This is a genomic window from Microcoleus sp. Z1_B2, assembly GCF_036700325.1.
Lineage (GTDB): Bacteria > Cyanobacteriota > Cyanobacteriia > Cyanobacteriales > Microcoleaceae > Microcoleus.
On sequence record NZ_JAUBOQ010000004.1, the window covers coordinates 1 to 115343 of the forward strand.

A 115343-nucleotide genomic window follows, 5' to 3' on the forward strand; every position below is an offset into this window, starting at 1 on the left:
AATCCGTTGACATCGGAATTATTATCTCTCTCTTCTCTTTCTCTGTGTCCTCTGTGCCCTCTGTGGTTTAATCATTCGGGAGCATCTCAATGAAAGCAGCCCAGCCCAAAATTGGAGTTAGGAGCCAGGAGCCAGGAGTCAGGAGGAAAGAGTCCGAAAGAAGAAGGAAGAAGAAGTGTTTTTACCAATATGAGATGCTCCCAATCATTCCGATACAACCGGAATTGATATCAGTGCTATAAAATCACTGCTTTCAGCAATTAAAAACGTCCTGATTACGGAGAAGGTTGTTAGAGTTGTTAATACCTTGCTTTTCCACCTCCTCTTTCCTCTGGTTCAATGGGAGAGCGCAGCCGTGCCAAGAGTAACTGCTATCCCCAAACCGATTAGTATCAAAAAAGTTTGCTGCTTTCGCTTATGAAAAAGTCGAATTAAAAACCACAATCCTACCAAAAAAGAGCTGAGGAAGGGCGCAACCTTAATACTCCAACTAGCATTTAAAGTAATGCCGGAGCCGACCGAGTTGCTGATGCCATTGCTGTCACCAGAATTAGCTTGGCAATTGTCGCTGGTATTGTGGTTATAAAGCTCTCGAACTTTTTCCCCGTACTGTTTGAGAGAGTAGCCGCCTAAAATGTTGGAATAGCTGGCATCAATTTTACTGCCAGAACCCCCAAAGTGTTTTTGCGCTACTCGCTCAATTAAGCGATCGCCCTTGAACACCTGCCCAGTTTTAGGGTCAATTTCCTGTTGGCTGCGGACTAAGTTCTCAGCTAGAGAATTTTGCAAGACTTTATCCTGAACAGCAGGAGGAAAATATTGGAAGAGTTCCTCTCTTGTAGGTTTTTGGCCTTTGTTGACGTTTAGGATAAAGTTAGGCCCCCCTGGAATTGAGCTGACAGCACGCTGCACGTCTTCCCGGTAACTCATCAACTGATAGCGACCGATCGCCCGCCCGCAGTTGCGAGATCCTTCAGTACAAACCATCTCGCCAATGGCTTCGTAGTCGGCACTGGCTGCACTTTCCACATAGGCGATTCCTTCAGAAAGCTTCGCTAACGCCTCCCCTAATGAAGCCACATCCACACCGCTAACGTAAGTCGCGGGGCGCGCGCACTCTCGCTTCGATTCAGGTACAGGCTGAGTTGGTAAAGCGTTTTTTTTAGCTTGATTGGAACTCAGTGGCTTTGAAGGTTTTGTTTCGGATGCGACGCCTTTAGAACGCGAAATACTGTTAGAAGAACCGCCCTCCAATCGACCGACAAACATAGGCGAATTAACGCTGTAACTGAGAAACGGAACCGGACCAATAATGTAAGGTGATTTGCCGCAGGGCAAACTAAACCTGAAGTACAGAGCCGTGTCAACAGTATCGCTGGTTTCTGACGGTTCCATTACCACTACTTTAAACACTTGCCCAAAAGGATGCCGGCCCGTCGGTTCCCAACCGGTCAAACAGCCAGAACCGCCTCGCACTTCCTGGTATTTGCCGCTAATCCACTGCTTGCCTTCTAGCGGCCCTGTGGCGCGGCGACCGGCGTTTTCCATATCGTCGAGTTCGATATAAGCGCAATCTTTCTCGCAAGCTACCGCAAATCCTTCTACATCAGAACCGGAAATTGTGTTATTGCGCTTGCTCTCGTACCGACTGTAAATCATGTCAATTCGCATAACTGCGCTGCCAATAGACGCAATAGGAACCGGAAAGCTAGAAAGCGGGACTTGACTCAGCAGCGGAATATTGCTGATGAGTTCCTCTGACCAGCCAGAGAACTGTTCTAAATTTACGCTATTAAGGTTGGGGATTTGGGCGATCGCAAACTCAGATAGGTCAATTTGGTTGAGTTTTGCCTGCGCTAGTTGCGGTACTTGTTTTACAGCTTGACCAATTGGTAATTGGTTGATGTTAGGGTTCACTCCGGCTATTTGAGAAGATAAAGAAGCAATTGGAGGAACATCGCTCAATTGAAATTGACCCAGATTCGGAACAATTTCAACCAAGTGACCGACAGTTTGCTTACCAGCTAAGGGAAATGCTGACAAGCTGATATTTTCTAAATTGATATCCCCTAGTGCCAATTGTTCAATTGCTTGCAAAGACAGAATTTCAGGTTTTACATCGTTGATGTCCCCCAGCTTCAAGATGTTGTCAACAGAAGTGCCGGCTTGCCAGCTTCGACCGCCTGAACTTCCAGAACTAGCAACGGCGGGCAGGGAACTAAAGGTAATCTGGTTCCAATCTGGCAGCAAAACTCTAGATTGTTCTTTTTCCCAAATTTTAGTAGGTAAGGAACTAGCGCTAGCAATTGATGGGAAGCTGAAGAAAGTAATGCAGATGAAAGCAAAAATTAGGCAGAGTGTACTGGCAGCTATTAAAGCAGATCCTACCTGGCTGAATTTTATTAACTGCTTTGGACTGTTCATGGGAATCCTATTGATGTTAACTCAAATGCGGGTAAAAAAAGCTGCTCTATTCTCTCTAGTTTGGAAAAACGTTAAATGGTTTTTAAAACATTACGAAAAATAGAGCAGTATTGCAGAAATTAGCCATCAGCTAAATCTCCCTCTCCCCCTCTCTCGCCCTCTCCCTCTCTCCCTTTCTCCCCCTCTTCCTCTCTCCCTCTCCATTTTAGGAATTACCCAAAAACCCGGTTTTTGAATGTAATTCCGTCATTTTAGGTTGAGGATGAGAACGAGAAACTGTTTTTTTTAGGTTGATAGTGCGTCCTGGACTGCATTTCTCCATCTTCGCTTTTTTCTTTAATCAAGCTCCAGCTCAAGCTGTGGATTCGGGCGGACTGCTGAATCTGTCCAAGAAGTATCTGCTAGGTTGGACAAGTCATAGACATTTTCTTGGTAACCGTTGTCAAAATTACCTTGGCGAACTTCTTTAGATGACGAGTAACCGACAGTCAAATCGGGTGCTGATTCGTAACCGGAGTTGTTATAGCCGGAATTAGGTTCGATCGAAGCATTGTGCATGGTTTTTCTTAGTTTATGTGGTCAACAATTCCAATTTAAATCGCATCGCGTTCCTGCAACTTCATTCCTGTGAGCGATTGGGTTCAGTAAAAATTACCCCCTCTAAATGGAGGGGGCAGCTTTATGAAGGTTGCCTAACGGCTCTCAGCACTGGGCAATTATACGAAGTCGAGAAAAATGTTTTTTAAGAGAAAGTAGGAACTAAAAGCTAAAGAATACCCATGCTTAAGAGAGGGGATATGATGCAGGTTGGGGTGCGTTCAAAGCTACCAAATTACTTCCGCATTTTTTATTAATTGTTCAATAACTCCAAGCAAATCACTTGGTTTGGTGCGAGAACACCTCCGACTTTTATTACTTGCAGCTCTCCGCTTTCGTCGGGATATTGTGCTTTAACTTGGGCAATTGCTGCATCTAAACTAGATGCCTGAGCAATATACACCTTCTCAAGAACACTTAGTACCCAAATAGGTTTGGGCCACTTATGTCGAGGTTGGAGAATTGAATAGTGAATCACTTGACCAGTGTACTGAACAATTTGCTCGATCGCAGTTTCCGAACAAAACTCCCCCAATTCAGACTCAATACATTGTTTGAGTTCTTTCGCAGGAATTTGCTCAAAAACTGATTCTAAGAGCATTAATGCTGGTCTTGTCTGCTCTAATTGAGTGTGTTCCTGCACGACTAATGACTCTACGAAGTGACTCACCTGGTTGATGATTGAGTCAAAATCTAGCTCCATCAATAAATGACCTAAATACTCCCTTAACAAATTTCTTAGCTTTTCATCAGAGATATTCATACCGCAGGTTTTCAGATAAACTGAAGGTTTATTACCCAAATCCCGACCGCAGCCAACTTCTCCATTAGCTGCATCTTCTGCTTCTATCAGTTCCATCAAGCGCGGATAACTGGTTGTATCATCTATTGTGGATTGGGGCTGGGAGGGAATTGAGTTACTCATTTGTCTTTCCTTAATGTTTCAAAGTAATTAAGATTGTCGGGTTCTTCAGGATCGAGACCGCAGTCTAGCAGCCCCACTTTCAACTTTCTATAAAATACTAGCGCACCAGGCAGTGCGTGGAAGCCTATCCTTCCTTGGTATCCTAGTTCCTCACTACGAGCGATCGCAAAATCTATCAGAGTTCCACCTACTCCCTTATAAGTTGGAGGATTGCTAATAGTTGGTCGATTCCAGGGAGCCGTTGCTAGGGCTCTGACGTAAACCAATCTTCGTCTCAATTGAGACTCAATATAGCAGCGTTTTTTTAAAATATCGATAGTCATTAAACCCTGAGTTATGCCATCACACTCAATGGCATATAGTTCATCTCCTGGTAAAAATTGAGTTCGATAGCTTTTACTAACCCAATTCCAGTATTCATCTTCTTCTCCACTCCCTCGAAGGGTTGGTTCCCAGAGGTTTGTGGCATCTTCTAAATGCTTCTCAGTAACGGATGTCAGGATAGCATTAACTACCTGTCGATCTCGAACTCTAAGAAGCTGGATAGGGCGATTCAATTGCCAAACCTAATTATTGTGACAACTACATTATATATCCTAATCTTTAAATTTAAATTCCAGCAATATTTTCCCACCCACCTCTATATAAAAATCTTTTTTACAATCTAATCGTTCCGAATTAAAGTCGCACTTAACAGTGCTGTATCGGTGAAGTTCATACATCTGAACTCACCGTTATGAAAAAACTCCTCGCTATCGCTCTAACAAGCCTTTTGCTCTTAATGGCAACAGACGCTAACGCAGTCGTCTGTAAAAAGATTACAGAGGGCAAACCAGGCTGCGACCTTTTAGGCGGCACTTGGGATAGTCAAAACAACTGTTACCGACTCTAAAGTTGGCAACTATTTTCAAAACCAGGCAACCCCTGGTTGTTTTTAGACCAACCGCCATCCTTTATGTCTTTTACCTTATTTCTAAAGTTCAGGACTTAAATTGATTTACAAAAAACCGAATAATAACTCAATACGCTTGGGTTAGCGCTTTCAGACGAATTTAATTTCACGGATTTTTGGGAATTCCCGACTTGTGAAAGGAAGTCACATTGTTCTGAGTCCAAGCGTATTGACTTAAAACTCGTATACTTCCCAAATAAAACCCATTATCCTCAAGCTACCTAATCTCGAATACCTGCTTTAAAATAGTTAAATTTCGTGCATGATTGACAGAAAGATATCCTTTCACTTTTTTTAGAAAAGCAAGTAATTATGAAACCTACTCCGCTAAACCAGCAGAAACAATCAACCGCTATTCCAACTTCTTTGACGCCCGAGAAACTTAAAATAGCTCAGTTCCCAGTTACACTTAAAACCCCTTACCAACTGATCGATACTGCTTTCAATATTGAAACAGCCCTTCAACCATTCCAACAAGCAAAAATCATAGGTATAGACTGCGAAACAACAGGGCTTGACCCCTACCAAGCCAAAATTAGATTGTTACAACTTGCCATTCCTGACCATCCAGTAATCATTGTAGATTTATGGGCCATTGAACCGAGTTCCCTCGAACCATTACGCTTGCTCTTAGCCAGTCCTGCACTGAAGGTAGGTCACAACCTCAAATTTGAATGGCAAATGCTCGCTTTTGCCGGACTGGAACCATCCAAACCCTTTTTCGATACCTATTTGGCTTACCGAGTGCTGACGGCTGGACTAAAACGCCATTTGTCCCTAGATGCTGTCACTGAGAATTTGTTGAAAGTAAAGCTAGACAAAACGCAGCAAGTTAGCGATTGGTCGGGAAACTTAACACTCGCTCAACTGCAATATGCTGCTACCGATGCTGCAATTTTACTCCCGCTGGCTGCTGCTCTGCAACAAAAACTGAAAGCTTCTAAGCTTTGGAAAACTGCTTTACTAGAGTTTGCTTGTCTGCCGGCGGTGGCTTCTATGGAACTCAACGGAATGCTTTTAGATAGAGAACAGTGGAAAGTTTTGGGAGTCAAGCTCTGTCATGAACGCGACTCTCTTTTAAAACAAATTAATTCACAACTCCATCGACCTAACCCTAATCAACAAATTTCTCTGCTGCCCGAATTTATGGATACAATTAATCCTCGCTCTCCCAAGCAAGTTCTAGCGGCTTTGCAACAGAAAGGCATTCCTGTTACTTCCACTAACTCTCAACATTTAATTCCTTTGCAAGGCGAGTATCCTGTGATTCAAACACTGTTAGAGTACCGCAGTTTATCGGCTCGTATCGATACTTTTACTCTGGGTTTACCTGAACGCATTCACCCGATTACAGGGCGCATTCATCCCAATTGGTTTCAGATTGGTGCTAGATCAGGACGGTTTAGTTGTCGAGAGCCAAATTTAACGAATATCCCCAGAGATAAGGAAACCCGACAGTGTTTTAAAGCTGTACCCGGTTACGTCCTGCTCAAAGCCGATTACAGCCAGATTGAACTGCGGATCATGGCGAAGGTTTCCGGCGATCGCACGATGGTGAAAGCTTACTCCAAAGGGGAAGATTTGCACTCTCTCACAGCTTCCTTGGTGCTAGCAAAACCTTTATCTAAAATTACTGTCGAAGACAGACAGCTCGGCAAAATTATTAACTTCGGTTTAATTTATGGCATGGGAGCACAGAAATTTAAGAATATGGCTCAAGCAGAGCATGGAGTCACTTTAACGCTGCAACAAGCTTCACACTTTCGTAAGAAGTTCTTTGAATCCTATACAGGTATCAAACAATTTCACGGCAAAGTTCGGAGCGCCTGGAGCCGAGGTATTCGAGAGAGTCGGACTGTCTTAGGCAGAAGGAGATTATGGTCAAAAGATACTAAACCGTTGCTTAATGAGATGCTAAATAACCCAATTCAAGGAATGAGCGCTGACATTACTAAACTCGCTCTTGCTCTACTTTTTCTGCCTCTGAGCCGTACAGGTGCTAAACTAATTTGTGTCGTTCACGATGAAATTTTAATAGAGTGTCCTCTTGAAGAAGTGAGGCAAGTTAAAGCCTTGCTTAAAAAATGTATGGTGAGAGCCGGGAATAAGTTTCTCTCTCCGATTCCTTGCGAGGTAGAAATTAAGGTGATGGAAAGTTGGGGAGGGTGAGAGATTAACGGGGAAAGAGTGGGGAATGGGAAGTAGGGAGAAACCGCACCGCAGGCATTGCTGTGAAAATTCCACTTCCTGACCACTCCCCATTCCCCTAACAGTCACCGCATAATTCCGCGCCCAACCTCCCACCCCTAAACAACGATTGTTGAGGTGCAAGTGAACAGTTGATTTCAAAACATAATGAATGTAATTCTCACTATTAGTAACCAAGCCGCAAATATCGTTGGTAAGTTATCAAAATGCGCTATTGCCATGCTTCACCAAGCTGAATATAGCGTTATCAGGCAGGAGGGAGAGCGCGGCTACACAACCAATGCTTTAACTGTACGGCTTGAACCAGAAACAGGGTTAACTTGGCAGGGAGTCAAACTCGACCTTGAAAATTGCGGCTACCGCGTCCAAGTTAAGTCTTAGCTTATAATACGATCACCAGTGCATTTGTTATTAAACACATGCACTGGTTATTATTTGCGAGGGAAAGCGCTATAAAACTTTTGCGCTAATTCTATCAACAGTCAAAACTTTTTGGCTCACCAAAAAACCCATGCTATTGTTGGTTATCATGCACTCAAGTTTTATCGTAAGCAGATGGCCGATACTCGAATAACTCTTGCTCTCCCGCCGCAAATTTAGACCCATCCCTCCCAGAAGCAGGCCGAGCAAAGGACGCTTTGTTGCGAATCCCCTGGATATCTTCAGAAGAACGCTCAGACGATAGCACAAACTGAGTTCTCTGATAACGCAAATGGGCCAATTCAATTTTACCCGGTCGCCCTTCACAATAGGCTCGTTCAGCACAGCGCTTTACTGCGATCGCAATTTCAGCACTCGTTGCTCCGGCATAATCAGATAGTAATGAATACCACTGCCTGTCGCTCCAAAGGTTCTCTTTTCCTTCCCCAAACTGCTCTGGGAAATACTTAGCTAAGTGCAAATTGAAAATCTCATAGCGAGCGCCGCTGTGTGGCAAATCCACAAACCAGATTCCGCCGTCGTCAAATCTGCGGATAAGTTCAGCCGGCAGCATTTCTAAGCGGTTAACAGTAGCTAACATTAACACGGGGCTCTCATGTTCCTGCATCCAGGTGAGCAATTTCTGCGACAGCCGTCTAGCTACACCGCCATCAGCATTTGATTCCCAGCCAGAAAAACCCTTGTCAAAATCGTCAAAGAACAGCACGCAGCCGCCCAAATTATCGGCTGTATCCAGCATTTTGTTGAGAGCGCGGTCGGGATTAGAGGAACCTAGAATATTGCCCCAACTTGCTGCTAAAAGCGCATAACCTAGCTTCTTAGCAGCTAGCTTCGCACTCAAACTTTTGCCCGTCCCCGGCGGCCCCCACAGCAGCATTCCTTTGGGAGGTCTGAGGTGATATTTCTTGGCATCAGCTTCTGACAGCTTTACGACTTCGCTCAAATAAGCGTCTAATAAATCTAAACCGCCAGCATGAGGCACGTCTGGAGAAGCAATGAACTCTAACCCCTGGTCTCGAAGTTGCGATATTTTATGCTCCAATACCAACTGTGCGATTTGGACAACTGAAGCGGTCACAGAGAGCGATCGATCTAACACCAATTCAATTTCAGCAGTTGGCAGCCCTAGACTAGAAACAGCCAGCCGTTTTTTAGCAGCTACCGCATCTGAACCAAAATCAAGGGAACAATTGCGATCGCAAAAATTATCTACAAGAACTTCGACTTCAAAACGATCGGGTAACGGACATTTGAGTAGAGGAATTAATGGACTTAGCTTTGATGGCAGTTGGATGTACTCACCCAGCAGTACCCAATATTGGTTGGCCCAACGCCCTTTCAGCTCAAAGAATGCGTTAGCCAATTGAGAATAACGGCGGACAAGAGGCTGTTCGGTACTGTCTGATTCCAAAATATCTTCTAACAAAAAGATACCGGGACAGTCATTTTCCAGCAGAAATTGCAGCACATCACTCCCGACAGATAGCTCAGTTTTACATAAGACGCATTCACTATTATACATCTCCGAAATATCTGAAACGCTTGTCATATCTGAATGACAACCTAAAATTGGGAGATTTTTATCCAAACACCGCACCTGTTGAAGAGTTGCATAGCCAGGATTCCAATAATAAACAGGTAAACAACACTCACTGGCGTACTGATGAAATGATGACAAGATTTTTTGGCGATCTGCACTGTAATATTCTAGGGCAAATATTGGAGTTGGAGGGACTCTTAAATTAGACAAAATCGTGAAATATTTCATGAATTTATACATCTAAATAGAGGATGTTTAACATAAAATTTTAACTAACATAATTAAAATTTAGCGTCCTGCTAATGAGCGAACTTTTCCCCCTCAATTGGAGGGGGTAATTGTGCCTAACGGCACTAATAAATTGATGTTATGCAAGTTAAATTGTCAATCATGGTCACAAGTAAAAAGCAAACCGCCGCCACTCCCACTCGCTCTCAGTCACCAGTGCCTGCTAAATCTAAGCCACCTGAAAAACAGAACAGTCAAACTGTCGGCAGTAACAATGGAGCCAAATCAAAACCTCAACCTAACCTCAGCCCGGAGCAACTTGCTGGCGAGCTAGTCAAACAGATTCGCAATACAATTCATAAGAAGTACGGTGTGACAATTCAGCGTCGCGATAGCCGTATTTCGACAAAGGTTGGCCACGCAATTCGCGAAAAACTGGGATTGGATATTCAAGCTCAGTTGAACAAGCGCAACGGCAATGGCAATGGTAAAAAGTTCGACTGGCAAGAGTGGAACAATACTGTGTTTCCCAAGCTAGTTGGCCGACCCGAGGAACTCAAGTATGGTGTCGAAGTTGTTGCCTTAGCGATGAGCCAACTTTACGATACAATTGCTGACAACCCGCAAGCTGCCATTGCCGATTTAATGGAGTTCAATGCTCAAAGCTTAAAGCGTCGCAACGAGTTAGCTAAATCCTCAGAAGAAGATACTGAAGAACTCGATGAGGACGACGAACTCGATGATGAAGATGATGAAATTGATGACATACTCGATGAAATTGATGAGGATGACGAAGACGAGGAAAGCGATGAGGACGAGGATGAGGATGATGACGATGAGGAGGATGATTTTAGTTTAGACGAAGACGAAGAATTTGAGGAAGACGACGAATAATTGCTAAAGTTTGATTAGAAAGCTCTGCTGAAAAAGCAGAGCATTTTTTTGCCTCTATCGAGGCCTTTTCCACGAATCGCGATTCATTTAATAAGGGGAGGGGGAAGGGGAAGGGGAAGGAACGGAAAGGGTAGAAAAACTTGGGACAAGGGTAGAAAAACTTTAGTAAAATCCCGTTATTACTAAAAAAATTATCCTTCCCCTTCCCCTTCCCCTTCTCCTTCATTTCAGGGTAATGATTGTCGCCACCGTCCGAATCAGGACGCTCTGGGAAGCAGACCCAACAAATTCACAATCAAGGAAATTTTGACCTTGGTTGTGAATTTAATTTACCCACCCACCCACCACTAATTTTTTTGAATTAATTGTAATTAGCAGACTGCCGTCGCTTTAGTTGTGAAAAAAAACACGCTTGAGGGTTAATCATGGCTAATCGCAAATCCGCTCCAACTCCGATGCAAAAGCAATTTGCAGAAACTCTTGAAGAACAGCGCTTCGAGATGTTTTTGCACGTTGCCCGCGAGTTAACTGGACGTGCCAAACAACGACAGTTGCAGAAAGGTAAAGCTCTTGACTGGGAAGCGTTCAATACTTGGTTTAACAAGCAATATGAAGGCTACTCGGCTGACGAGATGCTTGAAGAAATCTTGAGCAACGTTTACTGGCTTTCATCTGAGCAAGCAGTGATTGACTTGCACTTCCGTTATATCGACTCGGCAGTCAAAGCTTCTCATAAGAAAAAGGCAACTGACGATAATGAAGAGATTGATGATTTTATCAAGTAATCAATGACGACCCCCAATAAAGGGGGTAAAATCCTGCTTGGAGCAGGATTTGTTTTGCCCGCCCACCCACCACACCAGTTCCCTTTGCGATATTTGTGATCGCATTCTCAGAAGGATTTAGTAAGGTTTTGATATTAAACGCGAGCGCGTTTGAGAGATGTTCCACTTGCAAATAAATTATAATCATGTACGAACATATTCAGCATTTTCTCACCCTCACAATTGAAACTGTGGTAATTTTTGGTTACGGTGGCTTAATTGTTCACTATATCGCTACGCTGTTAGCATCGAAGCGAATGAATCCTTCTGAAAAACTCTCAGCAGAACTTGCCCCAGATTTTGTGCCTCTTCTCAATGAAATTGCTTCCTTTCCTGCTGTTACCGAATGTGCAGCAACTCCAGAACCCACAGAAGAACAGCGCCTCACCTCTTCGCTACAATTTAAAGCCGAATTTGCTTCTAATATTCAACTCGATACCGACACATTAAATCTACCTTTCATTCAAGTCGATAGCCTGACTCTTCGACAATGCCGCACCGTTATTCGAGCGCTCAATGCCACTCTCCCACGAAGTGAGCATATTCGCCTGAAACTCAACAAAAAAGATGTGCCAGCAGATTCGTTAAAATTTCAAATCAAGAAGCATTTTAAGCATCGACCGCAGCAATTTGTCTCCCTAATTGAGCAAATTTTGAAAGTTAGTTAGCACGCTCGGGGAATCAACAAGCCAATTAGTCTTTTATTTCAAAACAACTTATGGGAACGATTTGATAGAAAGTTTTTTTGAAGGCACCCTCCTTTTCCTGACCAAGCTATTAGTTACTTTCTTCAGCGCCAAGGGGAATCAGACCCTTGCCCATTTGTTTGCTCAACTCGTTGAGACTCAATCCCCGTTCCATTGCGACCGCACGAATTCTCTCCATCCTACCGACGTTACCTGGATATAAGCTAGATAGCAGCATATCTGCCTGCCGCGAAGATTTGTTGCGCTGTTAATTGCAAGCCGGGAAAGATTGAGGAAATAAGCAGATCGTCATTTTGAAACAACTGTTTTTGATACTCGTCTTCTCGCAGCGTACAAATTGTAACTGTCGGCTGTTTGGGTTTGCCAATATATTCTCTGCCGCCAATGCCCAGATAGTCAACAATCCAATACTCAGGCACTCCTAGTATGGCGTAATCTTCAACTTTGCGGGCGTAATCGTTCTGCCAGTTGGTGCTAACGACTTCAGCAATCAGTTTAATTGAGGAACCTGATGTAATTACAGGTTCTTGTTGCCACAAAGGTTCATTAATTAGTCGAGTTTGGTTTAATACAAGCACATCGGGGCGAAATGCTGTTGCTGTTCCTAATAGTTTGATGAGACAGCGAGGGGGGATAAGGTAGGGTAGATCCAGGCGGTCAATTTCTACATTCAGTTTTCGTCCCAGAAAACCGGATATTTGTTCGTGCGGCCCTGTTGGTTCCATTTCGGTTAATTCACCATCAATCAGTTCGTAGCAATCGCTGTCGCCGTAGCTTGTAATAAATTCATCAACAGTTATAAGTTTTGGATGTGATTGAACCATTATATTTTTTCCTGATATATTGGCAGGGCACAATACCGTAAGTTAGAACATTTTTTAACCGATAAAAACACCGTTGTTACTATTAATAAAACTTCTCGTAACTAGTTGATAGAAAGTTTTTTTGCTCTAACCTCTCTTTCCATATCTGGCAATTAGTTACTTTTTTCACCATTGCCAAGGGGAATCAGACCCCGGCCAATCTGTTCTATCAACTCGTTGAGACTCAATCCGCGTTCAATGGCGATCGCGCGAATTCCTTCCCATCCTACCGATGTTACCTGAATATTTCTTTGCTTCTTGGGTTCTTCATAGCGGGGTTGTCCCCCAGAGCGGTTGAGGTTGGCTAGTGAGTTGGGATGGGGGTGAATTCCTTTCCTAGGTGACATAGCGTGGATAGCATTTCCTTTTTTTTACTATTTTCGCATTTTCTGGAGGCTTCTCGACGATAACTATGTTAGTGTTGAATAGTTCAAGAAAATTCCTGCCCGCGCTGACTCCCCTACTCCGGTTGCGGTCGAGCGCGGGCGAGCCTTGCATTCAACAAACTCGCCAGGAATGCGTCAAATGCAATCAGAAGCAGACGATCGGGAGCCGCAAGCGTTAATTGTTTTGCCGGGGGGTATTGGAGGGTGTACCTCTTGTGCTGCGAAACAACTGCGAATCGACCCCGAATTTCAATCTCTCATTCCTCCCCTGAGTAAAGACGAAAAAGCCGCCCTGCAAGCGAGCATTCTGGAGGAAGGATGCCGCGATCCGTTAGTAGTCTGGGCCGAGGAAAAGCTTCTCATCGACGGCCACAACAGGTTCGCCATCTGTACCGCGCACGGCATACCATACAAAATTGTAGAGATGTCTTTTGACAGTCGGAATGCAGTCAAGGTCTGGACGATCGCCAACCAACTGGGACGGCGCAGCTTGACGCCAGAATCCGTTAGCTACCTGCGCGGCACCTGGTACGAGCTGACCAAGGAATCTCACGGGGGCAAGCGTTCGGCAAACTGTCATTTTGACAGTTTGACAGACAAAGTATCGCCAGATAGAGCAAGCTGTCAAAATGGCAGCTTGACAGACAAAACAATGCCAGATGAGGCAAGCTGTCAAAATGACCACTTGACAGACAAAACAATGCCAGAAGGAGCAAGCTGTCAAAATGGCAGCTTGACAGACAAAACAGCACGAGAGTTAGGAGAACGGTTCAAAGCTTCCCCCAGAACGATTTACCGGGATGCCCAATTTACTCGAGCTGTGGATGCTCTCAGTTTTATTGGAGGGGACGAAGTGAAGTGGAAAATACTGAATCGCTCTGCTGGGCTGACCAAGAAGCAGGTCATCGCTTTGGCAAACGACACTCGCAGCAATCCGGCTCAGGTTGCCAAAACTTTACAGGGGCGCGACAAAAAAGTAAAACCTGAAGGCGAACCTAAGATCGCCCACCACCTGACGCTCAAAATTGGTTCCTTGGTGGAAGTGTACGCGCCCGATCGCCAGGACGTTAACGGTCGGTTGGGGCGCATTCAGTCAGTGGGCGAGAAAACGGCTACCGTGTGGATGCGGCACATCCCTACTCTTGCCATGAATTTGCATACCTTCAAACACTCGGCTCTTACTGCTGTACCGCTCGAAAATCAACCCGGACTTCAAGAAATTTGCGATCGCACTGGCCGACTTCACCAATTAGGAAATCTAGATCCTTTTGAGATAGAAATCCTCAACTTGTTAGAAAGAGCAACGGTTCTTACTCCCACCGAATTGCAGTATTTAGAACATATTGAGAACACACACAAGCTTGATTGAGTGCCTCACAACTATTTTCCCTTTTGAGAACAGCAATAACTTCGGAAATTTTATTTGATTCACTTGACAGTTCAAACACTGAGCCAATCAATTTTTGTTGAGCTGCTAATTGTCGCAGTGAATAACAAGCGATCGCTCGCACTCGCTCAGGAGACTTGCTAGCATTTTTAGCAGCAAACGGCCCCCAGAAAGCACTCAGTACAATCTTAATCTGTTCCGATATTGGGTATGTTTGACTCAAACAGTAATCCCAAACCATGTTATCGAATGGGTCGTCTAGTGCAACTAAAACACCCGATATTTGCGACTGCACTTGCTTCTGATTTTGGTCAGGTAACGGCTGATTGTTCAAATTGGCAATCATAGATTTCTCCTGTTAAGCTAACTTATTTACATCCCATTCAAGACTTTAGTATTTGCCATCAAGGAACAAACTCTCGTTCTTGAGGGGAGCGAATCCACAAAGTACAAAATCCTTTTTGTGCAGGTTTACCCTCTACTGTCAGCGTCACCCCCAATCGATTTATCTCAGTTTCACACAATTTTTTGCCACCTTTCTCGCTCAACAAAGCTTGATTCCAGCTCATAAGTTGGCGAGCATATTTCCCTTCATTGCTTGTTGCCCACTGAATTGTATCCGCGTTCTTGCGAGCAAACTGACCCTCTTTGCTCAGCCCCCATTCGAGAGCTACAGCTTGTTCTAAAGTGAGCTGGCGCGGCCCTTTTGGGTCGAGTTCAGGCGGTGGAATGAACCGGGGCACAGCTAACCCGATAAAAGCGCCGATCGCCATTGCCCCTAACACCACCCCGCTCCCAAAAATCACCGACCAAATATCGTGAGCAACTTTCTCTAAAGCTGCTTGTCGCACTAGGGTGTAAACTGAGTTAGAAATGTGGCGATGTTGCACCTTAACAGCCGCTTTTCCCTGCCGTTCTAAAAACTCCCTGCTTTCTTTTTCCCAATTTTCAGTAAGCTGCCGAACTTGTTCCAGTTCTTGAGAAATAACAGCTTGAGAATCTTTCAAATCACCTTGCCATTGAGATTGCCAATTCTTGAAAAACTGGTCAATCTCTTGTGGTTTTTTTTCTAACAGCAGTTCGAGTTGACCTGTAGCCAGCAATACGATAAAAAGCGGGTCATTTTTATTGAGACCGTATCGGTAAGCTGTCTGAATGACATGAGAGCGAAATTTGGAGTCTTTGCCCTTGAGTACCTGGCTGATTAGTGACTCAGTATCTCTCTCGTACATGGGAGAGGCAGATAAAGGATCTCTGTTCAGAGCTTCTCTTTCCCTCGAATCATCGTCTATGAGTTCCCAAAACTCCTTTTCATTTAGCTTACTCCCATCGGATTTCAACTTTTCTTCTACTGCATCTTCTGGGAATGTATCTGGAGAATCGGGCAAACTTTGCGAATTTTCAGCGGATTGTATGGAATTATTTTTGGTATTATTAAGTCTGCCCTGTTCCCTTGGCGTTTCCAATATCTCGCCAAACTCTTCAGAGTCAACTTCGGAAAGTTCTTCTAAAAGTCGATCGGACATTTAACCTCCTACCTAATCAAAATCCTAATCTTTATGCTGTTCTGCTTCGCGCATTCTATAGTGTGAACTCATATTTTGTCCGTCTCCTAACGAGTTCATCACCCATTGATCTCGTTTCCGGCTGCATCGTCAGGTGATAAATTAGAGGGCAATTTATGAATGATTGTTACAAGTCGCCACCTATCTCGGCGCAATTTTCAGTTGTTCGATTCACAGTCAACAGCGTCGCCCTGAGCGGAGCGTCGCCCTGCCCTTCGACTACGCTCAGGAACCGCGTAGCCGAAGGGTCGAAGGGTCAACAGTCAACATCATGTCTGAGTGCAACCGGAATTGATATGACTGTAAAATTTACAGGAATACCCGCAAATTATCGGTTTAGACACTATCTGTAGTATTAAGATGTGTTTCTGCCCACCCAGCCCGCTGGCCCAGTGGTGAAGAAGTTTTTGAAACCCTGGAAATCTCGTAGCGGGCGATCGATCAATCTTCTTCTTTTCAGAATTTAAACGCAATAAACAACGTTTATTGCTAATATCCAACGCCTGGGATAACACAACTGCGTTGATTGCACTCAGCCAGCGGGCTGGTTTCGGCACACCCTATCAGTAGAGTCTGTGCGTAAGCCTTAATTTAGATTCTTAAAAGCTTACGATACCTTTTTTACAAATTACAGCCTCCTGAGACTTTACAACCTGTTGCTTATTTTGTTACTCATTTTGGGGCTCATTTTCTATCTGCATTTCCTCATTTTTTTTTTGTTCATAGGGCGCGATAACTTCTTTTTTATTGCGATTGGGTGCGTTGTTAAACAAACCTACATCTTCTATCAGACGGAAACAGTCTTCCAGAAAAGTATGCAATCGCTGCTGACTAATCAAGAAAAATTCAGAGTGTTTCATTGCTTGAGAAAATGACAACCGCTTCGTATCAATAAACTTGCGCTCTCTTGCACTCAGAGCCGGCAAATCTACCACAGGAATTCGGTAATTATTAATGAGCTTGTTCATTTCTTTATGGCTTTGTACGTGCGACCAATCTTTGCAAACTCCAAAATTGCGGACAAAAATGTGATTGAGCTGACCTTCAAAGTAGTTGAAAGAGTCAATAAACATTTCAATGCTGTCCGTCGTGCCACCGCAAATAAACCACTTGCATACATCAACTCCTGACTGCTCTTTAAAATCAGGAGAGGTTAAATTAGCTTCGTCAATCCATTTGTTGATAATGCTGTAAACCCGAGCTGGTAAATTGACAATCACAGGAGTTTCTACTGCTGTTTCAAAAATAATATCGATATCGAAAAACTTCTCTTCATCTTCAACTAAAGCTACGATTTTTGCATTGTGTTCAGGATAGCGCTGCTGCACGTCAGGATTTTGAAAATCGCCATCAATTAACGTGTACAGCAGTTCATACTTCTGATTGAATTCAACCAGAATCCGAGTTAGCATCGACTTGCCAACACCACCTTTCTCGCCGTCAACCAAGTGAATCATGTTAGTCATTTCATTCCTCCTTGCTGGATGTCGATGTCTATTCAAGACTTAATAATTTTTAACTAAAGCTAGGCCCGACCATTGCCGGATCGAAACCAGCTAAGTTAAATGCGCTGTTTTCAAACTCAACTTCTCCCGAAAATTCCTCTGGTTCTTTTTCTTCGGGCAAACTTGCGGGATTTGAACTCTCAGGGGCAGTTAATTCCGTAGCAATAGATGCACCTGAATTCGATAAGTGAGGGAAAGTAGCTAAAGGAATTAAACCCGAAGAAATACCAGGGGCAATTACTCCTAACTCGGTACAGTTAAATCCCGCATCTCGGCAAACTTCATCTATCTGCCTAAGCAAAAAATTAATGCTTTCTCGCCTCAAATACTCTAACTCTGTACTAGAATGACTACCGCTATTGCGTAATGATGCTAACAGCCACCGCGCTTTGATTAGAGGTAAAATCGTTTCCTGTAAACTAAAAAAAGGATGATTTTGCAGGTAAGATAGCAAGATAGCGTCTTCGGAATCTGGCAAAACTTGACAGCGCCAGCAAAATTCCTTGTAACGTTTTCTAGGCATAATTCCTCACCTTCTTTCCAGCACCTCGGTAGGGTCCTCCCAATAAGAGAGCTGCATCTAAGTTTGCTTCTGATTCCTCTAATGAAGGTTCTGTATTGGACGACGGCTCATCACTCAATTTATTAGAATCATCTAAGCAGCTATCTTTGATACTTGAATCAGCCTTTTGTTGAGCGCAAATTTCACTGTTTTGTTCAGTAATATCTTCAGTATTGTGTTCAGTGGGTTCCTCAATTTTTTGTTCAGCGGGTTCCTCAATTTTTTGTTCAGTAATATCTTCAGTCTTTTGTTCAGTAGATTCCTCAAATTTTTGTTCAGTAGATTGCTCGGATTTAGCGTGAGTAAATTGCTCAAGTTTTAATTTAGTAGGTGGCTCGGATTTTGGGTGAGTAGGTTGTTCAGATTTTGGCTTGGTAGATTGTTCAGATTTTGGCTTGGTAGATTGTTCAGCACATTCTTTTACACTCTGTATATCAGTCGTAGGGACTGGAGCATCTCCTGAACTGGAAGTTGTATCTTCTGCCCTCTGAGAAGTTGCCGCACCAGACCTTTGCCTCGGTATCTCAAACTGAGATGTGAAGTAAGAAAATAGTCCGTAAACATCAGCTATGCGGCAACCTAAACCATCAGGATCGAGCGTTTTTGGCACTGTTATACCTGCGTGCCAAGACAGCGAATAATGAGAAAACTGATTTCGCAGTTCTGGCTTCATATATTCAGAAGTCCCCCCGCAAAATACAATTTCATCTAAATCGGGCGGCAGCACTTCATTAATCCAATGAGATAGCATTCGAGCGTAGTCGAAGCGAGACAGCTTGACTGCTTCAATCAATTGGTCAACTTCTCGATCTTTCGCTGTTTCCTCTCGATTCCGAGCAATTCGGTAAAAGTAAGGGCGGTTGTAGCTTACGCCCGCTTGAGCGATTGATAAAGCCAAACGGGAAGCATCGTAGTTAGAGGTTCGCTCTTGAACTAGATCCACCAACCTTACCATTCCTAAGTCTGAAGTTTTGCCCTTACCGACAGCACCGCGTGCCGAAACTATTACCGAAGCATTGCGAAATCCTACCATAACAAAGGCAGTTACCCGCTGCTTGAAGGCTGAACCTAAATTACTGTTGTGGATCAAAGCAATGCCGCCACCTTCTTGCAAAGCTTGGGTTTTGTCCAGGGTGACGGATAGCTTGCCGGTCGGTGTTTCAAATGAAGTAGAGTATTGACTTAATAGCTCAAAAAATTGCTTGGAGTCATTAAATTCGCCTGGCGGCAAGAAAACGGAGATTGCAGCGCTAAATTGATTGCCTAAATTTAACTTCCGCGACACTACCCACAAAGCTGCTAGAGCTTTGTACAAAGCGCTACTGTACTTCAGTCCTGCCAAACCGATGTGAGCATTGAATTGCGCTGCTGCTAGGTAGCCAACGGCTCGGCATTCATTACCAATTGCCACCCAAGCAATATTTTCGGGAGATGCTGATGCGAGGTTGGGTTGTGTGAAACAATTGGCTATGTCTTGGCTCACTGGCCCCACCTGCGATTCCATTACAAAGGAGTTCGCTTTACTGCCTGCTTGCGAGCTTTGGCAGAAAACTCTAGTAGATAAGCCGCCAAAATCTATAGCCAGAATCGCATCTGGTATTGAGGATTTTTTCTTCATAAACGCTGGCTTTTATTACGTTACAAAATGATAGTATTGGCTTCAGTTTAAGTCTGACCTCACCAAATCCGGTGGTTTTGGATAATTAAAATAGCCCCCTCCAAATGGCGGGGACAGGCTGCCTTTCAAGGAAAAAATCTTGGGTAGATTATCAGGGAAAGAGCTTTAGAGTTGTAAGAAACGGTGTAGGTATTGTGAGTGAGATACCGAGCAGGTACGCCCAAAGTATCTTCAATAAAGTGTTTGAGTTCGGTGTGGGAGTAGCACTTCTCGAACGTACCCCACTTGGTAATTACGCCATCGTTATAAGCAATACCCGCATGATTGGTCGATCGCGGGCGTGATAGCACTAACCACCAGAGTTGGGCGGGTTAAGTGGTAAGCAGAGGTCATACTAAATCAACTTAATATCAAGAGTAATTTTAAATATACGAAAAATTTAAAGTAAAGGGCTACCGCTAGGGTGTAAAAAATAGGGAGTAAGCTATGCTCTACGCTTTGATTAATTCAACAGGAATCCATCGGCTGGAAGTAGAAGAAAAGTTGGAACTTGCAGATTTGCAAAACCGAGTGGGCATTGCAGGTGAACCTGCGTTCATAGAATATGTCCGGAATCAATTTCCAGATCCCGCGATAGACCTAATCTGTGATGAGGAATTCTTATACAAGGAATTGCCCTTAACCTGCATTACTCGTCGCAGTATTGCACTTGGCGGTCAAGTGATTGCTACTGCCTGTACGGATGATGGTGAAACAATAGGGTTGACCGAAGCTCAGTTTCAATTAGTCGCGACAAATCTGATTATTGCGAGCAGGATCTAATCTATCATGCCTCAAGTTTGCGCTTGGGGCAACTTCCTTACCCCGAAACTCCTGAAACCGACTCAATTGTGCAGCAAGCATGGCAACACATGAACCCAGACCAACGTGCTCTGATTTCCAGTCGCTGTGAGGCTCACCGAGGGCGCACTAAGTCATTGCATTTACTTACTGTAGAACTGGAGGACTTGGATAAGCTAATCGACAACATCGAAGGTGAAGAAATCACACCCGAATTAGAAGTAGCGGTGCAACAACTCTTAGAACAACGGGGTAGTACCTACGAGCAATGGCTTTCCAAGGTTGATAACTACTGCGCTGCCATTACCAACCGCCATGCCCTGAGCCAACAACGTAAATCTGAAGCAGAACGCCTGAATAAACTCGCAGCTACCGACAGCAAACGAGTGAATTGGATGAAACAGCAACTCAAGAGCTGTCTCAAATCTCAGGGTGTCAAGAAACTAAGGCTGCGCCGCATCCACTTAACTATCAGCAACAATGGCGGAGTTTTGCCCCTCAAACTCCCTTGTGAAGTAAATCAACTTCCTCCCCAGTTTCAACGCATTGAAGTATCGCCCGATAATTCAGTCATCCGACAAGCCTTGGAAGCGGGAGATATCGAAGCTCAGAAAGTTGCACAATTCGGAGGACGCGAAACTCATTTGAGCGTTTTATAGATTGCCATTAAGCAGCAAATAATCACTTTTTACCAAGGACTATTTCCTGCTGAATGTTAACATAAAAACAAAAGTAATTTTAATAAGATAGCTGTCGCTAGTGTAGAAAAAACACTAAGTTAAAGGTACACAATGCACTGCTGTTTAGGGTTAGATTGTCCTCAAATGGGTTTAGATGAAGGCGGAGAGTGGGGAGCCTCTCATAGTTGTAAAAACACTTATTCTGGCTCCTTCCTTCTTCCTTCTTCCTCTTTCCTCCTGGCTCCTGGCTCCTAACTCCAATTTCTAGCTTGGCTGCAAAAGTGAGATGTTCCCGGAGAGTGCATCAACGAAGAAAGTTGCTACCGTTACACAGAAGCTGGGAATTTGTACGAAATAGTGCTACTCAAAGGATTCCCAGGTGCGGTGTATCTTTGCTGGCATAGCAAGGATAATGCGAACACCGAATGGACTGATGAAAAGTGGGGGTTCAAGCACCTCAACAACTGCGATTGGTTGCTGCACAGCAGCGCATCATTGAATGCCTTTGCAGAATGGCAACACGCCTATTACAAACTAAGCTCTAGAAACAATACCAAGTATGTCCGCAGTGACTTATTTGATGACTTTGAGTATTTGAGAAAGCAGGTAGACCCAGACTACGGGAAACGCCAAGAAAGCAGCGCTCTCATCCTATTTGAATAACAGAACACATAAAAATGACCAGAAACATTCACACATTCCTCAGAACGGCTTGCTTCGTGAGATGCCGTCACCATTCCCATCACGAACGAGGATACACCTTAAAGCATCATAAACTTGAGGGCATCATTCAAGTTTGGTTCAACTCTTTTGAGCTGTTGGATGAGGCAGAAAAAGTTTTGAGAACAGAAGGGCTTGAACTAAAGATAACTTTGGCTGATCAATCTAACGGCTGTTTTCTTTCGCTCGATTGTTAGATAACTACTACACTCTGGGATTAATGGAGTCATAAAAGATGCAGATTTTCTCATTGAGGAAGTACAATCCCATGTCTCATTCCAATCGGATGGTATCGCGCTATGAGTATCCCAACTGCTATCACGACAATGTGTATAACTTCAAAAAAATGATTTATCCAATCAACCCGTTTGATGATGGGGTATGGATTGAAGCTAGTCGGGTTCCGCCTGAAGTGTTCGTGCAGTCTATTAAAGTAGAGTTTATTCTGAGAGATGCGAAAAATCCTTGGCTGAATGTCATCAAAAATGATTCATCAGAAATGATGGTTCGTGTTGATGCCCAATGGATTCAAACATTTAAAATACCCCGATATCTGGGAGGTAACTCAAATGAAATAACAACAAAATAAAGAGCAATTCGTTGTTGAGCATTGACTAAAACAACGGTAGATATTGAATACACGAAAGGCCAAAAAACCAGCGTTTCCATGCCCTTTTACTTGAACAAGGAGGAATCATGTTAGGAACACACTTCATCGAATTACCCGTAGCGATGCCACCCATGTTACCGGGGATGGTGGGAGTCAACAACACTCAATACTTTGCTCTTTATTACCAAGGAAGCAAAGCCACCTGGAGTAATGGCAGAGCAATGGCTACATTTAGCTACTACGCCGTGTATGCGCCACTGATAGAACACATAACTCTCGCAATCCACTTAGAATCTTACAACTTAGGCTCTGATGATGAATTGCCCGAACACGCAATTTTATGCGACACTGTTCGCCATAAAATGTATGTCGGCGCGTACAAAGAAATCGATTATTTCCTGTTACAGCAGCATCCCCATGAGCCGTCCCAGTTGACCGCCCAAGAGTTTGAAGAAGCCGTGAAAGCGGTGGAAAGTATGACCTTAGAGCAAATGCAGCGTTTGGGAATGTTCGAGATGTTCGGCAACACCAATCCCCAAGCGCGCCTCGCAACCGCAGAATTGGTGCAGTGGCTAGACCAACAAATCACCGAAGAATTGATACAGCAATATATCCAATTAGCTAATCTGGGTAATTGGACAGCGGTGAGGGCATTAGACACCCTCAAGCGTAGAATCTCAGAAGGTAAGAAATACCACCAGCAATTAGAGAGCAACTAAATTATCTATGCCGGAGAAGTCTCGATATTACAGCCCCGGCATGGGTACAAAACACCCATAGTGTAGCAAACGCGGAGTTAGCCCATGAAGCGATTGACTTGGAGGGATAAAGCAATTTATTCAGTAATTTTCTCGATGCTTGGCAGCTTTCTAAGAGTAACGAAGACCTTTAACAACCAGCCGGGAAGTCCCTCGGTATATTTAGAGGGGATTAATCTGAGCGCTGCGCGAAGTACCCCGAATAAATTACCGCAGGGACTTCCCGGCTGGTTGTTAAACAAAAATACGAAATTTCCTCTTCAACGGCGAACACGCTCGCGCTGGAAAACTGTAAAGCTACCTTTAAACAAAGTAAACGGACACCAGCGGATTCGGATCGGATACATTGTTTCATGCCGATTCCAGAGAGCACTCCATAATATCCCAGTCAATGCCATCATCGGGGAACAAGGATAATTGCCCTGGCGATACGTTTGATTGACCGCGATTGTGATAGGACAGGTGACACGCGGTACACAGAGCGATTAAGTTTTCTGGGCGATTGTCCTCCGGTATCCGATTGCGATGGTGCACCGCTAAAGTTAAGGCACATCGTTCAGATTTGGTTAAGCCGCTTTGTTTACCGGGTCGGAGTTTACCGGGTCGGAGGCATTGTTGATGGCACTTTGCACAACGCCACCCCGCGTTTTCTTTCACCGAAAGCGCAATCTCTTGCCAATTGTCGGGATATCTCTTTGGTTTAGGCATAGCGGTAAAAGCTCATCTTTTCAAAATAGGGCGATCGCTCTGTTATCGAAGTAAATTCAATTCAAAGTTGTCAGCAGTCAATGTCAACTTCAACGCTGTCTTAATTCTCCCACAGGAATTCTGCCAATAAGCGAAAATCTTCAACGGTGGGCTTATACTCGCAAGCTACTTCCCATGCTTCGGTTAAAATAGCCCATTGTTCGGGAGTCTTAGGTTTTTGGCGCACCAGACAGAGTGAGGAAATTGGTTTTGATGCGGGCTTCTGATGGGTTAACCCCCGATTTTACCAGTTGTAGTTCAAATGATGGATGGATGCTGCTGGCAAGGATGTCGGCATAGTCCATTTCCAGCAAATTGATTTGTTCGATCGGCCAGTCAGTCATTCTCTGCATTCCATATTTCTTAGTGCCTATCTGCCATCATTTCACGCTTGTCTCATTCTTGAGCGATCGCCAAGTAAGAACACACAAAGTACACAGCAGCAGAAACTCGCTTGACGATCGCACACAGTCCCAGCGACCCCTGGGTTTTTTAGTTGGTGACTTTTGGGATGACGAGCGTTGGTGAGGAAACTTGAAAAGCAGTGGCTACACAACTTCTGTTAAGCTTGCTAGATTAGCGAGTAGTCTAAAAAATCAACCCTATGAATTCACTAACCTTTTTGCACAACATCAACATCAACAGCGCCATCATCAGCGTTTTGAACTTGGTGCTGTTTCTTGAATTGACGATCGCCTGTTGCCGGGGAATGTACCGGGGTTGGACGATCGGTGAAGCAACTGTTGGCAAAATATTCTTACTAACCACGATCGCTGCAATCATGTTTCGCTTCTGACAATCGTGGCCGCATGAGTTTGCGGTGTTAAGTGTGTGGCCTCAATGCGCGTTCTGGGTGTTTGCTGGGGGATTAGTCGGCTGCACTTCCAAGTGGGGTGTCGAGCGAGTGTTTTCCCGTTGCTGATAATTATCGTTCCGAACTATCGCTTTACATCGAATCTCTAGCTCGCAACATTTGGAATAGCCCAGTGCTGAGGGGGTTTCGTACTTGGAATAAGTTATTCCGCATTGGGGACATCAATTAGTAAACAGCGGGTAAGCGCCTAAAAGTTCTAAGTGTTGCAGGATAAGTTCGCCATTCTAGTAGCTCGCGCTCTCTTCCATAAATTATCCATCCAGTTTTGTGTTGGGGCTTTCTTAAAAATCCGGTTAAGTGCTGCTGGTGTTGTGATCTGTTAACACTTGTGCTATATTCTGAAGTCTTTATCCTTCTAAAATGCTTAATTGTCGTGCAAGTACCGGGTGTGACAGTAAGAGCCAGCCCAACCCTTGCTGGTCATAGGATGTAGCCATGACATCCTACTGATAGGACTATGCAAGTAGCATACGCGAATCAGCTTGTAAGGTGTGTCAGACTCTGATTATGGATAGATTCTCACATTATCAGGGGGTTCTTATCGGGTCTACCTTATTAATTGGGAGACTTGCATAGCTCCTGGTTAAGTAAGTTATTCTATCAAACAATTAACTAATCAAGATGTAATGTTTTAGTCCAAAAACTTAGTAATGCAAAAATTTAATAAAGTCGTAAAAGTACAATACAATTAATAGTATAAATTTTACCGCAAGCAACAAGTGTAAAATTAACAGGTGCGGACATCGGCTACACTTGTCTACGTTCGTTGGTTGGAAGAAGTGAGGTATGTGTGCAGACTAGGTGTTTAGAGTCAGAGGTGGTATTTGCTTCGAGCGAGGAGCTAGTTCAGATTAAGGTGCTTGCCGATGTGCATCGGCAAGAGATAGGCTTTGTGAATCGGGCAGTCCTGGCAGAAGCGATCGCAAGTCGTGAAATTCTTTACCACCCCTTCGGCTTTCTCCATTTTCATCACCGTCGAGACAAGATATCTACTCTTTACCATCTTTGCGTTTCCCCCGACCACCGCAGGCTAGGCATGGGTCGTCAGCTTATTTGGGCATGGGAAAAACACAGTAGGAAGTGCGGTATTACAAAACTGCGCCTAAAATGCCCCCTGGACATAGAAGCTAACGGGTTTTACAACAAGATGGGATTTGATCGGGTTCAAATTGAACCTGGTAAACGCCGCTCTTTGGTTGTTTGGGAAAAGATATTATGCTCTAATATTCTCCTGACAATTCCCAAGTTTGTGGCTGCCGTAAGTGCTGGCGGCCCTGAGATTGAACGCAGTCGGCAGTTGTGGAATTCTAGCGGTGATCGGCGTAATCCCTTTGAAAACGTTCTTTACTCACCGATAACGTGCCCAGCTTCTACTACAGAATACTTTCGTCAACAAAAAGATGTGGGAAACATTTCGGAAGTTTGGCTAGATTGCGGTGCATATCAGGTGCAACAGGGGAAATTTACTTACGATCGACTGCTGGAATTTTTAGATAATTTTTATCGCAATAATACTTGGGCAGATGGGTATGTATTGCCCGATATTGTACCCATCTCAACTGATTCAGATGAAATAGTGGAGTACAAAGTTCGCGAAACGCTTTACCATTGCGAAAAATTTTTCGGTAAAATGCCTGTTTATGTACAAGAACGCGCGATCGCCCCCGTACACGGACGCACTATCAACCAAATCAATCGCTGCATTGAAACCTATGCAAAAATGGGTATTACCCGTATCGGCTTTGGCTCTTGGGGAACGTCAGGACCCAACGGCAGCGTTAATATGATTTCTGAATCTAGTTTGGCATTGTTTAAGATTGTTGGCAGTATCGCCCGCGAAAAAAACATGAAAGTTCACTGCTTTGGCATTGGCGGTCCAAACAGCTTTTATCGCCTCCGCAACAACTCCCTTGTACCCCATAGCTTAGATAGCTCAACCTGGTCAAAAGCAGGAGCCTTCGGCAGCATCTTTTTTCCGGGTACTTCTCAAATTCAAATTACCGTTAGACGCGGTTTTGAAACTACTAAAACTGGTCTAGAGGAACTCAAAAAATCTACGCAACATTCATGTTACTTTTGTCAAAGTATTGATAAATTGAGAACAAGCCGAGAATATCGGATTATGCACAATTTAACTGCTTGGTTAGATACTTTAGAACGCGCTTTATGAGCAATAAATTAACTTTACATATTCAGCAAAATACTACGCTAGAAAGAGTAGCTATAATTCTTGATTTTTTGAAAAATAAAGAAACAAATTTTGAACAACTTGGAGCTAGTTGTAATTTAGGGCTTTCCGTTCTCCAAAAAGTGGTATTTCCCTTCTTGCGAAATCTTTCAATTATTTCAAAAAAAAATCCCCCCTCACTGACACCTCTTGGTCAAGTTGCAGCTAAAATTCAAGAGTCTAACCCCGAATTGCTAGGAGATTTTTTACATTTAGTAATTTATAATCTACACCAAGAAGAAGCTGAAAAAAGGTTTTCTTGGACTTATGCTACAGTTGTACAACAACTCTGGTTGCGAAAAGAAGTTGTTTTATCACCGCCCGAAAAAAAGTCCCTAGTTGGAGAAGTAATTGAAAAGGCTGCTGTGAAGTTTGAACTACCTACCAGTGAAATAGCATTTAGTGATACGAGTGTGGCTGGTGCCCTCAATTGGCTGCGATCGTTATCACCCAGTGTTATAGAACCAGAAGGCAAATACGAACACTTCAGCCGTCGCTACTTCAGTGCCGCTCCTATTTTACTTCAGGCAGTAGACACAATCTACAAACAGCAACAACGAACCTATGGAGTCAAGATTTTCTTGCGAGAAGAAGTTCAAGAGGCTATTTGTCAAATGTTGTTGCTAGATCCGAGCGGATTAGATGGTAGCATAGATAATGCTAAATGCACCTATGATTATGATCGAGGTGGCTTCTTTGACTGTGGCTATGAAGGGGGATACGGACAATGGGTAATGCTAACTCAATCCCCTGAGTGGACTCAATTGCTTTAGCTAAGTATTAGCATTCTCCGAGACACACTTTATATTTACAATCCATGAACAGATTATTAGAACAACTAGACTCTATCCAAGCAATTGTCGATACAGTCAATCCCTCCCAGATAGAAAATGAGCCTCAAGAAGTAGCCAGAGTTTATAATCTATATGCCACCACCTATAACCCAATTGAACCCGTAAAAACTCTAAAAGACCATTTGATTGAGGAAATTGGTAAGGGTAAACCTGTTACTGGCTACCTTAGTGCCGACTATGGGTATGGTAAGACAGCAACACTAATTTATTTATGGCAGCAGTGTCAGGATCATAAGATAATGGCGGTGCCACCTTTCAAGTTTAAAGAGCTGGGAGATTTGATGGTTGCCACTTATGGCTGGATAAAAACGCGCCTCAAACCAGAATTTCTTCCTCAGATTGAGGTACTGTATCGCAAATATGGCTTGAAGTCTCAGCAAAATATAGCAGCAGACATAGCGCTTAAGTACAAGTTATCTGAAGAGAAAGCTTTAAAAATTATTCAACAATTAAATACTGACACCACAAATACTGATAATGTTTTGAATTTTTGGCAGGAGACAGTTTTTCTCCTCCGACAAGCAGGTTTTGCAGGTTTAGCAATATTTGCGGATGAAAGCCAAGAATTTTTGCGAACAGAAGAAGGTGCTAGCGTTCGCATCCAGATTTTGAGCGATTTAGTTAAAGGAATGCGAGCTTTGGGTTCTACGCCTGTTGCATTAATTCTAAGTATGCCGACTACTCCGACTGAATCAGCTATTGAAGAACAAGCTGGTGATATTATTCACCGTATGAAGGAACAGAAAGTATCTCTTAGATTAGCTGGTGCGTACAGCTCTGAGTTCCCAGCAAAACTGTGGAATTATTTGTGTACTAATTTTCTGGAAGACAAGGCGCAGCAAAATCACTTGGCACATCCAGCAACAATTGAAAGTTTAGGGCAATTATGCGATCGACAAAACTTCAGCAATGGCCCTCGCACCGTCATTGAAGTATTTAAACGCATCATCCATTTTGCTCCAAATAATCAGCGTCCCTATACTCCTTTAGATTTGATTCAGGATTATCTAGAAGGACAAGTACAGTTATATGGCACGGAACAACACAAAATTAGCAATACTATCAAAACCTTGGAGCCGTTGATCTCCTTTCCAAAACACCCCAAAGGACGAGAGGTAATCAAGCTACTCGCTGGTTTCCCCTCAGGCCTTTCTGAAAGTGTAGCTAAACAATTTCAACTCTTAAAGGAGTTGAAAAAACTAGCAGAAGATGACAATTTTTACGGGCTGCACATTATACAGCCGACTGAGCGCACTTTTGCTTTAGTCGCCCTTCTTCAGACAAGCATTCCCACAGTTGTAGATAAAATTCTAAATCGATTTCGTCAGCAATGGTTTGGAGAGTGGAACGATACTCAAAAAGAAGAGATGGCTACAACGATTTTCAAGTCGGAAATTATTTCTTTACTCTTCCCACTTTCTAGAACTGGTCAGAAAGCCAATTGGTCTTGGCGTTATAAAGGGGAGTGGAAGCAGGATAGATTCGGAGTTTTTAATTTATTAGAAGGGGCTCCAGAAAAATATAATGCGGATTTTCCTAAGCGTTCTCTTGTTATCAGTGTCGGGAGTAAAGAATCTGGTTTAATGAGGTTTCAATCCCCAGAAGAAACTCACTTAGATTGGCGGTTTTACTTTAACTATGAGCGAAAAGCAACCGTCGTTCCACAAGTTTTAACTGCGATCACCGGAACTAATCAAGTAGACTTCCATCTTCAGTTAGGTCGAAGTTTTGAAGGCGAATATCCCACATCATTCGGCTTACTCCGCAAAGTCATGGCTTCCGAACAATGTTCTGTTTGTACGCTGCTGAGTTTGTCTCATTATATTCAAGACTGGCTCTCAAAAAATCCTGAAGTCAGTAAAGCCGATCGCTCTAGATTAGAACACCATCGCCAAGAGTGTCACCAGTATGCCATGCGATTGCTGTTTCCGGCGATTTCGCCTCAAACTTGGGAAATTGGGGGCCTCAAGGGGGTAAATGGCTCAGACAGTAAACTTATCGAATCAGTGTTCTATCAAAAATGTAAAGCCTTATTTACCGATTATAAGTCTTTCTATAATAGTCTGAACCCGACGTTACGTAAATATAAGTTCCTCTTGGAAAAAATACCTTTATCTGTTCGCAAAGGTCGTCAGTTATATCAAGTTTCCAAAGAAGAATTTGAAAAATTGTTTGAAATGGGGAGTTCTAGCCTACCCAGTGTTTTAGCGGTTTTCAAACAACATGGCTTGATGAGTGGGGAAAAAATTGCCAAGCGGAAAGAAGGAAATTCCCAAATTAAATTTACAGAACATCCTTTGGAATCGTTTATTAAAGAGAAACTGCAATCACAAGGCAGAACACAAACAGTTGAGACGGCGTGGGGACAGCAAGATGTTAAAGCATTAGAGTATTCAAAGTTATGGAAAGCAGTTAAACTGCTTGGCTATCTTGAAGACGAGTTCCAAGAAGCTCTTGAATGGTTGCAGCGGCGACGCTACATAGAGTGGGCGCGTTCAACGGATATTATCCGCGAAGCCAGTTTGGAATTAGAGCCAGAGGAGTTAAATGGTCAATTAAAAGAACTCCGCGTTCGGGTTTCTTCGTTACTTGAAAGTTTTGATGAGACGATTTTACGTGAAATCAATGAAAAGATAAATGAGGAGGAAAAAATTCTTGATGCTAACCATGAGTCAGAGGTAGCTCTCGACCAAGTTCATAGAAATATCCAAGCCGAACGGGAGCTTCTAGAAAATTTTTGCATTGAGAGGCGCTCAACCCTGCAAAAAGAACTGCGTGGAATTAAACTCAGGCTAGAAAAATTTACCTTAGACTTGAATGCTTCTAAAATTAGTCAAATGATTGAGAGTGATAGCGGCCTAGAATCTTGTCTCAATGACTACCGGATAATTTTGGAAAGGCAAGTAAATCAGCTAGATAAAGATTGCCAAAGCCTAGCTAGTTCGCTTAAAGTAAATGAAACTGATATACTTGCATTGCATCATCAGCTAAAGCATTGTCAGCAGTTTTGGCTAACTTGCGAACCCACTAAATTAAGGCTTGAGGAGTTGGTAGATGGTTTAGAGAAGTGGCGGATTATTCTAAATCGAGCACAGATGTTACGAGAGAATTTGAATAAAGACCCAGTTCGCTTGATGCGTTACGATGATGACTTTGTTGACCGGGTTGTTAAGCATTTTAGCAACAATCAGCTTGAGAGTTTTAGACAGTACGATTTACTGCAACAACCTTTGGTTGAACTTGAAGAGGAAATTAATGGTGAACAGCGCTCGCGTCGAGAGGCTTTCGAGCAAATGCTTAGTCGTTACGAAGTCTTACTGGATCTAATTTCAATTAATGAATCTCCTTTGAAAAATCGATGCAAATTTGATGATGAAGACCGGGATGGATCTTACCACATTATGAAAGGAGTTGTGTGGGAAAATTTGCAAAAATTCTGCGAAGGTTTGGTTTCAGAATGGGAGCAATTGGAGCGTGATTTTTCCTTTATTTCCCAAGAACGCGACCACGATATGACAGAGTTTTTGAGTCAACTCACTGATTTAAAAACACAGCTATCATTACAAAGAGAACAGTTGCCATCTGCGATCGACAGCTTAGCCAACCTTGAAGAACAGATAAACGAACTCAAATCTATTTTTGAACGCGGTCAGGTTCTTCAGAATAAATTGAAAGAAATTCATTTTAAAAGAGATGAAAGCCTTCTGGAGGAAGAAAGACAGCTTTTAAATGCCATTAGCTCTGACAACAGTGCGATCGCCATTAGCCAACTTCGTCAAAATTTGCCACATAATCAGGAGGTATGGGAACTCTTAAAGACTTTGTACAAAAAGGGACATCTAGAGATTATGCTTCGCCGTCGGGATTAATCTTTAAAGAGTGAGGACTCCAGCTCATTTGTTAACAGACTGCTCGCGATCAGCCTCTTCCGGCAGATGGTGTTTCTACCACTTCTGTTCGCTCCAGGTTGCGTTAGCAAAGCTTACCGAGGATCTGAGGTCTATGAGTTCTCCTCTCAAGGCGAGACCATAACGCTTTAACCAATTGCCTATTCGCCAGATTTGGTGATAACCTTGAGAAGGTAAGCTGCCTTCAGGAGGTCTTAACCCGTATAGCAGAGAGCAGTAAAATATTGTGACCTTAGTGTTTACTGCAATAGACTCAACCTTTTACTTATACGCTTAAAGGTACTATGTCCAAGATAATTCCAGTTTTTTACTTACCAAAAGAGTATTATGAACAGGACATGAGGGTACTGGCGGAAGGGCTTGTAGCTAATAACGGTCAGATATTAAAGGCTGCATTGTCTTGGTTGGAAGGTAAGCTAGTTACTCATAAGGCACATAAAGGAAAGCCAGTAGGAACCCCCATGTCTGCTACAACTATAAAAAACTATTTAGCTGGTTTTTATGTTCTCGATATTTATAAATTAGATGGTCAGTTATATTCAGAAACTACGCCTGAAAAAACCAGAGCATCAATTTCGGTTCAGTCTAAAATAGAAGTTATCAAGCCCTTAGAGACTCTGGCTAAAAAGTCTTCTTCTCTTGAAGTTTTTAATGAAAATTTAACTCAAATTTGTTCTCAATATTCCCCAATGGTTAAAACTTACAGTAACGATAGATTTTTACTGTGTGAAAAGTATCAATTATCAGAAAACCCTGAACTTGCTAAACTTCAAGAGTTATTAATACAACATTGTGGCTATAGCTATGTTGGTAATCCAGGGGTGGGTTATCTCGATCTGTTTTATAGACACAAGATACAAATTGACAATTACTTAAACCTTTTAGACTTTATTTTAAAAAATTATCGCGATATTGCCCAGAAAAGTCTGGGTCTAGTTCCAGTTGCTCAGATTCGTGATAGAATTATGACGCAAGGATCAGATTATACGGAAGAACACTTTAAAAAACATCTGATTCAGTTGCAACTGACTCACCGCATCGAATTAAGGACAACCAAGTCTCAGCTTGCCCGTAATATGGGAATTGAGTGTATTGACATTCGAGGAGTCAATTACGGATTTATCAAACTTCTAGAACCTGCTATTGCTGTCTAAGTATGTCCTATCAAGATGTTAAGGGAAACCTTGTACCGCCTGCTCTAAATCCCTACGTGGCTTCTGGCTCTGCTATGTCAGTATTAGAGCAGAACTATGAATTTACAATTGTTCATACAAAGTTTATTGACAATCTCCTGGAAGAGGTTAGACAATCACTCAATATAAAGAGACCAATAAAACTATTTTTTGTTGGAGATTATGGATATGGCAAGACAACTTTATTAAATCTTATAGCCAAAGAATTTCATGATAGACAAGGCATTTGCATACCCATTAAATTCTCTGAGATAGTTACGCCTATTGCAGCGTCCAGCCAGCCAGATAAGCACTTTGAGAGTCTTCTGGGAGCTATTTTTACCAAGATGTATAACGTTTTGATTAGAGAAGGATGTTTGACTAAACAAGATGAAGTATTATTCGAGAAGATAGAGTTTATCGATTTATTTGAAGTTTTTTTGGAAATGCTGAATCGAACGCAGAAACAGAATATATTAATTGCTTTTGATGAAGTAGAGCTCCTCTTTTCCAACCTAGAACTAAAACTTTCATATTTTATGACTTTTTTGCATGGGTTGTCCGAAAAATTTTCAACCAGACCGGGTTGGGGATTGTGTATAAGTGTCACTCAAGAATACTACAGTCAAATTATTTCAGAAGCTAAACAGTTACAAGAGGCTAGGTTTAACTTTAAAATTATAACTCCTCTACCTTTCTCCGAAGTGAAAGAATATATAGAAACAAAAAACAGTTCAGTTACTTTGAGAACAACTGATAAAATTTATCCTTTTGAAGAAGAAGTAATTGATTTTATTACAGTAGTCTCTGGAGGGGTTCCAAGATATGTAGAAACTATTGGCCAATTGCTTTGGGCAGAAGCAGAACCCCACCACACTTTGGTTAGTATTGAAACTGCTAGAAGAATTTTCAGTAATACTTATCGAGTTTACGCCTTATCATATTTCTCAGAGTTACGGGACAGTTTCAAGTTTTCGGAAGAATCGGAGGCTTTTTTGAATATTCTCTTTTTTAGCGGTGGGAGAAGGCAGTCTATTCCAGAGCTTTTGAAATTGAAGGATGCTTGTTCAATTTCATATTTTTATGGACTGTCCGATGAAAAAGCTGATTATAGGTTGAATAGAGCACGTGTAGAACTTAAAAATAAGTTAGGATCTGAGTATTTAGAAGTGTTTGGGCAAAGACCATATAGGTACACCCTCACTAGCTTAATTTTCCAAGATATCTTCCGTTCCCGTGAAAGAATTTAATAAGAAAAAGCGTCGAATATATGACCCAAAAAGATTTTAATCAGTACCTCAACTTAAAGGGAGATAATATAACGAAGGAAATTCAATTATTGCGAAGAAAACTGTCAGATATAATGAACCCCTATAGAAGACCTATATCTTCTATTTTACCAGAAGAACGCCAGGTAGAAAATTCTTTATTATTTGACGATATAGATATTGAGGCTTGCTATGAGAGGTTTGATAGTTGGGATGGTTCTTTGTCAAAGAAAAAAATTCGGGATTGGATTAATCAGTTTGAAACAACTCTAGACCAAAACATAGCATATTTACTCCTGAGTAAGTTTCAGTTTTTCTCCAAAACTCATATTGAATCAGCTAGTCAAAATTTACAGAAAAAGTTACTTGACTTACTTCTGACAAAAGAGAATCTTTGCAAAGCTTTTCGTGACGATCCTAAAGTTGCTTTGAAAGGTAATGAAGCTGAATTTAAAAAATGGTTGAGAAATAAAATTATTAGATATGCTGAATTACCTTCACCGCCGAATACATCAGTGGAAAGTCAATACGGCCTTTGGGGAATTTATGAAAGGTCGGCTTTGACGGCAACTAGCGTTCCTGATGGCAAAAAAATTAGACCTCTGAGCAAGTATTTTCAAGCAGGTACAGAAAACTATGAAACATCAGTTTTTGTGTTTATGGACTATACTAACGGTTCTGGTAATCAACTCGCCAAATGTATTAGAGAAATCAATAAGCTACTCAAACAATATCCTGCATATCAACAGTCATTGTTTATCTTTATGTATGTAGTTCAGGCTACATCATTCAACTTAGCTAGTATAGAATTTGCTTCTGAGAACAGTGAGACTATCTATTATGAATCGATGCTCGACTATAAAAGCCAAGAAATTACGGATATTCTCGACAGCCACCAAATTTCTAAATCAGAATATGATGATTTCATAGAAAAATATTGCCTGCGTGCTTCTGGAACATCATCCGTAGGCTATCGTGAGTCGGGAGCCTTAACCTGCCATCATTATAGTTGTCCCAATAATACATTACCTTTTTTTCATAAACCCAGTACAAATTGGGAACCGCTTTTTAGAAACAGTCAAACACCAAGCGCCACTCGCTATAAGCAAAAATGATTTGCTAGACAAAAATCTACGCACAATCTCCCGGTCGCCGGAGAACCATAAATGGGTTGGCAGGCTCGACCTGATAACCAGGATACTGCGATCGCGCGCTCGCCACCGCTGCAATCCACTCTGGATGGTCATCATTCCATAAAGGATGTCGAATCATTTTGATTGTCCGCCGTCGAGCATTCTGGTGCACGTAGCCAGTGAGAGTCTCAAACTGCACTGGTGCACCATAACCCAAGCGTTGAAGTGCGGCTGGAATTGGAACTTGCACTAAGTTGAGCCAAGGATTCTGAATATTGCCCCAAGAAGAGTTGAGATCGATCGCCGACGCAGGATTAGACACCAATCGTGCCATATCTAAAGCCAGTCGCCAATCCAATAACCCGTGATAAGCCAGATTTTGATAGTCCCGCAAACACAAATTGCAGGAAGTATCACAATCACTTCCGTGCTCGTGAGGAGTCGTCCATTTCCAGGCAATGCTGTTTGAAATTGTTGGATCTGCCCGATCCATCAGTCGTTGAAACTCATTCGGTTGGGCGAGAAATTGGCAATATCCAGCTCCATTTTCCAATTGATCGCAAAGAAAAGCTTGACCTATAATCGCTCCATTCTGCTCTAATGAACGAAAACCCGCCTGCAACTCCAGTGCATCCACATCGAGAAGAGAAGCAGCCGCTACCCGCAGCCAAAACGCGAAAGAATACCAAGCAGCACGACCTTCAACTGTAGTTGGATTGGCAAATATGCCATTAGGCCATTCCTGAATATTTACTAATAGGATATCTGTTTTACGTCGAGATAGTAGAGCTACCCGATAAACCGCTCCAGATGTACTAACCGAACTGTTTTGCTTAGATACAGCATAAGCTCCTGATTTATGTCGATTATCAATCCTAACTCTTTCGTAGAAGTCAAACCCTCCAGTGCCACCATTATCATTAACCGAAATGATATTGTCATTGAATGCAGATACAGAAGCATTAAGGACAGATGCAGGCGTGCCATTATTTGCAGGCGTGCCATCATTCGGAGGGATACTCAAAGAAGGTCGTGTCGATCGCGGTTGCCACTCAAATTGCCCATCAAAGTCCTCTGGTTGCAAGTCTGTAAAAAATGCCTTGGGTTCCCTGGCATCAATGTAACGCATCGCATCATTTACACCACAAACTGGACATTGAGTTGTTGGCGATCGCTGACCGCCAGGGAGTGGTTCATTTAAGGTTATGTACGGGTAGATTACCGCTTGACAGTTACTACAAAGTCCGAGAGATTCGTTGCCCTGAGTGAGTGCTGGGACTAAGCCTGGTGCGGTCGCAATTGTGTTGCCTTGAGGATACAATTCAACCACACCACAAGCAGTGTGAACCGCCTTATCTTTGACAGTCTCAGATCCTGGTGCAAATTGGCTGATAGCCACATCAAGGTTGCGATCGACTATTCCCGTCTCTGGTGGCCATTGAGCGCCCGGTGAGGGCCAGCGCGTGTAAAGCAAACGCACCCGCGTTGGAAAACCAAACATCGGTAATAACCCCGCATTTGCCAAACGTTCGCTCAGCGCATTCTGAGTGTATGTAGGGTCATTTACAACATTTTGAATGGCATTTATCAGGTTTTGGCGGAGATAATTCAACATTTGAGAATTACTAGCATTCGATAATGTTGTTTGCACCCGCAAAATATCCAAAACTGACAAAATCTTCGGTTCATTGGCTGGATTGTTTAACCAATTGGCGATCGCTACTTCATAATTAGCCCAATTAGCAACATCACCAAACTCACCGTGTACGTTGTCAGTCCCACCTAAAGACGCAGTGATTCCTGTGTCTGTGAAAGCTTGCCTTAACACTTCTTTGATGAGGACGCGCTGGAAAATTTCTTGACTCTTCATCTCAACGTAGGGCGGTGGCGGCGGATCGCCTGTGATGCTTTCAGGACGCTGGAAGTAAAAGTCATCGTGACTTCGGCCTCGACAGAAGGTAACAGCTAATGAAACTCCCGCAGAACGTCTGCCAGCACGACCAACTCGTTGCTGATAATTAAATCGGCGGGGCGGCATATTTGCCATCATTACTGCTAGCAATGCACCAATATCTACCCCCGCTTCCATTGTCGTTGTGACGCTCAATAAGTCGATACCCTGAACCCGCAGAATTTCTTGATTGATAGGGATGTCTTGAAATAACTCCTGGCGCCTAGTTCGCTCTTTTTTGTCAGTTTGACCCGTTAATTCCTCTGCATTCATGCGGAACGGCTGACCTGATTGCTCTGAAAGATAGGTATAGTAATCAAAGTCGCTTGTTGTCTGTCCTGGTGTCAGATGAATTGTGGAAGTATTCGGATTGTCAAAACGGCGATCGCTGTTACATTCGGGGCAAACTCCAGCAGCAGGTTGAATAAAGAAAGCATTGCATTGCGGACAACGGAATCCCGGACGCGAACCATCAGAATTTGCCGGGGGTGGTAAAACGAGATAGAGGCGATCGGGATCGAGTATAAATCGTTGACTTTGAGATTGATTTGAAGGTTGGATTGGAATGACTTGTTGTAACTGATGCTGCACGTCGCTTAGTTCAAGGCCCGTTCTACTAATGTACCGTTGAGCAAACTTAGGCAAATCTGAATTATTGTCGAGACGGACATGGGGAAAATAGCGATGTAATTTCCGAATTCCTAATTGTCGAATCACTGCTTCAGTTGCTTCAATCAACGGAGTTCGGTTTCCTTGATATTGATAGCTAACCCAACCCTGTGCCAGTCCTTCAATAGTCCGAGCAATGTGGGGGAAAAGAGCATACATCAACTCTTCAGTTAAGAGAGCTTCCAACAGGTCAGCATGAGCTCTCTGTTCCTGGGTGCCGGGAATAACTCGTGCGATTGGATTAGCATTCCAGTTGTAGCAATCAAACCAAGGAAACCTTTCTACTCCCCTTCCCTGTCCGACTGTATAGGTCATAGTCCGAAAGCTGGGTCTGCCCGGACAAATGCCATAATTGAGAAGGCCATCTCGAATCTTATCCCGCAAATTCAGAAGAGGAATTCCCCCTGGGTAGCGCTCTAGTAATCCTAGCCATTCGTCACGAGCCTGCTGATTACTTGAGGGCAAATCATCAATCCAGTCTCTTGCTTCATTTACCAAAGCCTGATTAGTATTGCGAAATCGGTTGCGCCGAACCATATCATCAGGCTGCGGATTCGCAACAACAGCAGTGTAAAGATCTGGGTTCAATGCCTGCAACCTAGTAAGTGCTGTCTGGTTATTTGCAGAAGTAATGCGGAGGAAGCCTACAAAGTCATTCCAATAATCTTGAAAAGACTGAATCAGCAACATCCGCGCCATGTCGCGATAATGATCGCGCTCCATCCCTGCAGCTAGCTTGGCGGCATCTTGACGGCTGTCGGAAAATATGACCAGCTTGCGAGACGATCGACTGGTGGGGCTTATTGGTGCTGGCATTTCTCTCAGAAGTCCACTGGCAAGCACTTGGCAAGCTTTCTGAAATCCGGTGCGGTGGAAACGCAGGGGAGTAGGAAATTTGTCTCGTCTTCCGTAGTCAGCATCACAGCGAGGACATTTACTTGGCAATGCTCGTTCTTCTGGATGATTGCCTGTCACTTGATAGAGCCACCCTGGTATTTCTTCATCTACTTGTGGTTGAGTGCTATTCTGCGTAAGTGCGCCTGTAGTCCGATTTAACTTGGCACGAACCCATCGGCGTTTTATTTTATCAAGCGTCCATTCTGGGTCTTGTGGCTGCGTATCCCAAACAGGTGTCTCTCCAGGCAAAGGCCAAAAAACTCTATAATTTCCGTAGCGTTGATTGAGAGTAATACGGTCAGGGATTCCCTCTAAATCGGGTTGATCGGGTGTAAGAATTTCTACATTTGTGTTTCCTATTCGTTGAGTAGTTTTGTTGTAGCCTCCAAGAAAAACCTCTCCACACACTTCACAAATAATTAAGTCCAAAACACGAGAACCACAGGAGCAGCTAAGGCGATGAGTGGCATGAATTGCACCAACAGTCGGAGGATTCGGAGTGTTCTGCCTTATATTTCGATCGACTGGTGAATGGGTACAGTTAGGATTACAGCAAGCCCATAAGTTTTGCAGGTTGCGGAAGAATAGATGACCGCGTACAGGTTGAGGCGATCGCCCCGTACTCACTCGTTGAGACATTCCCAGTCCTAGAAGTAGCCCCCGCATCGCATCAGATACCAACCCATTACTCGCAGCACCAGAGAAAATTTGACGGTCTAAATCTGTTGGATCATTTAAGTGTTCTGCATCTATAACTTTCGTAGCCCTCACTGTAGGGTTAGGATTACTTGGATTAAGCAGACGATCGACTTCGCGACAAGCATCTCTCAGTACATCTGCTGCGCCTAAAGTAGCCAGTGCTTCTCCAAGATGTTGTTCCGCACTTAGTCCAGATCCTGCCGGTTGTCCAAGCTGCATAGCCAAATTAGACATAGCATTCCGCACTTGATTAGATGCTGAATTTGGCGGTTGCATTTCCTGCAATGGGTCAGCTTGTACTGACTGAGCAAACTGGGCAAAAGCATTTTGATAGGCCGAAAGATTGAATCTTGCCCCTGGTGTTGGTGGGGTTTGTTGTCCTGTGATGAAGTCAAAATTATCGCGGCCAAAAAACTCACGCAAAAAGTCTCTGCCCTGTTGATTTGGCTCAAGGCTAGCTGTAGTCGTCAAAATCCGTAGTTGTGGCGAGTCTGGTGTCAATCCCAAACGCGAATACAACAATCGCAGAATATAAGCAACCTCTGTCCCCGGCGTACCGCGATAAGCATGAAGTTCATCAATAATTAGGAAAAATTGGTTGTCGGGATTGTCAGCAAGCCAGTCACAAGTAGCATCAAAAATATTGTTCTCAATACTCCGCATCATCATAATGTTGAGCATCGAGTAATTAGTAATTAGAATATCCGGCGGACTATCTTGCATATCCCACCGAGACCACATTTCACCGCCATCAAGTAGCGGTTTGTAGTAAGGCAAATCGGGCATATCCTGAAGCCAAGACGGATTGTTTTGGATATCCGTATCTCTCTGTCGGCGCTGCTGTTCTAGTTCCCTTAATTCATTTTTCAGTCGTCTGATACTATCGTCTTTCTGTATGCCTGAAACTGGTGTTTGTCCGGTGTAGCGTCCAAAGGTAATTCTATTTCCCCCTCTGTTTTGATTTAACCACTGGTGTACTGATGGCGCTTCTAGCGCTTTTCTCAGCCGTCGCAACTGGTCTTCAACTAGCGCGTTAAGAGGATAGAGAATCAAGGCACGGAGGGCTTTTGGTCGGGGTGTATGCGCCCATTGAGAGATACGGTCGCCATTAGAATTTACATTGTTATCCCACCAACGATGATTTGATGGCGGTTGGCGATTAGCCCCCCAAGTTTGGGATTCCCTTGCTAACTGTGCCAAAAGCGGTAAGAGGAAACATTCGGTTTTACCGGAACCCGTACCAGTAGTCACGACTAAATCTCGCTGGTTAACCAACACTTCCCGCAGGCTTTCCCATTGGTGTTGGTAAAGCTGGACTCCCGGATCGAAAATCATTTGCCCAAGTTGTGCCAAATTGTGGTATTCGGAGGGCAGTTGATTGGCTGCGGCTGACAAATTCATCCCCGATGATGGATAAATCGGGACAGGCTCAACTAAGGGAGGCTGACTCAAGATACCTGGTTGCTGGAGGAGGCGATCGCGTTCATCAGCCAAAGCGCGGTAACGCAGGGGAAAGGCACTTTTGATATATAGCTGATAAATGCGATCAAGTCTTTGATATGCGCCAACTAAGTCATGCACTGGCAGGTACCTCTTCGCACTTTACATTAAGTTTATCAGTTAGCAGAGAAATTACTTCCATCGGCACGTTCTCGTAGAGCAACCAGGATTTTTGATAAGTTGGGAGTTGTCCAGATGCTAGCACTAGCGCACGTTCGTAAATTTCAGGCCAACGCTGGGAGACAGGTATTGCTAAACGCCAGCTAGCGCGATCGTAACGTGCAATACATTCAAAGCCACTGTGCTGCAATGCTAAAAATCGTAGACCATACCAGTCGCCCTGTCGCCAACTAGCGCTTTCTTGGTCATAAAAGAGTGTATAGCCAGGACGATCGCTCTCCTCTATCCTCCACATCTGGTACATACCTGTTTGATTGGGAGAGATACAGCTAATAAAATCATTACCATCAAAGCGCTTCCACTCGTATATACTCGGCACAATTCCCTGCAAGCTTCTGAGATTCTGCTTCCAAATGTCAAGATTTGGTATAATTTCAGCAAGTCGGCTCGATACTTCCCCAGCGTAAAGGATAGAAAACTGGCTTGTAATTATATTAAAGTCACTCAAATTGAGACGAATGCAAGGCGGTGCGTCTCTTCTTGATTGATGACTGGAAATTATATCTGTATATTTTTCCAACTCCTTCAGCAACTTGATGCTGCGTTGACCGCAAAGAAGAAATTCTGGAGAGTCTGATTTAATCTTAACGAGGGCTGTAGGAGCCATAGACCATCGTGTACCGTCTGAAGAAGACTCAATATGCCCAAGCAACCTAAGCCTCCGTAAAATGCGTTTTGGTTCCTCAAGTCTCAGAGTATCGCAGGCTTTTTTGAAGGATTCCCACGTTCCGCTACCAAGGGTAGATAGCCAGTAGAGAAGGTGTTCGTAACGCTGGGAAAGTGCCTCAATATCTGGTGACGATTGATTGATAGGCGATGAGGCGCTCGCCTCAAATGGGTTATCATAGGTAACTTTCTCTACAGGCTGATAAGGAATAGGGTTCGTGTAATCGTAAACTTCATGGGCTGCCCCAACCATAGATTTTATTTGTTCATAGGTGAAGCTCTTATTGCCGGGAACTGCCGAAGTTTTAAAACAGGGAAATTTGAGCAAATTAGAGTTTACAATTTCTTGAGGTATTTCTCCTAGGGTACTACTTTCAATTGCTAGAAAAAAATAAAAGCTTTTTCTAGAAGTAGCTCCTTTTTCCAGTCGCAGAAGTGGCACATATTGACTGATATTTTGGTGTTGTATGTGTTTGGAAACTTCCTGGATAAGTTGTTTTGGGTTCCCTTTGTATGAAAATCCTCTGTACCAACGTTGAATTTTGGTCATTTTACTTTTGAATTTATTTAACTTTATTGAGCCAATGACTGAAGGACGCTGCCACAAATATTATGACTTGAACCGATCGGCATCACTTCACAACTTGATGGTTCTACTATTGACAGACCACTCCAATCAACAATTCTGACAAAGCGCTCGCTAGATTCACCTCCACAAGTAGCTTTTACGAGATAGTCACCTACACTAGGAAAGTTAACTACAATGGGAATATTTGTACTTTGCTGTAACTTTTCCCAAATTTGGGAATCATCCGATAATCGAGTTACTTGTAACTCAACTGTGGGATGGAAACCAAAGATAGTTACTAGAGGGCTATGTCCCTCTAGCCATGCACCCAATTGAGGTACGCGCAAACCACCTGAAAAGCTAATAGATAAACGGACACTGGGTTGCAAAGCATCTTTAAGTTCTTGACTTTTGATAAAGACTGCATCCCAAGCTTGGGAAACAACCATGCAGGTGTGAATTTCAAACCAGGTAGAATTTTTAAATACTGGTTGTGCTCCACCCTGCCATTTCAATAGCTGCTCATCTTGCAACCGTTGAATATCTGAGAGCAGTTCTTTTTTGTAGAGTAGGATAAATGGCGTACCGAGGGATGGCGTTCCCCAAGAAGCATAGGCTCCTGAATCTGGGTTATCGGGATCTGGAATTAATATCCAAAAGTTACGCTCGGGCAAAATTAGGGAATCCAGGTCTGTAGAACAACTAATTTGGTATCTTGCACCGCGATCCAATTCATTCATATTTATTGGATTTTTTAGAGGGAAATACCATCCAGCGCGTTCGTCCCGAAGCTGGTGAACGTTATCTCTGTACTGAACTTGTACCGATTCTACTGGTCGCCCTTTTAGCTGTTTCGGGTAGAGATAGTAATCAATCTGGCCCAAGAATGGATCTTCAGTGCGATATAAACCTGCAAAAAGGTAGCGGCTCCAGGTGCGTACTCCTTGTTTTAGTGTTACTGGTTTCCCCTCATTTTGCCATTGTTCGTAAACTTCGTGAATTGCTTCGGCAACGGCTTCATAGCGCTGCCTGTTGTCCGTCAGTAACTCTTTTAAGTGTTGGCAAAGCCTCGGCGTCTCGCGGCGGACATGAGTAAATAAAGTTTGGGCATCCCATTGGGCTGTCCATTGCTTTTCGTTAAATATATCTAGAAGTCGGTTTTTATCAGCGTGGCGTAGAAGAGATTGCGAAATTGGATAATTTATATAGGTAGTTGGACCACCGCGACCCCGAACTGCTGAAGGTAAAAATCCCTGTTGCCTTAGCCAAAGATTCCATTCTTTCCATAGCGGTTCTTCAGCAGCGGAACCAGATTCCATGCCCGGTGGACGACGAGCGTCGGACAGACCTAAAATTTTCTGCAATCGCCGGAAGTAGTTTAGTTCTGATATTTTTTCTTCCTCAGCCATCTGATAGGCGGCTAGGACTGTGGCACTGAGAAAGGCAATACTTTTGGGTAAACCGTCAGAATCACACCCTCGCAAGTTGCTCAAATTAACTTGTTGGTCAATGATGACTCTTTTCCTTACGGCAATCAAAAAGTCATCGCGACCGTTGTTGACGCCCGTATCCTTTCCAAATTCTAGACCAATACGCTCGAGTACATCGTCGTCAACGCTTACGTAAAGTTTAGTACCGCGCGGTACGCCACTGGTAAAGTAAGACACTAATGCTTGGTTCCATTCTCTGTAGCTTGCCATTGCTGTTTTCGCTTCTTTGGCTTACCATCTGAGCCGTTTGTTTAAATTATCCCAGGTTTGTGTGACTATTGGTAGTTAATGAGATTCAGCCTGGCGTTGCTGAATACAGGTATAAATTCAAGATTTCGGAATGGGTATAAGCTAAGTAGGGTGAGTTTTGTAACATCAAGCGAAAAGTTGATTCATACCATGAATGAGCAACGCCTAGAAACCATTAACTCGATAGGTTTCGATTACCAGAGTAATCACCAACCCAATACAAATAAAACCCCTCACCTGATTTTATGATTAAAAAGCTCTTCTTACTTCTTGTTTGCTTATTTGTAGTCATGATTGGCTTCGGAGTAAGCCTGCCTGTACTTCCTTTCTACGCCCAACATTTACATATAGCAGTTGTTCCGCGTGAGACGATCGCCATTCACATTACCTTATTAACCAGCATTTACGCCTTCGCTCAGTTAATTACAGCACCGTTTTGGGGGCAATTGTCAGATCGAGTCGGCAGGCGACCCTTAATTTTGATCGGAATTGCCGGTTCCGCGATCGCTCAACTACTATTTGGGTTTGCCTCTTCCCTCGCAATGCTTTATGTTGCTCGAGCAGTCGGTGGGGTTCTAGCCGCTGCGATGCTGCCTGCTGCTGCCGCTTATGTTTCGGATGTAACGACTGAGCGCGATCGCACCCAAGGAATGGCTTGGCTCGGTACAGCAGTGAGTCTTGGAGCAATTGCTGGACCAGCTTTTGGTGGTTTGACAACTCGTGAAGACTTACATTTTACCCTCGGTTTTTTCGATCTCAAAATTGAAAATTATGCTCCTCCCTTTTTTCTAGCTGCGGGTTTGATGTTCTTAACGCTGCTAGTCGCTCTCCGCTGGTTGCCAGAATCGTTACCATCGAGATCCGCAACTGTAGTCCCTCGTCAGCCAGCACTAGATTGGAAAAGGCTGGGTAAACCACTATTACTGCTGTTGGGTTTAGCCACGATCGCCCAGTTTGGACTCACGATGTTTGAAGCCGTTTTTGCATTATATGCTCAAGAAATATTGGGATACGGGCCCGTCCAAACAGGCTTTGTATTTATGATGTGTGGCTCAGTGATGGCAGTCTTTCAAATCATTGCAGTGAGCTTTTTGTCTCGATATATGAATGAGATCGCCCAAGTTGCTCTGGGATTTGCACTCATGGGAAGCGGCATTTTCCTGCTACTAATGGCGCGATCGCTTCCCATTGTGCTGGGAGTTGTCGCTATATTGGCATTCGGTATGGCATTGATTACCCCAAATGTAGCTGCTTTGATTTCAAAACGGGGCGGTCAACACACGGGAACGGTGTTAGGAATTCAAAATGCCGCTAATAGCCTCGGACAAGTTGGGGGATCGATGTTAGGGGGCGTTCTGTTTGCATGGCAGGTAAGCGCCCCTTATAGCTTTGCTGGTGTTTTACTAATGGGAACTGGCTTAATGCTGGGTTGGATGCAGAAACATCAGCATTGATGATTCAGGCACAACACTACCTCACGTCTGGCATCAAGCTTGAGTTAGTGAGAAAAATTCAGGTTCAGGGTTACTGACTAAACTCCCGCTTTGGAACCTCAGAGCGGAACAAAGAAATTGCCGCGACGGTGGCTAACACCTGAACCGCGACAAAAATTCTTAGATTCTTGACTGCTTGTTTGAAGCCTTCTGGGGTGAATAGATTTATATTAGGATGCTGCAACCACCAACAAAGCAGTAAACAGAGCAGTAAAACTGTTAGGGCGACACCGTTTTTCTGATTCCAAAGAACGCCTTGTCTGTTAGTTCTTTTCACAGCATCCTAAATATTTCCCAAAAGGCGATCGCATGGCGATCGCAATAACTGTCTATCTGGAGGGGTTGCTTTGATTTCCTCTCATCCCAGGCATATTGTTCATACCAGGCATATTGTTCATCATATTCTTGCAACAGCTACATCCGCCTTCAGTAGGCTGCTGCGGAGCCTGATTGGTTTGCGCTATTGTTGGAGTAAGACGCTCTTGAGCTACGGGTGCTTCATTGGTAGAGCTAGAAGCTGTAGTTGGGCTAGCAGTCGGGTTGTGAGTGTCTGCAAACGAGGGATTAGCTGTCAAAGCTAACAACGTTAAGCCAGCTATAGTTCCACCGATTACTGTTTTAGCAAGTGTGAGCATACTCATCTTTATCCTCAATTGAGTGATTAATTTCTTAGAACTAAGTCCATACTAAACTCTCCACCAGACTAGAGAGTCAAGGCCTAAATTCAGAAATTCGAGTAAATATGCCTGAAGAATGATGTTGACTTCTCTACTTGACTCTCTACTCGACTAAAGAGTTTAAGATAATAGAACAGAAATTTTGGTAAAGATAATGAAAAAACGGCGTTGCTGATTGACGGTATGAATCAACTTTTCTGGGAAGTTACAAAACTCATTTAAACGCTTTGATTAAAGCCTCAAACTGCACTCGCAGTGACTTATCATGAGGCGAAACGGGCGGGATTTGGCGGTTAATACCTAAAAATTCATAAACTGCCATTTGAGCAACTCGCACCGAATACTCAACCGTGAAGACAACATCATCAGGAATTTCGACAAACTGGCTGATGAAAGCAAGGTTCTTCGAGCTGCGAGGAATCGGCAACGGTCGATCCGTGCCTAAACGAGGCATAAACATACTTGTGATGTACGGCATCCTGCAAGGAATGCAGTTTGCCGATTCCACAGTATCCAGATCGAATCGTAGATGACCGCAGAGTTCTCGCAGAATTTCTTCACCGTTACACTCGCTCATCGGCTTGGGCACAAAATCACCCACGCGATCGGGGAAAAGAGCGTATCCCCAGAAGACCTGTATATCAACAGGTTGATTTATAAAGTGGGGTTGATAGGCGAGCACGATGGACATCAGCCAGTTGGAGTCTTTAAACGTGACAAGCCCACCAGTTCCCGGTTGATTGCTGCTAAATTCAAGCATTTTGTTGAAGAATGCAGGGGTTTTTAGTGTGACTGTAAAAGACTCCCACAGTGACTCGGCAATGCTGTTGTTAAAAGCAGAAGGATTACCGAAATCTGGGCGTTCTGCCGCCAGCTTTTCCCACAAATTCCAACTGTCGCTGTCCTGTTTGGTCAGCTTCTTGGGCGCACTTGTCATAGAACCCAAACTTGAGGCATCAGTCATCGATCCGTTTTGCAGAAAAACCAGGTCGCCGTCTTTAAGCGCGATCGCTTTACTTTCACCCTTCTGCTGATAATGAATGCCTGTCACCACAAACTTGCCTTCTTCGGTGTTGCGATCGAGATCTGTGACCTTGCAATCGACGATGAAATTGACACCTTGATCTGCGAGCCAACTCTGAAGTGGACGAACCAATGAATCGTACTGATTGTAAATGGTTCGCTTCACCCCAGCAAGGGTTTCAATCCGAGAGAATTCGAGCATGAAGCGATGCAAGTAACGGTTGAATTCAACGGCACTGTGCCACGGCTGGAAGGCGAATGTAGTTGCCCACATAAACCAGAATTCAGTCTTGAAGAATTCTGGAGAAAGCCAATCAGTGATACGACTAGCAGCCAATTCGTCTTCATCAGCTTGGCTAAGCTTCAGCAACTCTTGACGATCTTGCATGGAAAAGCCCATTGAACTCACAGGGACTTTTGCTCGGCGGCTGTCAACGAGACGCGCCATAGAATTTGACTTATGCCGTTCATTAAACTCCATAGTTTCGTCAAACACTGTTTTACCGGGCGAACTTAGGGAGGGGATGGACTTGTAAAGATCCCAAGTGCATTCATAATTGTCAGTCGTCAACATCCGTCCCCCCCGCATCGAATAACCGTCTACAGGGTTCCCGGCTCCATCCAAACTCCCGCCCAAGATGGGCTTTACTTCTAGGATAAAAATATTTCTGCCAGGGAGTCCGCCGTCGCGAATTATGAAGGCTGCGGCTGCTAAAGAGCCGATACCACCACCCAACAGATAGGCATTAAATTCCTTGTCCATGTCGATTAATTAGCTCCGCTTTTCGAGATAACCCAACATATGACGGCGAGCCAGATAAAGGATGAATGGTGGTAAAACGATCCACTGAATTACGGCCAGTAAACTCATCCCTAGAATGGGTACTGCCAGCACCGGAACCCCATAGACTTTAGAAACATTAACTCGATAGGTTTCTATTACCAGAGTAATCACCAACCCAATACTGGTAAACAGGAACGCCAGCTTCGAGGTGGGATAAAGCACCCAATTCCGCGAACGAACTAACACACTCACCGCCCAACTACTAAATAGAATGATGACCCCATCGCCGAAGGAGCAGTGAGTCAAATCTTTGATTTTGTCGGCTAAAGAGGGACTTCGGTAGAACTCGTAATAGGGAGCCTGCCAAACTTCGTAAACAAAATTGAGCAAAAAGGCAAAGAGAAACAGGTTGGTTTCTGGTGCCGCTAGAATTTGGACGATTTTCTTGGACACAAACCCTTACTCCTCCAATATATGCAATTAATCATTCAAACGAACGCGACGTAACAACATTGCATTAACTGAAACAACGACCGTCGAAACGCTCATCAATATTGCTCCCAATGCTGGCGTTAATAGAATGCCGAAGGGAGCCCCAATTCCTGCCGCTAAAGGAATTGCAACGACGTTGTACCCAGTTGCCCAAAGCAAGTTCTGAGTCATTTTGTTGTAGGTCGCTTTCGCAAGTTTAAGCGCGTAGGTTGCATCAAGCGGATCGCTTTTAACCAAGATTAAATCAGCCGACTCGATCGCCACATTGGTTCCAGCGCCGATCGCCAGTCCTAAATCCGACTCGGTTAAAGCCGGTGCATCATTGATTCCATCGCCCACAAAGGCGGTTGGCTTCTCAGCTTTGAGCTTACGAATCAATGCAGCTTTATCCTGTGGTAGGACACGAGCATAGTAGCGATCGATCTTCAAATCCCCAGCAACCGCCTTGGCAACGGCTTCGGCATCGCCTGTAATCATGACCACCTGCACGTCCATTTCCTGTAATTTTACAACCGCTTCTCGTGCAGATTCGCGCACTTGATCGGCTAACCCGAATAGGGCGAGAACTTGCTTGTCGTCCATCAGCACGATCGCACTTTCACCACGAGATTCACGTTCTTGTAGTCCTTTTTGCAATGCTGGCGGAAACTGCAATTTCAACTCTTGAACCCATTCGGGTCTGCCAACCCGATAGCGCTGACCGTTTACCACGCCTTCAACGCCCTGACCGGGAACTGCTTTGAAGTCACTGGCTTTTGAAAGCTCGATTTTGCGATGGCTGGCTTCTTCTACGATCGATTGTCCAAGCGGGTGTTCTGATAAAGATTCGAGAGAAGCAGAAATGCCCAAAGCTTTTAACTCATCTATACTATCTGTATAAATTCGTTGCACGCCAAAATGTCCGGTTGTCAATGTCCCCGTCTTATCAAATGCGATTGTTTTAATGTCTTTTGCTCGTTCAAACGCTTCTCGATTTCGTACCAGAATGCCGTTTTTAGCGGACATTGCAGTTGCGTTGACCAGCACTAAGGGGATCGCTAAACCTAACGCATGAGGACAAGCAATCACCAATACAGTAACGGCGCGATTAATTGCAAATGTTAAACCATCTGGTTTAACAGATAGCCAAATGATGAACGCTAGCGTAGCGATCGCGATCGCTGTATAAGTTAGCCAATAGGCCAGTCGATCGGCTAGTGTTTGAAATTTACTTTTAGATGCCTGCGCTTCCTCAACTAGGCGCATAATTTGGCTCAAGGTTGTTTTATCTCCGGTGCGAGTGACTTTGATTGTCAAAGCGCCTTCTCCATTGACTGCTCCGGCGATCGCTTCATCGTTGGCTTTTTTGACCACCGGGCGCGACTCCCCAGTGAGAAAAGCTTCGTTGACGTTGGAAGTACCCTCGATGACCTCACCATCAATTGGGACTTGTTCACCGGGACGAATCAGAATTAGATCGCCCTCAACTAATGCGCTTACTTGGACATCTTCTATCTGCCCATTCGCCTGCTTCTTGTGAGCGACAGAAGGTACTAACTTGGCAAGTTCTTGTAGAGCATTGCTGGCTCCCAGCACAGAAGCCATTTCCATCCAGTGACCGAGCAGCATGATATCGACTAAGGTGGCCAGTTCCCAGTAGAAAGAATCTCCCGCCAATCCAAGAGTCACTGCCACACTGTAGACAAACGCCACGGTGATTGCTAGAGCAACCAGAGTCATCATGCCAATTTTACTGCGGAGTTCGTAGTAAGCTCCCTTCAGAAAAACCCAGCCACCATAGAAATAAATAATCGTTGAGAAAATGGGAATCACCCAATTCGCACCTGAAAACTGGATGGCTTCATAACTAAACCAATCCTGAAACATGGGCGCAAAATAGAGAACGGGCAGCGTTAGTAAGAGGCAAATAAAGAAGCGTCGTTTGAAAATCTCTGGGCTGTGTCCAGCGTGTTTGTCGTGACCTGCGTGTTGAGCGTGATTAGGCTGTTTACCGTGAGCACTATGATTGCTGTGTGGGTCAGGTAGATTCCTTTCAAGTTGCTGTTTGTGTTCGTGGTGCCCAGCGTGTCCTGGCTTGGGTTGGGTTTGTCCATGTTGATGGCGATCGTGGTTCATAAATTAATCCTCCTAATTTAATGTGATGCCCTGGTTGGCAGATTTACAGAGAAGGAAGCTAGGGCGAAATTTTAGAGAGGCGATCGCCGAATTAAAATCAGCCTTCTAAAATAAGTTTGTCCAAATTTTTCGATTTCACTGACTGCTAACTCCATCAGTCGTGCGTCCGCTCATTTCATTCTCGTGAATGCGGTAGATTGCAATCACCTCTGCTCGTCCCCAAGCATCGATCCAGGTTCGATTGATCGCAGGCGAAAGTGTTGGATTCTGCGTTTTGACAAATTGCATCACCCGATCAATATCTTGCTGCTCAGTGAGGCGTTCAGCGCGACCATTCACAACAACGCTGCGCCAGTGCACCAGATCGTGAACTTCTTCGATCTGTAAGCAAACTTTTGGATTTGCATCCATATACTCAGTCTTCATTCCCACCGTTGTGAAGATATATATTTCTGAGTCTTTAAGGTAATAGTGCATAGGCACAATATATGGATACCCTTCGCCTATGCAGCCGAGGTGTCCATATCCTACTTTATGTAGCAGTTCGTGTATTTCTTTTTGTCCCATTTCATCGATATCTAACATTACTGTTCTCCACTGCTAATTTCAAAATCATCGATCGCTACTAAAACTCTCTGATATACAAAACCTTCCCCAATGCCAGAATGCGCGCGATCGGAGGTGATTGTATGCAACAGTCCTTGCATACCCACTTTGACTGTAATAAAACAATCTGAGGAACTTATGAGGAGTTAAGAAAAGTTTGAGTTTGAGAATGTTAATAATGAATTAAGACTTCGTTTATTGGAGAATAGCCCTAGAGTCTCCCGCAGAAAAAATACAAGCACACCCAGCAACTTTAGACTGATGCAAGGCTTCGGATGCGGCTTGATAAAGAGAAGGCAAATCCGTTCCATTATCTGGATATTGAGCAATTCCAGCGCTAAATGTGATCCGAAATTGAGTTTGCTCGGGAGCAACGAATTTTCTGTGGTGGAGCGTTGCTAATAATTGAGTGAGTCTTTGAATACCATCTGCCTTAATCATGCTAGATAAGGCAACCACAAATTCATCGCTCTCCCAGCGAGCAACGACTGCATTTTGCCTAAAAGTTTGCCGGAGCAATTGTCCCCACTGACGCATCACCATGTCGCCAGTATTGTACCCGTGACGATCGTTGATCTGTTTGAGATTGTCTAAGTCCAGAACTGCTAGACAGAGCGGCTGCTCCTGTTGATTTGCAAGTTGAAGGTATTTGTTTAAGTCTTGGGTTGACTTATTGCGGTTAGAGAGTTTGGTTAAATAATCTGTCTCAGCAGCATTCTGAAGGAGTTTGATCCGTTCTAGGCGATTGATGATGCGACTGACCAATTCTGGCCCTACGATCGGCTTGCTCACAAAGTCATCTGCACCCACTGAAAACATTTGATTGACGATCGCAGCATCGGTATGCGCCGTCAAAAAAATGATCGGCAAGCGCCCCCAGCGCGAATTGTTGCGGATAATTTTGCAAAGCTCCACGCCGCTCACACCAGGCATTTTCACATCTAAAATTAGCAGATCCGGTGAGCATGATTTCAACGTTTCCCAAAATCGTTGAGGAGCGTTGAGCGTTGTTACGCTCAATCCCCAGGGTTCTAGGAACTCCTTCAGAGTTGCAAGAATCTGGGGCTCAGCATCAACGACCATCACCCGTTGCTTTGCTGTCTCTGCTTGTTGTGCCGCTTGTGCGATCGCTTTCAGCACTTGAGCCGGGGGCAAGGGTTTGTGTAAAAAACTATGTCCGCCGAGTTGGGCAACTTCTAGGCGATCGGTTAATTGATCGTGACTGGTTAAAACTAGAACTGGCACAGAAGGAGTTTGATGACTGAGCTTTGCCAGCAGCCTTAAACTCTCTGTTGTGGGATGAGTAATATCGGGATCGAGTAGCACAACGGTAGGCGCATCCTGCTCAATTTTCGTTTCGGCTTCGGAAAGTGTCGTTGCGATCGCGCTCCGAAATCCCCAGTCCACCGCTTCATTTATCAACTGTTGGGCCAGTTGGCGATCGGGATCGACGATCAATAACAAAGGACGCTCATCCACAAACAGAGACTCTTCCGGCTCGATTCGTTCTGTAGTTAAGTCGTTTGAGGCGGGATCAATTTCTTGACGCTTGGATAAGGCGCTGAGGGTTTGTTGTTGAATCGGTTGAGTCGCTTCATTAGACGTGAGTTGAGCCGTCTTGGTTGAATCAGCGATTGGTTTAAGCCGATAACCCAGTCCATAAACCGTTTCAATCAAATCTGTGGGAGCGCCGACCCCTCTAAATTTCTGCCGTAGCCCCTTAATATGAGTTCTCACGGCATCTTCGCTAGGAGTCTCTCCATACGCCCAGATTTGATCCAAAATTACGCTGTAGGTAAAGACTTGACGACCATTCCGCAAAAAGAACTCTAGGATCGAAAACTCCTTGGGACTCAAGGATAGAAGTTGCCCTGCGTAAGTAACTTCACGACTTGTTGGGTCGAGCCGCAAATTACCCTTCTCCAGCACAGATTGAAAAGTCGTGCCTGTGCGACGCAGCAAGGCTCGAATTCGAGCAATCAATAACTCCTGATCGAGCGGTTTCACCATGTACCCATCGGCACCTGCATCTAGCCCGATCGCTTGATCGTGACCACTGCCTCGCCCTGTTACCACCAGAATTGGCATTTTATAGTCGTGCGCTCTGACTCTACGACAGAGACTTATTCCGTCTAAACGAGGGAGCGTAATATCTATCAGCAGTAAATCATAGTTATAAACAACAATCAGTTCCCAAGCTGCCTCACCATCGTTAGCAACTTCAACCACGTAATTTTGGTTGGAGAGAATGCAAGTAAGTAGGTCGGCAATTGCCTCATCATCTTCTACCACCAAAATTTTCATCAGTCTAACTCCTTTACAGGCTGGTTGCGGTGTCAGGTGAGCGGAATCCTCCAATAATGATGGGAAAGAATGAAATCAGGATGAAATGAATTGCTCATCGCCAAAAAGCTGGAAAAATCTTCCTAAAGACGTAAACCTTGAATCGCTCATAGGTTTCTCATAGTCTGAGCGTAGCTTGAGAGATATAAGAACTTAGTCATCCCCTAACCAAGGTGAAGGGCATAACAATCCGTTCTTCGTTGTGTTGATTCTTTAGGAGCTTAAAACCATGACTACTACTACTACTAAATCTCATCAATCTCTGCTAGAAACCTGCATTCAGAATTGCCTCGACTGTCTTCGTGAGTGTGAGCAATGCGGAACCGCTTGCTTAACCAGTGACATGGTGCAGATGATGGCTCAATGTATTCAGCTATGCCGCGATTGCGCTGATACCTGTGCTCTCTGCGCTCGGTTCATGGCTCGTAATTCTGACCTGCACGCTCAAATGTGTGCGGTTTGTGCAGAAGCGTGCGATCGCTGTGCGACTGAGTGTGAGAAGCACGACCACGATCAGTGTAAAAAGTGCGCTCAAGCCTGCCGTCGTTGTGCTGAATCTTGCCGTCAGATGGCTAAAGCAACAGCATAAAACCTATTTATTTACCGCGTTGGCTGTTGCATGAGCGATCGCGCTCAACCATTATCCTACGCAACAGCCATCAGTGCAGAATCAGTACCCGCTTTAGCTGAGTTTTATCAAATGGAGCCATGCAAAATTGTTTTTATTGCTCCGATAAACTTCTCCGACACATCCAAGGTGGATCTATCCACTGGTTTTGTCGAAGTTGCTGGCAAAAAATGCCCGTTCCTACATCAAAAGCTGGACAAGCAAAAAGTTCTCTCTCTAGCTTTACATCGCTCATAAGTTTCTCACAATCTAAGCGTAGTTTAAAAAGTATAAGAACGTGATCATCCCTTAGCCAAGGTAAGTTTATGAATAAGAAGTTTTTGGTGTACAGCTTAGTCGGGTTACTTAGTAGTGGTGCTATTACTGGATTTGTCCTTATCAACAGCGAACAAGTTCAGTCATTACCTGCACCAAGAAATCCTCAACAACCCAGATCAGTCCGAGTCGATCAGCATTTTATCGAAATGATGATCCCTCATCACCAAGACGCGATCGCAATGGCTGATCTTGCTTTTAGTCGCGCCAAACGCCCAGAAGTTAAAAAATTAGCCCAAGCGATTAAAAAAGACCAAACTCGTGAAATTCAAGAGATGCGTAGCTGGTACAAACAGTGGTTCGGCAAAGAAGTCCCTGCACCTTCAATGAATGACATGGGCATGATGGGAGAGCACCACAACCAAGGGCAGGGCACAGGCTCAGGCATGATGGGTGAGGGCATGATGAGCATGAAAACTGACCTCGACGCGCTCAAGAAAGCCCCGGACTTTGACAAAGAATTTGTGCGACAAATGATTCCCCATCATCAAATGGCGGTGAAGATGGCGAAGATGGCATCTGAGCGTGCTTCTCATCCAGAAATCCGTACTTTGGCTCAGTCAATCATCACATCTCAGAGCGCTGAAATCGCACAGATGCAAGGATGGTAACAAGCCTGGAATCGCGAGTTGTTCTATTCACAAGGAGGTCTTTATGCACCAACATGGTTCATCAAATCAGTCCCAGCCCGATCGTCAGCCAACTCGTCTCAGCTTGCCAATTAAGGTTGTGCTGTATGTCTCGATCGGGATTATTGCGTACTTTTTGATTACAGAACATTGGGCGCATTTAGCGGGCTTTTTACCGTTCTCTTTACTGTTCATCTGTATATTCATGCACCTATTTATGCACGGAGCACATGGGGGACATGGAGGCGGTAACAGTGGCAATAGCCAATCTCGCTGAAGGAAATTATTCGGACTCTGTAAATAAATCTATTTCAAGGAGATCGAACCATGAGAGATATGAGTAACGTTCCTGCTTACGGACTGTGGGGATTAGTGATTATTAATTCCCTGATATTTATTATCTTTGCCTTTAGTTTCACCAAGCCGCGTAACCCAAGAGATTGGCGATCGTTCGGGGCGTTCTCAGCATTCATTGTGGCATTGTTCACAGAAATGTATGGGTTCCCCTTAACGCTTTACTTATTCTCAGGCTGGCTGCAAACCCGCTATCCAGGATTGAACATTTTTTCCCATGATGCTGGGCATCTGTGGTGGACATTCCTGGGGTGGAAAGGCGATCCTCATTGGAATCCGATTCACCTTCTGAGTAATGTACTAATTTTTGGTGGACTGATTTATTTAGGAAATGCTTGGGAAGTTCTCTACAAAGCTCAACGAAGTCATACATTGGCGGTTTCAGGGCCATATTCAACCATTCGCCATCCGCAGTATGTCGGCTTCATTGTCATCATGTTGGGCTTTTTGCTGGAATGGCCTACTCTCGTGACGTTGCTCATGTTCCCCATTTTGGTCGCGATGTATATCCGATTAGCTCACCAAGAAGAACGGGATGCCTTAGCAGAATTTGGTGAGGAGTATGCCCGTTATGCCGCACTGACACCTGCATTTGTCCCCTGGGGTCATCGCAACACTCAGAAAAAACTAGCTCATTCACAGGAGTCTCACCATGATCCATAGTATTCACCCGAACGAAGAAACCCGTATACGTAGTCATTCAGCGCTGAAGCTAAGTGTGCGATCGCTATTTCTTGCCACAGCGATTATTACAGGAATTGCTTATTTGATTTGCATTCTGTTTCTAACAGTGGCACCTGAGATAACGATGGGATTCTTTAGCTATGTTCTTCACGCTAATTTATCTGGTATTACCCGAAGCATTACCTGGGGAAGCTTTATTGTAGGTCTTGTGGTTTGGTCTGTGGGTACTGGTCTGTACGCTGCTTTCGTTGCTCGCCTCTACAATAAGCTTCCGGTGAGATAGAAAACAATGGTGTTCCTACCTTTTTTTGGGGACTAGGAACTGTGATTATCTTCGTGCAATTTTTTCCTTTTCAAAGCTGAGTGTTCATTTTAACAGGTAGAAAAATATGAGTGATCTAATTGTGATTGGCTTTCCTGATGAATTTAAGGCAGATGAAGTGTTGCTCGATCTCAGAAAAATGGAGCGGGAATATCTGATCGATCTAGAAGATGCAGCGATCGTGGTCAAAAAGAAAGATGGCAAAGTCAAGATTAAACAAACTCAAGAACTCGTCACCGGTGGCGCGTTAAGTGGCGGCTTCTGGGGACTGTTAATCGGCTTGATGTTTTTTGAACCCATACTGGGAATTTTGGGTGCAGCAGTGGGTGCGCTTTCCGGTGCCTTAACGGATATCGGCATTGATGATAATTTCATTCAAGAACTAGGCAACACGATCGAACCTGGAACCTCTGCCATTTTTGTTTTGGTGAGAAAGTCTACACCTGACAAGGTTTTGGACGACTTGAGCAAATTTGAGGGAAAAGTCCTACGAACTTCGTTATCTCACGAAGATGAGGCACAACTTCAGGCAGTTCTTACGAAAACCGAAGCAGGGTAAGTCGTAGCTCCAAGAAATCTCGAAGTTACCACTTATCATTCTGAAAGGAGATTCTATGTTTCACAAAATTCTAGTGGCGATCGATCAATCCGATCTGACCGATCATGTTGTTGAAATCGCGATCGCTCAGGCAAAAACGACCGGAGGCAGTTTGCTCCTGCTCCATATTATCCATATGCAGGAGAAAGGGTTTCCCCAGATCGAAGGACTTATCAGCGGAAGTTACAATCCTGAGTATTTTAATACAGAAGTACAGTTCTACGAACAGCATTGGAAAACCTACAAACAGATGGGCTTGAAGTTACTGCAAGCCTCTAGTGAACGGGCGATCGCAGCGGGTGTAGGTGCAGAATCTATGCAAAAAACTGGCGACTTTGTGGATAACCCCGGTGAAACCATCTGTGCGATCGCCCAAGACTGGGAAGCGGATCTGATCGTCATCGGGCATCGGGGACTGTCCGGTGTCAAAGAGTTAATTCAGGGGAGCGTCAGTAACTATGTGTTTCACCATGCACCCTGTTCTGTTTTGAGTGTGCAACATCCCATCACGATAAAAACTGAAAAAACTGAACCTACTCTCGCTCACACATAGGTCAGAGACTTACAGCAAATGGAAGAAAAATCGAATCAAGCCAACCTCATGTTGGTGCATATTATGTCACCCGGTGAGAAGGGTGTCCAGACATTAGCAGCAGCTACTAGCATTATTACTCCATATCAATGAGGTTTCACAATGGAATGGACGGTTGGATGGTGGCAGGTTTCAGTTCAACGAGTTTATCCAACAACTACACAACTGTCTCAAACCTATAACAAAGCTGCCATCTGGTGGCATCAACTTGTTCGTCTTCTGGGTTATCGTCATGCTTATCGAGAGCTATGGCGATCGCTAAAAAACGCTGATATTTTGCTTGACTGGCAAGATAACCTGAACATTTGTGATTGTGGTATTGGCACAGCGGACTTCAGTCTGGCATTTGCTCAAACTATTAATCCAACAATACAGATTACTGGAGTCGATGTCTCATCGGAGATGCTCAAAATAGCCGATCAACAACTCAGTCAGGCAAATATTCGTCATCAAATCTGTCAAAGTGATGTGAATACGTTGCCATTTGCAGACCATTCTTTTGATGGTGTCATGAGTGCCTATATGCTTGAACATTTACTGAATCCAGCACAGGGATTACAAGAAATGGTCAGAGTTTTGCGTCCGGGCGCACCATTAGTTCTTGTGGTGACTCGATCGGGACTACTCGGCTCACTCATTCAGTGGCATTGGGGCACTCGATGTTTCACCCAGGAAAAACTCTCAGCGCTGATACGTGAAGCCGGGTTAAATCGCGTTCAGTTTTTCTCGTTCCCAATAGGATTAGCTCGCTTCACCAGTATGGCTTGTATCGGCTTTAAGAAATCATGATATTTCTAAAAATCTGGTGTTTGGCGATCGCCTTTCCCCTGATCTATTTTATGCGGCTCAAATCTGTCAGTGAAACTATCCTTGAACTGGATGCAGGCTTCCTAATTATTATTAGCTTTGTGGTACTCGTACTCACCCAACAAGCATAAGTGTACAGATTACTGCCCGCACAGTGAAGCTGAACTGGTTGAAAAGTGGAGAAAAGCATTGCTGATTGTCCAAAACGTTTTTCTTGACTGAACCACACAAAAATAAGGATTTGACATTATGAAACTCCAATTAAAAGTTCCCAATATGACCTGTGGTGGTTGTGTAAACACCATTACTAAAGCGATTAGAACAGTCGATGCTAAAGCTACCGTTCAGGGCGATCCAAAAACCAAGATTGTATCAGTGGAAACTCAAGCCTCAGAAGCTGCAATCAAGGATGTAATTACGGCGGCTGGCTACCAAGTGGCTTAACAAAGTTCTGAAGGGACAAGACAAGCTTATTGACGTATTCAGAAATGAGAGCGATATGCCCATTAAAACCACTTACCAACATCCCCTAACCCGCCGAAACTTTCTTCGAGGGACTGGATTTGCAGGCGGACTTGTCATCGGAAGCGGAATTCACAGCCTGCTATCGAGTTGTTCGCCTCAATCTTCCACCACAGAAATGGCTCAGGGGAACACCGTAGCCCGTGGGCCGAATGCAAAATTTATTCCCGATATTGAAATCAACCTGAAGGCTGCACCGACAACGGTTCCAATCTTGCCGGGACAAATGACCCAAGTTTGGTCTTACGCAGCACAACTGGTCAAGGGCGACCCAAACAGCTTACAAACCATTCCCGATAGTTATTTAGGCCCCATTATTCGCGTTCGCAAAGGTCAGCGCGTGCGGGTCAACTTCCAAAATAACCTTCCTCAAGGGCAAGCCAGCATTGTGCATTGGCATGGATTGATTTTACCAGAGGAGATGGATGGACATCCTCGCTTTGCGATTCAGCCAGGACAGACCTATATCTACGAGTTTGAGGTGATTAATCGGGCAGGTATGAACTGGTTTCATCCTCATCCAGACGGGCTTACAGGGCAGCAAGCCTATGCTGGCTTGGCGGGGCTATTTATAGTGACGGATCAAGAAGAAGCGACCCTTAATCTACCCACCGGGGCTTATGAGATACCGATTGTGCTGCAAGATCGTACCTTAGATGCCAATAATCAACTCCTCTATCTCGGCAGCAAAATAGGTACCCCCCGTAATAGCAACATGGGTGGGATGCAACAGGATAACTCAGGTCAATCCAGCAATGACATGAGCAGCATGATGGGCTTTTTGGGTCAAAAGATATTCGTGAATGGTAAGCCCAACTTCACACTTTCTGCGGCGACACGAGTCTACCGCCTTCGCCTCTTAAATGGATCTAATTCACGTATCTACAAGCTTGCGTGGAGCAGTGGCGATCCACTGACCATCATTGGCACTGATGGTAGCTTACTGCCTCGACCTACCGAACGAAAGTATGTCATGTTAGCGCCAGGTGAGCGGATTGATGTTTGGGCAGATTTCAGTAAGTTGAAAGTTGGTACAGAAGTATCTCTAAATAGTCTGGCTTTTTCAGGAGCAGAAAATGTAGGAGGTAGCAGCATGAGCGGCATGATGAGTTCTGACAATGCCCCGGAACTTGGTTCAGCGATGATGCTATTCAACGTCAAGATTGAGCGCAAAGAAAAAGAAACTCTGCGACTCCCCACTCAACTAGCAGCCCTACCACTATTGCGTCCAGAAGATGCCGTTAATGCCACCCAGCCACGACCTATTGAGCTTTCTCTCAAAGGTATGAAATGGGTGATTAATGGGCAGCCCTTTGAAATGAATACTGCATTACCGCAAGAAACCGTAAAGCTAAATTCGATCGAACAGTGGGAGATTATCAATAAACTCAACCCCGGAGCCATGATGGATGCGAAGGGGATGGCGCACCCTATCCATCTACACGGCGTGCAGTTTCAAGTTATTAGTCGGGAAGTGCTGCCAGAACTTGCCGCAGGATGGCAAACTGTCAAGGATGGCTATGTAGACGAGGGCTTGAAGGATACTGTAATGGTAATGCCGGGTGAGCGAGTGAAGCTGCTCATGAAATTTGAGAAATACAGCGGCTTATATACATACCACTGTCATACCTTAGAGCACGAAGACGCTGGCATGATGAGAAATTATCGAGTCAAGGAATAATCAGGCATCTATCAGGCTAGTTAACCCGCTGTAATTGGTTCTAACTTCAATTTCAAAGCCTTTCACTGGATGTCTAATTCTGAGGCTACAGGCGCTACAGCGATCTTGTAAAGATGTTTATTGTTCGAGGGACTCTCTTATGAAACCGGATTACCTGATTATCGGCAGTGGTTTATCAGCATTGACCTTTGGTGCTTTGATGGCAAACTCCGGCAAGACTGTGCAAATCCTCGAAGCTCACGAGCATCCAGGGGGATTTGGGCATACGTTTACAATGGCTAAAAAGTATACATTCAATGCTCAATTTCACTACGTCTGGAACTGTGGTGAAGGGCAAACTGTCAATCAAGTGCTCAAAAAACTGGGCTTGGATAAGGAAGTAACTTTTGAACGTTATGACCCGGACGGCTTTGACCATATGCGAATGCCAGGGTATGCGATTGATATTCCGTCAGAGCCAGAAGAACTGATCCAGCGATTATCGGCTCTATTTCCGGCACATGGCGATCGCATTCGCCAATTCGTTAACGAAGTAGAAAAGACTGGCGTAGGCTTGAAAATAATTGCTCCTCCAATTAAGCCGATTAAATTACTCAAACACCCAAGTGAAGCATTATGTGCTTTCCAGCATCTCAACAGCACACTTCAAGATGTATTTGACAAGTTTCAGCTACCCCAAGCCGCTCAAACCCTATTGGCTCTGCAATGGCTTGATTTTTTATTACCTCCAAATCAACTCTCGTTTTATGCTTGGGTGGCATTGTTCCGAGGCTATCAAGCAGGTGCATTTTACCCAACCCAGCATTTTGAGGATGTGATTAATTCCTTAGTCAAGGTGATTGAATCACATGGGGGAGAGGTGTTGCTAAACCATGAAATCACGAATTTTAGAGTCACAGACAGAACGGTTACGGGAGTTCAGGCAATGGATCTCACCAATAATCAAACCTCCGAATTTACGGGTGATACGGTGATTTGCAATATTGACCCTCAAAGAGCCGCCAAGATGATCGGTGAGGAAAAGTTCTCCAAAACTGTGCGTCGAAAACTTAACTATGAATATTCGGCATCTAACTACATGGCGTATTGCGTCGTCAAGGATATCGACCTGCGAGACTATGGATTTGGCAAGTGGAACCTCGCCCATAGCGGGCATCAAGACCTGAATGAATCCTTCGCACAGATGTACGATCGCCATGACTTTTCTAATCCTAGTTTTGCGATCACAACGCCTACTTTACTGACGGAAGCGAGTCGAGATTGCCCAGAAGATTGCCAAATTGTGGAATTTCTCACAGTTGCCAATTACGGCTATTTCAAGCAATTGCGGGAGAGCGATCGCAAAGCTTACAACCAGAAGAAGCAAGAAATCTTGGATTCCATCCTGGATGTTGTGGAAAAACACTATGTGCCGAACTTTAGAAAGCACATGGTCTTCCATATTACGGGCAGCCCGACCACCAATGAACGCTTTTGCTGGTGTCCCAGTGGGAATTCTTACGGCTCCATTCTGACACCGCGCAATGTGGGTCTAGGGCGACTGAATCATGAAACCTCACTCAAGCAGTTCTATTTCTGTAATGCCTCATCTGGCTATCCAGGCTTTGCTGGCACAGTTTGGACGGGAGCATTGCTCTATCAACGATTATCGGGCGACGTGCTTTTAGACGACTAAACAGATGATGTCTACGACGAACTACGCCTACGCGCATTATCCATTTCATAAACTTAGAGGTCAATTATGAGAATCGCTGTTATTGGTGGCGGAGCTAGCGGCATGGCTACAGCCTACCTGCTTGATAAAGAAGGGCATCATGTCACCGTGTTTGAGCGGCAGCCCATGTTAGGAGGGCACATTCGGACATTGAACAAGAACGTGCAGCCGAACCAGTCCGATTGCGATGAAATTTTGGAAAGTGGAGTGCTCGAATTCCCGACTGTCTTTTACAACTTCATCGCGCTGATGCAAGAACTAGGGGTAGAACTAGAACCCGTCGATATTGGTTCAGCCATGTTTCTTAAAGATGGCAGCCACTTTCTATCGGCAGTCACGATCGAGAAGAACTTTGTAGGTGTCCACGGGCTGATCGAACAGTTACGCCTCGATACCATCTATGCCCGTTCTGCGGGATTATGGCTGAGAACGAAATTTGCTAACTTGCAAAATTTGTCCAATCGTCCGCTGTCGGAATATTTGCCAGGCTCCGGTAGCCGCGATACCTGGCTAAAGTTGTTGGTTATGTATAGCTATTCAATCCCATTTGAACTGATTGATGATTTTCCAGCAGAGTTGGCGATTCCGATGTTACGCGACTATCTCGCAGTCAACTGGGTCAGGGTTAAGGGCGGCGTGTATGCTTACATTGAAAAAATCCTGGAACGCTTTAAGGGTGAGATTTTGCTGAATGTAGAGATTGACCGTATTTCCAGAAGCTCGGATGCTGTGAAAATTGTGCGCTCGACGGGTGAAATTCAGGAGTTTGATAAAGTCGTGTTTGCTACGCCCCCTGACCAGGTGATGGCGCTGTTAGCTGACCCGACCGACGCTGAAACTAAACAGTTTTCCGGCTGGAAAGCCCACTATGCAACGACCTTAGTTCATAGAGATATTTCCATGTACGCCCGACATGGCGTTACACAACCCTCAGAATTTGATTTCTTCCAAAAGCCAGACAGTCGCTGGGGCTATAACGCCTGCCTAAATCAGCTTTGCGGTATCTCGTCGCCACAGCATAATTTTTTATCGTTCCAACTAGAGGAGTTGATTGCACCCGATCGCATCATTCACACTCAGGAACATCACACCCCACTCTACACCACTGAGTCGTTCCGCTATCGGGATGAAGTAGTTGCCACCAATGGCGAGAACAATACCTACCATGCGGGAGCCTACCTTGGCGATGGCTTGCATGAAGGAGCGATCGCTTCTGCCTTTCGAGTCGCTCAACTGATTGGGTCAAGCCTTGAGTCAGCTCCTTGACCCAAAACAAGGAACTAAATTTTTATTGAAGTGAGTAACTATGCGTTTCTCAATTCTGCCGACTCCTGCCAATTCTGAACTTTCGATCGCACAAGTCCGGGCGGCTCATCAGGCAGAGCTAGACGCGATCGCGCATTATTGTCGCCTAACGAGTTACCTTGCGGCGGCTCAAAATGCGCTCGATCTAAATGTTGATCTTTATGGCTCGCTCGATTGGGCATATCGAGAGATGGCCTTGCTTAATCAGGGTATGAAAAAATAACTTTAAAATCGAGAAGCTTTGTGATACTGGTTTCTATGATTTGCATATTTAGCCTTTCATACCGTAAATCAGCAACGCCGGATTAAAAAGTTTCTTTTTTCCAGAAAGTTGAAGTTGAGTCAGGACTTCAGGCCAATTCGAGGCGTGTGGCTCCAGTTCAGACCGATCGCATCCGACTCAACATCACTCAACACTTTTGCTTCCATCCCGTACAAATCATTCAGCACCGCCTTGACGTTCGGAAACGCAAAATACTCTGTCAGCTTGCCAATGCGATAATTAAAAGCTTTGTACCGGTGCTTGAAGTACAGCTCCACATTCCCCCGGTGTTCCCACAGTCCCAGCAAATTGACGGTCACATCCGAGTAATGCGCTTTCACATCCCGCTGCACTTCGGCGATGCGTTCCTCGATCGATCGAGTTGTTACCCCAATTTTATAGAAGCAGCTTTCGTCAGCTTTTACCTCAAGGAAGTAGAGCGAGTTCACCAGAATCCGACGAAGCTGTGCTCGATAAATCAGCAAATCAGCCCGCCGTTCATCCAAACAAGATAAACCCGCAGCTTCAGCAATCTCTACAGAGCCTTCCAACGAAGCCAGCTCCGACAGCAGCAAAGGTTCCTGGACTTTGTTGAACAGCGCCAGGGGAAGCGCGCCAACGGGGATTTTACCCAAGTCGGTAAAGTGATAAGTGCGATCGCCCGACGACTCCACCAATCCTTTGAGTTCCCACCGAAAGTTTACCAAGTCTTTGGGAATGGCGTAATTTTGTGCGCCGTACTCTTTCCACAGCACTTTCAATTGCTCTAATTCCTCACCTTTAAGTCGCACGTTGAAGTTATCGTAGAGGGGAAGCGATGGAAACGCTTTGGTTTTAATCCGCTGCGAAACGGGCTTGCAAGTTTCCCCGGTGTGCGCGAAGTGATGTTCTTTCACGGAACCCTTTTTCGCTGTGAGGGAGCCTCCGCAGTAGAGGCAAGCGAGGTTAGTTTTTCCGCGCACAACCTCATCAATGCTCGCCAGTTCTCCGCTGGGAGCAACACCAAATTTAAGCCACATAGTCAAAAGTTCTCCTAAAAGCAGGTTTTCGTAGATACACCTGCTCCACACGATCGAGAATTGTAACAAATCCAGGGGTGAGAACTTCTGGCGGGCGTGAGTAAAGCGATCGTCATTCCATTTGGGATGCGTGACTTTCATCCTTGCATCCACCAAAATCTAAAATCTAAAATCTAAAATCTAAAATTGCTCGTCACCAATCGGGAATTTCTTCAGTCCGAGTTTGATAGGTATTGTGACAGTTGCTCTCTCGCTAACGGCACAGCGGGCAATTCATGCTCTAATCCGCTACTTGGTTCAAGACGGGACTGGACAAAATTAGCCCGTTCCTTCGCTGACTGTCATACAGCGCGATCGCACAAATTTGTCTGGTAAGCACGATTATGCTTTGCTTCGGCTGCTGTGGGGTAATGCTTTGAGACTAAACAACCGGGGCCGCCACCAACAAGACGTTACCGAAATGCTTGCCTCTATGTTTTGAATGTTTTTACTGGCTTGGATCAGTAATTCGTTGATTAGAGCTTGTTTTTGCCTGCGAGCAAGTCCTAGATTTTGCGGCATTGGCGACGATAGAGTATTGGCTGTCAGTGGTTTTACGTTTGAGGTGGCTAGAGAAGTTCTAAAAACTCTCCAGGAGAAGTATCCGGGGCTTTTGAGCGATCGGGAGCCAAAACGTTTAATTTTCGTTAAAGAACCACAGGAACGAGTGGCCAAGCTGGTAGAGTTCGAGCTGGAGAAAGTCGTCGCAGCTTGGGCTAAGGGTAAGTTTGTAGTACCGGTTTGGTTAGATGTGATTTATGGGCGGTTGCGTGAGAGAGTGAAGGGGTAAAGTGCGATCGCTCGAACTGGTGGACTTTGATTGGTTGAAATAGTACAATGGTACTATATAGTAGCAAATCAGCAAAATGAAAGGAGACGTGCTTAAACGGCTATTTAGAGCGATCGCCAGTGAAGATAAAACGGCGATCCAAAGTATGCTATCTGTAGTCGTTGAGGAAGAACGTAAAAAAGGACACACCCTCCTAGCTGAACAACTCCAAAATATTACCCACAAAAGTAATTCTCAATCTTCTCGTATCCCTCCTGAGATTCCAGCACTTTCACATAAGCTCTCTCGTGATGCAATTACTTCTGCACCTTCTAGCGGTGTTCTTTCAAAGACACATGATACTCACTCCCTAACCTTGCTATCGAGCAAGCAACGTTTTAACCATCCCTTTATTGTTACGGTTCCTAGAGAGCGTTTACGACACCATATGATTCTTTCAGATGCTGTGGAAGATCGTTTTCGTCGTATAGAAAAAGAATATGTTGCACGTGACCGACTAGCTCATCATGGTTTACGCTACCGCCAAAAAATACTACTCTATGGTACTCCGGGGTGCGGTAAAACTATGGGAGCCGAACGTCTAGCTTGGAATACAGGACTTACTCTCGTAAAAGTACGTTTTGATGCAATGGTTTCTTCCTTTTTAGGGGAAACTGCAACCAATTTGCGCGAAGTATTTGAAACAGTCTCTCAAACTCCTTGTTTGTTATTTATTGATGAATGCGATGCGATCGCTAAATCACGGGAAGACGTTCAGGAAGTAGGAGAAATCAAGCGAGTGGTTAATACTTTTTTACAACTACTTGATGAATATGAAGCCTCAAATGGATTGCTTGTTGCAGCCACAAATTTAACTAAATTTCTGGATGAAGCTGTATGGCGACGATTTGATGATGTCATCGAAGTGCCAAAACCAACACCGACAGAAATTGAGGCTATTTTGAAACAGACACTTTCTTCGGTAGAATTGGGTATAATCGACTGGAGAAATATTGTGCTGAAATTAGACAAACTTTCAGCAGCACAAATTGTTCGAGTTGCTCAAGATGCGGCTAAACGCGCCATCCTTGATCGAGAAGAACTTGTCATCCAAGAGCACTTAGAGGCATCTATTCAAGACGTTATAATTTCCCATGTCTGAACAATTAAATCAATTTTCTCATTTACCTCTACGTTTGACTAATGAAGGAACTGCTACGCCATCTTCCGGAGGTGCGAAAAAAACCTCTACAACAACGCTGGCTAATAAAGGTGATGTAGGTGGACATAGTAGCAAGTTAAATTCTTCTATTTCATCTATTGTCTCAAATTGGGAGAAAGAACGCGAAAAACGCGAGGAAGATTGTAAGCCTAATCTGCCAGATGCAATTTCATTCATTTTACAAGTAGATCCTAATTTATTTGATGCAGATGCCCTGAAAAGTTTCGGGATTGAAATAGTTGCTGATCTAGAGGAGGGCTACATTATTGGAGCTTCAGCAGATATAAAACTCTCGGAACTCAGAAAAAAGATTCAGCAATTTATTGAGTCTGAGCATGGGGGCGGCAAAGTTCCAGAAATATGGGAAATTTTGGAGGGGACTCAACGACCAGAATATATCCTTTCCCCTAGCCTTAAAGAACAGTGGGGTCAGATTTTAGATCATCAAGAATATATTGTAGATGTAGGTATTTCTTGCATCAACATTCAAGAACAATATTCGAGATGCCCCAAGCGGGAACGTTTTCATAACGATGACAAGTATCTGAAAAGCATTAATAAATGGTTAGATAAACATAATCTCACATCTGAAGAATGGGATGATCTTTATTGGGTAAGAGAACAGCAATTTCAAAAATTTATTCAAGATCCACTATATCGTGGAAAAATTTTGAAGTCCAGTCCAGGTAATGAAATGGGTATTTCACGCCTACCCGATAGCTTTTCCTGCCGAATTCGCATACTTGGTAAAGGTCTGAAGGATCTTGTCCTCAACTTTCCATATATATTCGATGTCAGTGAAATCGATGAATTTATCGCTCCATCCGTTACACCTAATAACTCTGAATCAGATCGGGAACAGTTTGAATTACAAGCACCTGATCCAAACGCACCCAAAGTTTGTATTATAGACAGTGGTATTCAAGAAATTCACCCTAAACTGAAAGTTGCGATTGACTCTAATCTCTCTACATCTTGGGTACCTGGAGAAACGAATATGACTGCTGATTATTGTAAATATGGTGGACATGGCACTAGAGTTGCAGGAGCAGTTTTATATCCACGAGGCATTCCTCAAACAGGTCGTCAGCAGGCAGTGTGTTGGCTTCAAAATGCTAGAATTCTCAATGCGGAAAACGAACTACCTAAAGGGTTTTTCCCGCCTAACGTTTTAGAAGAAATTGTGGAGATTTATTATCGCCAAACTAGAACACGAATTTATAACCACTCAGTAGCTGCAATTTCCCCATGTCGCACCCAATCAATGACTCCTTGGGCAGCAGCTATCGATAAACTAAGTTGGGAAAATGATGTTCTCTTCATTGTTGCGGCGGGCAATATTGAAGCAAAGTCCAACTATGTGACGCGCCCTTCAATTTACGCTCACATACAAGCTGGTCGTAACTATCCACAATATCTGCTGCAACCCTCTGCACGGGTCGCTAACCCAGCACAGAGTTTTCAAGCTCTAACTGTTGGCTCTGTTGCTCATTGTACCTACAATAAGCCGCCTCTAAGGTCGATAGCAGAAGAGAATTATCCTTCTTCTTTCTCCTGTTCTGGCCCAGGCATTTGGGATACTATTAAACCAGAAGTGGTTGAATATGGTGGGGACTATGTGATTGACTCACCAACTTCACCAAATTTCACTACACCAGAATCAGTTAGTCCAGAATTAATTCGTTCAACCCGTGATAGTGGTAAAGCTGTTAGTGCCGATGCCGTAGGGACATCATTTGCTGCTCCTAAAGTTACACATATCGCTGCCGCATTAGCAGCAGCATTACCTCAAGAAAGCACACTGCTTTACCGCGCACTCATCGTTCAATCAGCACGGTTACCAGCTTGGACGAATAATTCGGAGACTAATTTATATCATGCCATTCGGACTATGGGTTATGGAATTCCAGATATCTATCGCGCCCTTGGCAATTCCCTAAATCGTGTAACGCTGACAACTAGAGGGACAGAACGCATTAAAGCTCGACAAGCCAAGGTTTATCAAGTAAAAGTGCCAGAAAATTTCCTACCTCAAGGGGAAGGATTTGACATTCTGATTGAAATTACCCTTTCTTATGTGGCTGAACCTCGTCGTACCCGACGTAACTGTAGGAAATATCTATCAACTTGGTTAGATTGGACTTGTAGCAAACGGGAAGAAGATCCCAAGCGTTTTCTAGCTCAAGTTCTCGAAGACTATGATGCACCAGAAGAAACCGAGAAAGATAACGAGCTATTCCAATGGACATTGGGAAAAAGACAGTTAGGCAAAGGCCAAACACGAGCAAATGGCATTGATGGCATAGTAAAGGAACTGTCTCGAAGGAGAGGAACTGTTCAGAAAGATTGGGCGACTGTAAAGTCTTATGAGCTACCCAAAAGCTTCTGTATTGCTGTAGTTGGACATACAGGATGGAACCAAAATAGCAATGCTGACGTACCTTTTGCTCTGGCTGTTAGTTTTGAAGCAGTAAATTCAAGTATCGATGTATATGGCTCGTTTGTTGAAGCTGAGGTGAAAGCAGGTACTGAAGTTAAATTGCAGGAGAAAATACAAATTCAGCAATCAGTCTAAAAAGCTCAGGCTAGCTATGAACTCCGAGCTTTCTACAATTTGGCTGGTTTGCACCGACAATGTTTTTACAGGCGTTGGCGGCGGTTGCTGAACTGTTGCTGGAGGTGATTGATTACTCGGAGCAAAAACGCGCCACAGTCCAATCCCTCCACCGCCCACAAGGAGCAACACGAGCAATAACCAAGGGGACGATCGCCGACAAGAAGCGGACTCTGAATGGATTTGTAGATTGGTGTTTGAAGAAGGTTGTAATTCAGATGATTCCATAGTTTACTCATGATTTATCGCCAAGGAGTTTTGCTATCAACCACCAGTAGTTAGCTGATAGCAAAATGTTTAGAAATCAAGCATTTGAAACAAAAATCTGTTTCTCTGCTTCAGAAACAAAAAATGCGAGTATAATTATTCCACGTTTACCCAAAAATCAGCCGTGACAATTTGACCATTACGATTGAACTGCCCCCAAAGCTTATATTTTCCTGGTTGGGGGAAACTGGTCATAAAGTGAACCTCTCCTGCTGGAGTATCTTTCAAGGCATGAGCATGAATATAGTCGGCTTTTGTCAACGGTGATGACTGCTTGAGGATAACTAAGTGTCCTCTTTCGCCTAAATAGGGCTGTAAATCGTTCAGCGGTTGGTTGCTACTAGCATCTTGCAAATTGAAAATTAAGTTAACTCCTTGTCCTGGTTTTATTTGAGGTTGAGAAAACGTGAGGTTAGCCTTAGTATTTCCCAAAGTTTTGGTGGTAGCCATGTCAACTTTCGATCGAGCTAAAGCTTGACCCGGAACTTGCATTTTTAAGACAGAAACTTGTTCTGCATTTTTTGCTGGTTTGTAATCACTGAACAGCGTGTAACCACCTGAGCCGGGAAAATCGGTTTGAACTTCAAAGCGTCCATTTCCTTTATAGGTGGGGTGAATATGATTAAAATATTGTAGATCATCGCTAACGACAATCAGGTGCATTAATTGTTCTTGGAATTTATCAAAATCAGCAATAGACTTTCCTTCTTTGTTTTGGACTTCAATTACCAAAGGTACGGGAGTTTTGGGCGCGATATTGGAGGGAACTGTCAGCTTAGCGATAGCATTCCCAGGTTCGGCATCTGAATATCCCGAATGACCACCATCATGATGTTGTTTTCCAGCGTCATGGGTTTTGGAATCCTCCATATTATGACCCTCATGAGGATTTTTATTAGCTGCTGATGTTTGGGAATTATCCATTACATGACCCTCGTGAGAACTGGTATCTGCCACTTGTGAGCCAGAAGAAGTTGATGTTTCGCCAGATTTCGTGCTTGAGGGTGAGAAGCAACCTTGAACTAGGATGAGAGTTGAAGTAATAGCAATTGCAGTTAAAAATGGCTTCATTGTTTTCTCCAGTTAGTAAACTTGAGGTTGTCGATTTATCAGGGGTTTAGACTTTGCTGTTCTCGTTTGGAGTTTTTAGTTAAGGGCATTCTTGTAAATGAATCCTCTAAACTACTGATAAACTCCAGAGTTAAGATGAATATTTAGGATTGGCGGCTAGCCAAAGCTAACCGCTGGCATGAAAAAAACTAAAAGGTTTACACGGATGGATAGCCAGCCGCAGCTATTGCTTCTTTGATTGCTGTTTCGGAGGCTAGAGTTTCTATGCTGACAAGTTTGGTTTTTGGATTGGCTTGAACCGAGGCAGTAGAATCAAGCGTTTGAATAACTTTGGTGATAGCATTCACGCAAGCAGAACAAGCCAGTTTAGGAACAGTTAGTTGCAGTACCATAGTTTTCAATTTCTAATCGATGGTGATTAATGGGTGAACTTTGTTGAGTAAATCAATCGTGAACTTACTCAACCTAATAACAGCTTAAATTCTCTATTCGACTGGAGAGTCAAGGGGGTAGCGAAAAAAATTTGACAAATTTTTTCAGAATAAATCGACATATAAGTAGGCAGGCAGAAAATATATAAACCCTGATTTTTTCTTGACCATAACTGTTGGACTTGCCTTAATCAGTGTATGGGGCCGTTGTCTTGAGCGATATTATTTTTTGATAAAAAACCAGTGTGTCAACTTCTATAACCTCCGTTGACACACCGATCGAAACAATTAAGTTAGAGAAGAATTTACTTTTTTTGAATCAGAGGACAAATGATGGAATCAACCTTTTCTAGTAAGGTGGGCGCACCTGAAAGTAATCCTTCCAACTCTAGTTTGAGGATAAGTAGTTGCTGAATTTGTAGATCGATAGCGAGCAGTTTATCATGCAACTGGACTTTGATGTGTTCACAAGGCAACTCTCCTCCATCGTGAACCGTCAATAATTCTTGAATCTCGGCTAAAGTTAATCCCAAAGTTTGGGCGCGTTTAATAAAGCTTAGCCGAGTCAAAATATCAGAATTAAATAATCTATATTTCCCCTCGGTTCTGCCTGATGCCTTGATTAAACCGAGTTCCTCATAGTAGCGAATGGTTTTGATCGGTACACCGCTTTCTTTCGCAACTAAACCAATGAGTTTTTGCTTTTCTTGAACTAACATACTCATTTCCTCTACTGAATCCAACTCTAAGCTTATGATAAACTATCCAGTCGAGTGGAGAGTCAAGAGGGGCTAGACATTTTTTTGAATGACAGAGTGGCGATCGCCTGAATGTCGCAACTTTGGGTAGCAGTAGGCGTTTCGACAAACCATTCGAGCGATCGCACTTGGTTGACGGTCAGTTATTTAAGGCCTGAGCAGCCATTTCATCTGGGTCAGAGACGTTAGCTGCTTGCACTTCTATGGTACCGCGAAACATATTCATGCCACAACTAAAAGTGTGGTTTCCTACGTCTTCGGGAGTGAATTCAATGGTTGTTACTTGATTCAAAGACAAATCGGTAGCAATGCCAAAATCGGGAATCAGCACTTTCGCTAAACAAGCACTAGAAGTTTCACGTAAAAAGTGGAGTTGAACGGGTTTACCTGCTTTAACTACCAGATGATTGGGCGTGTAGCCTTTGTTAACAATGATAGTCACTTTCTGGAGGCCCTGGTCAACAGTTGGATTAATTTGCATAGCTTCAGCGTCAATTCTTGTTTCCGGCTGATGTGTTGACATGGATGAATTGAACTGGGATTCTGTGAGTGTTTGAGATTCCTCAAACCCCGTTGATGCAAGTTGTTGGTCTTCGGTGGCGATAATTTCGCCTCGAAACATATTCATGCCACAGCTAAAGACATAACTGCCAGCTTTTTTAGGTGTGAATTCAACAGAGGTTACTTGATTCAGATGCAAATCTGCTGCAATATGAAAATCGGGAATTAAGACTTGTTCCAAACAACTGCTAGGATCTTGGCGGTGAAAGTTAAGACGCACTGGTTGTCCAGCTTGCACAACAACGCGGCTGGGTTCATAACCACCATCAACGGTGACGGTTACTTCTTGAATTCCTCCACTGGCTGTAACTGCTTTCTGAGATTTGGGTTTGCTAAGGAGAAACCACCAAAGTTCTAAACTAATTAATCCCATTCCAGCCAGAGTAACTAAAATCTTGTTACTTAAGGGTTGTTCAATGCGATGAAACTGACTTCTTTGCTGTGTTTGAGTTGGGTGTGTTTCATGGGTATTTTGCGCTATTCCTTCACCAGATAACATTCCTAGTACAACCCCGAGACTAGCAATAGTACCGATAATTGTTGTTTTGCCGCTCATTTAAAAACCTCCTAAAAAATACACAAGATTATGGGAGTAAGAGCGGGTTTTGAACAAAGGTATTGAGTAAATTTCCTTCGTGATTGACAAAACCCGCGCTATCGTTCGATGTTTCATTCATCAGAGTGCAAAAATAGGCTACGTTAACACTCCAAAAATTGAACCGGAAATTACCCCAAGCAGAAATCCAAATCCTGCTAATGTTCCTAGAAATGTAAGTTGCTTGTTCATCATTATTCCCTCTTAAGCAAGAATCAAATTAGCCAACATTTTTGGGTCGAAAGTTACGTAGACGCAACGCATTTGTTACTACAGAAACGGAACTAAATGCCATTGCTGCCCCGGCAATAATTGGATTGAGGAGCCATCCAAAAATCGGGAAAAGAATTCCGGCGGCGATGGGAATGCCTGCCACATTGTAGACAAAGGCAAAAAACAGATTTTGTTTGATATTTTGGATCGTAGCGCGAGACAGTTGGATAGCAGTAACAATGCCCTGTAAGTCACCAGAAATTAGAGTGATATCGCTAGCTGCGATCGCGACATCTGTTCCTGTGCCAATTGCCATGCCTACGTCAGCTTGAGCAAGTGCAGGTGCATCATTGATTCCATCCCCCACCATTGCGACAATTTTTCCCTCTGCCTGAAGATTTTCGATTTGAGCGACTTTTTGATCGGGACGAACTTCTGCAATAACTCGTTTGATGCCGACTTCTCGCGCTATGACTTCTGCCGTGCGACGGTTATCACCTGTTAGCATTACCACTTCTAATCCCATCTTTTGTAAAGTGCCAATTGCGACAACAGAAGATGGTTTCACGGCATCGGCAATGCCCATAATTCCTTCTACTTTGCCATTTACGGCAATCCAGATAACCGTCTTACCGAGATATTCCAATCGATCCCACGGTGGCTGCAAACTACTGGTATCAATTCCCAATTCATTCATCCAACGATGAGTTCCAATTTGCACCCATTGATTGGATACATACCCTTGCACACCACTGCCTGCGTGAGCCTCGAACTGCCGTGAATCCGTCAACTCCACTCCTTGAGATTGGGCATATTGCACCACCGCTTCTGCCAGAGGATGTTCTGAATTCCGTTCGACGGATGCAGCGAGGCGCAGAAGTTTTAGCTCGTTACCATTGGCGGTACCATTAACCGTTATAAACTCCGTTACAGTGGGTTTACCTTGGGTAATCGTGCCTGTTTTGTCTAAAACAACAGTTTGCAGTTTGTGCGCCAGTTCTAAACTATCTGCACCTTTAATCAAAATTCCGTTTTCTGCCCCTTTACCTGTACCCACCATGATCGAGGTTGGCGTGGCTAAGCCAAGCGCACAGGGACAAGCAATAATCAGCACGCCCACGGTGGTAATCAATGCCATTGTGACGTTGCCCATGATGTTGTACCAGATGACGAAGGTAGCGATCGCAATGGCAATCACAACAGGGACAAACAATCCCGTAACGCGATCGGCTAATCGCTGAATCGGTGCCTTGGAGCCTTGCGCTTGCTGCACCAGTTTAACGATTTGCGCCAAAAACGTATCTTTACCCACCCGTGTGGCTCGGAATTTGAAGCTTCCAGTCTTGTTAATAGTCGCTCCAATCACTTCATCACCAGGCTGCTTTTTTACGGGTACACTTTCACCCGTCACCATTGCCTCATCAATCGTTGAAGAGCCATCAATAATCTCGCCATCCACGGGAATCTTTTCACCCGGGCGAACTAGAATGACATCTCCCAACACTACCTCAGCGATGGGAATGTCCACCTCTCGTCCATTACGAATTACCCGCGCCGTTTTTGCCTGCAAACCCATAAGAGAACGGATTGCTTCTGAGGTTTGTCCCTTAGCGCGATTTTCCAACAGTCGTCCTAGCAAGAGCAATGCAATAATTACAGATGCCGCTTCAAAGTACACATCTGGTTTAAGACCCTGACTGATAAACCACTGGGGAAAGAAGGTGGGAAATAAAGAATAGAGGTAAGCTGCCCCTGTCCCGATCGCTACTAGCGTATCCATTGTCGCGGTATGACGCTTCAAGGCTTTCCAGGCATTGATGTAGAAAGACCTACCCGCCCAAAACAATACTGGAGTAGTGAGTACAAGTTGTAGCCAGGGATGGTGCAGCCACATGGGAATCAAGGGAATAGGCAATCCCGTCATCGCAGGCAGCGAGCCAATCACGATAACGGCGCTGATAATACCGCTAACCCACACCTTGCGGGTCAAGTCCTGATTTTCACTTTGCCGCGCCTGCCGTTCTGCATCATCTTCTGGGGCAAGTACATCATCTTGCATCGGCAGAGCAGAATATCCAGCCGCATCCACGGCATCCTGAATCGCTGCTACATCAGTTTGGCTGGGATTATATGTAACGCTGGCTTGTTCAGCTCCAAAGTTAACATTGCACGTCTCAACTCCCGGAACTGAGCGGATTGCCCCTTCGATGTTACTTGCACAAGAGGCACAACTCATGCCTCGCAGTTTCATAGTGGCGTTTTCCATACAAAACCTCCTTATTTTCATCCTTAATATGGGTCTGAGAAATCTTTAGTGACAGGTAACGGGATAACCTGCCGCTGTAATTGCCTCTGTAACGGCGGCTTCAGATGCTTGAGTTTGGATATTGACCAGTTTGGTCTTGGTCTTGGGAGCTGCCTGAACATTTGCTGCGGCATTTACTGTGTTGATGGCTTTGGTAATGGTTTCGCCACAAGCTGAACACGCCATGTTAAGCACTTTTAGCTGTAGTCATGGTTGTATTTTTCCTTTCCTTTGAGGGGTTAATCCTATCTTGCAGTATCCAGTCCACTGGAGTGTCAAGGGGGAATGAAAAGAAATTTTTGAGAACCTCTAAAAAGGAGAAATCAACACCCTGGACACCACGCTCCGCTGTCTCTTGAATCCCTAGGGCGTGTTTTCAAAGTCGGTGTATCCTAGATTGGGGCGACGATCGCACGCAGGGAGTCATGCTTCCCTTCAATCAAGGCCAAGTGTGCACCTGTCCCTCCTGCGCCAATACGGTTCAGTTAAGGGCTATGCAGTGCTTAAAACAATAAATACAGGAGGATTGATTATTATTCCAGTACCTCTGTGTTTAACTTGTTTAGAGCGAAATTTTGAGACAGGCTTTTTCACAACTCTTGGGTTGTTTCTATGAACCCTTTCAGGTAGAAGTTGGTCAAATATCTCCCAAGTTAACCAATTCAAAAAAATGGAAGTTCCTGTGGTTGTAATCGCTGGAATGTTGGCGCAGAACACGACGAATAACTCGTAATGTTCCAGTAAAAGAAAGACGCAATGGTGAAACACCTGCGCTGCTTGCTGCTTGAATAATTAATGACCTTACAGCTCTTCGGTCGTAGTAGTAAACCATAAATTTCTTGTACCACTTCTTTCGGTCTTTGAGAACGAATATGATTTTTTCGTCCCCATAAATGTAGTTTGAGTTCATCAATAGTATTCTCGACTTCCCAACGTTGATGATATTCACCAGCAAGTGACGGGGATGGAAAATTGTCAGCGTCCAACAAGCTGGTAATTAAACGATATCTAATTTGTGCTTCTGGGCGGTCGTAATTCTCAATTGTGTACTCAATTACTTACCTGTATTGGCTTAAATCCTTTTTTTCTTAGTTTGCCTGATGGATAAATCCAACTCAAATATGAACCATCATCTAATAGTGTTTCGTTTAAGAATTTAACGTTGGATGGAATTCACCCCAAATACTCACAACCTTTGCTGAATGTGGCTTTTACCATCGCATAAGAATGTAAGCCTCTATCTCACATCAATAGCATTCCTGGCGTTACTGAGCGTAATAACTTTAACGATCTTACTCTTTCTCCCATTTTATATGGACACATTAAGGCATCAAATATTAAATGTGTTCCTGCCTCTACCGCAATCGCAGATTACTAAAAAATAGTCTGCAATAACAGCCAACTATTTAATCCTACTATAATACTAGCCACTAACCAAGCTAAGGCTTTCAGCCAAAATGGATTCACAAACTCTCCCATTAAGTTGCGGTTTGAGGTAAACATTACCAAGGGAATTACTGCAAAGGGTAATTGCAAACTGAGAATCACTTGACTGAAAACCAGTAAATTAGTTGTACTGCCTTCACCAAACAAGATAATTGTGATCAAGGCCGGTACAATTGCAATCAGTCGAGTCAGCAAGCGCCGCAACCAAGGTCGCAGCCGAAAATTGAGAAACCCTTCCATCACAATCTGTCCTGCTAGAGTGGCAGTCAAGGTTGAATTCTGCCCCGAAGCCAATAAAGCAAAGGCAAAAATTGCACTAGCAGAACCCACACCCAGCACCGGAGAAAGCAGTTTGTAAGCATCTTGAATTTCTGCTACTTCTTGATAGCCGGAAAAGTGAAAAGTGGCAGCAGACAATATCAGAATTGCGGAATTAATAAACAAAGCTATTGACAGCGCTACGGTAGAATCTATTGTGCCAAATTTAATTGCTTCCCATTTTTTATCAGAAGCTTCTTCCCAAGAGCGAGTTTGCACGATCGATGAATGCAAGTAAAGATTGTGCGGCATCACAGTTGCCCCTAAAATACCAACCGCAATATAAAGCATTGCCTGATTTTGCAAAATCTCTAGGCTGGGAACATAACCGAGTAAAACTCCTCCGGCATCAGGTTTTGCAAAAATCATTTCGGCAATAAAACAACCGCCAATAATTGCAATAATCGTAATCACCAAAGCTTCGATATAACGAAAGCCTTTTCCTTGTAAAAATAACACCATTATTACATCTAGCGCAGTGATGCACACTCCCCAAACTAAGGGAATGCCAAATAGCAATTGCAGTCCGATCGCACTACCAACAAGTTCCGCTAAATCGCAAGCAGAAATAGCAATTTCACAAAGTATCCACAGCAAAAAACTGACTCGCGGACTGAAGTAATCTCGACAAGCTTGTGCCAAATCTCGTCCCGTTGCCACTCCCAAACGCACGCAGAGTGATTGCAGCAAAATTGCCATCAAATTAGATAGCAAAATCACACTTAATAGCGCATAGCCAAACTTTGCTCCCCCCGCTAAGTCAGTCGCCCAGTTTCCCGGGTCCATGTAACCCACTGAAACCAAATATCCAGGCCCTGCGTAGGCCAGCATTTTACGCCAGAAACCTTTGCTGTTGGGAACCGGGATGCTGCGGTGGACTTCAGGAAGGCTGGGTCTGTTTTCCGGGGGAGTCATTGGTTTTATTGTTAAATTATTTTCATATTGTTTTCATAATCTCACAAATTCCGTTAAATTTCATCAGTCGTATGGCTCAAAATGCGCCAAAGTTGCAAGAAATATGAAGTTGTGTATTTTGGTTCTTCCTTACTTACTATGCTAAATCAATAGTTAAAGGCGTAAAATCAATTTAACAAATATGTCAAAATGTAAACCAAGTCCTTGTCAGGCTTGACATTTCAGCTAATTTGATTGTTAACTATAAAATAGTTACAATATTTTTGGGGAGCAAATTATAGTCATGACCACAAAAAAGGGTACTAAATTTCTAACAGAGCTACTGAATATACAAGGAATTAAAGTAACTCAAATGACTCAAGTACCGTACATAGGAATAATCTTACAAGTTGAGTCAATCCATAAAGAAAGTCATTGTCATAGATGCGGTACAAAAAGTAATAGATTACATCAAAACCATCGATACTTAGTAAAAGATTTCTCCTGGGGAGAAAAGCTAGTATTTTTAGAAATAAACAGACGACAATTTAAATGTAAAAAATGTGGCAAACCATTTAGCGAGAAATTGGACTTTGTAAATAACCGAAGAACTTATACAAAACGACTAGCCGATACAATTATTAAGTCTGTCTTGTCAAGTGATATCAATAATGTAGCCAAAGAAGGAGTAGTAACAACAGAAGAAATAGAAAGAATGTTGTCAGATGCCTCACAAGAATTATCGTCAAAACCATCAGGCTTAAAAAAGCTAGGAATTGATGAAATAGCGTTAACTAAAGGTCAAGGAAATTACTGTGCGGTATTAACGGATTTATCAACATCTAAATTAATTACGATTATCAAGGGAAGAAAACAAGAAGACATTGAGCCAGTCCTTAATTCATGGGGATTAGAGGTTTTAGAACAAATAGAAGAAGTAAGTATAGATTTATGGAAAGGTTACAAAACCTTAGTAGAAAAACTCATGCCAAATGCTCAAGTAGTAGCGGACAGATTTCATGTAATGGTACAAGTCAATAAGGAATTAGATAGAGAAAGAAAGCGTGAAAGAAGGGAAATCATAGATTTAAGTAATAAATCTAAATCACCTCAAAGAATAGCAGAATATAAAGAGATATTAGACGGATTGAATGGCAGCAAATATGCGTTACTAAAGAATGAAGAGAGTTTAAAAGAAAAGCAAAAGAGCAAATTAATGTCAGTTAAAAAAGTGTGTCCTCGGCTAGCAATAATGCATAAATTAAAAGAAGAATTCCGACAAATATTTGAAAATAGAAAAACTAATTGGTTGAGGGCATTATTGAGAATTGGGAGCTGGCAGCAAAGAGCAAAAAAATATTTTAGTTCCACTGTAAATACTATCACTAATTGGATCGAGGAAATAATTGCTTACTTTGATAATAGGACAACAAGTGGTGCAGTTGAGGGTGTAAATAACAAGCTTAAGTTAATAAAACGTTCGGCCTATGGCTTTAGGAATTTTGAAAATTACAAAAATAGATGTTTGCTTACTTGGCATTTTAACTGTTAGTTTAGCATACCAAGTAAGGAAGAACCTGTATTTTTTATCTAACACTCCAGGTAATGTGAATGCAGCAACAGAATGTGTGATATGCTCTGAATATCAAATCGGTTCTAGTGAGGAACAGCCACCAGAGGTAACGGGGAAAGTTCGGTGTAAGTCCGGCACTGTCCCGCAACTGTGAAGGAGACAAGTTCTCCAAGTCAGGATGCCCGCCGACACCCAAATTTACTTTATTCATCTGCGAGGTACATGATGACTACTCAATCTTCTTCTTCTTCGGTTTGGCAACAAACGGCACGGTTGACGCTTTCAACACCCGTGCAAGCGACGCTCTACATCTCCCTATGCGCTTTGACTGTCTGGACTGTTTACTTTACAACCTATCCCGCCGTCCATAACAAGGTACACTCTCTGCGCCACCACACTTTGATGGTTAGTTGTCACTAGACAAGATTGTTTTTATTTGAGATATTGCACTGCGATTCGTTTAATCTGTTGGGGCGGGTAAACCTGCGAGCTTTCTCAGAGTGCAGACAGGTTAAATACACCCGCCCCCACCCCGCGCGAGATTCCTTAAAAGTCCAGAATTAAAATGTCAAAATTAAAGTTTTCTGCGCTCATCAGTGCTGTCTGCATGATGAGTATCTTTTTCTATGGTTGGGTAGGGTTTTCGCAGTCTCCACAATCAACTGTGCGACTGACTTCTGAACCCCCAATCAGCCAGATTTTACCCTTTGAAGCCGAGGCAACTACACCTTTATCTCCAGTGTCGTTAAAGCTGCAAGCTTTAGATGCGGTGGGGATTCCCTTAGAGAATGCTCGAATTAGTTTGACAATTTTAACTCCGCCTAAAAATCATTGGTTTACCACCGATTTTCCGATCGTGGAGGGAACAAAGTTGCTGGATATAGAGGCTGTTGCAGCTAAAGGTGAGTTACAAATCCAGCAAATGCTGCCCATTAGGGGAAATTATCAATTGTTAGCAAAGGTGACTCCGATCGCAGAAAATGCTTTTACTCCTTTTGAGCAAGCTTTAACACTATCTGTCCCAGAAAACGGCGTGAAGTATCGCAATTTTGGGATTTTAGCTGTGATTTTGTTGGTTGTTGGGCTAGGTGGTGGCTTGGCGATTGGAGGAAAGCCCAAAATCCAAGCAGGAGAAATAGCGCCTGAAAGAGTGCGATTGCTGTTAAGTGGGGCGATAATAATTGCGATCGCTACCTTGTTATATGTTAATGTCAGTGCTGAAATTGCCCAGTCTGAGATGTCGATGCCAATGTCTCACATGACAGAATCTAAACCGACAGAAAAAACCAGCCCCATTGTGAAATCTCAGGGTTTACAGGTGCGACTTTCTGGAGATGTTAGTGCGACAGTTGGGAAAGCGGCTAATTTACAAGTTCAAGTCACCGATACCAAAACAAATCAGCCAGCCACAGATGTATTGTTCAATGTTAAAGTCACCCAACTCGAAAATGATTGGATTGCTTTTGCCTACAAAGGTGTTCCGGATGCAGCCGGAAAACTGGTATGGCAAGAGCAGTTTTTTGATGGCGCACCTCATCAAGTTGAAGTAGAAGTTTCTCCCCAACCAAATGCAGCCCGTCAGTTTTTACCATTCCAGGTTTCACAAACTATTGAAGTTGAGGGAGTCGCGCCTCCTCTTTCAGTGCGGTTGACTGTGTTGGCTTACTTGACAGGCATTGTAGTCGCGGGAATGGCGATCGGATTTGGATTGCAGCGCCATTTGCTTGGGCTGCGGCTGAGAGTAGGGCGCATTTAAACGGATTTCGGATAATTTAATTTAAGTGCGATCGACTATGATGAGGTCGATCGCCAGAAATCACTCTTGTCAACGTTCCTGATTTGAGAGCTTTTTAAATTCGCGAGAGCCCTGATAACCTGATAAATCAGCTAACTCCTGCAAAGATTTTTCCCCTTGGTAAAACTTACCATTAATTTCCCAAGTAGGAGTCCCCTTAATCTTGGCAGCTTCGCAAAGATCGCGGCGAGCATTTTTCCCTTGCGGATTGCACTCGATATAATTGATAATGCGAGCCGCTTCTTTGCCAAAACTTGCCTTCTGTGCTTGACAATGATCGCAGGTAAAAGAGCCGTACATTTTAGCTCCCACTCTTTTTAAATGTTGCGCTAAAGCAATTTCTGAAGTACCGGAAGATGTTGTAGTGTTGATGCTAGTCTCGTTAGCTGTACCCAGATTATTGACATCGGCATAAAGAGCCAGAGAGGAAATCAGCACTAACATAGACACCAGAATTCCGATAAAAAATAGTTGCCCGATATCATCCCATTCGCGACCGATTAATGCTAAGACAAACAAGCTAGTTGCAAACAAAGCAGACGCAATACAGTAAATACAAGCTGCTTTAATATCAACAGCCAGTACATACATCAGATAGCCGCTGAAAATCGTCATAGCTGTGCTACCAGCAAACAGAAATAGTCCCGTCCAAGACTCTAACTTAGAGCGGAGACTCTTCTGTTCTGCTGGATTAACAAGTAGGGGAGCTACGGCAAAAACTATCATGCTCAAGTAGCCCAAAAAACCGAACAAAGAAAGAGGCAAACCAAAGACATAGGCATAGGGACTCGAAAGCACGATATCGCAGCCTTCGATCGGACAAACTGCCGTTCCGTTGGATAACTTAACCACTGTTAGATAAGCAGTGATCGCAGCCCCTATCGAGGCAATTCCTGCCGTGAGCGGACGAGAATAGCGGTGAATCCAAGGCATGGAACGTTGACGACGCATAATATTTTTTCCTGTGCTGGATATTTCCCAAGACTAAATTGTATTACCAACCATTTTACACTTTGATGAAATAAGCCACAATTCCTAGAAGGATTAATACTGCTCCGGTTAATCCTTGTTCGTGAGCCTCGAAAAAATGCAGCTTTTCTTCTAAAGCATTAACTCCTTTCATTCCCAAGTCTACTAGCAAAACCATTCCCAAAACTGTCACCACTAAGTAGACCACAGAAACTACAAGTATGCCGCTCAAACCAATCGTTCCTGCTGAAAAAAAATAGGCTTCTATTTCGATGCAAGGCGAGAAAAACATTCCTGTTCCTAAAACAGCTAGGATTTGAAATTGCGATCGCTTGGTAGTTAAATTAACTGTTTCCGCGTGATGGTGGTGGTGCCTGCGAGAACTATCTAACTCTGCCAAAAGATAGATAATTCCTAAAACTAATAAAACTAAAGGCGCAATTATTTGAGCGGCCTCTACATAGGTAGCAGCGAACTTGTAACCAAATAAGCCGACGACAATTCCAATTAGGATAATGCTGAGGGTATGAGCAACTCCTGTAATTACTGTAGCCCGCAAAGTTTCGCTGCGAGACCAATTTTCAGTTTTACCAATCGCAATTAAAGGCATCCAGTGGTTGGGAATTAATGCGTGAATAATACTAAGAGCTAGACTTCCCAACAGAATTTTGAGCATACTTTCCATTTGCTTTCCTCTACAAATTGCTACAATGAGGGCGGAATTGCCCGCCCTCCTGGAGTTGTCAGCCGACTACTTTAAAACTCTAGTCGCATTAAAAATAGCTGCTAAAGCCACCCCAACATCAGCAAAAACTGCCTCCCACATAGTAGCTAACCCAAAAGCACCCAAAGCAATAAATATGCCTTTGACTAACATGGCAAAAATGATATTTTGCCAGACAATATTGTGAGTTTTCCTAGCAATTTGGATGGCTTCAGCCACTTTTGACGGTGCATCTGACATAATTACAACATCGGCAGTTTCGATCGCCGCATCGGAACCCAAACCCCCCATTGCTATGCCCACATCAGCTCTAGCAAGCACGGGTGCATCATTAATTCCGTCCCCCACAAAGATAATTTTATCGCCTTTTTTAGATTGGGAGATCAGTTTTTCGATCGCCTCTACTTTTCCTTCAGGTAATAACTCAGCTAAGTAGGAATCTAAACCGAGCTTTTTCGCAACACTCTCAGCTACAGCTTGATTATCTCCTGTGAGCATCACGATTCGATCGACACCGACTTTCTTGAGGTCGCGAATAGCCTGTACTGCGTCTTCCTTAAGCTCATCAGCAATTGAAATATAGCCAGCGTAGCGGTTGTCTACTGCTAAATGGACGACTGTACCTTCAGCATTGCAGACATCGTGAGTGATATTTTCTCGGTGCAGCAAACGGTCATTTCCCGCAAGCACAATTTGATTATTTAATTTTGCTCGGATGCCGTGTCCCGCTATTTCTTCGTAATCTTTCACCTCCGATGAATTTATCTTGCCGCCGTAAGCTTCCAGAATAGATTTCGCGACAGGGTGATTTGACTGAGATTCTACTTTAGCAGCTATTTCCATTAACTCTGTCTGGGAAAAACCATTATGAGGCACAATTTGTGCTACTTTAAAAACTCCTTTTGTCAAAGTTCCTGTTTTGTCCAAAACAACTGTCTTGACTGCTGTGAGGGTATCTAAAAAAGTTGAGCCTTTAACCAAAATACCGCGCTTCGCTGCACCGCCAATTCCCCCAAAGTATCCCAAAGGAATGCTAATCACCAATCCGCAAGGGCAGGAAATAACTAACAAGACTAGGGCGCGGTAAACCCACAATAATCTGTCTGCATTAGTTGCTCCTGAAATGAACAAAGGCGGAATTAAAGCTACTGCTAGCGATGCAAATACTACAAACGGCGTGTAGTAAGCTGTTGTACCTTTAAATAGGGTATAATAAAAATTAAGTTTAGTCAATCAATACAAAAATGCCAGCCCAAAACCATCTCAATCCCAAACAAATAGAGAAACTACAAAAAGCCTTAAGAGAGGAAGAAAAGGCAAATGTCAGAGAAAGAATTTTGATTTTATTATTGCTCAATGACGGAAAAACACAATCTCAAATTGCTGATTTTTTGGGTTGTTCAGTAAACAAAGTATCTTATTGGTGTATAAAGGGAGACCCCGACAATCTAGAAAGTCTAATAGATGAAAGGATGAAGGGTAATCACAAAAAAGCCACAGAGAAATATATAGAAATATTATTAGAAACCATAGAGAAAGACCCTCAAGAATTAGGATATGAATTTGGACGATGGACAGCGCAGAGATTAGCAACATACTTAGAGGAATCCACAGGAATAAAATTAAGTGGAGGACAAGTTCGGAGGATTTTAAAGAAAAAAAAGTATGTTTACATCTGGGCAAAGTATAGTTTGGAGTCAAAGAGAAATCCCGAAAAAAGAACAGCGTTTAAAATAAAGATATCCGAATATTTAAAAATAGAAAAAGAATCGCCAGAACGCTTACAGGTATGGTTTTGGGACGAGAGTGGATTTAGTTTAAGAGTCACCAGAAGAAAGAACTGGTGTAAAAAAGGCAGCAGAAAAAAGGTCAGAGGAGACCGAAGAAAAGGCAGAGTTAATGTAATGGGAGGAGTGAGAAATTCGGATAAAAAAAGGTGGGTAGAATTCCTCAAAAAAGGCAATTCATATAATTTTTATCAAGTGCTAAAACTTTTTTATGAAGAGCTAATCAATGAATGGGTATCAGCAGGTAATCAAGCCTCAGAATTTGCTGAAAAGGGAGCGAAAATAGTGATTGTTCTGGATAATGCTAGTTTTCATAAGAAAGAAGAGTACCTAAAAATAATTAAAACAGAAATGCCTAATCTTCATTTAGAATTCCTCCCCGAATACAGCCCAGACTATAACTTAATTGAATTAGTATGGCATTCGGCAAAAGAATATATTGCCAATCGACTTTTTACATCTATTGAAGAGCTAGAGTATTTATTGCACCGCCTCTTAAATGAAGGGCAATTAATAATTAAATGGGGTCGCAAAATCAAAAATAAGGGCAATGCTTGTATCACAGTTTAAATGTGCAACAGCTTAACTAGCAAATTTGGTGATGAATTTCTCAGTTTCAGCTTTTTTGCTTCTGGCATTTTCTACTAATTCCAGAATTCGGGATATTGAAGATTCACCGAAGAGTTTGGTAACTTTGACGGTGAGAACTCCTGTCTGGTTAATTGTTCCTGCTAAAACTGTTTCTCCAACTTTCACGGTTCGAGGTACTGATTCTCCAGTTAGTGCAGATGTGTCAATCTGAGAATTGCCGTCTATAATTTCACCGTCTAAGGGGATTTTTTCTCCCGGTTTGACAAGGATGATATCGCCGACAACTACGGTTTGTGGTGCAACTTTTTTGATGTCGCCATTTTGCTTGAGGTTGGCGCTGTCTGGGCGAATTTCTAAAAGCGATCGGATCGATTGACGCGATCGCCCAACGGCAAATTCTTGAAAAAGTTCTCCGATTTTGAAAAACAACATCACCCCGACTGCTTCAGGGAGTTTGTGAATAGCTACAGCCCCGAGTGTTGCTATAGTCATTAAGAAGTTTTCATCAAAAAATCGACCTCGTAGAATGTTGTGACCCGCACTGGTTAAAACATTCCATCCGCTTAAAAGATAGGCTGGGATGAAAACCAGATATTCACCTACAGAATAGGGCGTGTTGTGCAGTTTTTCTTCAAAAATTAAACCGCCAACAAATAGGACAACAACCGATATCACAGGAATCAATTCTTGCTTCAGGTTGAAGTCTCCTTGACCGCGGTTGTGGCTGTGGTCATGGTTATGATTCTCATGACTGAGATCGGGGCGATCGTCGTGACTGCAACTACAGCAGCCGGAATCCGATGCTTTTGGCTTGTTCATGATGTCTCCTAGGTTGAAAGAAATAATTAACTTATGAACACATATTCATACTATATCTCCAAAGCTCAAAATTTGGGAAATTATTGAGTTAAAAGTTGGGCTGCTAGTTAGTTCTAGTTAGCGGTCACAAGTTGCGATCGAGAGTAAGAATTATTATCGTTTTGCTCAGGTTAAGTAAAAATTATTGACTCATATTATTTGCTTGCCTGCGTCACATCCCATTGCTTGGTTTACCATTGCTGCGTTTTTGATGCTTTGACTATCCACGATGGCTTCAGACCGACTCACCACTCGGTTGTGGCTAACTCTAACCTAGGCTCTAAGTCGGTCATTTAGCCTCAGCAAAATTCCGTCTTTACGCTAGGTGCAGAAGTAGCGATGCACGCTCTGCCAAGGTGGGGAATTTCCAAATAAGTCACGCCAAGTACAGCCTTGGGTTAACAGGTAAAATATCGCATTCAGGACATTTCACACCTCAACCTTAGGATGACGATCCCTAGATGTTACAGGTGAAATAAAAGGTTCAATCAACTCCCATTGTTCCAGGGTTAAGTTGCTGGAGTACATTTTACTCATAGCTATCTTCGGTACTGTTTCTATGTCTCGGCGATGAAAAAACTAAAACGAAGCGAGAAACGTTCAAATCGTTGCTGCAAAACCTGTTAAGCGATATTACTACAGCCGTTGTTGCTTCATTCTGTCGCGTTGTGCATCCCGAATAATACTGATTCCACCCCAAACGACTAGGCTTGCGATTCCAAATCCAACAATTAAATCAGGAAAGCGAGAATTAAATAGAGTGACTAGGAAACCTGCGAAGATCACACTAAAATTTGCAATTACATCATTCTGCGTAAATATCCAACTTGCCCGCATATGTACCTCACCCTTACGATGCTTTGAGAGAAGGTACAAACCATAACTGTTAGCAATCAGGGCCAAAAAAGCCATTACCATCATCCATCCTGATTCGGGTGAACTTCCCCAAACAAACCGTCGAATCACATCGACGACAACCATCACAGCTAACGTGATCTGAAAAATACCACTTAGACTCGCTGCACGATTCTTGTGATGCGCCGATTTGCCAACTGCATACAGCGACATCGTGTAAACCGAAGCATCTGCAAACATATCTAATGAGTCTGCAACTAAGGCAGTTGAATCCGCTAAAACTCCTGCCACAATTCCGACGACAAACATTGTGCCATTGATAAGTAACAGAATTCGCAGCGTTTTACGCTCGGCTGCGTTCTTGGCTTCCATGTGACATCCACAGTCTGACATCGTGCGCCTCCTAATTAGCTTGTTGTTATTCGTCCTTTGAGCAGTTGTAGCGGGTACATTCATAAACTCCTTTTGCTACATCAGCCAGTAACTCTTCAACCATTTCCAAAATCTCAGCAACTCGTGCATCGGCGAGTTGATAGCTTGTGTACCGTCCTTGCTGCAGGGTGTTTACCAGACCGCAATCACGGAGACAGCCCAAGTGGTTTGAGGTGTTAGATTGCGATAGCCCGGTTGCTTCAACAATTTCACTCACAGTCATTGCACGCGATCGCAGCACGTCCAAAATCGCCAATCGGGATGGATCGGAAAACCCACGAAAGAGTTTTGCTTTCAAGCGAGTGGACTGGGATTGAGCAGAGACAATCATATGCTTAGTTCCAATACAAAGCTCTTTTGTATCATCATATCAGCAAATAATGATATGTAAACACCTGAAAGCTTATTTATACCCTCACCTGAGCAGCGTCGCCATTCCCACATCCGCTATTGCCCAAGCCGGAGCATCGTTAATCCCATCTCCCAGTATCGCTACAATTTTCCCTGGTGCTTGCAGTGTTTAGATTTGAGCTGCTTTTGGGTCTAGTCCAACTTCAGCAAAAACGCGCTGGATACCAGCAGAAGGGCGACCGACTCAACTCATGCCTTGGAGTTTGACTGTCAGATGATCCATATATGCACTCTGAAATTGGGAATGGGTAATATTCTGCCTTCTGTCTTCAACTGCCAACAGATGCGATCGCTTTCCTAACTTCATTTTCCGGTTTCACAGTTTGAATTGTCACCAACTTCGTCTTGAGATCGGCTTAAACAACGGCGGCTGAGTCAACTGCTTGGACTTCTCTAGTCCACTGGAGTGTCAAGGGGGATTGCGAAATTAATCAGGAATTATGGAAAAAGTGGTTTGACACCCTACCCATAGGGGTAAGGCGCGCACTGTGCACCCTACATAATTAGGTTGTGAGTCCTGTAAATCTTAAATTTGAGTTCGATCGACAGCACAGCAATAATTTTTTACAATTCCCAGTCGAAAATTTCATCCTAATTTCATTTATATGTGGAAAGCTGAAGATAAATAGTCGTTTTAAGCATATAAAATGTATGAAACCAATTTCATTAAAAACCGGCTTTGCAGGGCTGACATTGATCGCCACAGCCGCCCTAACCAGCGGAGTGCTCGCAGCTTGTTCAAAAGCTCCTACAAGCCAAACTCAAGCCCCAAACGTTACGGCTGCAACCGAAGTGAACAACAAGCCAGACGCGGCACAAGGTGGCATGGGTGGCATGAATCATGGCATGGATCACAATATGTCAATGGATTTAGGCCCGGCTGATGCCGAGTACGATTTGCGATTTATTGATGGCATGACACTGCACCATCAAGGTGCAGTAAACATGGCAAAAGAGGTACTAAATAAATCCAAACGCCCGGAAATGAAAAAAATAGCAAATGAGATGATTGCCGCTCAGAACCGCGAAATCAATCAAATGAAAGAGTGGCGAAAAGCTTGGTATGCCAAAGCCAGCAGTACGCCAATGGCTTATCACGCTCCAATGAGTCACACGATGGCAATGACTCCCGAACAAATGCAAAGCATGATGATGAGCATGGATTTAGGGGCCGCTGACGACCAATTTGACTTGCGATTTATCAATGCGATGATTCCCCACCACGAAGGAGCTTTAGTGATGGCCCAAGATGCTTTGAAGAAGTCGAAGCGGCCGGAAATAAACAAATTGTCCCAAGAGATTGTGACTTCGCAAAAGCAAGAAATCGAGCAAATGAAAGAGTGGCGGCAAGCTTGGTACAAACAGTAACACCATATTTCACCCGGATTTCATTTTTATCTGCAAAACTGATCTTTGAGTTCAGATTCTCCCCTACTCAATCATGCAATACTACCCCCGTGTCCGCTCCTCAGCACCGATTGTTCACTTTTCGGGAATACTCCTGACTCTTTTGTTATTCATCGAGTCCACCCCCGCTTTTGCCCACGCTGGCCACGGAGATGAATTTAAGCATAGCGACGAAGCAACTGAAACTCCTACTGCTATTTCTGTCGATGCTGAAACAGCAAAACGATTAGGTATTAAAGTCTCCCCTGCCGCTCGCCAGCGACTAGATATTGGCATCAAAACCACAGGACAAATTGAAACTTTACCCAACGAAAAAGTAGAAGTGACGGCTCCTGTTGCTGGGAAAGTAGTAGAGTTGCTAGTTAAGCCTGGGGACAAAGTATCAAAAGGTCAACCGGTTGCGGTTTTATCGAGTTCAGAATTAGGACAATTGCGGGTTGAATCTCTCTCGAAACGTGCTGAAGCTGAGGCAGATTTGCAGCAAGCACAAGGAGATCTAAAACTAGCACGAGAAAATTACGATCGCCAACTTCAAATATCCGCAGCAGAAATCGCCCAAGCCAAAACCCAATTGACGGCGGTAACTAAGCAGTACCAGCAAGAACAAGAATTAGTAAACAAGCGTTCAGTTGTGCAAGCCGCTCAAGAAAACTATCAGCGCCAAGTTGAAATAGCGCAAGCCGAAATAGCGCGGGCAGAAACTGAACTGACTGTGGCAAAAGAACAGTTCGAGCGCGACAAAGAATTAGTGGCATCAGGAGCGATCGCACGACGCACAATGCTGGAATCGCAAGCGCACTTCGCCGAAGCACAAGCCACTGTTGCTAAGGCAAAAAGCCGTCCTGAAGTTATCCAAGCCCAAACCGAAATTAAACAAGCCGAAGTAGACCTCCCAATGCGGGAATTGCGGGAATCTCAAGGCATGGTTGCAGAAGCAAAAGCTCAACTTACCAGAGCTCAGAGCCGCCGGGAAGTCCTAGAAGCCGAGAACCAACTCAAACGCGGCAAAACTGCCGTCCAAGTTGCTCAGTCGCGCATTCGTTTGGCTGACGCACCCTATCAAGCGCGGCTCCAACAATTAGGAACGGTTGCCAACGATCGAGGACTCGTTACCGTAGTTGCTCCGATTTCGGGGACGGTAGCCGATCGCGAAATCACTCCAGGAGAGTCAGTAAACGCTGAAAAACCGTTGATGAGTCTCTTAAATGACAGCCGCGTTTTTGCCACCGCCAATATCTACGAAAAAGACCTAAATAAAGTAAAACAGGGTCAGGTAGTCAGGGTAAAAGTCGCTAATTTACCCGATCGCATTTTCAATGGAAAAATCGCCTTCATTGGGTCATCCGTCGAAGGAGAAACGCGGGTTGTGCCGGTGAAAGCAGAAATAGATAATATTAACGGCGAATTAAAGCCAGGACTGTTTGCTGAGTTGGAGATTTTAACCGACAAAACTGCCACAAATATTTTAGCAATTCCGAGTGCAGCAATAGTGGAGGTTAGCGGGAAAAAAACCGTTTACGTCCAAAATGGCAATGCTTATCAAGCTGTTGAAATTGAACCCGGTCAAACTGCTGGAGATTTAGTTGAAGTTAAAACCGGTTTATTCGAGGGAGATTTGATAGTAACGCAGCGAGCACCTCAACTTTACGCCCAATCTTTACGGGGCGGCAGCGATAAACACTCAGAAGACGAGGAAAAGAAAGAGGCAACTCCAAAGGCAACAGAGGTTAATTTTAATAATTTACCCGTGTCTTTATGGTGGGCGGGAATAGGGGGAGGAATTGCGATCGCATCCCTAACTTTCACAGCAGGCGTGTTGTTGGGAAATCGGCGCAAATTGCCAGCATTAGCAGCGGATTCAGGAAACCATGCCGCAAATAATGGTTTTTCCGCCTCTGCATCGGCGTTAGACACTGAACTGGTGTTACACAATGACAACCATCACGTTAAAACTCAAGAGGAAGAAGTCAAGAGTTTGAAGTAAACAATTGCGTGGATATAGCAATTTAATGGCCAGAAGTATGTATCTATTAACTCAAAGCTAATAAAATGTTCAGCACTATTCTTAGATGGGTAATAAACCGCCGGTGGCTAGTCGTTGTCGCCACCATTATTGTTAGTCTTTGGACATTTTCTATCATCCCCCAAATGTCGCTCGATGTCTTCCCGCCTTTCGCACCGCCACAGGTAGAAATTCAGACGGAAGCACCGGGGCTCGCGCCGGAAGAAATCGAGTCTTTGGTAACACTGCCGATCGAAAGTGCGATTAACGGAACTCCTGGGGTAACAGCAGTGCGATCGGCTTCTGCTGTGGGCCTTTCTGCCGTTAAGGTAATTTTTGATTGGCAAACTGACATTTATCAAGCGCGCCAGTTGATAACAGAAAGGTTGCAGCTAGCGCAAAGCAAACTCCCGGCTGGGGTAGAAACACCGCAAATCTCTCCGACAACTTCACCTGTCGGTCTGGTGATTACCTATGCTTTTACCTCGGAAACTACTCCTTTGATGGAAGTGCGCCGTCTGGTTGACTGGCAAGTCACAAACCGCCTTTTAGGCGTGACTGGCGTTGCCCAAGTCGTGGCTTATGGCGGCGATCAGAAGCAATATCAAGTATTAGTAGAACCTGCCAAGTTAAAAGCTTTTAATGTGTCGTTGCAGCAAGTTGCCGAAGCGACAGCGGCTGCGAATGTTAACGCGCCAGGGGGGTATTTAATTACGCCGGATCGAGAAACTTTAATCCGGGGGGTGGGGCGGATTGAGTCTGTGGAAGATTTGCAGCAATCTGCGATCGCATCTCGGCAAGGAACAGTCGTCAGAATTGGTGATGTCGCTGATGTCAAGGTTGGTGCTGCTATCAAGCGGGGCGACGGCAGCTTTAACGGCAAAAAAGCTGTGATTGTGATGGTAAACAGACAGCCCGTTGCTGATACTCCAGCGGTAACGAAAGCGGTTGAGGCAGCAATGGCTGAGGTACAGGAAGCTCTACCAAAAGATATTAAAGTTACTGTGACTTTCCGACAGGAAGAATATATTAATTCTTCGGTGGAGAATGTGCGATCGGCTTTAGTTGAAGGCAGCATCATCGTCACCCTTATTCTTATCCCGTTTTTGATGAATTGGCGCACTCTGGCGGTGGTTTTGCTGGATTTCTTTCTGACTTGGCTGTTGGCGCTGCTGGCGATGTATTGGCTGGGGCTGGGATTAAATACGATGACTTTGGGGGGTTTGTCGGTGGCGATCGGCACTGCGATCGACGATGCGATCGTCTATGCGGAAAATACCTACCGCAATTTGAGAGAAAATAAGGCTTCTCTTCATCCTCGCCCGGTAATGGATGTGATTTTTGATGGCAGTCAGGAGGTGCGCGATTCGTTAATTGGAGCGACTGTTATTGGGATTGTGGTGTTTTCGCCAATTTTTACTTTACCCGGTATAGAAGGTCGAGTTTTTACGCCTATGGGGATTACTTATCTGATAGTTGTGGTGATTTCTAGTCTGGAATCGCTGTTAATATCTCCGGCCCTCTGCGCTATCTTGTTGCCTACTAAACGCATGAGATCCGAGGAACCTTGGCTGCCGAGATTTTGCAAGCGCACCTATCTTTTTTTTGTAGAATTGTCAATGCGCTATTCGTGGATTATTTTAGCTTTTGCTGCTGCTAGCATGGTGGCTGCATTAATTATTTTGCCTTCGTTTGGACGGGTGTTTTTGCCTGAGTTTCAGGAGCAAACTTTGGTGAATACTATTCAGCTTTATCCGGGGGTGTCTTTGGAGACAACAGATAGCGCAGCTTTTGCTATTGAAGATGCACTTAAGAATGATAGCAGGTTTGAATACGTGCAAGTGCGATCGGGCAGAGCTCCGGGAGATGCGGATGCTGCGGGAGTCAATTTAGCTCACATTGATATCGGTTTGAGCGAGGAGGGCATGAAAAATAGACCGAAAACTTTGGAGGCGCTGCGGCAGGAATTTGCTAAATTGCCGGGAGTTGCACCAAATATCGGCGGTTTTATTTCTCACCGGATGGATGAGGTTTTATCTGGTGTCAGAAGTCAGATTGCTGTCAAAATCTTTGGCCCGGATTTGGATCAGCTTCGCAGCCTCGGGGCAAAAGTTGAAGAGCAAATGAAAACAGTTGAGGGAATTGTGGATTTGCAACTCGAACCGCAGGTGCCCGTGCAACAAATTCAAATTAAGTTTAACCGCCAAGCAGCGGGTAGATACGGTTTGAAAATCGGAGAGCTTTCTGAAATAATTGAGACAGCTTTAAACGGCAAAGTTGTTTCTCAAGTTTTAGAAGTTCAGCAAACTTTTGATTTAGTTGTTTGGTTGCAGCCTGAAGCCCGAAATAACTTAGAAACTATTCAGAATTTGTTGGTTGATACTCCAAGCGGTAATAAAATTCCCCTCGCCCAAGTTGCTACTGTCAAATACGGTACTGGCCCCAATACGATTAACCGCGAGAATGTTTCTCGCTTGATTGTGGCGGCCGCTAATGCTAAAGGTAGGGATTTGCGATCGGTTGTGAATGAAATTCAAGCTAAAGTCAAACAAGAGGTGGAGTTGCCTTTTGGCTATTTTATCCAGTACGGCGGTCAATTTGAAGCCGAGCAAAGAGCTTCGCAAAATATTATGATATTTAGTGCGATCTCTTTTCTTGTAATTACAGTATTGATGTACTTGTCCGTCAAGTCAATTCCTTCAACTGCGATGATTATGATTAATTTACCCCTCGGATTAGTGGGAGGAGTAATCGCGGTAGCTTTAACTGGTGGCATCATCTCTGTAGCTTCCCTGGTTGGCTTTGTTACATTATTTGGCGTTGCCACCCGCAACGGCTTGCTTTTAGTAGACAACTACAACACTAAATTTGCCGAGGGAATGCCTTTTAAGGAAGCAATTATTAAAGGATCGATGGAACGGCTCAATGCTATTTTGATGACCGCTTCAACTTCAGCTTTAGGTTTAGCACCTTTAGCATTAGAAGGCGGCGCGGGAAAAGAAATCCTGCAACCGTTGTCAGTAGTAGTTTTAGGCGGATTGTTTACTTCTACAGCATTAACGCTTCTGGTGTTACCCGCGTTGTACGCCAAGTTTGGTAGATTCTTAGTGCCTAAACAAACACCGCCAGTTTCTGACAACGGAAAGGTAGTTCAAGCTGTTTTTGAAAAGTGATTTTCGCGGTATATTGCTCCGATTTTCTTATTCGTTTAGGTTCCAAAAAAATAATGTGAAGAAAATACTAATTAATGCGGTTGCATTGACTCTGGTTAGTACAGTTTTAATGGCTCCTAGCTATGCAAGTTTCGAGACAGATGAGAGTAGGCTTTCCAATGTAGACGGAGACGTGTACTCTTCCCCTACTCGCTGGCGGCTTGTCAAACAAACTTTCGTATTACACTTTCCTGAAAACAGCAACCCTGTTACCCAGATAATTATTGCCATTCCACCCACTGTCGGTGTGAGTAATGATATTGAGGTGCTGGAACACAAGGGTGGGAAAATTAGCATCAATGTTTCTGTCAATGGCAGAAACATTATATTAGACTTCGTGGAACCCGTCGCTCCTGGCAGCAGGATTGATATTAATTTCAACAAAGTTAAACAACCCATTCTCGATTCTACTTCTGTGTACCGATTTTCAGCTAAAGTCATTGGTAGTGATACAGAGATTCCCATAGGTGTAGCTGAGTTTCGCACAGATTAATTAATCTAAAGATTGCCATTAATTCTTAGGGGAGTATGCAAGATAAAGATGATGTAAAATTTGTTAGAATTACTAATCATTGAATGCAACGAGTAAAGCACATGAATTTATTCAAATCAGGCTTGATTGTTCTAGGAAGTGTGGGTCTGTTTTTCTTGGGAGCTTGTGGGAACAGCAACCAAGCCGCCAATTCCGATGCTAGTTCTACTGGTGCACAGCCTGCCGAGTCCGCGTCGTCCGATGGAGCAGCAAAAAAAGAACCCTCTACCCATGCCGGCGCGTCTCACAAAGGCGCTCAAGTTGTCGAGTCAGATCCCTATCACTTAGAGTTTGTCTCTGAGAAAGAAGATAATGGAACTCGTTTAGATTTCCATCTTCTAAAAGAAGACAATAACGAAGAAATCTCTAATGCTAAAGTAACGGCTCAAATTCAGCTACCTGATGGTAGTCAAAAGACACTTCCCATGACCTATGGAGCTCAAGAAAAAAGCTACACGGCTTTGCTTCCTGGAAAGGCAGCGGGTCAGTATCAGGTGAAAATTACTTCGGATATTGGCGGGAAAAAAGTAGACGGTCGCTTTAGTTTTAATCAGTAAATTTTCCCTGTTGGGTAGGGCAAGAGAAACAAGCTTCAAGGGTAGCGATCGTGTCTCACAATCACAGTCACGGAGGACACGGACACGACCACGGAGGTGGTAATTACAACCGTGCCTTTGCCATCAGCATCGCACTCAACACGGGGTTTGTCATCATTGAGCCAGTTTATGGCATTCTTGCCAATTCCCTTGCCCTACTTGCCGATGCAGGTCACAATTTGAGTGATGTTTTAGGTCTGCTACTGGCTTGGGGAGCAACCATCCTGGCCCGTCGGCGACCTACAGCACGCCGCACCTATGGGCTGCGTCGTTCTTCCATTTTGGCGGCTCTGTTGAACGCTATTTTTCTGCTGGTAGCTTCAGGGGCGATCGCTTGGGAAGCTATTCAACGCTTTTCAGAACCCAGCTCAGTATCAGGCGGTACAATTATTGGCGTTGCAGCCGTAGGCAGCGCTATTAATACGGGAAGTGCCTTAATGTTTATGGCCGATCGTCATAATGACTTGAACATCAGAGGCGCGTTCCTCCACCTGATTGCTGATGCAGCAGTATCTTTGGGTGCGGTGCTGGCTGGCATCGCTATTGTGGCAACTGGCTGGCTTTGGTTTGACCCTATTATGAGCTTGATTATTGTTGTTGTTATTGTGTTAGGGACTTGGCAATTGTTCCAAGAATCCCTCAACTTAATAACAGATGCCGTACCAGCAAGCATTGAACCCCTTGCAGTCCGCACTTATTTAGCTGGACTCCCTGGCGTAACTGGTGTTCACGACCTTCATATTTGGGCAATGAGTACAACTGAGACAGCCCTCACAGCTCACTTGGTAATGCCTACAGCTTATACTGGTGATGCTTTTTTAGTGCAGATAAATCGAGAGCTGCACGACCTTTTTGGTATTGAGCATACTACGCTCCAAGTAGAAACAGGCGATCCGAGTTATCCTTGCCCTCTCGCTCAAGAAAATGTTGTGTTGTGAGTATAAAAAATATCTTGATACACACTATTCTTGATCCTATCCCATCGCACCCTCGGCAGTAGCAACTTACCACCACAGGAATGAATATTTTCTTTTGAAAATCTGATTTCTGGATAAATGTGCTTGAACGGTCAAAAATTTCATCCTGATTTCATCTCAATATGTCAATTTAGATAATAACAGAGTCGTTTACTAAGGATTCTGAGGCTTGATTAACGAGATCGGTTGTCATACAGGAGTAAAATAATGAAAAGGCTAATCTGTTCGGCTGTAGCTTTAGCTCTCACAGTTCCGATTGCTGCTGACTATGCCGGTGCCAGCATAGGATCTAGTCCTCATATTGATGGAGCTGTACAATTTCCTCAAACTCGGTCGAGGATTGTTCGGCATACGATTAGGTTGCACATTCCTCAAGGCCGTAGCCCTCTTTCTCATCTGATTATTGATGTTCCAAAGGGGTTAATAGTCAGCAACAATATCACTTTAACAGACGATGTGAAAGGAAAAATTAATGCTGATTTTTCTATTTTAGACAACCAAATTGTAGTGAAAATCTCTCAACCAGTTGCGTCAGAAGCGAAGCTTAAACTTGTTTTAAACGATGTAAGAATAAGAGGTGTTTCTAACGTTTGGCTATACCGAATTTCTACTAAATTTGTTGGCGTTAATAGAGAAATTCCTATTGGTGTAGCTCAATTTCGTGTCTATTGAGGCGCGGGAAAGGAAATTTTGCAACCTTTGTCAGTAGTAGTTTTAGGAGGATTGTTTACTTCTACTGCCTTGACTCTGTTAGTTTTGCCAGCTTTGTATGCTAAATTTGGGAAAATTTTACGACCTCAACAACCTCAGCCAGTTATTGAAGACGGGAAGGTAGTTAAAGCTGAAATAGCGAACTGATCAACCCTCCTTCATTCCCTCAATCAAAGTGCAAAGTTCCTCGCTATCGGGATTGTCTGAAGTTCGATTTGTCCAAAGTTTTTTATAAGCTTCCAACTCAGCTTTGAACGCACTCATGCGCTGAATTTCCTCCTCAAAGAAATCTATTTTGCGACTTAATAAGTCTTGCACTAGCGGACAAGCTGTTATTCCTTGACGGCGAGAGGCCAAAATTTGCTGAATTTCTTGAAGAGAAAAGTTGAGTCTTTGAGCTTTCTTGATAAATTGCACTTGTCTGGCAGCATCGGCTGTGTAGTAACGATAACCGCTACTGTTGCGTAAGGCAGGTTCCAGTAACCCTAGGCTTTCATAGTATCGCAGGGTGCCTACAGTAACACCAGTTTGCTTTGCTAGTTTTCCTATTTTTAGTAGGTGCTGTTCTAGGCATTCTGTTTCAAATTTTGTCATAGCAGTTCTAGGTAAATTGGAACCCTATCATTATAGCGATAGCCAGTTTCACTTTTTTGTGCTGTTTATACTTACCCAATTTGGGCGGATAAAATATTTTATTTTGTCCATAATTCTAGTGACTCAAAAAGCAGCAGTAACTCTGTTTTGAGTTACTGCTGCTGTCGGATATTCTCTTGCTTATCCCTGAAATATAAAAACCACTTATACCTGCGCTCTTTCCTATAATTTTTTAAATCAATGAACCTGACTTATTTCACCCCAATTTCATTCTGGCGTTGCAAGCTTGTAATTAGGCAAAGATGCCCTCTGGCTAATTGATGAGCATAATCTCGCGCTCAAATGCTGAAATTTCTCGCAGGCAAGGAAGATAGATGACCATGACTAACTACCGTGTATTTTGAAGGATCTAATTTTCCACCTATAGCGCTTTTGTCTCTACTCAGAAGCTATACATGGGAATTTAGAAATTAGATGCGTTTACCCTGATTGTGGCGTTGCAAGCTTGTAATTAGGCAAAGAGGGCTTCTGGCTTATTGATAAGCATGATCTCGCGCTCGGATACTAAAGTTTTCCGCAGGCAAGCAAGATAGATGACCAGGACTAACTACCGTGTATTTTGAAGGATCTAAATCAATGATTCAACTTCTACAAACAGCGCTGAAATCATCCCTAGCTGGCGATATCACCCAGGCAATTGGAAAGGTTCCCATTGTTCGTCTCAATCGCGTGAGCGAACTCTGTCAGCATCACGAATTTTATCTCAAATTAGAATCCTGTAATCCCGGTGGCAGCATTAAAGAGAAAAATGCTGTATGTCTGGTTCAACACGCAGAACGTACCAGGTTACTCGCCCCCGGCGGCACAATTGTTGAATCTAGTTCGGGTAATTTCGGCATTGGTTTAGCAATGATTGGTGCAGCGCGAGGCTATCGCGTGATGATTGTCATCGATGGTAAAACACCGCCCCCGATTCGGCGAATGCTGGCTGCCTATGGAGCAGAATTGGTAGATGTCCCCCTGAGTGCGGCAGATGCCAATGGATCGATGCAAGTTGCGAGGATGAAAAAAGCCAAAGAACTCGCCGAAACCATTCCTGGTGCCTGGTATCCTTGCCAGCACCGCAATCCCGAAAACCCAACTGCCCACGAGCAATTTACTGCTCGCGAAATCGAACAGGCTTTTCCCGTAGCACCAGATGTTATCGTTATTGGCGTTAGTACGGCGGGACAATTGGCGGGAATTAGCCGATATTTTAAACAGCGTCATCCCCAAACTCGAATTGTCGGCGTAGATGTGGCAGGTTCGGCTATTTTTGGCACGCCGTCTCACCCCTATAAAATGACAGGATTGGGGTTATCTTTTGTACCGCCCAATTTTGATCCAATGGCACTGGATGCAGCGTATTCTGTGAACGATCGCATTGCCTTTTCTGTTTGTCATGCCCTGGCACGTCGAGAAGGCTTGTTGTTAGGAGCATCCACAGGCGCTATCGTTGCCGCTGCCCTAGCTTACAGCCAGCAGCATCGCCATTCTCAACGCATGGTACTGTTGAACCCGGATCGGGGCGATCGCTATCTCGAAACAGTCTACAATCCAGAATGGCTGTCCGAGCAAGGGATTGAAATCTTGGAACAAAAAGCCCTCACCGCTACAATTAACGCCCTTCAAAGCGTCCCTCTTACCCTCGTGCGACAGCAACAACCTGTATAAACAATGACCTTAAAGGCTTCTCCAAGTCCGTCTAAAATCGGTCTGCTAGATTTATGGCGGCAATTTATTCCCCTCTCCCTCAGCGATGTGGCAATGGCTTTTGGCGATCCGATGATGACGGCTGCCCTAGCTCATTTACCCGATGCACGGGTGAATTTGGCAGCCGTGGGCATTGCCAAAGCCCTCGCGGTCTTTTTTGAAAGTCCGATTATTATGATTCTGCACGCCTCGAATGCCCTTGCACCGAATGGGCGATCGCGTCGCGCCTTGTGGCGATTTACGCTTTTAGCAGGCGGCGGACTGAGTGCGTTACTGTTGCTGCTGACGCTGCCGTTTATTTTCGCCACGCTGGGGGGGACGCTGTTAGGAATTCCACCCCAATTGCGGCAGACGGTGCAGACTGTGTTGACGTTAATGTTTCTCTGGCCTTTGGCGATCGCGTGGCGGCGTTATTTTCAAGGATTGCTCATCCACACAGGTCATTCTCAGGCGGTTGCCAAAGCTAGCATGGTTCGTTTGTTAATTGTAGCCCTAACGTTATGGGGCGGATTTGTGTTGAAAATGTCAGGCGCAGTGCTGGCGGGGACTGCTTTGATCGCGGGGGTTCTCTCAGAGGCGCTGGTTGTAACCATTGCGGCGCACCGGCTAGGAGCCACTCGTCTGCCTCGACCCATTGATTCTGAGTTAAAGCTACCCACCAATCTCAAAAGTGTGTGGAATTTCTACTGGCCTTTAGGCTCTTCAATGTTAGTAGTCTGGGGTGGACGTGCTGTCCTGGTGGGAATTATTGCCCGCGCCCAAGACGCTAATATTGCATTGGCGGCTTGGCCTGCGGCTTGGGGATTGGTTTTGGTGATTGCCAATGCGACTCGCATGGTGCAACAGGTGATTATCAAAAATCGAGATCGAGTGAGCGATCGCCAATTAATTGCATTTGCTCTCAGTGTGGGTGGATTTTGTTCGCTACTGTTGTTTTTAGGTAGTACAACGCCATTTGGGTTGCAGGTTGTGCAAAGTTTTATCGGCAACGATGAAGCCCTGGTTGAGAGTATCCGTCCCGTATTGCTGTTGTGCGCGTTTGTACCCCTTCTGGTGGCGGTGCAAAATGCTACTCAAGGTTTTTTGGTCGGGGCAGGTCAAACCAAAGGTCTGAATTATGCAACTTGGATTGGCACGACTATATTGCTTTTAGTTGCGTTCGGTGCAGTTCAGCTTGGGGCATCGGGTGCAATTGCGGCTGCGAGCGCGATGATTATTTCTTTAACAATAGAAGTATCCTGTCTCGCGTTCAATTTACGCAAACAATTATAGCAACCGCCAAGGCTGCGCCGGACGCAAGGCGTAAGACATCCTCGATCGCATGGAGTAAACCATCAAAATTTTGAGAGATCGCTAATCAGTATTTACTTCTTGGCATCATCATTAGTTTCTCCATCGCCGTCCCTTTAATTGTCGATTACAGTTGGCGGGGTTGTCACCCCGCCAGGGTGTTATACTATCTCAGCACTTACTTGTGTGCACACTATATGTAGTGTGCACACAAGCAAGATCGCACTATTCGAGAAGCAGGGTAAAAGAGCAATTAGAAAACTAGCTACCAGATTTGATGTGAGTAAGTATAATTGTTGAACGACTTTTTAGTAGCTGCTGTTCTAAGGATTCTGTTCCAAATTTTTTCATAGCAGTTTTAGGCAAGTTTGAACCCAATCATTATAGTGATAGCCACTTTCAGTTTTGTGTAGTGGTTATAGTCATCCAATTTTTCGATAAAATACTCTATCTTGTCCAAAATAATATTGAAAAAAAAAGCAGCAGTCACTCAAAATTGAGATCGTGCTGCTGTCGGATATTCTCTTGCTTATCCCTGTTAAAAATCCGTGAGGTAATCTACACACCGGGGAAAATAAGGATTATTTATCGCAATTAGCTTGAGGGCAGTCAGGAGTAGGAGTAGTACAGGGGCCGGCGGCAAAGACAACCGCGGCTGTACCTGCTGTCAGGAGAACTGCCGTCAAAGCTGCAAGAGTGAAGCGTTTAGTCTGAGTTGCTTTAATCATGAATTTTTACCGGGGAATCTAGGATCGAAAAGTTTCTTTGGGAAACTATATATAGCATAAACCCTCAAGTCGGCTATAGAGTCAAGGGGGGGAAAGATTAAAAATGATAAAAATATTGAATTTCCGAGGTCACGATCCGAATACCTGTATGAAAGTCTGAAGATTTCATCCAGATTTCATTTTTGGGTGTCATATTCTAATTATTGTACCCAAAAAATAAATCGAATGAAAGCGCTCAAGTCAAGCTTAGTTATTCTAGGCAGTGTCGGATTGCTGTTTTTGGGAGCTTGCAGCAAAAGCGACCAAGGAACCGGCCCAAACAGCAGCCCAACATCCGCTCCTGTTGCCTCTCAACCTAATACTTCCAGTTCGGCCGCTTCTCCTGCAGCATCTGCTAAAACAGAACCTCCCAAACCATCTAAAGGAGGTCAAGTTGTCGAGTCTGGACCTTACCACCTAGAACTTTTAACTCTGAAAGAGGATAGCGGAACTCACTTAGATCTTTATTTGCAAAAAGGCGATACCCACGAACCGATTCCTAATGCAAAAGTGACGGCACAAGTGCAGTCTCCGAATGGAGAGCAGCAAACGCTGGACTTCAAATACGATGCTGATGGCAAACATTACGCCGTTGTATTTCCAGGCAAAGATGCAGGAAGTTATCCCGTGAAAGTGACTGCGGATATTAACGGAGAAAAAGTTGACGGTCGTTTTAGCTTCAATCAATAGAATGCAAGTTTTCTTACAATTGATCGGAAATCCCCTAAAATGATTTAAACACAGGATAAGCAGCACAGCTTTCTCGCAAAATGAATAGTCTAAATTACCAAGATTATCCGGTTGAGCGAGGAATAGAAGGAATAATCATTTAGATGCTCTAGCATTAATGAAAGTCAATGCTCGGAAATTTATAAGAGTACAAAATCCCTAATCAAACGAGGAAAGACCATGAAAACAGTAAAGTCAGGTTTAATTATTCTGGGTACTGTGGGGCTAATATTTTTGGGAGTTGGAAGTAACAACAGCCAAGCTGCTACTTCAGCCAACAGTTCTGCCGTCTCGTCTTCAAAACCCATTACAAGAACAGAGATAGCCGCCGCTCAAAACAAAGGCGGTCAAGTCGTTGAATCAGGGCCTTATCATTTAGAGTTGGTGGTCGAGAAAGAAGCCACTCAAACTCACCTGGATTTCTATTTGCAAAGAGGCGACAACCACCAGACAATACCTAATGCGAAGATAACCGGTCAAATTCAGATGCCCGATCGCACTCAAAAGACTGTTACCTTCACTTATGACCAGAAAGACCAGCACTATACAGCTTTCCTGCCTGGAAAAGTTGTAGGTCAGTATCAGATGAAGATTACTGCTGATATTAACGGTCAAAAGGTAGACGGTCGATTCACCTTCACTCGGTAGACTTTTTAGTAGGTTGAATCTGCGGTTGACTGGTTGACGGGTTGCTGGCGGGCTGTTTGTTGTCGTGACCAACTAATGCCCGCCAACTTCCGTTTAGAAAGAAGAAAGCAGCCATAGGCACAAGGCAACACGCCAGCATTGCTATCCCCATACCCATCCATAGGAGAATTGGGTTTTTTAATTTTTGCTCGCTCATTTTTATAAGTTTCATTCTGTCATTTTCACAGTAGGGTAATTCGGCAATTTTATGATAGCATACCGGATTGCTGTCAGAGATGAGCTATTTACCTGCACTATAAGTCGCATCAATATTAAAATTTTCATCCTGATTTCATTTAGGAATGTAAACCTTAAGTTGAGCGCGGTTAAACGCTGTCTAATCAGAATGTAACGTTTCTGGTGTTGCACCCGCCAAGTAGTAGGGATACGTCACTGCCCGCAGGTGTCAACTTAAGACTGAAACCCTTGACAAATATCGTTTGCAGCCGAGTGTGGCTACCATCACTACCCCTGTTTTTACAATGCAAAAAGCATCTACTAGGTTTGCTGAATTCGATTTAATCAGAGCTTTGGCGATCGTCAGTGTTGTGATTATTCATGCTGGTTTTTTGTCATTACCCGATCGCAGAATTCTATTTATTTCGATCGATACACTCCAGCTTTTCTGCGTACCTGCATTTTTACTGATCAGCGGTTTTTTTCTTACCAACAAGCTTGAAAATCAAAATAACCCGACGCTGATATTAAAGAAAAGGCTGTCGAGAATTATACCGCCCTATCTTTTTTGGTCAGTAGCCTTCTACATTTTAAATAATTTGGGCAACCTCAAACGATTTGATTTACTTGGATTAGTTAGAGATGTGCTGACAGGTTCTGTGCTGCCCCCCTATTACTTTATAGTTGTGATTGTTCAATGCTATTTGTGGTGGTGGATTCTAGTTAAATTAAAATTTTTTGAGCCCCGAAAAGTTTTGGCTTTGGGTTTCACCATTCAAATAGCTTTTACCATAGTCTTTTACTTAGTTGCTTTCAAATACTTACCTTCCATACCTATACCGCTGATAGAGCGCTGGATTTTTAGTTGGATTTTGCCGTTTTCCACTGGTTTAGTTCTTGGCAGTTGCTATGACAACATTCAAGGATACCTTCAGCGCCAAAGAATGCTTATTTTAGCAGCAACTATCTTGTTCTATCTAGCGAGTATTTGGGAATTTTACCTACTCAGTGAAGTGAATTCGGATGCCTGGTTTGCCCGATCGTTTTTTAAACTATCTACTCAAGGATACGCAATTTGGTTCGTACTGTCGATATTGGCATTTTCTCAAAGCATCATACTTCCCAGTAAACTATCGAAATTAGTCAAAATATTGGCGGCTTACTCCTTTCCTATATACCTGCTAGATGTGATGGTAGTAAACTATGTTAATTTAGCGTCTTATAAATTTATGTATTCTGCCGAGCCACTGCTCAAGCTCGGAGTTTTAGTGACGGTAGATTTGCTAGTTTGTTTTGGGATTATTTACCTGTTGCAAAAACTTTTACCCAAGAATTACAGTCAGTACATTCTGGGAATTTAATCTGGATTTACGCAACATCCGTGGGGGCGAGGCGATCGAAAATGGGGAAATGGGTTTAACATTTAGTTCCAATATTCAATAAATTAATTATGAAACTCCAAAACATTGTAGGAACCAATAAGAAAGTGGATGTAAAGGCGATCGCTGCCGATAAAGAGCTAACTCGCCAAATCCAAATTCGTCTCATCGACTTAGGTTTGCTAGACCCTCCAGCCAACGGCATCTTTAGTCCAGTCTCTACTGCGGCTCTCAATCGATTTCACAAGCTGATTCAGTGCACTGATGAACCAGGATTTATCGGAGCAAAAACAGCCGAGAAACTTATTGAAGCCAAGCCATCGGATCTCAAATTTCCACCTCCTGTCCTCAAGATAGTTAATGAGACAGTTCTCAAGGCTAGACCTATCTATGCGTTAAATTTATCAGATGCAGAGAAACAAAAAATTGAAACGGGGAAAGTATTGGAGCTTGTCTCTTATGAAATGGTTCGCGATCACATCCGAGTAGCTTTGCGAAAAGATTCCTTTAAAAATTCTCAAATCTGGTATGTCTATAGGTCGCACGTCCAAATTTTACAAGAAGGAAAGGTAATTTATCCAAAAACTAAGCCTAAGAGCTTTCAACTTGCTAATTTTCCTTACAAATACCAACTGGATAATTACTATAATCCGACTGGTGCTTGCAATGTCACATCAATGGCAATGTGCTTGCAGTTCCTCAACAAACCGCGCCGGGACACGATCGGTCAATTTGAGGACGAACTCTACGCATATGCACTCAACAAAGGTTACAGTCGCTGGAACCCCTACGACTTGGCAAAAATTGTCAGAGAGTATGGTGCTCAAGATACCTTTAAAGAGAATGCGACCTTTGAGGAAGTTAAAGATTGGTTAGTAGATGGAAACCCAACTGTCATACATGGCTATTTTACTTCTTTCGGTCATATTCTGCCCGTAGTTGGATATGACGAAACTGGCTTGATTGTTCACGATCCTTATGGAGAATGGTTTGCTAGCGGGTATAACAACAATGCCAATGGAGCTTATCTTCACTATTCCTATGATTTAATCCGTCGCGTTTGTATGGCAGATGGAAATTTCTGGGTTCATTTCATTTCCAAGTAAGAGAGTAAAGCGCTTGTTTGCTATTAAAATTCACCTCTCACTGGTTCATATTTCATCTTGATTTCATAATTAGCTGTCAATCTAGTTAATAAGAAGCTAACTCTTCAAATATGAATGTTGAAGTAGGTTGGCGTACTGTACTTAATTTCCTAGAGAGTCAAAACTATGAGAACACTCATTTACGGTGCTGTATTTGCTCTGTCAGCCGCAGTTTTAGTTCCTGCTGTCCATGCGAGCACCAGAACAGGCGCCGAGAATTTTCCTCACATTGATAGTTCAGTACAATTTCCGGAAACTAAGGCAAGAATCGTCAGGCATACTTTCCGGCTACACATTCCTCAAGGAACTAGGGCTATTTCTCAATTAAAAATTAGCGTTCCTGCGGGGTTAACTGTCAGGGATGATATCAGTATATCTGACGATTCAGGTCAAAAAATTGACACTAAGGTTTCTGTCAACAGCAATCAAGTTATACTAACCTTCTCCCAACCTCTTTCTCCCGAAAACACAATCAAAATTACCATGAATAAAGTAATAATTTCTGGAGTTTCTAACGCTTGGATGTACCAACTTACTGCTACATTAGTTGGCGACAATACAGACATTCTCCTCGGTATAGCACGGGTTCGCAGCTATCAATAAAAAAATCAGGTGTTACGGCCGATCTTTCATCCTGGTTTCATCCATACGTATCAAACTAAGAAATAAGCCAAACGTTAGTTTTCAAGGAGTGCAGTCGTGAAAAAATTAATTAGCATTAGTGCAGCATTTGCCCTAATTATTGCCTCTTCTATCTCCGCAGCAAAAGCAACAGGAATACCGGGAGATTCCCAATCACCTCACATTGTCGGAGGCCGTTCCTATCCTGACTACCCAACTTGGAGAGCCTTCCACGATTTTGACGTTCACGTTGAGGGAGAAGCCATTTCAGAACTATCAATTCAGTTGCCCTCACTGCGAATCAAGGGTATTGAAGTAAGCAGGCAATCCGGTGAAAAGATTGAGGCAACAACTTCTGTTAAAGGTGGAAAAGCAATGGTAGTTTTCTCCAAACCTGTAGTTGCCGGGACTGTGCTGACAATTTCTATGCTTGAGGTTGAGGCTTCCATCTACCCGCGTAATTATATATACCGCGTTTATGCCAAGAAAGTGGGTCAGAGTTCAGACAGTAAAGTTGGTACGGCCAATATTCAAACTCTCCCACGGTGGTAAATGCTTTTGGAGGTTAATTTCCTAAGCGACTGACATCTTACCTGGATTTATTTCAGGGCTTTTAGACCCATTAATGCCGAGTCCATTGAGTTAATTATTTGAGGAGCATCGCCATGAAAAAGTTAGTTTACGCCACTGCATTCACCTTCTTGTTGTCATATAATGCCCCCGCTACTGTTGCGGGAGGAGCGATGCGAAATGCTAATATTTCTCACCTGATTCACAGCGGAGCCCATCCCAATAGCGCTCGCTTTCAGGGTGCTACTCATCATTTTGAAGTTCACGTTCAGGGAAAACCTCTTTCGGCACTTACAATTGATTTACCGGATGATGTGAAAATGCGTAGCGGAATTGACGTAACAAATCAATCTGGTCAAAAAATCGAGTCTCAAGTTTCTGTTAATAACCGAAAAGCGACAGTGGTTTTCTCCCAACCTGTTTCTCCTGATACCACCATATCGATTGATATGCGGGGCATTCACACTCCTGGTTACAGTCGGAGTTGGATGTACGCTATCTCTGGTAAAATGGCGGGAATAAACGCAGAAGTACCACTCGGTACAGTTTTAATTCAAACCTACTAAAGGTAGCTGGCAGTTAGGGATTTTAAATTGCAATTAACTTGAATAAATTCGAGAAAATTGCAATTTAAAATTTGCTATTACTTAAAGGCTAAAAGCTGAAAAAGTCGGAAGAGTGCTATCTTTTGTTGCTCAATTTTTGAAACAATTTACTGCAATAAATGAGAGTTATGTCCTGACCAATTACCTATTAACACTTTAACACTTACCAATTACCTATTAGGAAAGATGAATCAAAATAAACTATTTAATCGGACTCGCTGGAAATTAGCCATTTCCTATGCAGCAGTAATGGGTTTGATTTTAAGCTTGTTGGGATTTGGTGTATATAGGGCGATCGCCCACGCTCACTGGGTAGCCCTAGACCGGGAATTAGAATCGGTAGCGGGAACGCTACATGACAGCCTAGAAATCAAATTGCAGCAGCCCGGACGCCTGGAACCAATAGTCAATGAACTTTTGCCCAACCTCCGCGTAATTGGAGTTAACGGCATTAAAGAACAGTTGCCAAGCCGCCATACTTTAAGCGCTATCAACCAAAGCTATTACTATATCCGTTTATTTGATAAGTCAGGAAATTTGATTGCTACAGCAGGCGCTTATCCCAAAGAATTGCTAGGGACTTTTAACTCACAACACTGGCAAACCATTACTGACAGCAAAGGCAATATTTATCACCAAATTTCTGTATCACTGCATACTCAAAATCAGAAAAATTGGGGATACTTTCAAGTGGGGCGGAGCTTGCAAGACTTCAACGATTATCTCAGTACAGTCAAATTAGTTTTAAAGTTGGGATTGCCTACTGCGTTAATCTTGGTAGGCTTTTCTAGTTGGTGGCTGGCAGGATTGGCAATGAAACCAATTTATGCTTCCTACCGACAAATTCAACAGTTTACAGCGGATGCCGCTCACGAACTACGAACGCCTTTAGCCGCCTCTCAAGCGACAGTAGAATCCGGGCTGTTGATGTCTGAATTGGATGAAAAAGAAGCGCGGGAAATTTTGCGAACTGTAGAGCGCCAAAACCGCAGATTGACTCAGTTAGTGGCTGATTTGTTGCTGTTGGCGCGGATGGATAATCAACCGATACCCGATCGCCCTCAATTGTGTTGTTTAAATGACTTGGTTAGCGATTTAGTCGAGGAATTGGCAGCAATGGCGATCGCCAGAGAGGTAGCGCTAACATCGGAATTGCCGGTGCATCAGCCATTGACTATTATTGGTGATTCTAACCAGCTTTATCGCTTAGTTTTTAATTTAATTGTCAATGCCATTCAATACACTTCACCTGGTGGCAAAGTAACGGTTATTTTAGAAAAAAATGACCATTTAGTTGTGATTCATGTTCAAGATACAGGGTGTGGGATTGCAGCAGAAGATCAAAAGCAAATTTTTGATCGTTTCTATCGAGTTAACAGTTCACGCGATCGCGTTACTGGCGGCTCGGGATTGGGATTGGCGATAGCGCAAGCTATAGCCTTAGCACATGGCGGTAGCCTGACTGTGCAAAGTAAATTGGGTACGGGTAGCATTTTCACACTGCGATTTCGAGAAAGAAATGCGGCGTTGATGAATGATGCCATGAATCATGGAGTAATCGGCACATCCTAGAACTTGGGCGTTGGGCGTTGCACATTTATGGTATGATGGACAAATATACTTAACTAACTAGGGCTTGCTCAATAAGTGGTTCAAGTAAACACTGTATGGGTTTTCGGACGAAGAAAGGTAGTAATGTGCAGGAAAAACAGGTGAAATAGATCAAAATCCCTGCATTACCATCTGCGAGCATATACATAAAAGCGGAACTTTATCTTCTCCCACCCTTGGAGTTTGAGCTAGCCAACGGATACAAAGAGGTTTTTCAAACTTGACCACACATGATTTTTTAGGGTCTATAGCTTGTGCAATTATCTTTGATAAGTCGCTCCTTCAATCCTAGGTTTTTAAGCATGGTTTTCTTCCCCTTCTTCTTTCCATTATTACTCCCTTTACTCGACCATAAAAACTGTTGGTAAGACGATAACGCGGAGCTGTAGTCAGAAAGTCTTTACGTAGAGCTTAATGCTCAAACTTTAGGGTTTCTAACGCTCGTTCGCGCCAATATAAAAATAAAGGCAAAGCACAAGATACACCAATGCCAAAAGTAGCGACAACGTAAACAAACAACCAGCGACGAGACAAACCTAATCGCTTTAGCTCAATAAATGAAAAACAGAAGAAGACATCTGCACAAATGAGCAAATCTATTGCTACGGCAGAAGCGACATGATTAGCGAACGCATTCTGGAAAAATAAATCGAGATCAAGACCATTCTGGAGAAAGAACTTCAGCAGAAAGCTCCAAGGCGCGATCGCACCAATAATCGTTAGCAGCAGATAAAGCGATTGGGTTGACAGAAATTTTTTGGATGTAGGTAGTTGCCGCTGTAGATAAGTTGCATTGGACATAGGTTCACTTTCCTTTTGTTATCAGCACTTCAACAGGGACTTGGTTTGGCGAAGCGTAAAAGTTCGTCATCAACCCTGTTGCTCTGATTGTCACCCTCCGAGATAATATAAACAATTACCTACGAGGTAATAAGGATAGTAAAATGGCGAGCGCTTCAACCTCAACGCAATCAACTCCAAACCGAGACGCATCCTTTGGGAATCTGCTCAAACACTGGCGCAATCAACGCGGTTTGAGTCAACTCGATTTGGCTTTAGCTGGCAATGTCTCTCAGCGGCATATCAGCTTCTTAGAATCAGGCAGAGCTAATCCCAGCCGGGATATGGTACTGCAACTGGCGGCTGTGCTACATGTTCCTCTGCGCGATCAAAACATCATGCTCACGGCGGCGGGCTTTGCGCCGATTTATTCCCAAAGCGATTTATCAGCGCCTGAAGTTGAACCGATCCGCAAAGCCATAGAGTTTATCTTGCGCCAGCAAGAACCCTATCCGGCATTAGTAATGGATCGTTATTGGAATTTAATCCAGAGCAATACAGCCGCGCAACAGCTTACCAATTGGTTAGTTCATCCAGAGAAGCTGCAACACCATTTCTGCATCAACGGCAGGATTAATCTGATGCGGCTGATGTTTCATCCTCAAGGGTTCAAGCCGTTTGTGGGGAATTGGGAAGAAATTGCTAGCCATCTGATGCAACGGGTGTATCGAGAAGCGTTCGTCGATGGACATAGCGACGAATCTATGGCTCTTTTTCAAGAACTACAAGCTTATCCAGATGCCCCCCGCTTGTGGCAGCAATCTCTACCCCGCACCTGGCAACTACCCTTGTTGACGGTACAGTTTGTCAAAGACGGACTGAGCCTTAACTTATTTTCGGCGATCGCCACGTTAGGTACTCCTCATGACATCACGTTGCAGGAACTGCGGATTGAAAGCCTGTTTCCGGCAGATGAGGTGGCGCAAACCAATCTTGCAAATTTTTACAGGGATACACCGGCACCCCACTAGAGATGGGTACTCCCCAGAAAGCCGGGGCCGGTGGGCTAATATGGGCACACATATCGTTAGCGCACTCAATGCCGAAGTATTCCCCTGAAACAGTCGAGGCCATCTTAGAAACCATCCGCACAACGGGCAGCGCGTGAGCCGGTCGCCTAATGAGTGTCTGGTTGCTCGCGCGTCGCTTCGATATTAGGAAAAAGCCCTATCCTGATAAATCTTTGTTGATATTAAACACAGAACAAAATTACAAACATCAACAAAATGGTTACTAACAAGACACACATCGCCGTCTCTCTAGACCTGGGAACCAGCATTCCCAGCAGTGTACGTGCAGCAGATGCAAGCAACCTCGTTCTGAAAATTAGGCACGAAAACGAATTAGAAAAGGTACGGGCTCAAAATCAACAGTTGGTGGAATTTCGATCACAAGTTGAGGCCACGCAGGCTGCGAGCGAAAAGCTGAAGGTTCAACAGGTTCAACAGTTGGTGGAATTTCGATCACAAGTTGAGACCACGCAGGCTGCGAGCGAAAAGCTGAAGTTTAATGACAGGCGTTTTGGTAGCTACAAAACCTGGCAGTCATTCCGCATCCTGTCCTAGTTAGGTCGATCGCCAACTCTCTAGCGTCTGTCTCATCTCCTGACCTAGCAGTAGCACTTCTAAGTCCTAGATGGGTAAATTTGATTTCCTTGACCTAATTGCAACGATCACAGACGCTCTCGCCATTAAGACACCGTATTAGGGTCTGCTCTTAACCTGCCTTCATACCAACAGTTTAGCCGATTGCAAAGCGCGAGTCCGACAACAGCAATTTATGCAACTGCCAAGGCTGACATAACGGCTGCTACGCTGCCAATTTTTTCGCACTTCTGAAATTTGATTTTTAATTCAACTTACCATACCGTAACTTGACTATTAAGTCAATTCACTTGTTGTTAAAAACGCTAAAAAATAGCTAATTGTTGTGGAGCGCTAAAGTCAGGGATTTGCAGTATAAAGTCAGGCGTTTGCAGTATAAAGTCAGGCAAGTGCAGGTATTTGCAGGGGGTGCACTTTACCTGCAAATGCCTGTAAATATCCTGCAAATGCCTGACTTTTTCGGTCAAATTACTGCTTTTTTGTGCTCTTCGTGACTTTGCTTGTTGAGGCTGCTTTTGGCTGTTCTCAATCGGTAGCAAGCAATGGTTTTGCGATCGCAAACCATGATTAATGCGTGCAGAAAAAAAATAATACACCCTGATGAATGGGGCATCCTAGGTGTCAAGCGACTTGATTTTTACCCGATATCCAACTGTGCTGATTGCACGAACATTGCTCCTGCTGTTGTGGAGACCCTTGTGACAGCATCGGCGTCAATTGCCCCAACTGTCCCGATCGCACGCTTAGCGGAGCGAACCTCACTCGCTCTCTTGTAAACTAAATTTTATGCCTGATAGGAAGCTAGGAAAAAAAGTGAGGAACAGTCGTAGCAATAGCAATGTTGGGAGATATATTTATACCGATACCGGTAAAGGAAAGTTCCGGCTAAGTTTTCTGAAACTTATAGTGCGATCGCTCCTACCTACAACGGCTTCAAGCGGCCGGGGCGAGCGCTGTATTGGCTACATGGCGATTGCCCTTCAACGAACGCCTCGCAGTAAATTAAAGTCGCCACACCTTAATTATTCGCTATTCGCGAATATAGAATAAAGGAAACAATGCGCTCGCTCATCCGCTATGCTAAAACCCCAAGATATCCTTGCAATACTCAAAGTCCACAGTTGGGATTCAACGAACTGGACGTACAGTTCTCTCGCTCAAAGCTTGGGCATGAGCGCATCAGAAGTTCATGCTGCCCTTGAGCGTTCTGAAGCTGCGGGTCTGTATTATGGCTCCGAGCGGAAAATTTTGAAGCAAGCGGTGTTGGAATTCTTGGTTCACGGGTTGCGCTATGTATTCTACGCCCAGCCAGGCCCCCTCTCGCGGGGATTGCCAACTGCACATTCTGCTGAGCCGTTGAAAAGCAAGCTGGTTGCCTCACCGTCTGAGGTTTACGTCTGGCCTGACCCTCAAGGTGTCGTGAGAGGGCAGGCAATCGCGCCTCTGTACCGCTCAGTCCCCCAAGCTGCCAGTAACGATCCAGAACTCTACGCCTTGCTCAGCTTGATTGACGCTATTCGAGTTGGTCGGGTGCGGGAGCAACGTTTAGCCGCTAGCGAACTTGAAAAGAGGATCGTCGCTCTATGAATCAGCAGATATTCATGCTGGAAACAGTCGCCCGGATACTCTCTCAAGTACGCACTACCATCGTCTTCACAGGAGGAGCAACGATATCCCTGTATCTGGACGAAGTGGCTGCTCCTGACATTCGACCTACCGATGATGTTGATTGTGTTGTCGAAATCATGTCCAGAGCTGAATATTACAACTTCTCGAACTTGTTGCGAACCCTTGGGCTTCAAGAGACTACAGAATCAGGTGCACCCCTATGTCGCTGGCAGTATGAGGGCATTTCAATTGATGTCATGCCGTGCGACTCCTCTGTATTAGGGTTTTCCAATCGCTGGTACAGGCCGGGCATTGCTAACTCTATTCGCTACCAACTTCCAAGTGGTAGGCAAATCCTAATTTTTTCAACGCCTTATCTCCTCGCTTCCAAAATAGAAGCTTTCATGGGTAGAGGCGGGGGTAACTTTTATTTTAGTTCTGATATTGAAGACATTGTGGCACTGCTTGACGGGCGTTTTAGTTTGTTCGAGGAAGTGCAACAAGCTGACTATGAAGTGAAAGCATTTTTATCAGGATGGTTTCGAGCCGAGCTTGCAAATCTGTGCGAAATCGCGCCTGCTTTCCTCTCACCCGTTGCTAAAAATTCAGGTCGCACTCGCTTGCTCTTGCAAAGAATTGAAAGGCTGGCGATGGTAGTTTAGTAGTTAACTGCTAGCAATAGACAGCAGCGGACACTCGATCGAGGTAAGCCTTACACTCGCGAACAGCCTCAACGGAACGCAAAAACCAGATAGTCCAGCCTCAGCTTTATTGCTGGCATAGTGGGTACTACACTACAAAATCACTTCATAAATTTTAGCTACCTGCCAATTTTCTCACACTTGCTCAACTTGATTTTTTATTCAATTCCGATGCCACAACTTGACTATTAAGTCAATCCACTTGTTGTTAAAAACGCTAAAAAATTAGCTAATTGTTGCGTCAGCTAAAGTCAGGGATTTGCAGTATAAAGTCAGGGATTTGCAGTATAAAGTCAGGCAAGTGCAGGTATTTGCAGGGGGTGCACTTTACCTGCAAATCCCTGTAAATATCCTGCAAATGCCTGACTTTTTCGGTCAAATTACTGCTTTTTTGTGCAGAGACTGCCTTTGCTGGTTGAGGCTGCTTTTGGCTGTTCTTGATTAGTAGCAAGCAATGGTTTTGTGATCACAAACCGC

At 43.9% G+C, this 115343-nt stretch carries 109 protein-coding genes, 4 pseudogenes and 1 riboswitch; of the genes and pseudogenes, 66 read left to right on the plus strand and 47 right to left on the minus strand.

The window, feature by feature from the left end; genetic code table 11:
- Nucleotides 1-336 precede the first annotated feature (336 nt).
- The 4 genes from QT984_RS02960 to QT984_RS02975 all read right to left on the minus strand — a co-directional run bounded on the left by QT984_RS02960 (nucleotide 337) and on the right by QT984_RS02975 (nucleotide 4503).
- Nucleotides 337-2424, minus strand: coding sequence for a hypothetical protein (locus tag QT984_RS02960; RefSeq protein ID WP_333373123.1), 2088 nt, complete (start codon nucleotides 2422-2424; stop codon nucleotides 337-339).
- A 336-nt stretch (nucleotides 2425-2760) separates the two neighbouring features.
- Entirely contained in the window at nucleotides 2761-2982 is a 222-nt protein-coding gene (locus QT984_RS02965; RefSeq protein WP_333232365.1) for a hypothetical protein, read from the minus strand.
- Nucleotides 2983-3274: 292 nt separating this feature from the next.
- Nucleotides 3275-3946 (minus strand): hypothetical protein, encoded by a 672-nt coding sequence (locus QT984_RS02970; protein WP_333232367.1) that lies wholly within the window; start codon nucleotides 3944-3946, stop codon nucleotides 3275-3277.
- On the minus strand, nucleotides 3943-4503 hold the full coding sequence (locus QT984_RS02975) for a hypothetical protein (protein ID WP_333232369.1): 561 nt from the start codon (nucleotides 4501-4503) through the stop codon (nucleotides 3943-3945). The genes QT984_RS02970 and QT984_RS02975 overlap by 4 nt, the downstream gene beginning before the upstream one ends.
- 707 nt (nucleotides 4504-5210) lie before the next feature.
- Here QT984_RS02975 and QT984_RS02980 point away from each other — a divergent pair.
- On the plus strand, nucleotides 5211-7067 hold the full coding sequence (locus QT984_RS02980; protein WP_333232371.1) for a bifunctional 3'-5' exonuclease/DNA polymerase: 1857 nt from the start codon (nucleotides 5211-5213) through the stop codon (nucleotides 7065-7067).
- 186 nt (nucleotides 7068-7253) lie between these two features.
- On the plus strand, nucleotides 7254-7487 hold the full coding sequence (locus tag QT984_RS02985) for a hypothetical protein (RefSeq protein ID WP_333232373.1): 234 nt from the start codon (nucleotides 7254-7256) through the stop codon (nucleotides 7485-7487).
- A gap of 154 nt (nucleotides 7488-7641) precedes the next feature.
- Here QT984_RS02985 and QT984_RS02990 read toward each other — a convergent pair whose 3' ends face one another.
- Entirely contained in the window at nucleotides 7642-9096 is a 1455-nt protein-coding gene (locus tag QT984_RS02990) for an AAA family ATPase (protein WP_333373128.1), read from the minus strand.
- Between the two features lie 381 nt (nucleotides 9097-9477).
- On the opposite strand from QT984_RS02990, the gene QT984_RS02995 reads away from it, so the two are divergent.
- The 3 genes from QT984_RS02995 to QT984_RS03005 all read left to right on the plus strand — a co-directional run bounded on the left by QT984_RS02995 (nucleotide 9478) and on the right by QT984_RS03005 (nucleotide 11701).
- Entirely contained in the window at nucleotides 9478-10209 is a 732-nt protein-coding gene (locus QT984_RS02995) for a hypothetical protein (RefSeq protein WP_333373131.1), read from the plus strand.
- 425 nt (nucleotides 10210-10634) lie between these two features.
- Nucleotides 10635-10994 carry a hypothetical protein gene (locus QT984_RS03000; protein WP_333143556.1) on the plus strand — a complete coding sequence of 120 codons (360 nt, stop codon included), beginning with the start codon at nucleotides 10635-10637 and terminating at the stop codon, nucleotides 10992-10994.
- A gap of 185 nt (nucleotides 10995-11179) precedes the next feature.
- The gene (locus QT984_RS03005) at nucleotides 11180-11701 is read left to right on the plus strand and encodes a hypothetical protein (protein WP_333143557.1); all 522 of its coding nucleotides are present in this window, start codon (nucleotides 11180-11182) and stop codon (nucleotides 11699-11701) included.
- A gap of 109 nt (nucleotides 11702-11810) precedes the next feature.
- On the opposite strand, the gene QT984_RS03010 is transcribed toward QT984_RS03005, so the two are convergent.
- The 3 genes from QT984_RS03010 to QT984_RS03020 all read right to left on the minus strand — a co-directional run bounded on the left by QT984_RS03010 (nucleotide 11811) and on the right by QT984_RS03020 (nucleotide 12950).
- Nucleotides 11811-11957 carry a hypothetical protein gene (locus tag QT984_RS03010; protein WP_333143558.1) on the minus strand — a complete coding sequence of 49 codons (147 nt, stop codon included), beginning with the start codon at nucleotides 11955-11957 and terminating at the stop codon, nucleotides 11811-11813.
- Nucleotides 11944-12564, minus strand: coding sequence for a Uma2 family endonuclease (locus QT984_RS03015; protein ID WP_333143559.1), 621 nt, complete (start codon nucleotides 12562-12564; stop codon nucleotides 11944-11946). Before QT984_RS03015 ends, QT984_RS03010 begins: the two co-directional genes overlap by 14 nt.
- A 152-nt stretch (nucleotides 12565-12716) precedes the next feature.
- Nucleotides 12717-12950, minus strand: a complete 234-nt coding sequence (locus QT984_RS03020) for a hypothetical protein (RefSeq protein ID WP_194012320.1) — start codon at nucleotides 12948-12950, stop codon at nucleotides 12717-12719.
- Nucleotides 12951-13128: 178 nt separating this feature from the next.
- On the opposite strand from QT984_RS03020, the gene QT984_RS03025 reads away from it, so the two are divergent.
- Entirely contained in the window at nucleotides 13129-14358 is a 1230-nt protein-coding gene (locus QT984_RS03025; protein WP_333143560.1) for a hypothetical protein, read from the plus strand.
- Here QT984_RS03025 and QT984_RS03030 read toward each other — a convergent pair.
- The 6 genes from QT984_RS03030 to QT984_RS03055 form a co-directional block, all read right to left on the minus strand.
- Nucleotides 14300-14722, minus strand: coding sequence for a hypothetical protein (locus QT984_RS03030; RefSeq protein WP_333143561.1), 423 nt, complete (start codon nucleotides 14720-14722; stop codon nucleotides 14300-14302). The two genes, QT984_RS03025 and QT984_RS03030, sit on opposite strands and share 59 nt — an antisense overlap.
- A gap of 58 nt (nucleotides 14723-14780) precedes the next feature.
- Nucleotides 14781-15902, minus strand: coding sequence for a DUF6753 family protein (locus QT984_RS03035; protein WP_333143562.1), 1122 nt, complete (start codon nucleotides 15900-15902; stop codon nucleotides 14781-14783).
- Between the two features lie 707 nt (nucleotides 15903-16609).
- Nucleotides 16610-17407, minus strand: coding sequence for a hypothetical protein (locus tag QT984_RS03040; protein ID WP_015179754.1), 798 nt, complete (start codon nucleotides 17405-17407; stop codon nucleotides 16610-16612).
- A gap of 49 nt (nucleotides 17408-17456) precedes the next feature.
- Nucleotides 17457-17969, minus strand: a complete 513-nt coding sequence (locus QT984_RS03045) for a hypothetical protein (RefSeq protein ID WP_333143564.1) — start codon at nucleotides 17967-17969, stop codon at nucleotides 17457-17459.
- A complete protein-coding gene (locus QT984_RS03050) occupies nucleotides 17962-19626 on the minus strand; it encodes a hypothetical protein (RefSeq protein ID WP_333373139.1) in 1665 nt (554 codons plus the stop codon). Before QT984_RS03050 ends, QT984_RS03045 begins: the two co-directional genes overlap by 8 nt.
- Before the next feature lie 125 nt (nucleotides 19627-19751).
- Complete coding sequence (locus QT984_RS03055; protein ID WP_333151699.1) at nucleotides 19752-19976, minus strand: hypothetical protein; 225 nt, start codon at nucleotides 19974-19976, stop codon at nucleotides 19752-19754.
- A gap of 136 nt (nucleotides 19977-20112) precedes the next feature.
- Between QT984_RS03055 and QT984_RS03060 the strand changes: the two genes are divergently transcribed.
- The 6 genes from QT984_RS03060 (at nucleotide 20113) to QT984_RS03085 (ending at nucleotide 23195) form a co-directional block, all read left to right on the plus strand.
- Nucleotides 20113-20448 (plus strand): DUF3846 domain-containing protein, encoded by a 336-nt coding sequence (locus QT984_RS03060; protein ID WP_333151703.1) that lies wholly within the window; start codon nucleotides 20113-20115, stop codon nucleotides 20446-20448.
- 23 nt (nucleotides 20449-20471) lie between these two features.
- Nucleotides 20472-21125 (plus strand): siphovirus Gp157 family protein, encoded by a 654-nt coding sequence (locus QT984_RS03065; protein ID WP_333151705.1) that lies wholly within the window; start codon nucleotides 20472-20474, stop codon nucleotides 21123-21125.
- Between the two features lie 366 nt (nucleotides 21126-21491).
- A complete protein-coding gene (locus tag QT984_RS03070; RefSeq protein WP_333151707.1) occupies nucleotides 21492-21809 on the plus strand; it encodes a hypothetical protein in 318 nt (105 codons plus the stop codon).
- Nucleotides 21810-21823: 14 nt separating this feature from the next.
- Nucleotides 21824-22063 carry a hypothetical protein gene (locus QT984_RS03075; protein ID WP_333151709.1) on the plus strand — a complete coding sequence of 80 codons (240 nt, stop codon included), beginning with the start codon at nucleotides 21824-21826 and terminating at the stop codon, nucleotides 22061-22063.
- A gap of 71 nt (nucleotides 22064-22134) precedes the next feature.
- A complete protein-coding gene (locus tag QT984_RS03080) occupies nucleotides 22135-22455 on the plus strand; it encodes a hypothetical protein (protein ID WP_333151711.1) in 321 nt (106 codons plus the stop codon).
- Nucleotides 22456-22562: 107 nt separating this feature from the next.
- The gene (locus QT984_RS03085; RefSeq protein ID WP_333151713.1) at nucleotides 22563-23195 is read left to right on the plus strand and encodes a hypothetical protein; all 633 of its coding nucleotides are present in this window, start codon (nucleotides 22563-22565) and stop codon (nucleotides 23193-23195) included.
- A gap of 956 nt (nucleotides 23196-24151) precedes the next feature.
- Here QT984_RS03085 and QT984_RS03090 read toward each other — a convergent pair.
- Nucleotides 24152-24334, minus strand: a complete 183-nt coding sequence (locus QT984_RS03090; RefSeq protein ID WP_333142813.1) for a hypothetical protein — start codon at nucleotides 24332-24334, stop codon at nucleotides 24152-24154.
- Nucleotides 24335-24585: 251 nt separating this feature from the next.
- On the opposite strand from QT984_RS03090, the gene QT984_RS03095 reads away from it, so the two are divergent.
- From QT984_RS03095 to QT984_RS03125, 7 genes are all read left to right on the plus strand, one after another.
- Nucleotides 24586-24777: a hypothetical protein gene (locus tag QT984_RS03095; protein WP_333142812.1), complete on the plus strand. Its 192-nt coding sequence runs from the start codon at nucleotides 24586-24588 to the stop codon at nucleotides 24775-24777.
- A gap of 868 nt (nucleotides 24778-25645) precedes the next feature.
- Nucleotides 25646-27025: a GNAT family N-acetyltransferase gene (locus QT984_RS03100; RefSeq protein WP_333142811.1), complete on the plus strand. Its 1380-nt coding sequence runs from the start codon at nucleotides 25646-25648 to the stop codon at nucleotides 27023-27025.
- Nucleotides 27022-27855: a hypothetical protein gene (locus QT984_RS03105; protein WP_333142810.1), complete on the plus strand. Its 834-nt coding sequence runs from the start codon at nucleotides 27022-27024 to the stop codon at nucleotides 27853-27855. The genes QT984_RS03100 and QT984_RS03105 overlap by 4 nt, the downstream gene beginning before the upstream one ends.
- Nucleotides 27856-27899: 44 nt before the next feature.
- Complete coding sequence (locus tag QT984_RS03110; RefSeq protein ID WP_333142809.1) at nucleotides 27900-31805, plus strand: hypothetical protein; 3906 nt, start codon at nucleotides 27900-27902, stop codon at nucleotides 31803-31805.
- Nucleotides 31806-32128: 323 nt separating this feature from the next.
- Nucleotides 32129-32998, plus strand: a complete 870-nt coding sequence (locus QT984_RS03115) for a hypothetical protein (protein ID WP_333142808.1) — start codon at nucleotides 32129-32131, stop codon at nucleotides 32996-32998.
- 2 nt (nucleotides 32999-33000) lie between these two features.
- Nucleotides 33001-34266: an ATP-binding protein gene (locus tag QT984_RS03120; protein WP_333142807.1), complete on the plus strand. Its 1266-nt coding sequence runs from the start codon at nucleotides 33001-33003 to the stop codon at nucleotides 34264-34266.
- A 20-nt stretch (nucleotides 34267-34286) separates the two neighbouring features.
- Nucleotides 34287-35399 carry a phosphoribosyltransferase-like protein gene (locus QT984_RS03125; protein WP_333142806.1) on the plus strand — a complete coding sequence of 371 codons (1113 nt, stop codon included), beginning with the start codon at nucleotides 34287-34289 and terminating at the stop codon, nucleotides 35397-35399.
- A gap of 16 nt (nucleotides 35400-35415) precedes the next feature.
- Here QT984_RS03125 and QT984_RS03130 read toward each other — a convergent pair whose 3' ends face one another.
- From QT984_RS03130 to QT984_RS03140, 3 genes are read right to left on the minus strand one after another with little or no spacing between them, the layout of a single operon-like run.
- Entirely contained in the window at nucleotides 35416-41214 is a 5799-nt protein-coding gene (locus QT984_RS03130; protein WP_333142805.1) for a DEAD/DEAH box helicase, read from the minus strand.
- Complete coding sequence (locus QT984_RS03135; protein ID WP_333142804.1) at nucleotides 41207-42529, minus strand: hypothetical protein; 1323 nt, start codon at nucleotides 42527-42529, stop codon at nucleotides 41207-41209. Before QT984_RS03135 ends, QT984_RS03130 begins: the two co-directional genes overlap by 8 nt.
- A gap of 23 nt (nucleotides 42530-42552) precedes the next feature.
- A complete protein-coding gene (locus QT984_RS03140) occupies nucleotides 42553-44247 on the minus strand; it encodes a hypothetical protein (RefSeq protein ID WP_333142803.1) in 1695 nt (564 codons plus the stop codon).
- Between the two features lie 284 nt (nucleotides 44248-44531).
- Here QT984_RS03140 and QT984_RS03145 point away from each other — a divergent pair, with 284 nt between their 5' ends.
- Nucleotides 44532-45740: an MFS transporter gene (locus QT984_RS03145; protein WP_333142802.1), complete on the plus strand. Its 1209-nt coding sequence runs from the start codon at nucleotides 44532-44534 to the stop codon at nucleotides 45738-45740.
- Nucleotides 45741-45810: 70 nt separating this feature from the next.
- On the opposite strand, the gene QT984_RS03150 is transcribed toward QT984_RS03145, so the two are convergent.
- The 8 genes from QT984_RS03150 to QT984_RS03185 form a co-directional block, all read right to left on the minus strand.
- Complete coding sequence (locus QT984_RS03150) at nucleotides 45811-46056, minus strand: hypothetical protein (RefSeq protein WP_333142801.1); 246 nt, start codon at nucleotides 46054-46056, stop codon at nucleotides 45811-45813.
- A gap of 52 nt (nucleotides 46057-46108) precedes the next feature.
- Nucleotides 46109-46420 carry a hypothetical protein gene (locus tag QT984_RS03155; RefSeq protein ID WP_333142800.1) on the minus strand — a complete coding sequence of 104 codons (312 nt, stop codon included), beginning with the start codon at nucleotides 46418-46420 and terminating at the stop codon, nucleotides 46109-46111.
- Between the two features lie 250 nt (nucleotides 46421-46670).
- Entirely contained in the window at nucleotides 46671-48242 is a 1572-nt protein-coding gene (locus QT984_RS03160) for an oleate hydratase (protein WP_333142799.1), read from the minus strand.
- Between the two features lie 9 nt (nucleotides 48243-48251).
- Nucleotides 48252-48716, minus strand: a complete 465-nt coding sequence (locus QT984_RS03165; protein ID WP_333142798.1) for a hypothetical protein — start codon at nucleotides 48714-48716, stop codon at nucleotides 48252-48254.
- 27 nt (nucleotides 48717-48743) lie between these two features.
- Nucleotides 48744-50870, minus strand: a complete 2127-nt coding sequence (locus QT984_RS03170) for a heavy metal translocating P-type ATPase (protein ID WP_333373142.1) — start codon at nucleotides 50868-50870, stop codon at nucleotides 48744-48746.
- 135 nt (nucleotides 50871-51005) lie between these two features.
- Nucleotides 51006-51455, minus strand: a complete 450-nt coding sequence (locus tag QT984_RS03175) for a pyridoxamine 5'-phosphate oxidase family protein (RefSeq protein ID WP_333142796.1) — start codon at nucleotides 51453-51455, stop codon at nucleotides 51006-51008.
- A complete protein-coding gene (locus QT984_RS03180; RefSeq protein WP_333151715.1) occupies nucleotides 51455-51577 on the minus strand; it encodes a hypothetical protein in 123 nt (40 codons plus the stop codon). The genes QT984_RS03175 and QT984_RS03180 overlap by 1 nt, the downstream gene beginning before the upstream one ends.
- 94 nt (nucleotides 51578-51671) lie before the next feature.
- Nucleotides 51672-53780, minus strand: coding sequence for a response regulator (locus QT984_RS03185; protein ID WP_333373145.1), 2109 nt, complete (start codon nucleotides 53778-53780; stop codon nucleotides 51672-51674).
- A 268-nt stretch (nucleotides 53781-54048) separates the two neighbouring features.
- Between QT984_RS03185 and QT984_RS03190 the strand changes: the two genes are divergently transcribed.
- The 15 genes from QT984_RS03190 (at nucleotide 54049) to QT984_RS03255 (ending at nucleotide 64193) form a co-directional block, all read left to right on the plus strand.
- Nucleotides 54049-54408 carry a four-helix bundle copper-binding protein gene (locus QT984_RS03190; protein ID WP_333142793.1) on the plus strand — a complete coding sequence of 120 codons (360 nt, stop codon included), beginning with the start codon at nucleotides 54049-54051 and terminating at the stop codon, nucleotides 54406-54408.
- 30 nt (nucleotides 54409-54438) lie between these two features.
- On the plus strand, nucleotides 54439-54684 hold the full coding sequence (locus tag QT984_RS03195; RefSeq protein WP_333142792.1) for a hypothetical protein: 246 nt from the start codon (nucleotides 54439-54441) through the stop codon (nucleotides 54682-54684).
- A gap of 68 nt (nucleotides 54685-54752) precedes the next feature.
- The gene (locus QT984_RS03200; RefSeq protein ID WP_333142791.1) at nucleotides 54753-55373 is read left to right on the plus strand and encodes a DUF305 domain-containing protein; all 621 of its coding nucleotides are present in this window, start codon (nucleotides 54753-54755) and stop codon (nucleotides 55371-55373) included.
- Nucleotides 55374-55416: 43 nt separating this feature from the next.
- Nucleotides 55417-55668, plus strand: a complete 252-nt coding sequence (locus QT984_RS03205) for a DUF2933 domain-containing protein (RefSeq protein ID WP_333142790.1) — start codon at nucleotides 55417-55419, stop codon at nucleotides 55666-55668.
- A gap of 50 nt (nucleotides 55669-55718) precedes the next feature.
- Nucleotides 55719-56408, plus strand: coding sequence for an isoprenylcysteine carboxylmethyltransferase family protein (locus QT984_RS03210; protein WP_333142789.1), 690 nt, complete (start codon nucleotides 55719-55721; stop codon nucleotides 56406-56408).
- Nucleotides 56398-56712 (plus strand): DUF5676 family membrane protein, encoded by a 315-nt coding sequence (locus QT984_RS29715; protein WP_445251356.1) that lies wholly within the window; start codon nucleotides 56398-56400, stop codon nucleotides 56710-56712. Before QT984_RS03210 ends, QT984_RS29715 begins: the two co-directional genes overlap by 11 nt.
- A 106-nt stretch (nucleotides 56713-56818) precedes the next feature.
- Nucleotides 56819-57310, plus strand: a complete 492-nt coding sequence (locus tag QT984_RS03215) for a DUF1269 domain-containing protein (protein ID WP_333142788.1) — start codon at nucleotides 56819-56821, stop codon at nucleotides 57308-57310.
- A 55-nt stretch (nucleotides 57311-57365) separates the two neighbouring features.
- Complete coding sequence (locus tag QT984_RS03220) at nucleotides 57366-57902, plus strand: universal stress protein (RefSeq protein ID WP_333142787.1); 537 nt, start codon at nucleotides 57366-57368, stop codon at nucleotides 57900-57902.
- A 141-nt stretch (nucleotides 57903-58043) separates the two neighbouring features.
- A complete protein-coding gene (locus tag QT984_RS03225; protein ID WP_333142786.1) occupies nucleotides 58044-58730 on the plus strand; it encodes a methyltransferase domain-containing protein in 687 nt (228 codons plus the stop codon).
- Nucleotides 58727-58879: a hypothetical protein gene (locus QT984_RS03230; RefSeq protein ID WP_333142785.1), complete on the plus strand. Its 153-nt coding sequence runs from the start codon at nucleotides 58727-58729 to the stop codon at nucleotides 58877-58879. Before QT984_RS03225 ends, QT984_RS03230 begins: the two co-directional genes overlap by 4 nt.
- A 118-nt stretch (nucleotides 58880-58997) precedes the next feature.
- Nucleotides 58998-59192 carry a heavy-metal-associated domain-containing protein gene (locus tag QT984_RS03235; protein WP_333142784.1) on the plus strand — a complete coding sequence of 65 codons (195 nt, stop codon included), beginning with the start codon at nucleotides 58998-59000 and terminating at the stop codon, nucleotides 59190-59192.
- 55 nt (nucleotides 59193-59247) lie between these two features.
- Nucleotides 59248-60951 carry a multicopper oxidase domain-containing protein gene (locus QT984_RS03240; RefSeq protein ID WP_333142783.1) on the plus strand — a complete coding sequence of 568 codons (1704 nt, stop codon included), beginning with the start codon at nucleotides 59248-59250 and terminating at the stop codon, nucleotides 60949-60951.
- A gap of 139 nt (nucleotides 60952-61090) precedes the next feature.
- A complete protein-coding gene (locus tag QT984_RS03245; RefSeq protein ID WP_333142782.1) occupies nucleotides 61091-62626 on the plus strand; it encodes an NAD(P)/FAD-dependent oxidoreductase in 1536 nt (511 codons plus the stop codon).
- A 66-nt stretch (nucleotides 62627-62692) separates the two neighbouring features.
- On the plus strand, nucleotides 62693-63931 hold the full coding sequence (locus tag QT984_RS03250; protein WP_333142781.1) for an FAD-dependent oxidoreductase: 1239 nt from the start codon (nucleotides 62693-62695) through the stop codon (nucleotides 63929-63931).
- Between the two features lie 40 nt (nucleotides 63932-63971).
- Nucleotides 63972-64193, plus strand: coding sequence for a hypothetical protein (locus QT984_RS03255; RefSeq protein ID WP_333142780.1), 222 nt, complete (start codon nucleotides 63972-63974; stop codon nucleotides 64191-64193).
- Between the two features lie 119 nt (nucleotides 64194-64312).
- On the opposite strand, the gene QT984_RS03260 is transcribed toward QT984_RS03255, so the two are convergent.
- On the minus strand, nucleotides 64313-65392 hold the full coding sequence (locus QT984_RS03260) for a GIY-YIG nuclease family protein (protein ID WP_333313417.1): 1080 nt from the start codon (nucleotides 65390-65392) through the stop codon (nucleotides 64313-64315).
- Nucleotides 65393-65828: 436 nt separating this feature from the next.
- On the opposite strand from QT984_RS03260, the gene QT984_RS03265 reads away from it, so the two are divergent.
- The 4 genes from QT984_RS03265 (at nucleotide 65829) to QT984_RS03280 (ending at nucleotide 70125) form a co-directional block, all read left to right on the plus strand.
- The gene (locus QT984_RS03265) at nucleotides 65829-66080 is read left to right on the plus strand and encodes a hypothetical protein (protein WP_333313415.1); all 252 of its coding nucleotides are present in this window, start codon (nucleotides 65829-65831) and stop codon (nucleotides 66078-66080) included.
- A gap of 76 nt (nucleotides 66081-66156) precedes the next feature.
- Nucleotides 66157-67221 carry an ATP-binding protein gene (locus tag QT984_RS03270; RefSeq protein WP_333313413.1) on the plus strand — a complete coding sequence of 355 codons (1065 nt, stop codon included), beginning with the start codon at nucleotides 66157-66159 and terminating at the stop codon, nucleotides 67219-67221.
- Nucleotides 67214-69856 (plus strand): S8 family peptidase, encoded by a 2643-nt coding sequence (locus QT984_RS03275; protein ID WP_333313410.1) that lies wholly within the window; start codon nucleotides 67214-67216, stop codon nucleotides 69854-69856. The genes QT984_RS03270 and QT984_RS03275 overlap by 8 nt, the downstream gene beginning before the upstream one ends.
- A gap of 59 nt (nucleotides 69857-69915) precedes the next feature.
- Complete coding sequence (locus QT984_RS03280) at nucleotides 69916-70125, plus strand: hypothetical protein (protein ID WP_333313408.1); 210 nt, start codon at nucleotides 69916-69918, stop codon at nucleotides 70123-70125.
- A 133-nt stretch (nucleotides 70126-70258) separates the two neighbouring features.
- On the opposite strand, the gene QT984_RS03285 is transcribed toward QT984_RS03280, so the two are convergent.
- The 8 genes and pseudogenes from QT984_RS03285 to QT984_RS03320 all read right to left on the minus strand — a co-directional run bounded on the left by QT984_RS03285 (nucleotide 70259) and on the right by QT984_RS03320 (nucleotide 78775).
- A complete protein-coding gene (locus QT984_RS03285) occupies nucleotides 70259-71233 on the minus strand; it encodes a hypothetical protein (protein WP_333313406.1) in 975 nt (324 codons plus the stop codon).
- A 197-nt stretch (nucleotides 71234-71430) separates the two neighbouring features.
- Complete coding sequence (locus QT984_RS03290) at nucleotides 71431-71625, minus strand: heavy-metal-associated domain-containing protein (protein WP_333313404.1); 195 nt, start codon at nucleotides 71623-71625, stop codon at nucleotides 71431-71433.
- Nucleotides 71626-71969: 344 nt separating this feature from the next.
- Entirely contained in the window at nucleotides 71970-72383 is a 414-nt protein-coding gene (locus tag QT984_RS03295; protein WP_333313402.1) for a heavy metal-responsive transcriptional regulator, read from the minus strand.
- Between the two features lie 178 nt (nucleotides 72384-72561).
- Complete coding sequence (locus QT984_RS03300) at nucleotides 72562-73539, minus strand: cupredoxin domain-containing protein (protein WP_333313400.1); 978 nt, start codon at nucleotides 73537-73539, stop codon at nucleotides 72562-72564.
- A 259-nt stretch (nucleotides 73540-73798) separates the two neighbouring features.
- Entirely contained in the window at nucleotides 73799-76057 is a 2259-nt protein-coding gene (locus QT984_RS03305; RefSeq protein ID WP_333313398.1) for a heavy metal translocating P-type ATPase, read from the minus strand.
- Nucleotides 76058-76102: 45 nt separating this feature from the next.
- Nucleotides 76103-76291 (minus strand): cation transporter, encoded by a 189-nt coding sequence (locus QT984_RS03310; protein WP_333313396.1) that lies wholly within the window; start codon nucleotides 76289-76291, stop codon nucleotides 76103-76105.
- 467 nt (nucleotides 76292-76758) lie between these two features.
- Nucleotides 76759-77461, minus strand: a pseudogene (locus QT984_RS03315) (transposase); the annotation flags it as partial.
- A gap of 9 nt (nucleotides 77462-77470) precedes the next feature.
- Nucleotides 77471-78775, minus strand: coding sequence for an Nramp family divalent metal transporter (locus QT984_RS03320; RefSeq protein ID WP_333313394.1), 1305 nt, complete (start codon nucleotides 78773-78775; stop codon nucleotides 77471-77473).
- Between the two features lie 283 nt (nucleotides 78776-79058).
- Between QT984_RS03320 and QT984_RS03325 the strand changes: the two genes are divergently transcribed.
- The 3 genes from QT984_RS03325 to QT984_RS03335 all read left to right on the plus strand — a co-directional run bounded on the left by QT984_RS03325 (nucleotide 79059) and on the right by QT984_RS03335 (nucleotide 82083).
- On the plus strand, nucleotides 79059-80306 hold the full coding sequence (locus QT984_RS03325) for an ISL3 family transposase (protein WP_333312385.1): 1248 nt from the start codon (nucleotides 79059-79061) through the stop codon (nucleotides 80304-80306).
- An 82-nt stretch (nucleotides 80307-80388) separates the two neighbouring features.
- Nucleotides 80389-80531, plus strand: a riboswitch (cobalamin riboswitch).
- An 18-nt stretch (nucleotides 80532-80549) separates the two neighbouring features.
- On the plus strand, nucleotides 80550-80747 hold the full coding sequence (locus QT984_RS03330; RefSeq protein WP_333151742.1) for a CbtB-domain containing protein: 198 nt from the start codon (nucleotides 80550-80552) through the stop codon (nucleotides 80745-80747).
- Nucleotides 80748-80892: 145 nt separating this feature from the next.
- Entirely contained in the window at nucleotides 80893-82083 is a 1191-nt protein-coding gene (locus tag QT984_RS03335; RefSeq protein ID WP_333313392.1) for a hypothetical protein, read from the plus strand.
- Between the two features lie 69 nt (nucleotides 82084-82152).
- Here the strand turns inward: QT984_RS03335 and QT984_RS03340 are convergent, their stop codons facing one another.
- From QT984_RS03340 to QT984_RS03350, 3 genes and pseudogenes are all read right to left on the minus strand, one after another.
- Nucleotides 82153-83073, minus strand: a complete 921-nt coding sequence (locus QT984_RS03340) for a vitamin K epoxide reductase family protein (protein WP_333313390.1) — start codon at nucleotides 83071-83073, stop codon at nucleotides 82153-82155.
- Nucleotides 83074-83128: 55 nt separating this feature from the next.
- Nucleotides 83129-83776 (minus strand): hypothetical protein, encoded by a 648-nt coding sequence (locus tag QT984_RS03345; protein WP_333313387.1) that lies wholly within the window; start codon nucleotides 83774-83776, stop codon nucleotides 83129-83131.
- Nucleotides 83777-83842: 66 nt separating this feature from the next.
- Nucleotides 83843-85000: pseudogene (locus QT984_RS03350) on the minus strand (heavy metal translocating P-type ATPase); the annotation flags it as partial.
- Between the two features lie 59 nt (nucleotides 85001-85059).
- Between QT984_RS03350 and QT984_RS03355 the strand changes: the two are divergent.
- On the plus strand, nucleotides 85060-86172 hold the full coding sequence (locus QT984_RS03355; RefSeq protein WP_333373149.1) for an IS630 family transposase: 1113 nt from the start codon (nucleotides 85060-85062) through the stop codon (nucleotides 86170-86172).
- Between the two features lie 18 nt (nucleotides 86173-86190).
- Here QT984_RS03355 and QT984_RS03360 read toward each other — a convergent pair.
- The 5 genes and pseudogenes from QT984_RS03360 to QT984_RS03375 form a co-directional block, all read right to left on the minus strand.
- Nucleotides 86191-87012: pseudogene (locus tag QT984_RS03360) on the minus strand (HAD-IC family P-type ATPase); the annotation flags it as partial.
- A 360-nt stretch (nucleotides 87013-87372) separates the two neighbouring features.
- Entirely contained in the window at nucleotides 87373-87474 is a 102-nt protein-coding gene (locus QT984_RS29720; RefSeq protein ID WP_445242792.1) for a transposase, read from the minus strand.
- A 213-nt stretch (nucleotides 87475-87687) separates the two neighbouring features.
- On the minus strand, nucleotides 87688-88299 hold the full coding sequence (locus tag QT984_RS03365; RefSeq protein ID WP_333373152.1) for a cation transporter: 612 nt from the start codon (nucleotides 88297-88299) through the stop codon (nucleotides 87688-87690).
- A 25-nt stretch (nucleotides 88300-88324) separates the two neighbouring features.
- On the minus strand, nucleotides 88325-88669 hold the full coding sequence (locus QT984_RS03370; protein WP_333260972.1) for a metalloregulator ArsR/SmtB family transcription factor: 345 nt from the start codon (nucleotides 88667-88669) through the stop codon (nucleotides 88325-88327).
- A 264-nt stretch (nucleotides 88670-88933) separates the two neighbouring features.
- Nucleotides 88934-89056: a hypothetical protein gene (locus QT984_RS03375; RefSeq protein ID WP_333176545.1), complete on the minus strand. Its 123-nt coding sequence runs from the start codon at nucleotides 89054-89056 to the stop codon at nucleotides 88934-88936.
- A 344-nt stretch (nucleotides 89057-89400) separates the two neighbouring features.
- Between QT984_RS03375 and QT984_RS03380 the strand changes: the two genes are divergently transcribed.
- The 8 genes and pseudogenes from QT984_RS03380 to QT984_RS03415 all read left to right on the plus strand — a co-directional run.
- A complete protein-coding gene (locus QT984_RS03380) occupies nucleotides 89401-90117 on the plus strand; it encodes a DUF305 domain-containing protein (RefSeq protein ID WP_333176548.1) in 717 nt (238 codons plus the stop codon).
- A 73-nt stretch (nucleotides 90118-90190) separates the two neighbouring features.
- Entirely contained in the window at nucleotides 90191-92140 is a 1950-nt protein-coding gene (locus QT984_RS03385; protein WP_333260975.1) for an efflux RND transporter periplasmic adaptor subunit, read from the plus strand.
- A gap of 65 nt (nucleotides 92141-92205) precedes the next feature.
- Nucleotides 92206-95331 carry an efflux RND transporter permease subunit gene (locus QT984_RS03390; RefSeq protein ID WP_333176553.1) on the plus strand — a complete coding sequence of 1042 codons (3126 nt, stop codon included), beginning with the start codon at nucleotides 92206-92208 and terminating at the stop codon, nucleotides 95329-95331.
- 55 nt (nucleotides 95332-95386) lie between these two features.
- Nucleotides 95387-95863 carry a DUF2808 domain-containing protein gene (locus QT984_RS03395; RefSeq protein WP_333176556.1) on the plus strand — a complete coding sequence of 159 codons (477 nt, stop codon included), beginning with the start codon at nucleotides 95387-95389 and terminating at the stop codon, nucleotides 95861-95863.
- A gap of 101 nt (nucleotides 95864-95964) precedes the next feature.
- The gene (locus tag QT984_RS03400; protein WP_333176559.1) at nucleotides 95965-96459 is read left to right on the plus strand and encodes a hypothetical protein; all 495 of its coding nucleotides are present in this window, start codon (nucleotides 95965-95967) and stop codon (nucleotides 96457-96459) included.
- Nucleotides 96460-96509: 50 nt separating this feature from the next.
- Nucleotides 96510-97436 (plus strand): cation diffusion facilitator family transporter, encoded by a 927-nt coding sequence (locus tag QT984_RS03405; RefSeq protein WP_333176562.1) that lies wholly within the window; start codon nucleotides 96510-96512, stop codon nucleotides 97434-97436.
- A 246-nt stretch (nucleotides 97437-97682) separates the two neighbouring features.
- Nucleotides 97683-98147, plus strand: a complete 465-nt coding sequence (locus QT984_RS03410; protein ID WP_333176565.1) for a hypothetical protein — start codon at nucleotides 97683-97685, stop codon at nucleotides 98145-98147.
- Nucleotides 98148-98333, plus strand: a pseudogene (locus tag QT984_RS03415) (efflux RND transporter permease subunit); the annotation flags it as partial.
- Here QT984_RS03415 and QT984_RS03420 read toward each other — a convergent pair.
- Nucleotides 98334-98780, minus strand: coding sequence for a heavy metal-responsive transcriptional regulator (locus tag QT984_RS03420; protein WP_333373160.1), 447 nt, complete (start codon nucleotides 98778-98780; stop codon nucleotides 98334-98336).
- Between the two features lie 636 nt (nucleotides 98781-99416).
- On the opposite strand from QT984_RS03420, the gene QT984_RS03425 reads away from it, so the two are divergent.
- Nucleotides 99417-100493, plus strand: a complete 1077-nt coding sequence (locus tag QT984_RS03425; RefSeq protein ID WP_333142760.1) for a cysteine synthase family protein — start codon at nucleotides 99417-99419, stop codon at nucleotides 100491-100493.
- A 3-nt stretch (nucleotides 100494-100496) separates the two neighbouring features.
- Nucleotides 100497-101804 (plus strand): hypothetical protein, encoded by a 1308-nt coding sequence (locus QT984_RS03430; protein ID WP_333142759.1) that lies wholly within the window; start codon nucleotides 100497-100499, stop codon nucleotides 101802-101804.
- Between the two features lie 599 nt (nucleotides 101805-102403).
- On the opposite strand, the gene QT984_RS03435 is transcribed toward QT984_RS03430, so the two are convergent.
- On the minus strand, nucleotides 102404-102550 hold the full coding sequence (locus QT984_RS03435; protein ID WP_015211800.1) for a hypothetical protein: 147 nt from the start codon (nucleotides 102548-102550) through the stop codon (nucleotides 102404-102406).
- Between the two features lie 225 nt (nucleotides 102551-102775).
- On the opposite strand from QT984_RS03435, the gene QT984_RS03440 reads away from it, so the two are divergent.
- Both QT984_RS03440 and QT984_RS03445 read left to right on the plus strand, forming a co-directional pair.
- Nucleotides 102776-103279: a hypothetical protein gene (locus QT984_RS03440; protein ID WP_333142758.1), complete on the plus strand. Its 504-nt coding sequence runs from the start codon at nucleotides 102776-102778 to the stop codon at nucleotides 103277-103279.
- Between the two features lie 219 nt (nucleotides 103280-103498).
- Nucleotides 103499-103966: a hypothetical protein gene (locus QT984_RS03445; RefSeq protein WP_333142757.1), complete on the plus strand. Its 468-nt coding sequence runs from the start codon at nucleotides 103499-103501 to the stop codon at nucleotides 103964-103966.
- On the opposite strand, the gene QT984_RS03450 is transcribed toward QT984_RS03445, so the two are convergent.
- A complete protein-coding gene (locus QT984_RS03450) occupies nucleotides 103956-104177 on the minus strand; it encodes a hypothetical protein (protein ID WP_333142756.1) in 222 nt (73 codons plus the stop codon). The genes QT984_RS03445 and QT984_RS03450 overlap by 11 nt on opposite strands.
- A gap of 310 nt (nucleotides 104178-104487) precedes the next feature.
- On the opposite strand from QT984_RS03450, the gene QT984_RS03455 reads away from it, so the two are divergent.
- From QT984_RS03455 to rppB, 6 genes are all read left to right on the plus strand, one after another.
- Nucleotides 104488-105543 carry an acyltransferase gene (locus tag QT984_RS03455; protein WP_333142755.1) on the plus strand — a complete coding sequence of 352 codons (1056 nt, stop codon included), beginning with the start codon at nucleotides 104488-104490 and terminating at the stop codon, nucleotides 105541-105543.
- Nucleotides 105544-105632: 89 nt separating this feature from the next.
- A complete protein-coding gene (locus QT984_RS03460; RefSeq protein WP_333142754.1) occupies nucleotides 105633-106667 on the plus strand; it encodes a C39 family peptidase in 1035 nt (344 codons plus the stop codon).
- A gap of 165 nt (nucleotides 106668-106832) precedes the next feature.
- Nucleotides 106833-107309 carry a DUF2808 domain-containing protein gene (locus QT984_RS03465; RefSeq protein ID WP_333142753.1) on the plus strand — a complete coding sequence of 159 codons (477 nt, stop codon included), beginning with the start codon at nucleotides 106833-106835 and terminating at the stop codon, nucleotides 107307-107309.
- 96 nt (nucleotides 107310-107405) lie between these two features.
- Nucleotides 107406-107879 (plus strand): hypothetical protein, encoded by a 474-nt coding sequence (locus QT984_RS03470; RefSeq protein WP_333142752.1) that lies wholly within the window; start codon nucleotides 107406-107408, stop codon nucleotides 107877-107879.
- A gap of 113 nt (nucleotides 107880-107992) precedes the next feature.
- The gene (locus tag QT984_RS03475) at nucleotides 107993-108463 is read left to right on the plus strand and encodes a DUF2808 domain-containing protein (RefSeq protein WP_333142751.1); all 471 of its coding nucleotides are present in this window, start codon (nucleotides 107993-107995) and stop codon (nucleotides 108461-108463) included.
- Between the two features lie 225 nt (nucleotides 108464-108688).
- Entirely contained in the window at nucleotides 108689-110074 is a 1386-nt protein-coding gene (gene rppB / locus QT984_RS03480; RefSeq protein WP_333142750.1) for a two-component system sensor histidine kinase RppB, read from the plus strand.
- Between the two features lie 450 nt (nucleotides 110075-110524).
- On the opposite strand, the gene QT984_RS03485 is transcribed toward rppB, so the two are convergent.
- Complete coding sequence (locus tag QT984_RS03485; RefSeq protein ID WP_333142749.1) at nucleotides 110525-110914, minus strand: DUF2834 domain-containing protein; 390 nt, start codon at nucleotides 110912-110914, stop codon at nucleotides 110525-110527.
- A gap of 143 nt (nucleotides 110915-111057) precedes the next feature.
- Between QT984_RS03485 and QT984_RS03490 the strand changes: the two genes are divergently transcribed.
- The 5 genes from QT984_RS03490 to QT984_RS03510 all read left to right on the plus strand — a co-directional run bounded on the left by QT984_RS03490 (nucleotide 111058) and on the right by QT984_RS03510 (nucleotide 114827).
- Nucleotides 111058-111924, plus strand: a complete 867-nt coding sequence (locus tag QT984_RS03490) for a helix-turn-helix transcriptional regulator (protein WP_333142747.1) — start codon at nucleotides 111058-111060, stop codon at nucleotides 111922-111924.
- A gap of 255 nt (nucleotides 111925-112179) precedes the next feature.
- Entirely contained in the window at nucleotides 112180-112518 is a 339-nt protein-coding gene (locus QT984_RS03495; RefSeq protein ID WP_333142746.1) for a hypothetical protein, read from the plus strand.
- A gap of 386 nt (nucleotides 112519-112904) precedes the next feature.
- Nucleotides 112905-113051 (plus strand): hypothetical protein, encoded by a 147-nt coding sequence (locus QT984_RS03500; protein WP_333373163.1) that lies wholly within the window; start codon nucleotides 112905-112907, stop codon nucleotides 113049-113051.
- 583 nt (nucleotides 113052-113634) lie between these two features.
- Nucleotides 113635-114144, plus strand: a complete 510-nt coding sequence (locus tag QT984_RS03505) for a hypothetical protein (protein ID WP_333151769.1) — start codon at nucleotides 113635-113637, stop codon at nucleotides 114142-114144.
- On the plus strand, nucleotides 114141-114827 hold the full coding sequence (locus QT984_RS03510) for a hypothetical protein (RefSeq protein ID WP_333147759.1): 687 nt from the start codon (nucleotides 114141-114143) through the stop codon (nucleotides 114825-114827). Before QT984_RS03505 ends, QT984_RS03510 begins: the two co-directional genes overlap by 4 nt.
- Nucleotides 114828-115343 lie beyond the last annotated feature (516 nt).

What these genes read in the sequence shown, in the direction of transcription:
- QT984_RS03210 (WP_333142789.1), top strand. Translation starts at nt 55,719, where the DNA reads ATGAGAGATATGAGTAACGTTCCTGCTTACGGACTGTGGGGATTAGTG.
- QT984_RS03060 (WP_333151703.1), top strand. Translation starts at nt 20,113, where the DNA reads ATGCTCTACGCTTTGATTAATTCAACAGGAATCCATCGGCTGGAAGTA.
- QT984_RS03010 (WP_333143558.1), bottom strand. Translation starts at nt 11,957, where the DNA reads ATGCTGCTATCTAGCTTATATCCAGGTAACGTCGGTAGGATGGAGAGA.
- QT984_RS03450 (WP_333142756.1), bottom strand. Translation starts at nt 104,177, where the DNA reads ATGAAACTTATAAAAATGAGCGAGCAAAAATTAAAAAACCCAATTCTC.
- QT984_RS03495 (WP_333142746.1), top strand. Translation starts at nt 112,180, where the DNA reads ATGGTTACTAACAAGACACACATCGCCGTCTCTCTAGACCTGGGAACC.
- QT984_RS03095 (WP_333142812.1), top strand. Translation starts at nt 24,586, where the DNA reads ATGAATTCACTAACCTTTTTGCACAACATCAACATCAACAGCGCCATC.
- QT984_RS03240 (WP_333142783.1), top strand. Translation starts at nt 59,248, where the DNA reads ATGCCCATTAAAACCACTTACCAACATCCCCTAACCCGCCGAAACTTT.
- QT984_RS03190 (WP_333142793.1), top strand. Translation starts at nt 54,049, where the DNA reads ATGACTACTACTACTACTAAATCTCATCAATCTCTGCTAGAAACCTGC.
- QT984_RS03270 (WP_333313413.1), top strand. Translation starts at nt 66,157, where the DNA reads ATGAAAGGAGACGTGCTTAAACGGCTATTTAGAGCGATCGCCAGTGAA.
- QT984_RS03160 (WP_333142799.1), bottom strand. Translation starts at nt 48,242, where the DNA reads ATGGACAAGGAATTTAATGCCTATCTGTTGGGTGGTGGTATCGGCTCT.
- QT984_RS03110 (WP_333142809.1), top strand. Translation starts at nt 27,900, where the DNA reads ATGAACAGATTATTAGAACAACTAGACTCTATCCAAGCAATTGTCGAT.
- QT984_RS03205 (WP_333142790.1), top strand. Translation starts at nt 55,417, where the DNA reads ATGCACCAACATGGTTCATCAAATCAGTCCCAGCCCGATCGTCAGCCA.
- QT984_RS03075 (WP_333151709.1), top strand. Translation starts at nt 21,824, where the DNA reads ATGACCAGAAACATTCACACATTCCTCAGAACGGCTTGCTTCGTGAGA.
- QT984_RS03370 (WP_333260972.1), bottom strand. Translation starts at nt 88,669, where the DNA reads ATGATTGTCTCTGCTCAATCCCAGTCCACTCGCTTGAAAGCAAAACTC.
- QT984_RS03435 (WP_015211800.1), bottom strand. Translation starts at nt 102,550, where the DNA reads ATGATTAAAGCAACTCAGACTAAACGCTTCACTCTTGCAGCTTTGACG.
- QT984_RS02995 (WP_333373131.1), top strand. Translation starts at nt 9,478, where the DNA reads ATGGTCACAAGTAAAAAGCAAACCGCCGCCACTCCCACTCGCTCTCAG.
- QT984_RS03440 (WP_333142758.1), top strand. Translation starts at nt 102,776, where the DNA reads ATGAAAGCGCTCAAGTCAAGCTTAGTTATTCTAGGCAGTGTCGGATTG.
- QT984_RS03025 (WP_333143560.1), top strand. Translation starts at nt 13,129, where the DNA reads ATGCAATCAGAAGCAGACGATCGGGAGCCGCAAGCGTTAATTGTTTTG.
- QT984_RS03235 (WP_333142784.1), top strand. Translation starts at nt 58,998, where the DNA reads ATGAAACTCCAATTAAAAGTTCCCAATATGACCTGTGGTGGTTGTGTA.
- QT984_RS03420 (WP_333373160.1), bottom strand. Translation starts at nt 98,780, where the DNA reads ATGACAAAATTTGAAACAGAATGCCTAGAACAGCACCTACTAAAAATA.
- QT984_RS03305 (WP_333313398.1), bottom strand. Translation starts at nt 76,057, where the DNA reads ATGGAAAACGCCACTATGAAACTGCGAGGCATGAGTTGTGCCTCTTGT.
- QT984_RS03410 (WP_333176565.1), top strand. Translation starts at nt 97,683, where the DNA reads ATGAAAAGGCTAATCTGTTCGGCTGTAGCTTTAGCTCTCACAGTTCCG.
- QT984_RS03035 (WP_333143562.1), bottom strand. Translation starts at nt 15,902, where the DNA reads ATGTCCGATCGACTTTTAGAAGAACTTTCCGAAGTTGACTCTGAAGAG.
- QT984_RS03460 (WP_333142754.1), top strand. Translation starts at nt 105,633, where the DNA reads ATGAAACTCCAAAACATTGTAGGAACCAATAAGAAAGTGGATGTAAAG.
- QT984_RS03380 (WP_333176548.1), top strand. Translation starts at nt 89,401, where the DNA reads ATGAAACCAATTTCATTAAAAACCGGCTTTGCAGGGCTGACATTGATC.
- QT984_RS03285 (WP_333313406.1), bottom strand. Translation starts at nt 71,233, where the DNA reads ATGAAGCCATTTTTAACTGCAATTGCTATTACTTCAACTCTCATCCTA.
- QT984_RS03245 (WP_333142782.1), top strand. Translation starts at nt 61,091, where the DNA reads ATGAAACCGGATTACCTGATTATCGGCAGTGGTTTATCAGCATTGACC.
- QT984_RS03430 (WP_333142759.1), top strand. Translation starts at nt 100,497, where the DNA reads ATGACCTTAAAGGCTTCTCCAAGTCCGTCTAAAATCGGTCTGCTAGAT.
- QT984_RS03425 (WP_333142760.1), top strand. Translation starts at nt 99,417, where the DNA reads ATGATTCAACTTCTACAAACAGCGCTGAAATCATCCCTAGCTGGCGAT.
- QT984_RS03120 (WP_333142807.1), top strand. Translation starts at nt 33,001, where the DNA reads ATGTCCTATCAAGATGTTAAGGGAAACCTTGTACCGCCTGCTCTAAAT.
- QT984_RS03220 (WP_333142787.1), top strand. Translation starts at nt 57,366, where the DNA reads ATGTTTCACAAAATTCTAGTGGCGATCGATCAATCCGATCTGACCGAT.
- QT984_RS03365 (WP_333373152.1), bottom strand. Translation starts at nt 88,299, where the DNA reads ATGTCAGACTGTGGATGTCACATGGAAGCCAAGAACGCAGCCGAGCGT.
- QT984_RS03230 (WP_333142785.1), top strand. Translation starts at nt 58,727, where the DNA reads ATGATATTTCTAAAAATCTGGTGTTTGGCGATCGCCTTTCCCCTGATC.
- QT984_RS03385 (WP_333260975.1), top strand. Translation starts at nt 90,191, where the DNA reads ATGCAATACTACCCCCGTGTCCGCTCCTCAGCACCGATTGTTCACTTT.
- QT984_RS03330 (WP_333151742.1), top strand. Translation starts at nt 80,550, where the DNA reads ATGATGACTACTCAATCTTCTTCTTCTTCGGTTTGGCAACAAACGGCA.
- QT984_RS03345 (WP_333313387.1), bottom strand. Translation starts at nt 83,776, where the DNA reads ATGGAAAGTATGCTCAAAATTCTGTTGGGAAGTCTAGCTCTTAGTATT.
- QT984_RS03140 (WP_333142803.1), bottom strand. Translation starts at nt 44,247, where the DNA reads ATGGCAAGCTACAGAGAATGGAACCAAGCATTAGTGTCTTACTTTACC.
- QT984_RS03080 (WP_333151711.1), top strand. Translation starts at nt 22,135, where the DNA reads ATGTCTCATTCCAATCGGATGGTATCGCGCTATGAGTATCCCAACTGC.
- QT984_RS03155 (WP_333142800.1), bottom strand. Translation starts at nt 46,420, where the DNA reads ATGAGTATGCTCACACTTGCTAAAACAGTAATCGGTGGAACTATAGCT.
- QT984_RS03485 (WP_333142749.1), bottom strand. Translation starts at nt 110,914, where the DNA reads ATGTCCAATGCAACTTATCTACAGCGGCAACTACCTACATCCAAAAAA.
- QT984_RS03400 (WP_333176559.1), top strand. Translation starts at nt 95,965, where the DNA reads ATGAATTTATTCAAATCAGGCTTGATTGTTCTAGGAAGTGTGGGTCTG.
- QT984_RS03465 (WP_333142753.1), top strand. Translation starts at nt 106,833, where the DNA reads ATGAGAACACTCATTTACGGTGCTGTATTTGCTCTGTCAGCCGCAGTT.
- QT984_RS03375 (WP_333176545.1), bottom strand. Translation starts at nt 89,056, where the DNA reads ATGAAGTTAGGAAAGCGATCGCATCTGTTGGCAGTTGAAGACAGAAGG.
- QT984_RS03320 (WP_333313394.1), bottom strand. Translation starts at nt 78,775, where the DNA reads ATGACTCCCCCGGAAAACAGACCCAGCCTTCCTGAAGTCCACCGCAGC.
- QT984_RS03340 (WP_333313390.1), bottom strand. Translation starts at nt 83,073, where the DNA reads ATGCGTCGTCAACGTTCCATGCCTTGGATTCACCGCTATTCTCGTCCG.
- QT984_RS03020 (WP_194012320.1), bottom strand. Translation starts at nt 12,950, where the DNA reads ATGTCACCTAGGAAAGGAATTCACCCCCATCCCAACTCACTAGCCAAC.
- QT984_RS03445 (WP_333142757.1), top strand. Translation starts at nt 103,499, where the DNA reads ATGAAAACAGTAAAGTCAGGTTTAATTATTCTGGGTACTGTGGGGCTA.
- QT984_RS03135 (WP_333142804.1), bottom strand. Translation starts at nt 42,529, where the DNA reads ATGACCAAAATTCAACGTTGGTACAGAGGATTTTCATACAAAGGGAAC.
- QT984_RS03325 (WP_333312385.1), top strand. Translation starts at nt 79,059, where the DNA reads ATGACCACAAAAAAGGGTACTAAATTTCTAACAGAGCTACTGAATATA.
- QT984_RS03355 (WP_333373149.1), top strand. Translation starts at nt 85,060, where the DNA reads ATGCCAGCCCAAAACCATCTCAATCCCAAACAAATAGAGAAACTACAA.
- QT984_RS03260 (WP_333313417.1), bottom strand. Translation starts at nt 65,392, where the DNA reads ATGAAAGTCACGCATCCCAAATGGAATGACGATCGCTTTACTCACGCC.
- QT984_RS03105 (WP_333142810.1), top strand. Translation starts at nt 27,022, where the DNA reads ATGAGCAATAAATTAACTTTACATATTCAGCAAAATACTACGCTAGAA.
- QT984_RS02970 (WP_333232367.1), bottom strand. Translation starts at nt 3,946, where the DNA reads ATGAGTAACTCAATTCCCTCCCAGCCCCAATCCACAATAGATGATACA.
- QT984_RS03335 (WP_333313392.1), top strand. Translation starts at nt 80,893, where the DNA reads ATGTCAAAATTAAAGTTTTCTGCGCTCATCAGTGCTGTCTGCATGATG.
- QT984_RS02990 (WP_333373128.1), bottom strand. Translation starts at nt 9,096, where the DNA reads ATGACAAGCGTTTCAGATATTTCGGAGATGTATAATAGTGAATGCGTC.
- QT984_RS03510 (WP_333147759.1), top strand. Translation starts at nt 114,141, where the DNA reads ATGAATCAGCAGATATTCATGCTGGAAACAGTCGCCCGGATACTCTCT.
- QT984_RS03295 (WP_333313402.1), bottom strand. Translation starts at nt 72,383, where the DNA reads ATGTTAGTTCAAGAAAAGCAAAAACTCATTGGTTTAGTTGCGAAAGAA.
- QT984_RS03125 (WP_333142806.1), top strand. Translation starts at nt 34,287, where the DNA reads ATGACCCAAAAAGATTTTAATCAGTACCTCAACTTAAAGGGAGATAAT.
- QT984_RS29715 (WP_445251356.1), top strand. Translation starts at nt 56,398, where the DNA reads ATGATCCATAGTATTCACCCGAACGAAGAAACCCGTATACGTAGTCAT.
- QT984_RS03085 (WP_333151713.1), top strand. Translation starts at nt 22,563, where the DNA reads ATGTTAGGAACACACTTCATCGAATTACCCGTAGCGATGCCACCCATG.
- QT984_RS03505 (WP_333151769.1), top strand. Translation starts at nt 113,635, where the DNA reads ATGCTAAAACCCCAAGATATCCTTGCAATACTCAAAGTCCACAGTTGG.
- QT984_RS03290 (WP_333313404.1), bottom strand. Translation starts at nt 71,625, where the DNA reads ATGGTACTGCAACTAACTGTTCCTAAACTGGCTTGTTCTGCTTGCGTG.
- QT984_RS03005 (WP_333143557.1), top strand. Translation starts at nt 11,180, where the DNA reads ATGTACGAACATATTCAGCATTTTCTCACCCTCACAATTGAAACTGTG.
- QT984_RS02965 (WP_333232365.1), bottom strand. Translation starts at nt 2,982, where the DNA reads ATGCACAATGCTTCGATCGAACCTAATTCCGGCTATAACAACTCCGGT.
- QT984_RS03275 (WP_333313410.1), top strand. Translation starts at nt 67,214, where the DNA reads ATGTCTGAACAATTAAATCAATTTTCTCATTTACCTCTACGTTTGACT.
- QT984_RS03200 (WP_333142791.1), top strand. Translation starts at nt 54,753, where the DNA reads ATGAATAAGAAGTTTTTGGTGTACAGCTTAGTCGGGTTACTTAGTAGT.
- QT984_RS03250 (WP_333142781.1), top strand. Translation starts at nt 62,693, where the DNA reads ATGAGAATCGCTGTTATTGGTGGCGGAGCTAGCGGCATGGCTACAGCC.
- QT984_RS03455 (WP_333142755.1), top strand. Translation starts at nt 104,488, where the DNA reads ATGCAAAAAGCATCTACTAGGTTTGCTGAATTCGATTTAATCAGAGCT.
- QT984_RS03050 (WP_333373139.1), bottom strand. Translation starts at nt 19,626, where the DNA reads ATGAAGAAAAAATCCTCAATACCAGATGCGATTCTGGCTATAGATTTT.
- QT984_RS02985 (WP_333232373.1), top strand. Translation starts at nt 7,254, where the DNA reads ATGAATGTAATTCTCACTATTAGTAACCAAGCCGCAAATATCGTTGGT.
- QT984_RS03145 (WP_333142802.1), top strand. Translation starts at nt 44,532, where the DNA reads ATGATTAAAAAGCTCTTCTTACTTCTTGTTTGCTTATTTGTAGTCATG.
- QT984_RS03390 (WP_333176553.1), top strand. Translation starts at nt 92,206, where the DNA reads ATGTTCAGCACTATTCTTAGATGGGTAATAAACCGCCGGTGGCTAGTC.
- QT984_RS03475 (WP_333142751.1), top strand. Translation starts at nt 107,993, where the DNA reads ATGAAAAAGTTAGTTTACGCCACTGCATTCACCTTCTTGTTGTCATAT.
- QT984_RS03115 (WP_333142808.1), top strand. Translation starts at nt 32,129, where the DNA reads ATGTCCAAGATAATTCCAGTTTTTTACTTACCAAAAGAGTATTATGAA.
- QT984_RS03045 (WP_333143564.1), bottom strand. Translation starts at nt 17,969, where the DNA reads ATGCCTAGAAAACGTTACAAGGAATTTTGCTGGCGCTGTCAAGTTTTG.
- QT984_RS03030 (WP_333143561.1), bottom strand. Translation starts at nt 14,722, where the DNA reads ATGATTGCCAATTTGAACAATCAGCCGTTACCTGACCAAAATCAGAAG.
- QT984_RS03195 (WP_333142792.1), top strand. Translation starts at nt 54,439, where the DNA reads ATGAGCGATCGCGCTCAACCATTATCCTACGCAACAGCCATCAGTGCA.
- QT984_RS03490 (WP_333142747.1), top strand. Translation starts at nt 111,058, where the DNA reads ATGGCGAGCGCTTCAACCTCAACGCAATCAACTCCAAACCGAGACGCA.
- QT984_RS03180 (WP_333151715.1), bottom strand. Translation starts at nt 51,577, where the DNA reads ATGCAAGGACTGTTGCATACAATCACCTCCGATCGCGCGCATTCTGGC.
- QT984_RS03300 (WP_333313400.1), bottom strand. Translation starts at nt 73,539, where the DNA reads ATGAGCGGCAAAACAACAATTATCGGTACTATTGCTAGTCTCGGGGTT.
- QT984_RS03170 (WP_333373142.1), bottom strand. Translation starts at nt 50,870, where the DNA reads ATGAACCACGATCGCCATCAACATGGACAAACCCAACCCAAGCCAGGA.
- QT984_RS02960 (WP_333373123.1), bottom strand. Translation starts at nt 2,424, where the DNA reads ATGAACAGTCCAAAGCAGTTAATAAAATTCAGCCAGGTAGGATCTGCT.
- QT984_RS03090 (WP_333142813.1), bottom strand. Translation starts at nt 24,334, where the DNA reads ATGCAGAGAATGACTGACTGGCCGATCGAACAAATCAATTTGCTGGAA.
- QT984_RS03175 (WP_333142796.1), bottom strand. Translation starts at nt 51,455, where the DNA reads ATGTTAGATATCGATGAAATGGGACAAAAAGAAATACACGAACTGCTA.
- QT984_RS03040 (WP_015179754.1), bottom strand. Translation starts at nt 17,407, where the DNA reads ATGACTAACATGATTCACTTGGTTGACGGCGAGAAAGGTGGTGTTGGC.
- QT984_RS03000 (WP_333143556.1), top strand. Translation starts at nt 10,635, where the DNA reads ATGGCTAATCGCAAATCCGCTCCAACTCCGATGCAAAAGCAATTTGCA.
- rppB (WP_333142750.1), top strand. Translation starts at nt 108,689, where the DNA reads ATGAATCAAAATAAACTATTTAATCGGACTCGCTGGAAATTAGCCATT.
- QT984_RS03255 (WP_333142780.1), top strand. Translation starts at nt 63,972, where the DNA reads ATGCGTTTCTCAATTCTGCCGACTCCTGCCAATTCTGAACTTTCGATC.
- QT984_RS03280 (WP_333313408.1), top strand. Translation starts at nt 69,916, where the DNA reads ATGTTTTTACAGGCGTTGGCGGCGGTTGCTGAACTGTTGCTGGAGGTG.
- QT984_RS03015 (WP_333143559.1), bottom strand. Translation starts at nt 12,564, where the DNA reads ATGGTTCAATCACATCCAAAACTTATAACTGTTGATGAATTTATTACA.
- QT984_RS03225 (WP_333142786.1), top strand. Translation starts at nt 58,044, where the DNA reads ATGGAATGGACGGTTGGATGGTGGCAGGTTTCAGTTCAACGAGTTTAT.
- QT984_RS03215 (WP_333142788.1), top strand. Translation starts at nt 56,819, where the DNA reads ATGAGTGATCTAATTGTGATTGGCTTTCCTGATGAATTTAAGGCAGAT.
- QT984_RS03185 (WP_333373145.1), bottom strand. Translation starts at nt 53,780, where the DNA reads ATGAAAATTTTGGTGGTAGAAGATGATGAGGCAATTGCCGACCTACTT.
- QT984_RS02980 (WP_333232371.1), top strand. Translation starts at nt 5,211, where the DNA reads ATGAAACCTACTCCGCTAAACCAGCAGAAACAATCAACCGCTATTCCA.